The 93,006-nt window shown below is 72.1% G+C and carries 73 protein-coding genes, 2 tRNA genes, 2 pseudogenes and 1 riboswitch (1 of these 78 only partly in view); of the genes and pseudogenes, 42 read left to right on the plus strand and 35 right to left on the minus strand.

What is annotated here, in order from left to right:
• A protein-coding gene (gene yczR, locus ABD832_RS21770; protein ID WP_344898331.1) for a MocR-like transcription factor YczR crosses the window boundary here: on the minus strand, positions 1 to 573 show its 5' portion. It extends 915 nt beyond the left edge of the window; the window shows 573 of its 1,488 coding nt (coding positions 1–573); its start codon is at positions 571 to 573; its stop codon lies beyond the left edge, outside the window.
• A gap of 278 nt (positions 574 to 851) precedes the next feature.
• Between yczR and ABD832_RS42540 the strand changes: the two are divergent.
• Positions 852 to 1,001: pseudogene (locus tag ABD832_RS42540) on the plus strand (membrane protein YczE); the annotation flags it as partial.
• Positions 1,002 to 1,131: 130 nt separating this feature from the next.
• Positions 1,132 to 1,446, plus strand: coding sequence for a YczE/YyaS/YitT family protein (locus tag ABD832_RS21775; protein ID WP_486389081.1), 315 nt, complete (start codon positions 1,132 to 1,134; stop codon positions 1,444 to 1,446).
• 45 nt (positions 1,447 to 1,491) lie between these two features.
• Here the strand turns inward: ABD832_RS21775 and ABD832_RS21780 are convergent, their stop codons facing one another.
• From ABD832_RS21780 to ABD832_RS21795, 4 genes are all read right to left on the minus strand, one after another.
• Positions 1,492 to 2,592: a TauD/TfdA family dioxygenase gene (locus ABD832_RS21780; RefSeq protein ID WP_344898334.1), complete on the minus strand. Its 1,101-nt coding sequence runs from the start codon at positions 2,590 to 2,592 to the stop codon at positions 1,492 to 1,494.
• Positions 2,589 to 8,243, minus strand: coding sequence for a non-ribosomal peptide synthetase/MFS transporter (locus ABD832_RS21785; RefSeq protein ID WP_344898335.1), 5,655 nt, complete (start codon positions 8,241 to 8,243; stop codon positions 2,589 to 2,591). The genes ABD832_RS21780 and ABD832_RS21785 overlap by 4 nt, the downstream gene beginning before the upstream one ends.
• Before the next feature lie 40 nt (positions 8,244 to 8,283).
• Positions 8,284 to 13,431 carry an amino acid adenylation domain-containing protein gene (locus ABD832_RS21790; protein ID WP_344898336.1) on the minus strand — a complete coding sequence of 1,716 codons (5,148 nt, stop codon included), beginning with the start codon at positions 13,429 to 13,431 and terminating at the stop codon, positions 8,284 to 8,286.
• 132 nt (positions 13,432 to 13,563) lie between these two features.
• Positions 13,564 to 13,764: an MbtH family protein gene (locus ABD832_RS21795; protein WP_344898338.1), complete on the minus strand. Its 201-nt coding sequence runs from the start codon at positions 13,762 to 13,764 to the stop codon at positions 13,564 to 13,566.
• Between the two features lie 345 nt (positions 13,765 to 14,109).
• On the opposite strand from ABD832_RS21795, the gene ABD832_RS21800 reads away from it, so the two are divergent.
• The 7 genes from ABD832_RS21800 (at position 14,110) to ABD832_RS21830 (ending at position 21,217) form a co-directional block, all read left to right on the plus strand.
• Entirely contained in the window at positions 14,110 to 14,856 is a 747-nt protein-coding gene (locus tag ABD832_RS21800; protein ID WP_344898339.1) for a neutral zinc metallopeptidase, read from the plus strand.
• Positions 14,857 to 15,940: 1,084 nt separating this feature from the next.
• Complete coding sequence (locus ABD832_RS21805) at positions 15,941 to 17,353, plus strand: ATP-binding protein (RefSeq protein ID WP_344898341.1); 1,413 nt, start codon at positions 15,941 to 15,943, stop codon at positions 17,351 to 17,353.
• Positions 17,350 to 17,754, plus strand: a complete 405-nt coding sequence (locus tag ABD832_RS21810; protein WP_344898343.1) for a roadblock/LC7 domain-containing protein — start codon at positions 17,350 to 17,352, stop codon at positions 17,752 to 17,754. The genes ABD832_RS21805 and ABD832_RS21810 overlap by 4 nt, the downstream gene beginning before the upstream one ends.
• Positions 17,751 to 18,110, plus strand: coding sequence for a DUF742 domain-containing protein (locus tag ABD832_RS21815; protein ID WP_344898344.1), 360 nt, complete (start codon positions 17,751 to 17,753; stop codon positions 18,108 to 18,110). The genes ABD832_RS21810 and ABD832_RS21815 overlap by 4 nt, the downstream gene beginning before the upstream one ends.
• On the plus strand, positions 18,088 to 18,699 hold the full coding sequence (locus tag ABD832_RS21820; protein ID WP_344898345.1) for a GTP-binding protein: 612 nt from the start codon (positions 18,088 to 18,090) through the stop codon (positions 18,697 to 18,699). Before ABD832_RS21815 ends, ABD832_RS21820 begins: the two co-directional genes overlap by 23 nt.
• Positions 18,696 to 20,072: a cytochrome P450 gene (locus tag ABD832_RS21825; protein ID WP_344898347.1), complete on the plus strand. Its 1,377-nt coding sequence runs from the start codon at positions 18,696 to 18,698 to the stop codon at positions 20,070 to 20,072. The genes ABD832_RS21820 and ABD832_RS21825 overlap by 4 nt, the downstream gene beginning before the upstream one ends.
• Positions 19,970 to 21,217, plus strand: coding sequence for a cytochrome P450 family protein (locus ABD832_RS21830; RefSeq protein ID WP_344898348.1), 1,248 nt, complete (start codon positions 19,970 to 19,972; stop codon positions 21,215 to 21,217). Before ABD832_RS21825 ends, ABD832_RS21830 begins: the two co-directional genes overlap by 103 nt.
• 181 nt (positions 21,218 to 21,398) lie before the next feature.
• Here ABD832_RS21830 and ABD832_RS21835 read toward each other — a convergent pair whose 3' ends face one another.
• Positions 21,399 to 22,043 carry a class I SAM-dependent DNA methyltransferase gene (locus ABD832_RS21835; RefSeq protein WP_344898350.1) on the minus strand — a complete coding sequence of 215 codons (645 nt, stop codon included), beginning with the start codon at positions 22,041 to 22,043 and terminating at the stop codon, positions 21,399 to 21,401.
• Between the two features lie 214 nt (positions 22,044 to 22,257).
• Here ABD832_RS21835 and ABD832_RS21840 point away from each other — a divergent pair, with 214 nt between their 5' ends.
• The gene (locus ABD832_RS21840; RefSeq protein WP_344898351.1) at positions 22,258 to 23,007 is read left to right on the plus strand and encodes a TetR/AcrR family transcriptional regulator; all 750 of its coding nucleotides are present in this window, start codon (positions 22,258 to 22,260) and stop codon (positions 23,005 to 23,007) included.
• Positions 23,004 to 25,520 carry a PEP/pyruvate-binding domain-containing protein gene (locus tag ABD832_RS21845; RefSeq protein ID WP_344898352.1) on the plus strand — a complete coding sequence of 839 codons (2,517 nt, stop codon included), beginning with the start codon at positions 23,004 to 23,006 and terminating at the stop codon, positions 25,518 to 25,520. The genes ABD832_RS21840 and ABD832_RS21845 overlap by 4 nt, the downstream gene beginning before the upstream one ends.
• Positions 25,521 to 25,601: 81 nt before the next feature.
• Here ABD832_RS21845 and ABD832_RS21850 read toward each other — a convergent pair whose 3' ends face one another.
• Positions 25,602 to 26,195: a TetR/AcrR family transcriptional regulator gene (locus ABD832_RS21850; RefSeq protein WP_344898354.1), complete on the minus strand. Its 594-nt coding sequence runs from the start codon at positions 26,193 to 26,195 to the stop codon at positions 25,602 to 25,604.
• A gap of 91 nt (positions 26,196 to 26,286) precedes the next feature.
• On the opposite strand from ABD832_RS21850, the gene ABD832_RS21855 reads away from it, so the two are divergent.
• Entirely contained in the window at positions 26,287 to 28,812 is a 2,526-nt protein-coding gene (locus ABD832_RS21855) for a molybdopterin-dependent oxidoreductase (protein WP_344898355.1), read from the plus strand.
• A 46-nt stretch (positions 28,813 to 28,858) separates the two neighbouring features.
• Positions 28,859 to 29,788 (plus strand): FAD binding domain-containing protein, encoded by a 930-nt coding sequence (locus ABD832_RS21860; protein WP_344898357.1) that lies wholly within the window; start codon positions 28,859 to 28,861, stop codon positions 29,786 to 29,788.
• Positions 29,789 to 29,933: 145 nt separating this feature from the next.
• Here ABD832_RS21860 and ABD832_RS21865 read toward each other — a convergent pair whose 3' ends face one another.
• On the minus strand, positions 29,934 to 30,800 hold the full coding sequence (locus ABD832_RS21865; protein ID WP_344898358.1) for an SDR family NAD(P)-dependent oxidoreductase: 867 nt from the start codon (positions 30,798 to 30,800) through the stop codon (positions 29,934 to 29,936).
• Positions 30,801 to 30,940: 140 nt separating this feature from the next.
• Here ABD832_RS21865 and ABD832_RS21870 point away from each other — a divergent pair, with 140 nt between their 5' ends.
• From ABD832_RS21870 to ABD832_RS21955, 18 genes are all read left to right on the plus strand, one after another.
• Positions 30,941 to 31,369: a MarR family winged helix-turn-helix transcriptional regulator gene (locus tag ABD832_RS21870; protein ID WP_344898360.1), complete on the plus strand. Its 429-nt coding sequence runs from the start codon at positions 30,941 to 30,943 to the stop codon at positions 31,367 to 31,369.
• Between the two features lie 375 nt (positions 31,370 to 31,744).
• Positions 31,745 to 32,533 carry an SAM-dependent methyltransferase gene (locus ABD832_RS21875; protein WP_344898361.1) on the plus strand — a complete coding sequence of 263 codons (789 nt, stop codon included), beginning with the start codon at positions 31,745 to 31,747 and terminating at the stop codon, positions 32,531 to 32,533.
• A gap of 224 nt (positions 32,534 to 32,757) precedes the next feature.
• Positions 32,758 to 33,285, plus strand: a complete 528-nt coding sequence (locus ABD832_RS21880) for an O-acetyl-ADP-ribose deacetylase (protein WP_344898363.1) — start codon at positions 32,758 to 32,760, stop codon at positions 33,283 to 33,285.
• A gap of 140 nt (positions 33,286 to 33,425) precedes the next feature.
• Entirely contained in the window at positions 33,426 to 34,016 is a 591-nt protein-coding gene (locus ABD832_RS21885) for a CGNR zinc finger domain-containing protein (protein ID WP_344898365.1), read from the plus strand.
• Positions 34,017 to 34,035: 19 nt separating this feature from the next.
• A complete protein-coding gene (locus ABD832_RS21890) occupies positions 34,036 to 34,536 on the plus strand; it encodes a phosphatase domain-containing protein (RefSeq protein WP_344898367.1) in 501 nt (166 codons plus the stop codon).
• A gap of 449 nt (positions 34,537 to 34,985) precedes the next feature.
• Positions 34,986 to 35,321, plus strand: a complete 336-nt coding sequence (locus ABD832_RS21895) for a hypothetical protein (protein WP_344898369.1) — start codon at positions 34,986 to 34,988, stop codon at positions 35,319 to 35,321.
• A gap of 260 nt (positions 35,322 to 35,581) precedes the next feature.
• A complete protein-coding gene (locus ABD832_RS21900; RefSeq protein WP_344898371.1) occupies positions 35,582 to 36,208 on the plus strand; it encodes a LysE family translocator in 627 nt (208 codons plus the stop codon).
• Positions 36,209 to 36,394: 186 nt separating this feature from the next.
• Positions 36,395 to 37,351: a TauD/TfdA family dioxygenase gene (locus tag ABD832_RS21905; RefSeq protein WP_344898373.1), complete on the plus strand. Its 957-nt coding sequence runs from the start codon at positions 36,395 to 36,397 to the stop codon at positions 37,349 to 37,351.
• A gap of 23 nt (positions 37,352 to 37,374) precedes the next feature.
• Positions 37,375 to 38,628, plus strand: coding sequence for an ATP-grasp domain-containing protein (locus tag ABD832_RS21910; protein ID WP_344898375.1), 1,254 nt, complete (start codon positions 37,375 to 37,377; stop codon positions 38,626 to 38,628).
• 113 nt (positions 38,629 to 38,741) lie between these two features.
• Positions 38,742 to 39,932, plus strand: a complete 1,191-nt coding sequence (gene carA, locus ABD832_RS21915; protein ID WP_344898377.1) for a glutamine-hydrolyzing carbamoyl-phosphate synthase small subunit — start codon at positions 38,742 to 38,744, stop codon at positions 39,930 to 39,932.
• Complete coding sequence (gene carB / locus ABD832_RS21920; RefSeq protein ID WP_344898379.1) at positions 39,925 to 43,293, plus strand: carbamoyl-phosphate synthase large subunit; 3,369 nt, start codon at positions 39,925 to 39,927, stop codon at positions 43,291 to 43,293. The genes carA and carB overlap by 8 nt, the downstream gene beginning before the upstream one ends.
• Before the next feature lie 75 nt (positions 43,294 to 43,368).
• Positions 43,369 to 44,133 carry an SDR family oxidoreductase gene (locus tag ABD832_RS21925; protein ID WP_344898381.1) on the plus strand — a complete coding sequence of 255 codons (765 nt, stop codon included), beginning with the start codon at positions 43,369 to 43,371 and terminating at the stop codon, positions 44,131 to 44,133.
• A gap of 940 nt (positions 44,134 to 45,073) precedes the next feature.
• On the plus strand, positions 45,074 to 46,093 hold the full coding sequence (locus ABD832_RS21930) for an SGNH/GDSL hydrolase family protein (RefSeq protein ID WP_344898383.1): 1,020 nt from the start codon (positions 45,074 to 45,076) through the stop codon (positions 46,091 to 46,093).
• 211 nt (positions 46,094 to 46,304) lie between these two features.
• Positions 46,305 to 48,518: an iron-containing redox enzyme family protein gene (locus tag ABD832_RS21935; RefSeq protein WP_344898385.1), complete on the plus strand. Its 2,214-nt coding sequence runs from the start codon at positions 46,305 to 46,307 to the stop codon at positions 48,516 to 48,518.
• Between the two features lie 47 nt (positions 48,519 to 48,565).
• Complete coding sequence (locus tag ABD832_RS21940) at positions 48,566 to 50,401, plus strand: carbamoyltransferase family protein (protein ID WP_344898387.1); 1,836 nt, start codon at positions 48,566 to 48,568, stop codon at positions 50,399 to 50,401.
• A 66-nt stretch (positions 50,402 to 50,467) separates the two neighbouring features.
• Positions 50,468 to 50,608, plus strand: coding sequence for a hypothetical protein (locus tag ABD832_RS21945; RefSeq protein ID WP_344898389.1), 141 nt, complete (start codon positions 50,468 to 50,470; stop codon positions 50,606 to 50,608).
• Positions 50,605 to 51,819 (plus strand): ATP-grasp domain-containing protein, encoded by a 1,215-nt coding sequence (locus ABD832_RS21950; protein WP_344898391.1) that lies wholly within the window; start codon positions 50,605 to 50,607, stop codon positions 51,817 to 51,819. The genes ABD832_RS21945 and ABD832_RS21950 overlap by 4 nt, the downstream gene beginning before the upstream one ends.
• Before the next feature lie 32 nt (positions 51,820 to 51,851).
• Positions 51,852 to 52,913 carry a helix-turn-helix transcriptional regulator gene (locus ABD832_RS21955; protein WP_344898393.1) on the plus strand — a complete coding sequence of 354 codons (1,062 nt, stop codon included), beginning with the start codon at positions 51,852 to 51,854 and terminating at the stop codon, positions 52,911 to 52,913.
• 103 nt (positions 52,914 to 53,016) lie between these two features.
• On the opposite strand, the gene ABD832_RS21960 is transcribed toward ABD832_RS21955, so the two are convergent.
• The 3 genes from ABD832_RS21960 to ABD832_RS21970 form a co-directional block, all read right to left on the minus strand.
• Positions 53,017 to 53,388, minus strand: coding sequence for a hypothetical protein (locus ABD832_RS21960; RefSeq protein ID WP_344898395.1), 372 nt, complete (start codon positions 53,386 to 53,388; stop codon positions 53,017 to 53,019).
• A gap of 52 nt (positions 53,389 to 53,440) precedes the next feature.
• Positions 53,441 to 54,709 carry a sigma-70 family RNA polymerase sigma factor gene (locus tag ABD832_RS21965; protein WP_344898397.1) on the minus strand — a complete coding sequence of 423 codons (1,269 nt, stop codon included), beginning with the start codon at positions 54,707 to 54,709 and terminating at the stop codon, positions 53,441 to 53,443.
• Between the two features lie 280 nt (positions 54,710 to 54,989).
• On the minus strand, positions 54,990 to 56,585 hold the full coding sequence (locus ABD832_RS21970) for an RICIN domain-containing protein (protein ID WP_344898461.1): 1,596 nt from the start codon (positions 56,583 to 56,585) through the stop codon (positions 54,990 to 54,992).
• 358 nt (positions 56,586 to 56,943) lie between these two features.
• Here ABD832_RS21970 and ABD832_RS21975 point away from each other — a divergent pair, with 358 nt between their 5' ends.
• On the plus strand, positions 56,944 to 57,687 hold the full coding sequence (locus tag ABD832_RS21975; RefSeq protein ID WP_344898462.1) for a DUF72 domain-containing protein: 744 nt from the start codon (positions 56,944 to 56,946) through the stop codon (positions 57,685 to 57,687).
• A gap of 103 nt (positions 57,688 to 57,790) precedes the next feature.
• Here ABD832_RS21975 and ABD832_RS21980 read toward each other — a convergent pair whose 3' ends face one another.
• Positions 57,791 to 58,624 carry a PHP domain-containing protein gene (locus ABD832_RS21980; protein ID WP_344898399.1) on the minus strand — a complete coding sequence of 278 codons (834 nt, stop codon included), beginning with the start codon at positions 58,622 to 58,624 and terminating at the stop codon, positions 57,791 to 57,793.
• 640 nt (positions 58,625 to 59,264) lie between these two features.
• Between ABD832_RS21980 and ABD832_RS21985 the strand changes: the two genes are divergently transcribed.
• Complete coding sequence (locus ABD832_RS21985; protein ID WP_344898401.1) at positions 59,265 to 60,770, plus strand: S28 family serine protease; 1,506 nt, start codon at positions 59,265 to 59,267, stop codon at positions 60,768 to 60,770.
• Positions 60,771 to 60,954: 184 nt separating this feature from the next.
• Positions 60,955 to 61,722: a sulfite exporter TauE/SafE family protein gene (locus tag ABD832_RS21990; protein ID WP_344898403.1), complete on the plus strand. Its 768-nt coding sequence runs from the start codon at positions 60,955 to 60,957 to the stop codon at positions 61,720 to 61,722.
• Positions 61,723 to 61,840: 118 nt separating this feature from the next.
• On the opposite strand, the gene ABD832_RS21995 is transcribed toward ABD832_RS21990, so the two are convergent.
• Positions 61,841 to 62,365 (minus strand): hypothetical protein, encoded by a 525-nt coding sequence (locus tag ABD832_RS21995; protein WP_344898405.1) that lies wholly within the window; start codon positions 62,363 to 62,365, stop codon positions 61,841 to 61,843.
• 268 nt (positions 62,366 to 62,633) lie between these two features.
• Here ABD832_RS21995 and ABD832_RS22000 point away from each other — a divergent pair, with 268 nt between their 5' ends.
• From ABD832_RS22000 to ABD832_RS22015, 3 genes are all read left to right on the plus strand, one after another.
• Positions 62,634 to 63,458 (plus strand): SAM-dependent methyltransferase, encoded by an 825-nt coding sequence (locus ABD832_RS22000; RefSeq protein ID WP_344898407.1) that lies wholly within the window; start codon positions 62,634 to 62,636, stop codon positions 63,456 to 63,458.
• Between the two features lie 675 nt (positions 63,459 to 64,133).
• The gene (locus ABD832_RS22010) at positions 64,134 to 64,811 is read left to right on the plus strand and encodes a DUF4097 family beta strand repeat-containing protein (protein ID WP_344898409.1); all 678 of its coding nucleotides are present in this window, start codon (positions 64,134 to 64,136) and stop codon (positions 64,809 to 64,811) included.
• A gap of 74 nt (positions 64,812 to 64,885) precedes the next feature.
• Complete coding sequence (locus tag ABD832_RS22015) at positions 64,886 to 66,010, plus strand: serine hydrolase domain-containing protein (protein ID WP_344898411.1); 1,125 nt, start codon at positions 64,886 to 64,888, stop codon at positions 66,008 to 66,010.
• A gap of 79 nt (positions 66,011 to 66,089) precedes the next feature.
• On the opposite strand, the gene ABD832_RS22020 is transcribed toward ABD832_RS22015, so the two are convergent.
• A tRNA-Ile gene (locus tag ABD832_RS22020) sits at positions 66,090 to 66,163 on the minus strand.
• Positions 66,164 to 66,324: 161 nt separating this feature from the next.
• Here ABD832_RS22020 and galK point away from each other — a divergent pair.
• Positions 66,325 to 67,446, plus strand: coding sequence for a galactokinase (gene galK, locus ABD832_RS22025; RefSeq protein ID WP_344898413.1), 1,122 nt, complete (start codon positions 66,325 to 66,327; stop codon positions 67,444 to 67,446).
• Positions 67,447 to 67,581: 135 nt separating this feature from the next.
• On the opposite strand, the gene ABD832_RS22030 is transcribed toward galK, so the two are convergent.
• On the minus strand, positions 67,582 to 68,175 hold the full coding sequence (locus ABD832_RS22030; protein ID WP_344898415.1) for a MarR family winged helix-turn-helix transcriptional regulator: 594 nt from the start codon (positions 68,173 to 68,175) through the stop codon (positions 67,582 to 67,584).
• Between the two features lie 76 nt (positions 68,176 to 68,251).
• On the opposite strand from ABD832_RS22030, the gene ABD832_RS22035 reads away from it, so the two are divergent.
• Positions 68,252 to 69,508 (plus strand): MFS transporter, encoded by a 1,257-nt coding sequence (locus ABD832_RS22035; RefSeq protein WP_344898417.1) that lies wholly within the window; start codon positions 68,252 to 68,254, stop codon positions 69,506 to 69,508.
• A 111-nt stretch (positions 69,509 to 69,619) separates the two neighbouring features.
• Here the strand turns inward: ABD832_RS22035 and ABD832_RS22040 are convergent, their stop codons facing one another.
• Positions 69,620 to 70,693 carry a hypothetical protein gene (locus ABD832_RS22040; protein ID WP_344898419.1) on the minus strand — a complete coding sequence of 358 codons (1,074 nt, stop codon included), beginning with the start codon at positions 70,691 to 70,693 and terminating at the stop codon, positions 69,620 to 69,622.
• A gap of 35 nt (positions 70,694 to 70,728) precedes the next feature.
• A riboswitch (SAM riboswitch) is annotated at positions 70,729 to 70,840 on the minus strand.
• Positions 70,841 to 70,892: 52 nt separating this feature from the next.
• Here ABD832_RS22040 and ABD832_RS22045 point away from each other — a divergent pair.
• On the plus strand, positions 70,893 to 71,414 hold the full coding sequence (locus tag ABD832_RS22045) for a DUF402 domain-containing protein (protein ID WP_344898421.1): 522 nt from the start codon (positions 70,893 to 70,895) through the stop codon (positions 71,412 to 71,414).
• A gap of 77 nt (positions 71,415 to 71,491) precedes the next feature.
• Here the strand turns inward: ABD832_RS22045 and ABD832_RS22050 are convergent, their stop codons facing one another.
• The 3 genes from ABD832_RS22050 to ABD832_RS22060 all read right to left on the minus strand — a co-directional run bounded on the left by ABD832_RS22050 (position 71,492) and on the right by ABD832_RS22060 (position 73,945).
• Positions 71,492 to 72,265: an enoyl-CoA hydratase gene (locus ABD832_RS22050; RefSeq protein ID WP_344898423.1), complete on the minus strand. Its 774-nt coding sequence runs from the start codon at positions 72,263 to 72,265 to the stop codon at positions 71,492 to 71,494.
• Positions 72,266 to 72,402: 137 nt separating this feature from the next.
• Positions 72,403 to 73,623 carry a nitric oxide synthase oxygenase gene (locus tag ABD832_RS22055; RefSeq protein ID WP_344898425.1) on the minus strand — a complete coding sequence of 407 codons (1,221 nt, stop codon included), beginning with the start codon at positions 73,621 to 73,623 and terminating at the stop codon, positions 72,403 to 72,405.
• Between the two features lie 246 nt (positions 73,624 to 73,869).
• Positions 73,870 to 73,945, minus strand: a tRNA-Asn gene (locus ABD832_RS22060).
• A 172-nt stretch (positions 73,946 to 74,117) separates the two neighbouring features.
• Between ABD832_RS22060 and ABD832_RS22065 the strand changes: the two genes are divergently transcribed.
• On the plus strand, positions 74,118 to 74,429 hold the full coding sequence (locus ABD832_RS22065; protein WP_344898427.1) for a YtxH domain-containing protein: 312 nt from the start codon (positions 74,118 to 74,120) through the stop codon (positions 74,427 to 74,429).
• Between the two features lie 184 nt (positions 74,430 to 74,613).
• Here the strand turns inward: ABD832_RS22065 and ABD832_RS22070 are convergent, their stop codons facing one another.
• The 4 genes from ABD832_RS22070 to dnaG form a co-directional block, all read right to left on the minus strand.
• The gene (locus tag ABD832_RS22070) at positions 74,614 to 75,075 is read right to left on the minus strand and encodes a hypothetical protein (protein ID WP_344898428.1); all 462 of its coding nucleotides are present in this window, start codon (positions 75,073 to 75,075) and stop codon (positions 74,614 to 74,616) included.
• Positions 75,072 to 76,376 carry an MGH1-like glycoside hydrolase domain-containing protein gene (locus ABD832_RS22075; RefSeq protein WP_344898430.1) on the minus strand — a complete coding sequence of 435 codons (1,305 nt, stop codon included), beginning with the start codon at positions 76,374 to 76,376 and terminating at the stop codon, positions 75,072 to 75,074. The genes ABD832_RS22070 and ABD832_RS22075 overlap by 4 nt, the downstream gene beginning before the upstream one ends.
• A gap of 332 nt (positions 76,377 to 76,708) precedes the next feature.
• Positions 76,709 to 77,812, minus strand: a complete 1,104-nt coding sequence (rpoD, locus tag ABD832_RS22080) for an RNA polymerase sigma factor RpoD (protein ID WP_344898432.1) — start codon at positions 77,810 to 77,812, stop codon at positions 76,709 to 76,711.
• Positions 77,813 to 77,997: 185 nt separating this feature from the next.
• Positions 77,998 to 79,848 (minus strand): DNA primase, encoded by a 1,851-nt coding sequence (gene dnaG, locus ABD832_RS22085; protein ID WP_344898434.1) that lies wholly within the window; start codon positions 79,846 to 79,848, stop codon positions 77,998 to 78,000.
• A gap of 175 nt (positions 79,849 to 80,023) precedes the next feature.
• On the opposite strand from dnaG, the gene ABD832_RS22090 reads away from it, so the two are divergent.
• On the plus strand, positions 80,024 to 80,902 hold the full coding sequence (locus tag ABD832_RS22090; protein ID WP_344898464.1) for a M23 family metallopeptidase: 879 nt from the start codon (positions 80,024 to 80,026) through the stop codon (positions 80,900 to 80,902).
• Between the two features lie 96 nt (positions 80,903 to 80,998).
• Here the strand turns inward: ABD832_RS22090 and ABD832_RS22095 are convergent, their stop codons facing one another.
• The 12 genes and pseudogenes from ABD832_RS22095 to ABD832_RS22150 form a co-directional block, all read right to left on the minus strand.
• Positions 80,999 to 81,517 carry a hemerythrin domain-containing protein gene (locus ABD832_RS22095; RefSeq protein ID WP_344898436.1) on the minus strand — a complete coding sequence of 173 codons (519 nt, stop codon included), beginning with the start codon at positions 81,515 to 81,517 and terminating at the stop codon, positions 80,999 to 81,001.
• 61 nt (positions 81,518 to 81,578) lie between these two features.
• Positions 81,579 to 82,811 carry a deoxyguanosinetriphosphate triphosphohydrolase gene (locus tag ABD832_RS22100; protein ID WP_344898438.1) on the minus strand — a complete coding sequence of 411 codons (1,233 nt, stop codon included), beginning with the start codon at positions 82,809 to 82,811 and terminating at the stop codon, positions 81,579 to 81,581.
• 223 nt (positions 82,812 to 83,034) lie between these two features.
• Complete coding sequence (gene ppdK / locus ABD832_RS22105; RefSeq protein ID WP_344898440.1) at positions 83,035 to 85,677, minus strand: pyruvate, phosphate dikinase; 2,643 nt, start codon at positions 85,675 to 85,677, stop codon at positions 83,035 to 83,037.
• A 237-nt stretch (positions 85,678 to 85,914) separates the two neighbouring features.
• Positions 85,915 to 86,340, minus strand: a complete 426-nt coding sequence (locus ABD832_RS22110) for a sensor histidine kinase (RefSeq protein ID WP_344898442.1) — start codon at positions 86,338 to 86,340, stop codon at positions 85,915 to 85,917.
• Positions 86,264 to 87,181, minus strand: a complete 918-nt coding sequence (locus tag ABD832_RS22115) for a histidine kinase dimerization/phospho-acceptor domain-containing protein (RefSeq protein ID WP_344898444.1) — start codon at positions 87,179 to 87,181, stop codon at positions 86,264 to 86,266. Before ABD832_RS22115 ends, ABD832_RS22110 begins: the two co-directional genes overlap by 77 nt.
• Positions 87,182 to 87,302: 121 nt before the next feature.
• Positions 87,303 to 87,974, minus strand: coding sequence for a response regulator transcription factor (locus ABD832_RS22120; RefSeq protein WP_344898446.1), 672 nt, complete (start codon positions 87,972 to 87,974; stop codon positions 87,303 to 87,305).
• 123 nt (positions 87,975 to 88,097) lie between these two features.
• Positions 88,098 to 89,012 (minus strand): S1C family serine protease, encoded by a 915-nt coding sequence (locus ABD832_RS22125; RefSeq protein WP_344898448.1) that lies wholly within the window; start codon positions 89,010 to 89,012, stop codon positions 88,098 to 88,100.
• 10 nt (positions 89,013 to 89,022) lie between these two features.
• Positions 89,023 to 89,961 (minus strand): VWA domain-containing protein, encoded by a 939-nt coding sequence (locus ABD832_RS22130; protein ID WP_344898450.1) that lies wholly within the window; start codon positions 89,959 to 89,961, stop codon positions 89,023 to 89,025.
• Positions 89,958 to 90,878 (minus strand): DUF58 domain-containing protein, encoded by a 921-nt coding sequence (locus tag ABD832_RS22135; RefSeq protein WP_344898453.1) that lies wholly within the window; start codon positions 90,876 to 90,878, stop codon positions 89,958 to 89,960. The genes ABD832_RS22130 and ABD832_RS22135 overlap by 4 nt, the downstream gene beginning before the upstream one ends.
• The gene (locus tag ABD832_RS22140; protein WP_413224486.1) at positions 90,878 to 91,933 is read right to left on the minus strand and encodes an AAA family ATPase; all 1,056 of its coding nucleotides are present in this window, start codon (positions 91,931 to 91,933) and stop codon (positions 90,878 to 90,880) included. Before ABD832_RS22140 ends, ABD832_RS22135 begins: the two co-directional genes overlap by 1 nt.
• Positions 91,930 to 92,082 carry a hypothetical protein gene (locus ABD832_RS22145; RefSeq protein WP_344898455.1) on the minus strand — a complete coding sequence of 51 codons (153 nt, stop codon included), beginning with the start codon at positions 92,080 to 92,082 and terminating at the stop codon, positions 91,930 to 91,932. The genes ABD832_RS22140 and ABD832_RS22145 overlap by 4 nt, the downstream gene beginning before the upstream one ends.
• A gap of 283 nt (positions 92,083 to 92,365) precedes the next feature.
• Positions 92,366 to 93,006, minus strand: a pseudogene (locus tag ABD832_RS22150) (His/Gly/Thr/Pro-type tRNA ligase C-terminal domain-containing protein); the annotation flags it as partial.

Consider the following 93,006-nt stretch of genomic DNA (forward strand, 5'->3'; position numbering starts at 1 on the left):
CGCGCCGGAGGTGACCAGGACCTGCTCGGGCACGGTGGCCAGTCCCCGCCGGGTGAACCGCCCGGCGACGGCGGCACGCAGCTCCGGGAGCCCGTAGGGGTGGTAGCCGGGGGTGTGCGCGTGGGCGCCCAGCCGGGGGGCGACCCGGTGCAGGGCGTCGGCGAGCACCCGTTCCGGCAGTCCGGGAGCCGCCCTGGCCAGGTCGATCGTCGTGTCCAGGGGTGCGAGACGCCGGGTGACCTCCCTGGGGACGGCGCCCTCGGGCAGGGCCGTCCAGGTGCCGGAGCCCTGGCGGCTGTACGCGTGGCCGCTCTCGCGCAGCAGGTCGTACGCGGCGGTGACGGTGGCCCGGCTGGTGTTCAGGGCGACGGCCAGTTCCCGCTCGGCCGGGAGCCTGACGTGCAACGCGATCCGCCCGTCCAGGATCAGCGCGCCGATCGCCCGGGCCAGGTGGCGGTAGACGGGCCGCGATCCCGCCGGGTCGGGCAGCAGGGCGGCGAGCTGCCGGCTCCCCAGGACGCGGCCGGTGCGGCCGGCCCCTTCCGCGGGTCGCGACGGGTTCGAGCCGGCCATGCCACTCCTCGGAAATTGGCCATGTCGTCCAGGCCGGTCACCGTACCAGGATCGCCTCCATCGGCCTGATGCACGTCCACCAGGAGGCGACCGGCATGAAGCAGAAGATCACCGACCATCCCGGGCGTGACGCCCCGCGCCGCGAGGAACGCGTCCCGGCCGGGCGGGCACCCGGCGGGCACCCGCCCCTGACCTACGTCCCCCTCGGCGAGCGCCCGCTGACGCGCCTGCCCCGGCTGTTCGCCGGTCTGGCCCTGTACGGGTTCAGCCTCTCGCTGATGCTCCGGGCCTCGCTGGGCGTCAACCCCTGGAGCGTGCTGTACGAGGGGCTGGGGCGTCACGTCCCCCTGAGCTTCGGCACGATCAGCGCCGTCGTCGGGGTGCTGGTGCTCCTGCTGTGGATCCCCCTGCGGCAGCGGCCGACGTTCGGCACCTTCGCCAACATCGCCGTGCTGGCGCTGTCGTCGGACCTGGGTCTCTGGCTCGTCCCCCCCGCACCTCGACCTCCCGGCCCGGATCGGCCTGCTGGCCGGGGGCGTCCTGCTCAACGGGTTCTCCATCGCCCTCTACGTCGGCGCGCGTCTTGGGCCGGGGCCCCGGGACGGGCTGATGACCGGCATGTCCGCCGTGACCGGGCGCTCCGTCCGGCTCGTCCGCACCCTGATCGAGCTCACCGTGCTCGCCGCGGGCTGGCTCCTCGGGGGGAAGGTGGGTGCCGGCACCGTCCTGTACGCGCTCGCGGTCGGACCGGTCACCCAGTTCTTCCTGCCCCGGTTCGCCTACCGCTTCGGCGGCGACCGGCCCGCACCTCCCCCGGCAGCACACAGAGGCGGCGGGGGCGTCACCCCGCGGGCCGATGCCCCCGCGGGGTGACGCCGGCCCGTGCGCGGCGGGCGTGCCGGCGTCACCCGGCCGTCGTCAGGAGCGGCGGCCGAACCAGCGCCGGGTCCTCGCGGGCGCGTCGGTCGTCCCGGACGCCGTCCCGGCCGTTACCCCGGCCCCGGTTCCGCTTCTTGCGAATCCGGCCCGCGGAGGGACGGTCGGGGAGCACGCGTCCAGGGGCACCGGATCGCCCATGGTGACCACGATCTTCCGGGAGCCCTTGAAGGACTCGCGGGCGTGCGCGGCCAGGATGTTGTCGACGATCAGGATGTCGCCCGGCCGCCAGGTCTCCCGGACCGTCGCCCGGCGGTAGGCGGCGTCGATGGTCTCGATGTCCTCCCGGGAGATCGGTTCCCCGTCGCCGTAGGCGGTGTTGAACGGCAGGCCGTCATGCCCCAGGTCCTCCAGGAACACCTCGCGGACCTCCTCGTCGAGTGCCCACTCGTTCCAGAAGACCGTGTGGTTGAACCAGACCTCCTCGCCCGTCCGGGGATGGCGGATGGTCGCCGAGCGGCGCTGCACGGTGCGCAGCCGGTCGTCGCCGACCCATTCGTGGGCGATGTGGTTGTCCGCGCAGTAGGCGGCGACCCGCTCCTTGTCCTCGGTGCCGAAGGCGGTGCGCCAGCCCAGGCTGATGTGGTCGCCGTAGTTGCGCACCAGCGACCAGCCGTGCGCGCGGAACCGGTCGGCGAGCGGCCGGGGGATGTCGCTCAGCACCTTGCGCACGTCGGTCACCGGGGTGGCGCCGCCCTCGTCGGGGGCGACCAGGCAGCAGAACATCAGCATCCCGGGGAAGCTGAGCGCGTAGCTGTTCTCGTTGTGCGGGCGGATCGACTGCGAGGGGGGCAGGTCGGTGGAGGAGTAGACGTCGTTGCCGAAGTGGCTGCGCGGGGTGGCCTTCTCGACGTACCCGGCGAGCCTGGAGACCAGGGCGTCGCGCACCCTGGCGACGTCCTCCACGGAGGTGACCGGCAGCCCCCGCAGGTAGAGGGCGCCGTGCTCGTCCAGGCCCGCGCGGATGGCGTCGCGGTTCCCGCGCAGCCAGTCGCAGGTCCGGTCGAGGTCGGATCCCTGGGCGTCGGCCGCCGCCGGGCGGCCGTCCCGGATCTCCCAGGCGATGGTGGTGGTGGTGTTCACAGTCGACCTCCGGTCGGACGATGGGCCGCGAGCTCCTGCCGCGGAGCCGGGACGGGTGAGGACGCGCGGGCTCTGTGCAGCTCTTCGAGCCCCACGAGGTCGTCGGGCCGGGCGTCGGGCACCTGCTCGTCGAAGCGCGACAGCACGCGGATCCGGGTACCGGCGATCACGAGCAGGACCATGCACGCCCCGCACAGCAGGTACAGCAGGGCGATGCCACGTCCGGGCCCGGTGCCGATGACCGCGCCGACGGTGCCGGCGAGCGGGCCTGCGGGGGCCAGCAGCGGGTCCAGCAGCGGGCCGGCCAGCGGGGCGATGACGCCGAAGCCGAGCGGCACGGTGGCCGCGGCGATCATCGTGTTGACCGCGATGACGCGGCCCTGGAAACGGTGCGGCACCTTGACCTGGATGATCGTCATGATCATGCCGTTGACCAGGGACAGGGCGAAGGACAGCCCGAAGGCGCCCGCGCCGATCAGCCAGAGGTTGGGACGCAGCCCGATCAGGATGCCGGACAGGGCCAGCAGCGGGATCGTGGCGATCACCCCGCGGAGCCTGCGCCGGGTCGGGCCGCCCCACAGGCTCATGGTGACGCCTCCGGCGACGGTGCCCGCGCCCGCCGCGACCGCTATCGCACCGGCCGCCTGCAGCGGGGCGAACGACAGCACCAGCGGCGAGATCATGACGAACATCGGGGCCAGGAACAGGTTCACCGCGGCGAAGAAGAAGAGCATGGCGCGGAAGCCGCGGTCCCCCAGGGAGAAGCGGAAGCCGTTCACGATCTCCGCCGAGATCGACTCGCGGCGGTGCAGTCCCAGCGTGGTCGGGAACTTGACGACCAGGACCACCACGACGGCGAACAGGTACGCGGCCACCTGGAGGGTCAGGATGCCCTCCAGCCCGATCGCGGCGAGCATGGCGACCGCGATCAGCGGGACCAGGAACTGCGCGGTGCCGACGGCCAGCTGCACGATGCCGTTGGCGTGCCCGAGGTAGCGCTTGGGAACCAGTTGCGGGATGGCCGCCTGGTAGGCCAGCCGCTGGAAGGTCACCGACACCGACACCACGGCTATCAGCCCGTACAGCGGGCCGACGGTGAGCCTGTCGGTGAGCAGCAGGGCGAGCATGACGGCCTGGGCGAGGCCGGAGGCCAGGTCACCCGCGATCATCACCCGGCGCCGGTCGTAGCGGTCGACCACGGCACCGGCCAGGGGTGCCACGACGATGCCCGGTACCAGTGCCAGCAGCGCGATGAGCCCGAAGTGGGCCACCGACCCGGTCACGGTGTAGATCCAGATGGGGACCGCGAACTCGGTCAGCGCCGACCCGGTCAGCGAGACCAGCTGCCCGAGCGCGACGGGCAGGAACCGGCGCATGGTCGGCTCGCGTTCCGCGCTCGTGTCCCCGCTCCCGCGCGCGGCCCCGGCCTCGGCTCCGGTACCGGTCGAGGACACGGACGCGGACGCGGACGCGGACGGGGCCGGGACCCGTACGCTGTCGCTCAGCCACCAGGTGCCGCCCGCCTCGCGCGAGTGCCCGGCCCGCCAGGCGGCGTCGCCGGTGTGGGTCTCGGTGACGATCCGGGCCAGCTCGCCGGCGCGGTACTTGGGGAAGAAGTGCCCGGCCTCGTCGATGACGACCAGCGACGCCGACTCCGACAGCAGGCACCACTCCTTGAAGCGCTCCCGGTAGAACTCGGTGCTGGGGTCGCGCTCACCGACGACGGAGATGATCGGCGTCTTCAGCCGGGGTTGTTCGACGGCCAGCAGGTCGGTGAAGTACCTCTCGGCCATCCTCCCGTCCTGGCGCATCAGCTCGACGGTGAACGCCACCTGCTCCTCGTCCAGGCCGGACATGTCACCGCCGATGGCGCGCAACTCGGCCGCGACGGAACGGGTGCCCTGCAACCGGTCGTTGATCAGGGTGCTGAGCGGGCCGAGCAGGCGTCCCCTGGGCTTGGCGAAGGGGAAGATGCCGCCCAGGTAGAGGGCGTCCGGTGTCCGCCCGGAGCTCTCCAGGCGGCGGGCCAGCTCCACGCCCAGCGCGCTGCCGGGCGCGCAGTGCCCGTAGATCACGATGGGTCCCGGGACGTGCTCGGCGATCTCGGCCACGCACCGCTCGGCCACCTCCTCGAAGGGGAGCTGGGCCTCCTCGCCGGGTTCGCGCCCGGGGGCGGCGACCGCGTACAGGGAGTACCCGGCGGGCATCGCGTCGGCGAGCGTCTGGTAGACGACCGCGTTGGCGCCGCCGTACGGCACGCAGATGACCGAACCGACGCGGTCCGCGGGGGCGATGGGGCGGGTCAGCTCGGCCAGCATCCGCCGGGGCGCGGCCGGCCCGTCCCCGGCGCGGTCCCGGCGTTCGGCGATGAGCGCGGCCAGTTCCGCGACGGTGGGGTGCGTGAACATCTCCAGCACGCCGACCGGAGGCTTGACGCCCGGCAGGGTCTTGCGGATGCGGGCCACGACCTGGGTGGCCAGCAGCGAGTGCCCGCCCAGGTCGAAGAAGTTCTCGTTCGCCCCGACCTTCTCGACGTCCAGGACACCGGCCCAGATGCCGGCGACGGCCTCCTCGACGGGCCCGCGGGGGGCGACGTGGCCGCCCCGGTCGTCGGCGCGTTCGGGCTCGGGGTCGGCCAGTGCCGCCCGGTCGACCTTGCCGTGCGCCTGCAGGGGCAGCCGGTCCAGCCAGGTGAACCGGCCGGGGACCATGTAGTCGGGCACCCGTTCCTGCAGGTGCGCGCGCACCTCGCCCACCGGCATGGCCTCGGCGCCGGGCGCCTTCTCCAGCCAGGCGACGAGGCGGTCGCCGCGCAGGTCCACCACGCCCTGCACCACGCCGGGCAGCGTGGCCAGCGCGGCCTCGATCTCCCCCAGCTCGACCCGGTACCCGCGGATCTTCACCTGGTGGTCGGTACGGCCGAGGAACTCCAGCCTGCCGTCCTCCAGGCGGCGTACCAGGTCGCCCGTGCGGTACATGCGGGTCCCGGGCTCCCCGTAGGGGTCGGCGACGAACCGCTCGGCCGTCAGGCCCGGACGGCCCAGGTACCCGCGCGCCAGGGTGTCGCCGCCGATGTAGAGCTCACCGGCCACCCCGGCCGGGACCAGCCGCAGCCCCGGGTCCAGCACGTAGGCGCGGGTGCCGGGCAGCGGCCGGCCGATCGGCCAGGCCGGGCCCGACGCGACGGCCGACGGGTCGACCCGCTCGGTGGTCACCGCCACCACCGTCTCGGTGGGGCCGTAGCTGTTGAAGATCGCGCATCCCGCGGTGGCGGCCAGCTCGCGCACCCACTCCGCGGGCGCGGCCTCACCGGCCAGGACCAGTGCCCGGCGCGGCATCAGCAGCAGCGGGTCCACCTCCGCGCCCAGCGCGGCCAGGTGCGAGGGGGTCATCTTCAGGTAGTCGAGACCGGCCACGGCCTCGGCCAGCTCGGGACCGGAACCGCGCCGGGGAAGCTGACGCAGGGTGCCGCCCCCGGTCAGCGGCAGGTAGAACATCAGCATGCTGAAGTCGAAGGCCAGCGACTGCAGCAGGCCGAAGGTCGCTCCGGGCACGATGTCGTAGGCCCGGCGGACGTACTCCAGGTACGCCACGATGTGGCGGTGCTGGACGCCGACGCCCTTGGGCCGTCCGGTGGTGCCGGAGGTGTAGATCACGTAGGCGAGGTCGCCGGGGCCCGCGACCGGCTCCAGCGGCGGCTCTGCGCCGTCGTCACCGTCGTCACCGCCGTCATGGTCGTCCGCGCCGTCCACCTCGACGACCCGGCCGGTGAAGCCGGGCACGCGGTCGCGCAGCGCGGGGCCGGTGACCAGGGCGACGGCCCCGGAGTCGGCCAGCAGGAACTCCAGCCGTTCGCGCGGCTGCTCGGGGTCCAGCGGCAGGTAGGCGCCGCCCGCCTTGAGCACCGCCAGGATCGCCACGGCGGCGTCGGCGGCGGCGTCCAGGCAGATCGCCACCCGCGCGTCCGGGCCGACCCCGTACCGGCGCAGCCTCCGGGCCAGCCGGTCGGCGGCGCGGTGCAGCTCGGCGAAGGTCAGCGACCGCTCACCGGCGACCAGCGCGAGCGCGTCCGGGGTACGCGCGGCCTGCGCCTCGGCCATCTCGCCCAGCGTGCGGTGGGCGGGCTCCCACGTCCCCGGGCCGGCCCACTCCCCCAGCAGCAGCTCCCGCTCCCGCTCCTCCAGCAGCGGCACCAGCGACAGCCGGCGTCCGGGGTCGGCCGCCGCCTCACGCAGGAAGCGCCGCATCGAACGCTCGATCCGCTCGATCGAGGCCGCGTCGAACAGGTCCGTGCGGTAGGTGAAGAACCCGCTCAGCCCGTCCTGGCCGCCGTCGGTGACGTACAGCGCCAGGTCGAACTGGGTGACCTCCAGCGGCGAGGTGAACGGGCTCACCCGCAGCCCGGCCGTCTCGCGCTCGGTGACCAGCCGCTCGTTCAGCGCGAACGTCACCTGGAACACCACCGAGCGGCTCGGGTCGCGCGTCACCCCCAGATCGTTGACCACCTGGTGGAAGGGGTAGTCCTGGCGGGTCAGCGCGTCCAGCACGCTCTTCCTGGTGCGCACCAGGTGTTCGGCCACGCTCGGGTCCCCGGTGGTGTCGGCCCGCAGCGTCACCATGTTGACGAAGGAGCCGACCACACCCTCCAGCTCACGGTACGGGCGACCCGCGACCGGCGAGCCGACCGCGAAGTCGTCCTGGCCCGAGTACCGGGCCAGGACCGCCTGGTAGGCCGCCAGCAGCGTCATGTAGAGCGTGGCGTTGTGCGTCCTGCCCAGCTCGCGTACGGCCTCGGACGACTCGGCGTCCCAGGTGAAGGCGTGCACCGCGCCCTCGAAGCGCTGCTCGGCCGGACGCGGCCGGTCGGTGGGCAGCTCCAGGTCGCTCAGGCCCGCCAGCCGCTGCCGCCAGAACGCGGCGTCCGGCTCGACCGCGGGACCGGCCAGCCGCTCACGCTCCCAGGTGGCGAAGTCGCCGAACTGCACGGCGAGTTCCGGCAGGTCCGCCAGACCGGCCAGGCCCGCCATGCCCGCCATGCCCGCCAGGCCGGCCGGTTCCGCGGGGGATCCGGTGCGCGCTCCCGCGTACAGCCGGAGCAGCTCGTCCCCCATGATCTCCAGCGACCGGCCGTCGATCACGATGTGGTGCACGGCCAGCAGGAGGACGTGGTCGTCCGGGCCGGCGCGGAGGAGCGTCGCGCGCAGCAGCGCGTCGGCGGCCAGGTCGAACGGGCGGATCAGCTCCTCGCCCACCAGCTCGGCGGCCCGCTCGGCGCTCCCGGCCTCGACGACGTGCAGCGCGACCGGGCCGGGCTCGTCGACCACGACCCTCGGCAGCCCGTCCGGTCCGGCGGGGAAGCGCATCCGCAGCGCCTCGTGCCGGGCCACCAGCGCCGTCACGGCCCGCTGCAGCGCCGCGGGGTCCAGCTCGCCCCTCAGCCGCATGGCCAGCGGGATGATGTACGCGGTGTTCCCCGGAGCCAGCTGCTCCATGAACCACAGCCGCTCCTGCCCGCTGGAGGGCGGGGGCTCGGCCCCCGCCGGGCGCGGCGGGACCGTGACGCTCGTCCCCCTGCCGCGCAACCGCTTCGACAGCAGGGCGCGGGTGTCGGCCTCCAGGGCCACCGCGCGCTGCGACAACTGCTCGGTCATCCGAGACTTCTTCCTTCCTTGGGAACCATGGGAAAACGGCTCAAGAGCCCTGTCGTTCGATGTCCGCGATCAGCAGTGCCTCGACGGTGTCGGCCAGCCTCTCCACGGTCGGGTCGGTGAAGACCGCGTTGACCGGGATCTCCAGGTCCACCGCCGCCCTGATCCTGGCGGCGACCCTGATGGCCAGCAGCGAGTTGCCGCCCAGCGCGAAGAAGTCCTCCTGTACGCCGACCCGCTCCAGCCCGAGCACCTCGGACCAGACGTCGGCGACCAGTTCCTCGGCCTCGGTCCTGGGCTCGGTGGACGCGAGGGCGGGCTCCTGCCACGCGGGCGCGGGCAGGGCACGGCGGTCGACCTTGCCGTTGTGGTTGAGGGGAAGTTCCTCCAGCACGACGAAGGCCGAGGGGACCATGAAGGCCGGAAGCGTCTCCTCGGCGAACCGCCGCACCCGCCCGGAGAGCACCCCCGGGTCCACCGCGTCCACCGGCTTCATCGGTTCCGCCGGTTCCGCGGACGGGCGGTGCGGGACCAGGTAGGCCACCAGCCGCCTGTCCCCCGGCCGGTCCTCGCGGACCGTCACCGTGACCTGGGCCAGCTCCGGATGCCGGGCCAGCGTCCCCTCCACCTCACCCAGCTCGATCCGGAAGCCGCGGACCTTGACCTGGCCGTCGGCCCGGCCGACGAACTCCAGGTCCCCGTCCGCGCGTCGCCGCACCAGGTCACCGGTGCGGTACATCCGCGTCCCCGGCACACCGTAGGGATCGGCCACGAAACGCTCGGCCGTCAGATCGGGACGACCCAGATACCCCCGCGCCAGATGCTCACCCGCGATGTACAGCTCACCCGGCACCCCTGTCGGCACCGGACGAAGCCCCCCGTCCAGCACGTACACGCGCGTGTTGTCCAGCGGGCCACCGACGGGAACGGTCCCGGAGGGAGATCGGGTCACGTGACCCGACAGGGCGAACGTCGTCGTCTCGGTCGGGCCGTAGACGTGGTGGAGGGTGCCACCGGCGTCGACGACCCTGCGCATGGCGGGGGTGGACGCGGCCTCGCCACCGGTCCACAGGTGCGGGACGGCGGCCAGCGCGGCGGGCGCCTCCTCGGCCAGCACGTTGAACAGGCCGGTCGTCAGGAACAGCCCGGACACCCGTTCCCGCCGCACCGCGTGCTCCACCGCTCCGGCGTCGAGGTGCCCCGGCGGGGCCACGACCACGGTCCCGCCGTTCAGCAGTGGCACCCACAGCTCGTACGTCGAGGCGTCGAAGGCGAACGCGGAGTGCGACAGCACCCGGTCGTGTCCCCGCCAGCGACGGTCGGCGGCCAGGGCGGCGACGTTGCGGTGGGTGACCGCGACACCCTTGGGCGTCCCGGTCGATCCCGAGGTGAACATCACGTACGCCAACCGGTCCGGATCGATCTCCAGCCGCAGATCCTCCACCCCGGCCCCGGCCCCGGCCCCGGCCCCGGCCCCGGCCCCGGCCTCGGCCTCGTCGAGAGGGTGTGGAACGTTCCGCGAGTCGACCACCAGCACCCGCTCGACATGAGCCATCACCTCATGACCCGCGAACACCCCATCGGTCACCACCACCCGCGCACCCGTCTCCTCCACCACCCACCGCATCCGCCCCACCGGAAAACCCGGATGCAACGGCACATACACCCCACCCGCCTTCACCACCGCCAACAACGCCACCACCACATCCACCGACCGCTCCATCAACACCACCACCGGCGACTCCACCCCCACCCCCGCCGCCACCAACCGACGCGCCAACACATTCGCCCGCGCATTCACCTCACCCGCCGACAACCGCACACCACCACACACCACCGCCTCACCACCCACACCCACCACCCGCGCCTCGAACAGCCCGGCCAGGTCGCCGTCGGGGATCGGGGCCCGCGTGTCGTTCCACTTCTCCAGCAGCGCGTGCCGCTCGTCGGGGGCGAGCAGCTCCACCGCGCCCGTACGGACGTCCGGGTCGGCCACCACCGCCTCCAGCAGCCTCACCAGCCGGGTGGCGATCGACTCCGCCGTGTCGCGGTCGAACAGGTCGGTCGCGTACTGCAGCACCCCCTCGATCCCGGCCGGGGCCGCGTCGTCGGCGAAGTGCTCGGTGAGGCCGAACAGCAGGTCGCACTTGGCGCCGCTCAGGCCGTACAGCGAGTAGGCCGGGTCCGCCGTCACGGTCAGGCCGGTCAGCCCGGTCTCGTCGTCCGGGGTGTTCTTGAGGGCGAGCATCACCTGGAAGAGCGGGTTGCGGCCGGGGACCCGAGCGGGGTTGAGGACCTCCACCAGGTGCTCGAACGGCACGTCCTGGTGCGCGTACGCCGCCAGGCCGGTCTCCCTGACCCTGGCCAGCAGCTCGCGGAACGTCGGGTTCCCCGAGGTGTCGGTGCGCAGCACCAGGGTGTTGACGAAGAAGCCGACCAGGTCGTCCAGCGCCTCGTCCCCGCGGCCCGCGGCCGGTGAGCCGATCGGCACGTCGTCACCGGCTCCCAGCCGGGTCAGCAGCGCGGCCAGCCCCGCCTGCAACGCCATGAACAGCGTCGTCCGCGTCTCCGCGGCCATGGCGAGCAGCCGTCCGTGCAGCTCGGGCGAGAACCGCAGCGGCACCGAGTCGCCCCGATGCCCGGCCACCGCCGGACGGGGCCTGTCGACGGGCAGTGCCGGCTCATCTGGCGCGCCCGCCAGGGTCCGCGTCCAGTAGGCGCTCTGCGCGCTCATGACGCTGCCGGGGTCGGCGGCGTCGCCCAGCAGGTCGCGCTGCCACCGGGCGTAGTCGGTGTACCGCACCGCCAGCGGCCTCCACTTCGGGGCCTCCCCTCGGACGCGGGCCTCGTACGCGCGTGCCAGATCGCGCCGCAGCGGAGCCATCGACCATCCGTCGGCGGCGATGTGGTGAAGCAGCAGCACCAGCACGTGTTCCTCACGCTCACCGGAGCCGCCCACGCCGTCGGAGCCGTCGGGAGCGTCGGGAGTGCCCGGGGAGGTGGGGCGCAGGGCGAACAGGTGGGCCCGCAGCGGCGGCTCGGCCGACAGGTCGAAGGCGTGCATCGCCGCCTCCCGGACCGCCCGGTCGAGATCGGCCTCGTCGACCTCCGCCACGGTCAGGCCGGGCACGGTCTCCAGCACCAACCGGTCCGGACGTCCCTCGCGCGAGGGGAAGACCGTCCGGAGCGTCTCATGCCGCCACGCCACGTCCCCGATCGCGGCCCGCAACGCGGCCCTGTCCAGTCGTCCGGACAGCCGCAGCACCAGCGGGATGGTGTAGAGCCCGGCCGACTCGGAGAGCTGTTCGAGGATCCACATGCGATGCTGGGCGAAGGACAGCACCGGGTGCGGATCGTCCGCGCGAACGAGCGCCGGCCTGACCCCGCCGCCCTTCCCCCTGGCCTCCTCGACCCTGACCGCGAGCTCGGCGACGGTCGGCGCCTCGAAGACGGTCCGCACCTGCAGTTCGGCCGAGAGCGCCGCCCTGATCCCGGACACCGCGCGCATGGCCAGCAGCGAGTGGCCGCCGAGCGCGAAGAAGTCGTCGTCGATCCCGACACCCGGCACGGCGAGCAGTTCCGCGAACAGCCCGCAGAGGATCTCCTCGACCGGCGTACGCGGCGCCGTGCCGGTGGCGACCTTCTCGGGCGCGGGCAGGGCACGGCGGTCGACCTTGCCGTTGTGGTTGAGGGGCAGCTCCTCCAGCACGACGAAGGCCGAGGGGACCATGAAGGCGGGAAGCGTCTCCTCGGCGAACCGCCGCACCCGCCCGGAGAGCTCCCCCGGGTCCACCGCGTCCGCCGGTTCCGCCGGTTCCGCCGACGGGCGGTGCGGGACGAGGTAGGCCACCAGCCGCCTGTCCCCCGGCCGGTCCTCGCGCGCCGTCACCACGACCTGGGCCAGCTCCGGATGCCGGGCCAGCGTCCCCTCCACCTCACCCAGCTCGATCCGGATGCCCCGGATCTTCACCTGGCCGTCGACCCGGCCGACGTAGTCGAGCAGCCCGTCGGGGAGCAGCCGCACCAGGTCACCGGTGCGGTACATCCGCGTCCCCGGCACACCGTAGGGATCGGCCACGAAACGCTCGGCCGTCAGATCGGGACGCCCCAAGTACCCCCGCGCCAGATGCTCACCCGCGATGTACAACTCACCCGGCACCCCCACCGGCACCGGACGAAGCCCCTCGTCCAGGACGTAGGCGCTCGTGCCGTCGAGCGGCCTGCCGATCGGGACGATGTCGCCGGGGTGGGTCACGTCGTGGGCGGTGGCGTAGATCGTGGTCTCGGTGGGGCCGTAGCCGTTGTGGACGTTCCCGCCCGCTCTCAGCACGCGTCCCACCGCGGCCGGGGAGGCGGCCTCACCGGCGATCCACAGCTCGGGGACGGTGGCCAGCGTGGCCGTCGCCTCCTCGGCCAGCACGTTGAACAGGCCGGTCGTCAGGAATATCGCGGTGACCCGCTCCTCCTCCAGTGCCCACTTCACCACCGGCCCGTCCACCACGCCGGGCGGGGCCACCACCACGGTGCCGCCGTTCAGCAGTGGCACCCACAGCTCGTACATGGAGACGTCGAAGGACGAGGCCGTGTGGAACAGGACCCTGCGGTGCTCCGGACCGTGCCAGAGACGGTCGGCGGCGAAGGAGGCGACGTTGCGGTGGGTGACCGCGACACCCTTGGGCGTCCCGGTCGACCCCGAGGTGAACATCACATACGCCAACCGGTCCGGATCGATCTCCAGCCGCAGATCCTCCACCCCGGCCTCGGCCTCGGCCCCGTCAAGAGGGTCTGGAACGTTCCGCGAGTCGACCACCAGCACCCGCTCGACATGAGCCATCACCTCATGACCCGCGAACACCCCATCGGTCACCACCACCCGCGCACCCGTCTCCTCCACCACCCACCGCATCCGCCCCACCGGAAAACCCGGATGCAACGGCACATACACCCCACCCGCCTTCACCACCGCCAACAACGCCACCACCACATCCACCGACCGCTCCATCAACACCACCACCGGCGACTCCACCCCCACCCCCGCCGCCACCAACCGACGCGCCAACACATTCGCCCGCGCATTCACCTCACCCGCCGACAACCGCACACCACCACACACCACCGCCTCACCACCCACACCCACCACCCGCGCCTCGAACAACTCGGCAAGGTTCCTCCGAACGGGGAGGGAATTCATGATGTCTCCAATTCACGGCAGGACGCGTAACGAAAAGAAATGGCGGAGGGAATGACGAAGGGAATGACGGGGAACGACCCGCGGCGAACGCGGGCCGGGCGACGTGCACCGGGAGACGGACGTCCGGGAGCTCTACGGAACCGGAAGGCCGCGGGGACGCATGTCGGTCCAGGTGGCGTTGACGAAGGCGAGGCAGCCTTGACGGCCGTCCTCGCCGTGCACGACGTCCCAGCCGCCGGGGACCTCGACGGACACCGGCCACAGGGAGTGCTGTCCCTCGGCGTTGGCGAGAACGAGGTAACGGCCGTTCTCGTCCTCGAACGGGTTGCTCATGAAGACTCCGTACTCTCACAGGTGGTGTTTCAGGCGTTCCGGACGGCCGGGGACGCGGAGGCGTCACGCATATCGGAAAGACCCCGGGCGGACGCCCCCGCCGCCCCGGCTCACCTTCATGTCCGAATTCACAGAGAAGGTGAGCGAATATCCGTTCCCAGGCCTGAAGAAGGCTTATAAGTCATCATCTTTAGGAACTCGTCTTGTGCCTGACTTGCAGCTGGCTTAACGGCCGGGGCGCCGGGGGTCCTATGCTGTCCGACCGTGCGCTTCCTCCCGTTCCGCGCTGACCTCCGGCGGCCTCCGCGGTGTCGCCCGGCCGTCGTCGTACGACGAGCCGTTCCGGTGATCGCGTGCCTGGCCGTCCTGCCGGTCGCGGTCGTCCCGCCCGCGGGAGCCGCACAGGCCGCCCCACCCGGGAGCGCGTTGCTGAGGTCAGGCAGGCTGGTGGCCGCGCCGTGCCAGGAACCGCCGATCGTCGACCGGGGCATCCCGCGGACGCGCGAGTACCTGAAGGCGGTCCTGGGATGCCTGGACAGGTCGTGGTCGGCGCACTTCGCCCGCGCCGGCCTGAGGTTCCGCAAGCCCGTGGTCCGCTTCTACGAGGAGCCCGCGCGGCGCGTGTGCGGGTTGCGCTGGCCGCCGAACGCCGCGGCCTTCTACTGCACCGAGCGGGCCACGCTGGTGTTCCCGCTCGACGGCGCCTGGATCGAGGGCCGGACCGACCTGTACCCGCTCAAGGTCGCGGCCCACGAGTACGGCCACCACCTGCAGAGCCTCACGGGCGTCAGGGCCGCCTACGAGGCCCTCGCCCGCTCCGGCCGCGCCCGCGGGGCCGAGCTGGGCCGCCGCTACGAGCTGCAGGCGGACTGCCTGTCGGGCGTGTTCCTGGGCGGCGTACGGCGCTTCCTGCCGCGTACCGGGCAGGACTGGGAGGCGCTGCGCGACGCGCTCCGCGGCAGCGGTGACGAGGGCGGGCGCCACACGCACGGCATCGGCGCCAACCGGGTCCGCTGGTTCGAGCGCGGCCACGACGCGGTCTCCCCCGCCGCCTGCGACACCTGGACCGCCGCGCCGTCCCGGGTGTCCTGAGAGCCCGTCCCCTCGAGGCGACGGACGGGGAACGACGCCTGCGAGCCCTCCTCGCGTTCATCCGTTCGCCGTCTTGACCGTGCGTGTTGACTCACACACGGTCCCTGCCGGACGTGCGGTGATTGATACAGGGGATTCACCATTGCGGCCGGGTACGGCGACCTTCGTGATTACAGCGTGAGACGTCATATGACTCTCTGCACGTCCTTCTTTTTGCTCGCTCTCCCCTTTCATGCTGCTTTGCATATGGTCCATAATCACCATCTGTAGATGATGGCCGGAAACAGTTGCCGCAGCGTATTGGAGATGCCCGCATGAACCACCTCGCAGCGCGTCAGGATATGCGCTGGCAGGCCAGGCGACACGCGGGAAAGAGCGCTCCGGCCTGGTCAGCGGCCCCGGGGTACGGCCCCGAGGACGCGCGCGGCACGACGGTCCTCCCGCCCGGGGGCGGCGCGACGTCGTGACGGAAGGCCTCCGGGCACGAGGCGGGACACCGCCGTACGTGTCCGGATGCGGCCACTTCGCCGTCGCGCGATGAAATGTTCACGTCGCCGGTGACGCGCGCCCGCAGTGGTGACCGCCGGGCCGCCGCCCGCCCCTCTTCCCCCTGAAGCAATAGAGGCATGAATGATCGACCATACGGAAATATGTGCGAATTCGGGAAATCCCTGTAAATGGGCGTTTGACCCATGCGTTCCCAATGGTGCCCGTATGTACGAGTTCAGGCGCGGCGCGAACGATCATACCCTCGGCGGTACGGCGTGATCCCGGGCCGCGGCCCCGCCGCGGCCCGTCACCTCCGATCCGCGCGGCGGACGGGCCCCGCGTCCGGCGCGGTCCGCCGCGTTCCCGCTCGCACACCCCCGACAGGATTCGGCTCTCAGGGTGTGCGTCCGCGGGCCGGTCGTCACCTCACGGTTCCGGCCGGCCCGCACCATCCGGAAAGGACCGGCACCATGACCGTCCCGGCCCCCGCCGGCGACGCCCGGCGGCTCCGCCCGAGCCGCCCCGCCTCGCCCCGGAGCCGGGCTCCCCTGCCTCGCGCGACCTCGCCCATCCCTATCCCGATCAAGAGGACCTGATGTCACAACCCCTGCCGGAGGTGCTGGCGGCCCTGCTCGCGCTGTGCCTGGTGGCCACCGCGGTGGTGGCGGTGCGCCAGTGGCGTGCCGCCAGAGCCCTGCGACGGCGGAACGACGAGCTGGCCGACCAGTTGCGCGCCCGCGACGAGGAGGCCCGCCACCTGGTCACGTCCCGCCTGCCCGCGCTGGCCGAGTCCCTCTCCCAGCCCTCGGTGGTGGTCCCGGGCCCCCTGCACGAGCACCTGGCCTCCACCGAGTACGGCCAGAACCTGCAGGCGACGATGCCGCTGCTGACGTACCACGTGCACTCCGCGCTGGCCCGCGCCGACCACGCGGCCCGCGCCACGCTGACGGCCACGATGCGGAGCCTGCAGAGCCTGGCCGGTGAGCAGCGCCGGGCCATCTCCGCCATGCAGAGCCGCCACGACCATCCCGACGTCCTGGCCGGGCTGCTGGAGATCGACCACACCAACGCCCAGTTCGGCCGGCGCGCCCAGGCGATCGCGGTGCTGTGCGGGTCCTGGCCGGGCCGGCAGCGTGGCGACGTCGCGCTGGAGACCGTGGCCCGCGGCGCGACCTCCCGCATCCGCGACTACCTGCGGGTCAAGACGTCCGCGCAGACCGACCGTGCGGTCGTGGGCCTGGCGGTCGAGCCCGTGGTGCTGGCCATGGCCGAGCTGCTGGACAACGCCACCCGCCACTCCGCGCCCGACACCGACGTCGAGGTCAGCATCGAGTCGGTGCACAACGGCGCCGTCATCGTGATCGACGACCGCGGCATCGGCATGCACGAGCAGGACAAGCAGCGCGCCACCCAGACCCTGTCCGGCGCCGACCCGGTGGACGTCACCCGGCTCGGCAACCCGCCGAAGATCGGTTTTCCCGCCGTCGGGACGCTCGCCCGGCGCTACGGCTTCCAGGTCACCGTGGACTCCCGATCCCCCTACGGAGGTGTGCGCGCCGTGGTGTTCCTGCCCAACGCGCTGCTGACCCACGCGGGCACGGGGACCGGCCCCTCCCTGCCGTCGTCCGCCTCGAACGCGGCCCTGCCCTCCCCCGCCCACGCATCCTCGCCCGCCCTGGCCCAGGCCCAGGCCCTGGTCCAGCCCCAGGCGTCGTCCTCGTCGGACCGGCACCCGACGGCCCGGCCGGCCGCCCACCCCGTCGCGCACCCCGTCGCGGGGCCGGCCGCGCAACCGGCAGCGGGCCCGGCCCCGGGATCGAACGGCTACCCCCAGCGCCGCCGCCTCGTCCCCGACGGCGACCTCCAGCAGAACGTCACCGCGCTCACCGCGCCCGCGGAGCCCGCGCGGTCGGCGGAACGCGCGGCCGCCGCCATGGGCGCGTTCCAGCGCGGGTCGGACGCCGCCCGCGCCTCCCACCCGATCGAGCACGAAGGAAACCGACAGTGAGCACAACGGACAGCTGGATGCTCAACGACATCGTGAACCTGCCCGAGGTCCGGCACGCGATCGTGCTGACCGCCGACGGGCTGCTGGACGCCCACTCGGCCGGGATCACCCGGGAGCAGGCCGAGGTGTACGCCGCCGCGGCGTCGGCGCTGCAGTCCCTCAGCCGCAACCTCGCCGGGCCGTGCCTGGGCGACCCGCGGACCTCCTGGCACCAGACCATGGTGGAGTTCGCCAACGGGTACGTGATCGTCATCGCCGCCGGGGCGGGTTCCTACCTCGCGGTGTCGTGCACCGGTGCGGCCGATCTGCAGGTGATCGCGTACCAGATGCACAAGACCGTCGACCAGCTGGGCCGGGAGATGACCAGCCCGCCCCGCAACGGCGTCACCACCTCGTCATGACGCCGGTCCCGCGCGACGACGACCTGGTGCGGCCCTATGTGGTGACCGGCGGCCGCGCCCACGCCCGCGTGCCCTTCGACCTGGTGACCCTGGTCGTCGCCGACGCGGCCTTCGGCGCGCCGGACCTGGGCACCAGCCCGGAGAAGCGCCGCCTGCTGGAGCTGTGCTGGGGCGGGGCGCTGTCGGTGGCGGAGATCGCCGCCTACCTGTCCCTGCCCGTCAGCGTCACCAAGGTGCTGCTCAGCGACCTGGCCGAGGCCGGTCAGATCAGCACCCGCGCTCCGGCCCCCGTCGTCCACGGTCCCGACATCCAACTTCTACAGGAGGTACTCGATGGGCTTCGCGCCCTGGTCTGAGCGTCCCCCGGGCGCCGTCTACCTCGGCGCCACGGTGCGGCGATCGGTGAAGATCCTCATCGTGGGGCACTTCGCCGTCGGCAAGACCACTCTGGTGGGCGCCCTGTCGGAGATCCCTCCGCTGCGCACCGAAGAGATCATGACGCAGAGCGGCGCCCTCGTCGACGACCTGGCGGACGTGCACGGCAAGAACACCACCACCGTGGCGCTGGACTTCGGCCGCCTGACCCTCAACGAGCACCTGGTGCTGTACCTGTTCGGCGCCCCCGGGCAGGAACGGTTCCGGCAGCTCTGGCACGACCTGGCCTACGGCGCGCTCGGCGCGCTGGTCCTGGCCGACACGCGCCGCCTGCAGGACTCCTTCCCGGTGATGGACCTGGTCGAGTCCCACGGCCTGCCGTACGCCGTGGCCGTCAACCACTTCGAGGACGCGCCCGCCCCCGACCTCGCGGCCCTGCGCGACGCGCTGGACCTGCTGGAGGAGACCCCCCTGGTGGTGTGCGACGCGCGCGACCGCGTCTCCGCGGGCAACGCCCTGATCACCCTCGTGCAGTACCTGCTCGACCGCGCCACCAAGGAGCTCGTGTGACCGCCCGCCGCCACCTCGCCACCCCCGCCGCGCCCGCGGCCGGCTCCGACCCGCCGGCCGCGTCCTGGCAGTGCGCGCCGCTGTACGGGCCCGAGTTCGCCGCCGACCCCCGCGGCGTCTACGCCCGGCTGCGCACGCTGGGACCGGTGGCCCCGGTCGAGCTGGCCCCCGGCGTGTACGCCTGGCTGGTCACCGACTACTACGCGGCCCTGGAGGTGCTGCGCAACCCGCACATCTACTCCAAGGACCCGCGCAACTGGCGCGCCCTGGCCACCGGCGAGGTCCCGGCCGACAGCCCGGTCATGCCGATGATGGGCTACCGGCCCAACGCGCTGTTCTCCGACGAGCCCGACCACGGCCGCTACCGCCAGGCGATCACCGACAGCCTGGCCCGGGTGGACCCGCACACCCTGTACGGCTTCATCACCCGTACCGCCGACCAGCTCATCGACGCCTTCGCCCCGCACGGGCGGGCCGACCTGCTGGCCGACTACGCCACGCCGCTGCCGGTGCTCATCTTCAACCAGCTGTTCGGGCAGGCCGACGACGCCGGTCCCCGGCTGGTCGCCGCGCTGGCCAAGATGTTCGAGGGCGGGGACGGCGCCGCCGAGGGCAACGAGCTGTTCACCCGGTACATGGTCGAGCTGATCACGCTCAAGCGCACCCGGCCGGGCTCGGACGTGACCTCCTGGCTGATGTCCCACCCGGCGGGGCTGAACGACGAGGAGATGATCCACCACTGCACGCTGATGATCGCCGCCGGCACCGAGCCGGTGACGAACCTGATCGGCAACGCGCTGCAGCTGCTGCTGTCCGACGACCGCTTCGCCGGTGACCTGTCCGGCGGCACCCTACCCGTGGACGCGGCCCTGGAGGAGGTCCTGTGGAAGGACCCGCCGATGGCCAACTACGCCGTCCACTACCCGCGTCACGACGTGAACCTGCGCGGCGTGCTGCTGCGCGCGGGCGACCCGGTGGTCATCAGCCTGGCGGCGGCCAACAACGACCCCGTCCTGAACCCGTCGCTGAACCGTGCCGGCAACCGCGCCCACCTGGCCTTCTCGGCGGGCCCGCACGCCTGCCCGGCCAAGGACCCGGCCCGTCTCATCGCCACCGCCGCCATCGAACGGCTCCTGGACCGCCTGCACGACGTGGAGCTGTCGGTGCCCGCCGCCGACCTGCGGTGGCGGCCGGGGCCGTTCCAGCGTGCCCTGACCTCCCTGCCCACGCACTTCACGCCCCTGCATCCCCTTTCCCTAGGAGACAGCTCATGGACGTCACAAGCGCCTGCCCATTCACCATCGACCCCACCGGTGCCGACATCCACGGCGAGGCCGCACGCCTCCGCGCCGCAGGCCCTGCGACACTGGTGACGCTCCCCGGCGGGGTCGAGGCGTGGGCGGTGACCGACCACGAGCTGCTGCGGCGGCTGCTCGGCGATCCGCGCGTCTCCAAGGACCCGCGCCGGCACTGGCCCGCCTTCAGGGAGGGCAAAATCACGCAGGACTGGCCGCTGTTCACCTGGGTGGCCGTCAACAACATGTTCACCGCCTACGGCTCCGACCACGCCCGGCTGCGCCGGCTGATCTCCCCGGCGTTCACCCCGCGCCGTACCGAGGCGCTGCGCCCGCGCGTCCGGCAGATCACCGACGAGCTGCTGGACGGCCTGGCCGCCGTCCCCGCCGGTCAGGTCGTGGACCTGCGCGACGCCTTCGCGTACCAGGTGCCGATGCGGGTCATCGCGGAGCTGTTCGGCCTGCCCGGGGAGTCGCACGGCGACATCCGCCGGGTCGTCGACAGCGTGTTCCACACCTCCGCCGACGTCGAGGAGGTGCTGGCCACCCAGCGCGACGCCTACGCCATCCTCACCGGCCTGGTCGCCGCCAAGCGGGAGAACCCCGGCGACGACATGACCAGCGACCTGATCACCGCGCGCGACGGGGAGGGCGACTCCCGGCTCAGCGAGGAGGAGCTCGTCGACACCCTCTTCCTGATGATCGCCGCCGGGCACGAGACCACCGTCAACCTCATCGACAACGCCCTGTACGCGTTGCTCACCCACCCCGACCAGCTCCGGCGCGTCCTGGCGGGCGAGAGCTCCTGGGCGGACGTGGTCGAGGAGGCGCTGCGCTGGCGGGCGCCCGTCGCCAGCCTGCCGCTGCGCTACGCCGTCAGCGACATCGTCCTGGACGAGTACGGCATCGTGATCGGCGAGGGCCAGCCGATCCTCGCCGGGTACGCCGGCGCCGGTCGCGACACGGCCGTGCACGGCGAGGACGCCGACCGGTTCGACGTCACCCGCCCGACCCGCCGCGAGCACCTGGCCTTCGGCTACGGCGCCCACTACTGCCTGGGCACCTCGCTGGCCCGGCTGGAGGCCGGTATCGCGCTGTCGTCGCTGTTCGACAGGTTCCCCGGCCTCACCTTCGCCGTCCCCGCCGAGGAGCTGCGACCGCTGGACTCCTTCATCGCCAACGGGCACCGCGAGCTGCCGGTCCTGCTGCACCCCGCCGCCTGACCCACGGCGTCCTTGAAGTCCCCGGTGTTCCCGGCGTCCTGGGCGCCGGGGTTCCGGCAGGTCCCGCCGCCCGGCCCGGGAACCGGCCGGTCACCGGTCACCGGGCGGCACGCGGCGGTGGAGGCGCCGCGTGCCGCCCGCCGATGACCGGGTCTCGACGACATCCTCGACGACGCCGGCGTCACCGCCGGGCGAGCAGATGCGCGTGCGGAAAGCCCCGTACCGGGTCCTCGCCGGGAGCCTGGATCAGCCGGGCCACCTCGGTGAGCCCGGCCTGCTCCAGCAGCCCGGCCACGTGGTCGGGCGAGTACCGGTAGGCCAGGGACACCTTGTGGTCGAACGCCTCGGCCGCCTCGGCGGGACGGTCGTGCGCCTGGAAGGACAGCAGCAGGTGGCCGCCGGGGGCGAGCACGCGGCGGAACTCGGCGAACGTCCGGGGAAGGTGCCCGGGCGGGGTGTGGATGATCGAGAAGCCGGCGAGGACCCCGGCCAGGGAGGCGTCCTCCACCCGCAGGTCCTCCATCGCCCCCACCTCGAAGCGGAGACCGGGATGGGCCTCGCGGGCGAGCGCGATCATCTCCGGTGACAGGTCGACGCCGAAGGCGGCCACGCCCAGGGAGTTCAGGTGCGCGGTGACGTGCCCGGGACCGCACCCCACGTCGGCCACCGGACCGCCACCGGCCGCCCTGACCCGGCCGGCGAGGACGGAGAGCATCGCGTGGCCGATCAGGTCGGTGGGGAAGTGCTCGCCGACCAGCTCGGCGTAGGGGACGGCCGCGGCGTCGTAGGCGGTACGGGTGGCGGCGAGGAAGTCCGGCTCGGTCATGGGCGACCATCCTAGATCGAGACGGTACCGGCGCCGGCCGCCGATCCGCCCTCACCACGGCTTCCCCAGGCGCGTCCCCCCTTCGCCACGGGCAGGCCCCGTCCGCGACACCGACCACGGCCCCGGACCCCCTGCCCGGCACCGCCGGACGTGTGCTATCAATTTAATGACCGGATAAGAAGATCTGGTCAAACTATTGAGAACGGCGGGGACCGTGGAACCGGAGAGCAGAAGGGCCGGGCGTCCCCCGCAGGACGCCGCGCACCGGCTCGCGCGGGCGCACCGCATCCTGGACGCCACCTGCGACCTCGTCCTGCGCTGGGGATACGACAAGACCACCGTCGAGGACATCGCCCAGCGGGCCGGGGTCGCCAAGGGCACGATCTACCTGCACTGGAAGACGCGCGAGGAGCTGTTCTCCGCGCTGCTGCGCCGCGAGCGGGTCGAGATGATCACCGAGGTGCGGCGGCGGATCACCGAGGGCCCCGGCACGCTCCGCGACCTGCTCGCCCTGCTCGCCGCCGAGCTGCTGGGCAGGCCCCTGATGCGGGCGAGCCTGCTGGGCGACTCGGCGGTGCTGGGCAGGCTCACCCGCCGCAAGCGGGAGGACCGGGCCGCCGAGGAGCTTGGCGGCGACTTCCGGACCTACCTCGGCACGCTGCGCGAGCACGGCGCGCTGCGCGGCGATCTCTCCCCCGCCGAGCAGGTGACCGTGCTCATCTCGGTGCTGTACGGGTTCCTGATCGTCTCGCAGATGATGCCGGACGAGTACCGCCCCTCCGACGAACGACTGGCGCAGCTGATCGCCGACGCCGCCGGCCGGGCGATGGAACCCGAGGGCCCGATCCCGGCCGGCGCCGCCCGCGCGGCGGCACGGGCCACCCTGGACTACGTCGACGCCGCCGTGGAGAGCGCGCAGCGGAAGCTGCGCGTCTCCCTCGGCAGTGAGGAGAGCGCGCGATGAGGATCCTCCCCCTGGACGACGAGGCGGCCGACCTCGCACTGACCGGCGGCAAGGGGGCCTCGCTGGCCCGGCTGGCCCGCGCCGGGCTGCCGGTCCCCGGCGGGTTCCACGTCACCACCGAGGCCTACCGCGACTTCGTCGCGCGCGACGGCCTGAACGAGCAGATCATGGAGGCCGTCTCCGGCGCCTCCCCGGACGAGGCCGCGCGGCGGATCGCGGCCCTGTTCGCCGCGCGGGAGATGCCCGCCGGGCTCGTCGCCGAGATCCGCGCGGCCCACGCCGGTCTCGGCGACGACGTGCCGGTCGCCGTACGGTCGTCGGCCACCGCCGAGGACCTGCCCGGGATGTCGTTCGCCGGGCAGCAGGACTCCTACCTCAACATCCGCGGCGACGCCCTGCCGGACGCGGTCAGGCGCTGCTGGGCCTCGCTCTGGACCGCCCGCGCCATCGCCTACCGGGTCTCGAACGGCGTCCCGCACGACGACGTCGCCCTGGCCGTGGTGGTCCAGAAACTCGTGGACGCCGACGCGGCGGGCGTGCTGTTCACCGCGAACCCGGTGACCGGGGCCCGCGACCAGGTGGTGATCAACGCCGCGTGGGGGCTGGGCGAGGCCGTCGTGGGCGGGCAGGTCACGCCCGACGTCGTCGTCGTGGGCGTGCCCGGGGGCGAGGTCGCCGAGGAGCGGATCGGCGACAAGACGGTCATGACGGTCCGCGTGCCCGGCGGTACCCGTGAGGAGCCGGTCCCCGGGGAGCTGCGCCGCCGTCCCGTCCTCGACCGGCCCCAGATCGCGGACCTGGCGCGGCTCGCGGCCAGGATCGAGGAGCTGTACGGGACGCCCATGGACGTGGAGTGGGCCAGGCGGGCGGGGGCGTTCCTCGTCCTGCAGGCCCGCCCGATCACCCGGCTCGGCCCGCAGGTCGAGGAGTGGAACGACAGCCTGACCGGCGACTACCTGTGGACCTCCGCCAACCTCGGTGAGGCCATCCCCGACGTGATGACGCCGTGCACGTGGTCGCTGGTGCGGCTCTTCATCGCGGAGGCGATGGCGGTCTCGCAGTTTCCCGGCTTCACGGTGGCGGGCAACATCGGCGGCCGCTTCTACATGAACCTGAGCGTCGTGTTCTCGGTGGCCCGCGCGATGGGCATGAGCCGCAGGCTCGGCACGATCGAGCAGGTCTTCGGCAGGTTGCCGGCCGGCCTGGAGGTGCCGCCGCTGCCCGTGTCCCGTCTGCGGATCGTCAGGATCGTGGTGCCGCTCGCGCTCACGATGCGCAGGCGGGTCGCGGCCGGCACCCGCGGGCTCCCGGGCTTCCTGGCCACGGCGCGGCGGCGCTGCGAGGCGCTGCGCGAGCGGGCCGCCACCGCCGCGACCACCGGCGAGCTGGCCGCGCTCTGGGAGTCGGAGCTGCTGCCGTACTTCGTCGAGGCCTGCCGGGCGCTGGAGGCCGCCGGACGCCAGGGAGGCACCGCCCTGGTCATGACCCGCCAGAGGCTGCACAGGCTGGCCGGGGAGAGGGACGCCGAGGCCATGCTCACCGGGGCGGGTGACGACGGGGAGCTGGCCAGCCTCGGCACGATCGTCGGGCTGGAACGGCTCGCCGCCGGGGAGATCGACCGGGAGACCTTCGCCCGCCTGTACGGGCACCGCGGCGCGCACGAGTTCGAGGTCTCCCGGCCCCGGCCCGGGGAGGACCCGGACTGGATCGACGCGCAGCTCGCGGCCCTCTCCACCGACGGCGGGCGTACCGCCCTGTTGTTCGAGCGCCGGCGCGAGGCGCGCGACGCGGCCTGGAGGCGCTTCGCGGAACGCCACCCCCGCAAGGTGGCCCGGACCCGTGAGCGCCTGGCGCGGTGGAACGCGATCGTCCGCGACCGGGAGGCGTCCCGCTCGGAGGTGATCCGTGCCTTCTGGGCGCTGCGCGCCTTCGTGCTGCGGGCCGGCGAGCTCACCGGCCACGGCGAGGACCTGTTCTTCCTGTCGATCCAGGAGATCCTCACCGTGCTGCGCGGTGACGAGGGGCCCCTGGCGAAGGTCGCCGTCCGGCGGGCGACCCACGAGCGGTACGCGGCGCTGCCCGTCTACCCCACGGTGATCGTCGGCAGGTTCGACCCGGTCCGCTGGGCCGCCGGCGCCGACCGGCGCGGCGACCTGTTCGACGCCCGTGGTCCCGTCACGCCGGTGAGCGAGACGGTGACCGGCTTCCCGGGCTCCCCCGGCGTCGTCGAGGGCGTGGCCCGCGTCCTGACGGGCCCCGAGGAGGGCGACCGGCTCGCACCCGGCGAGATCCTGGTGACGACGCTGACCAACATCGGCTGGACCCCGATGTTCCCCCGCGCCGCCGCCGTGGTGACCGACATGGGCGCTCCCCTGTCACACGCCTCGATCGTCGCCCGCGAGCTGGGCATCCCGGCGGTGGTCGGCACCGGGAACGCGACCATGCGCCTGCGCGACGGCGACCGGATCAGGGTCGACGGCGAGCGCGGCACGGTCGAGGTGCTGGCTCCCTGAGCCCTGCCCGGCCGGCCCGGGGCGGCACGGGGAAGCACGACGTGACGCGGACGTTCCGGCCGGGGACGACGTGCCCCGCGCTCACCGTGGTCGTTCGCCGGGCAGGTCCTGGAGCACGCTCCCCAGGGGGCCGGAGCCCTCTCCCACCGGGAGCAGGGCGTCGACGACGTCGCCGGGCCGGAGGCCCTTCTGCGTGAGGTGGCCGTTCACCGCGAGCTCGGCCAGGCCGTGCGCGGTGGCCAGCAGGGCCATGATCCGGGCGTGGGTCACCGTCGCGTCCCCGGCGGCCTCCAGGCCGAGCGCGGTCATCACCTGGTCGATCGCCTCCTCCAGCTCGGGGTGGTCGCCCGCGCCGAACACCGAGGCGAACACCAGCCGGTACTCCTGGCGGTGCTCGACGGCGTAGGCGATGTAGCTCAGGTAGAAGGCCCGCAGCCGGGCACGCCGGTCGCTCTCGCGCAGCACCTGTCCCGCGACGTGCACGCTGAGGTCGGTGATGACCCGTACGGCGAGCGCCGCCAGCAGCGCGGTCTTGTCGGCGAAGTGCCGGTAGGGGGCGGTGCGCGACAGGCCGGTCAGGTCGCCGACGGCGCGCAGCGTCACCGCGTCCAGGCCCTCCTCGCGCAGCAGCCGCAGCGCGCTCTCGACCAGGCGGGTCCTGGTGTCGTCGGCCACCCGATCCACCCCTCCCTCATGCTGTGTTGACAACGTCAACGTAGCTGGTTGACACTGTCAACATGAAGTTGACGACGTCAACCGGAGAGACATGAAGATCACCGTGAACGGTCTGCCCGCGACGGTGGACGCCTCCCCCGACGACCCCGTCGTGGACGTCCTGCGCGAGGGACTCGGCCTGACCGGCACCAAGGCGGCCTGCCGCACCGGCGTCTGCGGGGCGTGCACGGTCCTGGTGGACGGTGTCCCGCAGGTGAGCTGCCTGCTCCCGGCGGCCGTGCTGGAGGAGCACGAGATCACCACCGCCGAGGGGCTGGACCACCCCGTCCAGCGGGCGTTCGCGGCCCACGACGGCCTGCAGTGCGGTTACTGCACCCCCGGGTTCGCGGTGGAGGCGGCCGCCTTCGTGGACGCCTGGCGCGACGGTCACGGCGACACGGCACCGCCGCGCGAGCGGATCGCCGCGGCCCTGGCCGGTCACCTGTGCCGGTGCGGGGCCTACGAGGGGATCCTCGCGGCGGTCGCGGCCGCCTGCCGGGGCGAGCACGACGACCCCGCAGGCGCACCCGCCCGCGTGGAGGCGATGGAGAAGATCACCGGCCGGGCCCGCTACACCACCGACGTGCGCGAGGACGGCATGCTGGAGGGGGTCGTCATCCGCTCCACCGAGGCGCACGCCCGCGTCACCGGCGTCTCCGCGGACGCCGCCCACCTGGTCGACCTGCTCTCGGCCGACCGCGTCGTCCGCTACGCCGGCCAGCCCGTCGCCGCCGTCGCCGCCCCCACCCTGCGCGAGGCCCTGGCGATCGCGCGGGCCGCCCGGATCGGCTACGAACCGCTGCCGGCCGCCCTCGGCGACGGCGCCGCCGACCCGGGAGCCCCGCTCGTCTACGAGGACGAGGCCGCCCGCGGGCGTGCCCCCAGCTCCAGCGAGGGCGTGAGCCTGCCCGGTGCCTGGAACGGCAACGTGCGCGGCCCCTTCACCCGGGCGAGCTGGCGCGGGCGCACCGCCGTCAGGCGGATCGAGACCGCGCGCCGCGCCGGCGACCCCCGCCTGGTGAGCGGCACCTTCATCACCGCCGTGCAGGTGCACACCCCGATGGAGCCGCACGCCTGCGTCGCCCGCTGGGACGCGGGCGGCGACCTGCACCTGCACCTGTCCACCCAGACCGTCGGCATGGCCGCCGAGCAGGCCGCCAAGAGGTGGGACCTGCCCGTCTCCCGGGTGCACGTCGTCGCCGACCACGTCGGCGGCGGCTTCGGCGCCAAGAGCGGCGTCACCGTCGAGACGGTCGCCGCCGTCGAGCTCGCGCGGGCCTGCGGCGTCCCGGTGCGGGTGGTCTTCGGCCGCGCCGAGGAACTGACCGACGCGGGTGGCCGTCCCGGCAGCCGTACCGTTGTCGACCTGCTCGCCGACGACCGGGGGGACCTCGCCGCCCTGTCGGTGGACGTCCACGGGCGCGGTGGCGTGGCCGTCGGATCGGCCGTCGCGATGCTCGCCCGGCTCATGTACGGCACGGCGCCCCGGCGGTTGCGCGACCACGACGTGGTCACCAACGAGCCGCCCGGCGCCCCGTTCCGCGGCCCCGGCGGGGCGCCCCTGCTCTGGGCGCTGGAACAGGCGGTGGACGAGGCCGCCCACCGCCTCGGCGAGGACCCCGTCGCTTTGCGCCGCCGCTGGGACGGCAACCCCAAGCGGCGCGTCCTGTACGACGTGGCCGCCGCCCTGCCGCAGTGGACCGGCAGGCCGCGGACCGGCAGCGGGACGGGCCGCTTCCGCCGGGGCGTCGGGGTGGCCGCCGCCAACTGGCCCTACATCCTCGATCCGGGCACCGAGGTGGAGCTGCGCGTCGAGGGCGGCACGGTGGTGGCCGCCACCGCCACCCAGGACATCGGGACCGGCATCCGCAGCGTCATCGCGGCCGTCCTGGCCGAGGAGCTCGGCCTGCCGGCCGGGCGGATCCGCGTCGAGATCGGCAGGACGGGCACCGTGCACGGGCCGCCCTCCATCGGCAGCCGTACCACCACATCGGTCGCCCCGGCCGTCCGCGACGCGGCACGGCGCCTGCGGGAGGTGGGGCTGACCGACGGCGCCCGGGTCGTCGGCGGGCGCCGTCGCGACCGGCGCGGCTACCTGACCCCGGTCCCGGTGGGCGGGATGGCCCTCGGCCGGGGCTTCAGCGGGTCCGTCCACGTCACCGAGGTTGAGGTCGACACCCGGCTGGGCGTCGTCCGGCCGCTGCGGGTGTGGGCCGGCATGGCGGTGGGTCACGTCTACGCCGAGCGCCTGGCGCGCAACCAGTGCGAGGGCGGCGTCGTCCAGGGCATCGGCTACGCGCTGTACGAGGAACGCCTGGTCGACCCGGTGACCGGGACCGTGCTCACCACCGACCTGGACCGCTACCGCATCCCGGGCATCGGCGACACGCCCGAGATCACCGTGCACTTCCACCGGGACGGGTGGGACCACGTCAACGGCCGCGGCGTCGGCATCGGTGAGATCTCCACGATCGGCGTGGCCGCCTCGGTGGGCAACGCCGTGCACAACGCCACCGGCTGGCGTCCCCATGACCTGCCCATCCGCCCCGACCGGCTCCTCGAAGGGATCTCCCGTTGACCTCCTGCCCGCGGCCCGTCCGCGTCCTCACCCCGGGAGGCGTCCGATGAGCACGCTCACCGACCTCGAACAGGCCGCGCGGCGCGGCGGCGAGTTCCGCGCCGGCGGCACCGACCTGATGGGCCGCCGCGCGGCCGGGCCGCACGTGGACCTGCGCGGCCGGCCGGAACTGTCCGGTGTCACCCGGCTGCCGGACGGCTCGACCAGGATCGGCGCGCTGACCACGGTCGCCCGCATCGCCCGCGACGCCGGTCTCGGCGCGGACCATCCCTGCCTGACGCTGACCGCGGCCGCCCTGGCCACCCCCCAGATCCGGGAGGCGGCCACCGTCGGGGGCAACCTGCTGCAGCGCAACCGCTGCGCGTACTTCCGCACGCCCGTCCCCTCCTGTCACCAGAACGGCGGCGACCGCTGCCCGGCCCGGATCGGGCTCGCCCCGAACGCGGCGCTCGCCGAGACCGGCCCGTGCATCGCCCCGCACCCGTCCTCGCTCGCGGTGGCGCTGCTCGCCTGCGACGCCGTCGTCGAGGTCCACGGCCGCGACCCGTTCCCGCTCCCCGGCCTGTACGGGGACGGCTCGGACCCCTCCCGCGACCACCTGCTCGGCCCCGGGGAGATCCTCCGCGCGGTCGTCCTGCCGCCGCCGGTGCCGGGCGGGCGGGCCGCCTACCATCGGGCGATCTCCCGGGCCGAGGCCGAGTGGCCGGTGGTCGAGGTGGCGGCGCGGCTGGTCGTCGACGGCGGCCGGATCGTCCTCGCCAGGGTCGCCGCGGGGGGTGTCGCCCGCGTCCCGGTGCGCCTGCCCGGCGTCGAGGAGGCGCTCCTGGCCGGGGAGCCCCTCGAACGGGCGGCCGACAGGGCCGCGGACCGCCACGCCCCGGTGGCCCGCGGCCGTCACGGGCTCGCGCTGCTCACCGGAACCGTCCTGGAGGTCCTGGAGCGCGCCACCGGGCAGGCGGCGACCGGCGGCCGGTGAGCCGCGCTCGCCGTCCTACGGAGCCCCGCGGGGCTCCGCGAGATCCCCCGGGGCCCCCGAGGCCCGGGGAGACCGCAAGGCGCGGGAGGCGCGGGAGGCCCGGTGATCCGCCGCCCGGCCGCCGCACCCGTCGCGGGCTCCGCCGTCACGGACTCCGCCGGTACGCCGGCGGCTCCTGGCGTGCCTCCCGGGGCGATCCCTGGGGCGGCCCCTGGCGGTACATCCGCGGGGGCTTGTTGCCGGCGTACTGCCCGCCGTCGATCGGCAGCACCGTGCCGGTGACGAAGGACGACCGGTCGGAGCAGAGCCACACGACGGCGTCGGCGACCTCCCGGGCCTGGCCGACGCGGCGCATCGGGGTGGCCAGACCGGCCATCCGCTGGGCCTCCTCACCGGCCTCCCGCAGGCGGTGGGTGAGGATCGGCCCGGGGGCGACGACGTTGACCCGAAGTCCCTGGTCGGCGTAGTCGAGGGCCGCGACCTTGGTCAGGCCGACGATCCCGGCCTTGCCCGCCACGTAGGCGGCGAGGTTGGCGGTGCCCTGCAGCCCGGCGATCGAGGCCATGTTGACGATCGCGCCGCCACCGGAGCCGAGGATGGCCGGGATCTGGTACTTCATGCCGAGGAAGGTGCCGCGGACGTTGACGCGGATGCCCCGGTCGAAGTCGTCGGGGTCGATGTCGGCCAGCGGCGCGGGGAGCGGCCCGTCGGTGGCGTTGTTGAAGGCCGCGTCCAGGCGGCCGAACTCCTCCAGCGCGCACCGGACCAGCCGCTCGGACGAGCCGGCGTCGCCCACGTCGGTGGCCACCGCCACGGCCCGGCCGCCCTCGGCGCGGATGGAGTCGGCGACCGACCGCGTCGCCTCGAGGTCGCGGGCTCCCAGCACGACGGCGGCACCGGCGCGGGCGAAGGCCGCCGCGGTGACGGCGCCGATGCCCCGGCTCGCACCGGCCACCAGCGCGACCCGCCCCTCCAGCGGCCGGTCCCCCGCCGGGGAGGTCGGGGCGGTCATGGCGTGCTTCCCAGGTGAACGGTCATCGGTGCTCCCTGTCCGGGGGGTGGGTGGACGGCCGCGTTCCGGCGGCCTCCCCGAAAGATAGATGTCTAATGATTAGACGTCAAATGGTTAGACCGCGGTGTTATCCTGGCCGCATGCCGCCCCCTTCCGAGCCGCCGATCGGCCTCCGCCTGACCGGGGCGGCCAAGGCCGTGGGCCGCGCCTTCGACGAGGCGCTGGCCGAGGCGGGCGGTTCCCTGCCGGTGTGGCTGATCCTCATCTCCCTCAAGTCCCGGCGGCTGGGCAACCAGCGCGAGCTCGCCGACGCGGTCGGCATCCAGGGGGCCACGCTGACCCATCACCTCAACGCGATGGAGAGGGCCGGCCTGCTCACCCGCCGCCGCGACCCGGCCAACCGGCGCGCCCACGTGGTGGAGTTCACCGAGGAGGGGGAGGCGCTGTTCCACCGGTTGCGGCAGGCCGCCGTCTCCTTCGACCGGCGGCTCCGCGCGGGCCTGGACGAGGAGGACGCCGCCGCCTTCGAGCGGGTGCTCGCCACGATGGAACGCAACGTCGGGCGCTGACGGCCCGGCCCGGACGACCGGAGCCCGTCCCGCACGACCGGAGCAGCCGGGACGAGCAGGACGAGCAGGACGGCCGGGATGACCGGGACGACACCCGTGCGAGCCGGACGGGCGAGGGACGCGCCGCGCGCCGGATAACCGGAGGCGCGCCGGACACCCGCCCTGTTACCGTCGAGGGGATCCCGCCGGACGACGTCCGGCGACGAGCGTGGAGGAAGCCATGGCAGCCCGGGATTCGATACCGGGCCATCACGTCGCACCGGCCGTTCCGGCCCGGTGACGATCGCGTCCGACCCCTGAGCGGTGGTCGGCGAGCCTCGTGGTGCCCGGTGATGTCGCGATCATTTCGATGCACAGCACCGTAGGAGCCTTACCTTGTCACACGACACCTCGTCCGCGTGGTACGCGGACTTCTTCACCGAGCTTCCGAACGAGTTCTGGCGGCGCGCCGTGCCGCCGGAGGCCGCCGAGGCCGAGGCCGACTTCATCGAACGTCACCTCGGGCTGAGGCCCGCCTCCCGCATCCTGGACTCCCCCTGCGGCAGCGGTCGGCACACGCTGGCGCTCGCCGCGCGCGGTCACCGCGTGAGCGGGGTGGACATCTCGGCCGAGGCCATCGGGTACGCCCGGCGGGCCGCGGCCGAGGCCGGTCTCGACGTCGAGCTCGCCGTCGCCGACATGCGGGACGTCCCGCGTGACGGCTCGTTCGACGCCGCCGTCTGCATGGGCAACAGCTTCGGCTACCTGGACCTCGCGGGCGCCCGCGAGTTCGTCGCCGCGCTCGCCGCGGCGGTGCGGCCGGGCGGCGGCCTGGTGGTGGACTTCAACGCCGCCGCTGAGTCCGTCCTGCCGGGCTACCGGGGGGAGCCGCGCCACATGGAGGCGGGCGGCATCGTCGTGACCACGACGACCGGGTACGACGCCGCCCGCAGTGTCCTGCTCAGCAGGTACCACTTCCGCAGGGGTGCGGAGGAGTTCGAGTCGACCGCGCTGCACCACGTGTACACCAGCGCCCACCTGGGCGCGCTGCTCACCGAGGGCGGGTTCGTCGACGTCGGGTTGTTCGGCGGGCCGGACGACGCGCCCTTCGGGATCGGCTCGGGCCGGTTGCTGCTGACCGCGCGCCGGGCCGCGGGCCCGGGACCGGGACCGGCCAGGGCGTGAGCACCGGCCGCGGCGGGCGGTGCCGGGGCCCCCGCGCCCCACGCCCGCCGCGGCCGGATCGCCGTGAGAGCGTCCGCGAACGCGTTCCGTGAGCGCGTCCGCGGACGTGTCCGTGAGCGCGTTCGGTGAGCGCGTTCCGTGAACGCTGTCCGCGGACGCGTCCCGGAGGCCGCCGGGGACCGCTTCTGGGTGAGGGACGGGAGCTTCGGGGAAGGCCGTACCGCATGAGAGTCACACTGGTCCGCGGGGACATCACCGAGCAGGACGCCGACGCCGTCGTCAACGCCGCCAACTCCTCACTCCTGGGCGGCGGCGGGGTCGACGGGGCCATCCACCGGCGCGGCGGCCCGGCGATCCTGAGGGAGTGCCGCGAGCTGCGCGCCTCCCGCTACGGCGGCGGGCTGCCGACGGGGCAGGCCGTGGCCACCACCGCGGGCGACCTGCCGGCCCGCTGGGTCATCCACACCGTCGGGCCGGTGCACTCCTCCACCGAGGACCGGTCGGACCTGCTCGCCTCCTGCTACCGCGAGTCCCTGCGCGTCGCCGACGAGCTCGGCGCGGCCGTCGTCGCCTTCCCGGCCGTGTCCGCAGGGGTCTACGGCTGGCCCGTCGGCGACGCCGCCCGGATCGCGGTCGAGACCGTGCGCGCCACCGCGACCAAGGTGACCGACGTCCGGTTCGTCCTGTTCAACGAGGAGGCGTACACCGCCTTCGAACGGGCCCTCGGCACCGGGGAGAACGGGAGGTCCTGAGGAGCCCGTGGATTCGCGGGCTCCTGGCCCTGAGAAGCCCCGGGAATTTCCGGAGCTCCACGTCCGCGTCCCGTCGCTCCTACGCGACCCGTGTAAGGGTTATAGTTCGGTTTATTCGGTTACCGAGGCGGGGGAAGAGCGTGCGGATCTCCATCACCGACTACGCGGCCGGGGCGACCCTGGCCGGTGATCTGGCCAATACCTCGCCCACCGTGCAGACGGTGACGGGCGAGGCCCTGCCGACCCCCGAGACGTTGACGGAGTTCCTCACGGGGCACGGGCTGCGGCTCGACGCCATGGCCGGCGGACGGATGCCGTCCGGCGACGACGTCCGCGAAATCCACCTGCTGCGCCGGGAGGTACGCGGCGTCGTGGAGACCGAGACGGAGGATCAGGCCGTCGCGGGCGGCGCCGTGCTGGCCGGACGGGCGGGACTCAGGCCCGTGCTGCAGCGTGACCCCGGCGGGCGGTGGCAGTGGTACGTCCCGACCAGGCCGGACGCGCCGCTGGCCGAGGAACTGGCCGCGTTCGTCGGCATCGGGCTGCTCGGCGCCGTCCGGGCACTCGGGCACGGCCGGTTCCGCGCCTGCGCCGCCCCGGGCTGCCGCGGGGTGTTCGTCGACATCAGCCGTGGGGGGCGTCGCGTCTACTGCAGGCCGGACGTGTGCGGTAACCGGATCAATGTCGCCAATCACCGCGAAAGACGACGGCTTGGCAGCGCCGCTCACTGAAGGACATCAGGAGAACCCCGTGAACGACCCCGTGAACGGCACGACGGCCCGTCCGCCGGGCGGCCCGCCGCTCGCCGGCGCCTTCCGGCTCCCCGACGGCACCTGGATCCGCGGCCGCGGCCTTCGCCGCCCCCCACCGGAGGGGCCCGTCCCCGACTTCGGCCTCTACCTGGGCTCCGACCGGCTCCGCCGTCGCCACGAGGGCGGGCTGACGTGGCCGCACGAATGGATCCGGTGGTCCGACTTCCTGCTGCCCCGCGACCGCGACGCGGCCGTGGAGCAGATCCGCGCGCTGTACGAGCGAGCGCGGGCGGGCGCCGCGGTGGAGGTCGCCTGCGGGGGCGGCGTCGGCCGCACCGGCACGGTCGTCGCGTGCCTGGCCGTCCTGGCCGGTCTCGACCCGGCCGACGCCGTCGCCTGGGCACGTGAGCACCACCACCGCCGGGCCGTCGAAACCCCCTGGCAGCGCCGCTGGGTGCTGCGCTTCCCACCGCCCGTCCACCCGGAGCCACGCGACTAGACCGTGTCGTCACGGCGCCACCGGCGCCACCGGCGTCACGGCGTCACCGGCGTCACGGCGTCACCGGCGTCACGGCCACATCGGCGGATCGACGGGTCGGCATGCGCTCGATAAGCGGGGTCATCTGGGAGTATTCACTCCGTGGTCACCGTGTGATCACCGTCCGGTACGCATATCCCGGCCGCCGGAAAACGGCGAATCACCGTCGGCCGGATAAGCGGACACGGGAGGCGATTCATCGCGGACCGAATTCGCGTCTCGGGCATATACCCGTCCCACTCCGGCCCCTCCGCCCTGGTCAGCGCCCCTCCCCCATTAATCCCGACATCTCATATTTAAACCGGAAATTTCTACAAAGTTCGATGCGGCTACCTTCACCGATCCCGACGTAATCGCCATATGCTGCCGTGCCGCTATCTGTGCCAAGAATCCTCCCGTATCGTTGTGGCGTGACGGCAGAGAAGAGACGCCAGCACGACCAGGAGTTTCACGACGGGGCCGGCCGGATCGCCAGGGAGACCCGGCGGCTCATCTCCCAGGTGGCCCGCGAAACGGGTGTCAGCGAGGACGCGCTGAGAGAGTCGGTCGCCGGCGACCTCGGCGACCGGCACCCGGTGCCCGGTACCGGACCGCAGACGTCCGGGCCCGGAGGAACGACCCACGGGCATCCCGAGCCCACCGGACGTCCCGGGCCCACCGGGCACCTCGACAACACCGGGCATCCGGAGCACGCGCCTCCGGAGCCGCCACCGGCCCCGCGCCTGATGGGGGGATGCGTCATCTGACAGGACGCCCACGGCCTCGGCCGTATCCGTGAGGACGGCGCCCGAGCCGGTCCGGGACGCGACCGCGTCCACCGGCCCGCGAGCGCGTCCGGATACGCACCGAGGCACATCTCGTCACACGCCGGGGTTCTCGCACGGGCACGGTCCTTCCTTCCCGCCCGCCGGAGAACCCCGGCGTCTCCCTGCCCGCAGCGGGGAGGCCACGACCCGGACACGCCGGCGTGTCACGCTCGGCACGCCGGCCTCACGAAGAAGGTTTCATGATCAGCATTCACGCCCTCGTCGGTATCGCGACGGTGGCCTTCGGGATGGTCATCTCACCGGGCCCCAACATGATCTATCTGATCTCGCGGACCCTGACCCAGGGGCGCCGGGCCGGGTTCATCTCGCTGCTCGGTGTCGCGGTCGGCTTCCTCGTCTACATGGCCGCGACCGCGGCGGGGCTCTCCACGATCTTCGCCCTCGTCCCGCAGCTCTTCACCGCCATCAAGATCGCGGGAGCCGCGTACCTGCTCTGGCTGGCCTGGCAGGCGGTCCGGCCGGGCGGGCAGTCGGTCTTCACCCCGAAGGACCTGCCCGAGGACCCTCCGCGCAAGCTCTTCACGATGGGGCTGGTCACCAACCTCCTCAATCCCAAGATCGCCATTCTCTACATCTCGCTGCTCCCGCAGTTCGTCGACCCCGAGCGCGGCAACGTCGCGGCGCAGAGCCTGATTTTGGGGCTCACCCAGATCTGCGTGGCCCTGACCATCAACGGCATGATCGTGCTCACCGCGGGCTCCGTGGCCGGCTTCCTGACCGGACGGCCGTTCTGGATCCGCGTCCAGCGCTACCTGATGGGCACGGTCCTGGCCGGGCTCGCCCTCAGCATCGCCGTGGACCGCTGACCTGCCGCCGGGCGCCCCGTCCGGGCGCCCGGCACCACGACATCTAGCGGCCTGGCCGCTTTAGGACTTCCTGAGACAGTTGTCCCATCTCATCGCAGTCAGCATCGTCTAGTCATGGATCCGGCGATCGACGAAGAACGTCTCGCCTGAGCGACTCGGGCACCGCTGACTGATGGGACCCCTTCGATGACATCCTCAATTCGGCTCACTCACCACCGCCTGGAGGACGGAACTCGTGATCTGCTCGGTAAGGAGATCACCGAGCGCGTCACCGCGGCAGAGCTGGAACCGGACGCGGACGAGGCCATCCTCGCCCGTATCGGCGCGCAGGCACTGAGCCGCTACCTGGCCGGGGAGATCCTGCACGGCATCCACATGTTCTCGGTGACGGCCCGCCACGCGCTCCTCCTGCAGAACCTGCCCACCCAGAGGTTCCCCGCCACCCCGGTGAACGGGTTCGGCACGGAGACCGAACTGGCCGTGATCAACGCCCTCCACTTCGGGCTCGTCCAGCTCCTCGGGATCACACCGTTCGCGGTGAACTACGAGAACGACGGACGGCTGATCCGCAACGTGATCCCCAACCCGGCCGCGTCCGGCACCGCCAGCTCGTGGGGAGCGGACTCCGAGTTCTTCTGGCACACCGACAACCCCCACCTGCCCTTCGGTGACGCGGGCGCGAACCCGCGCCTGTACGTCCCGCGCTACCTGACCTTCTACGCGGTACGCAACGAGGAACGGGTACCGACCGAGCTCGCGGCCATGGAGGACGCCGTCGGCCGGCTCGACGAGCTCACGCAGCGCCGGCTCCAGTCCCCCTCGTACGAGGTGAGCCCTCCGGCGTCGAACGACGCGGGGGCGGCGGGGGCGTGCCCGCTGAGCGACACCGCGCTGCTGGAGCAGAGCTCGGAGGGGCTGCGGGTCCGCTACGACCGCGGCACGACCAGGGCACGCACCGCCGAGGCGGGCGCCGCGCTCCAGACCTGGTCCGACACGCTGGCGACCATGCCGTCGAAGGAACTCTGCCTGGAGCCCGGCGACTTCATGATCTTCGACAACTACCGGGTGCTGCACCGCCGGAAGGCGTTCCGGCCGATGCCGCCCCAGAACGCGCGCTGGCTGCGCCGCTGCTACGCGAGCTGACGACAGAACCGAGGAGATGGAGCATGGGAATGTTTCGAGTGGCGATGATCGGTGGCCGGCCCGCCCCGGTGACGGGTGCGAAGGAACTGGGCATCGACGTGGTGCTCGTCCACCAGGAGGGCATGTACGACCCGGCGATCGCGGCGCACTGCGAGCGGATCGTGCACGCGCCCATCGACGACGGCCCGGCGATCCTCGAGGTCCTGCGGCCGCTTCACGAGGAACGCCCCTTCGACCGGGTGCTCACCACCACCGAACCCGCGGGCGAGTCGACCGGGTACGTGGTGGACGCGCTGGGCCTGCCGGGGGTCACCGAGGCGACGGCCCGCGCCCTGAGGGACAAGACGCTGACCCGCAAGCTGCTCGCCGAGCACGACCTCAGCCCGGTGCGCTACCGGACGCTGAACAGCGCCGAGGACGCCACGGAGTTCCTGGAGTCGGTCGGCGGCCCCATCGTCATCAAGCCGATCGACGGCGCCGCCAGCCTGCACATCCACGTCGCCACGGGCACCGACGAGGCGGTGCTGGCGTGGAAGCACCTCCAGGAGGCGGGGATCACGTCGGCGATCGGCGAGGAGTTCCTGGAGGGACCGGTCGTCAGCGTCGACTCCTTCTCCCACGCCGGCCGGCACCTGCCCATCGGGTACTCCGAGTACCGGATGAACGACCGTTTCGTCGAGTGGGAGGTCAGCACGCCGAGCCGGGTCGCCGCACCCTACCTCGACCAGCTCCGTGAGCTGACCCCCAGATTGCTGGACGCCGTCGGCCTCACCGAGGGGCCCTCGCACAGCGAGTTCGTCCTCACCCCCGACGGCCCGCGGGTGCTGGAGTCCCACGCCCGGCTGGCCGGAAGCGGCGCGCCCGAGCTGGTCAGGCGCGCCTTCGGCCTGGACCTGGCACGGATGATGCTCACCGTCCCGCTGGGGATCGACGAGCTGCCGCTCACCTCCCCCGAGCCGATCAGGGGCGCGGCCGTGAGGTTCTTCACCCCCGACCCCGGCAGGATCGCGTCGATCACCGTCGACGAGGACATCCCGGCCGTGGTCAGGCGCATGAAGCCGGGCGAGGTGCCGAACGTCTTCCTGCCGTACCTGGAGACGCTGCTGGACGTCGAGGTGGGAGCGGTCGTCATCAAGAACGAGGGCGACGAGGTGCCCCCGCTGCTGACGGTCGCCGACTGCACCTCCGGGTACGTGATCGCCTCCGGACGCGACGCCGCCGACGCGGTGGCCAAGTGCGACGCGGTCAACGACATGATCCGGTTCGAGATCGCCTGACCCGGACGGCCGGGGCCCGCGACCCCGGAGGATCCCAGACGACGGTACGCGGCCGGGCGCCGCTCTCCCCTGCTTTATAACGCGCCCGGCCGACCAGTTCTGAAAGGAAGCCGATGACGGCCCTGCTCGTGCTGGAGGACGGACGTGTCTTCCACGGGATCCCCTACGGAGCCGAGGGGGAGACCTTCGGTGAGATGGTGTTCAACACGGGGATGACCGGCTATCAGGAGACGCTGACCGATCCGTCGTATCACCGTCAGATCGTCGCGATGACCGCGCCGCACATCGGTAACACCGGTGTCAACGACGAGGATCCCGAGTCGGGTCGGGTGTGGGTGGCGGGGTATGTGGTGCGGGAGCCGGCGCGGGTGGCCTCGAGCTGGCGTTCGACGCGGTCGCTGGACGACTACCTGCGTGAGCAGGGGGTGGTGGGGATCGCGATGGCGGGGACGCGGGCGTTGACGCGGCATCTGCGGGAGCGGGGTGCGATGCGTGCGGGGGTGTTCTCGGGGGCTGCTTTGGCGCCGGTGGCGGAGTTGCTGGAGCGGGTGCTGGGCAGTCCGGCGATGGAGGGTGCCGATCTGGCCGGGGCGGTCACCACGAGCGAGGCGTATGTGGTGCCGGCGATCGGTGAGCGGCGTTTCACGGTGGCGGCGGTGGATCTGGGGATCAAGGCGATGACGCCGCATCGGCTGGCCGAGCGGGGGTGTGAGGTGCATGTGCTGCCGGCCTCGGTGACCGCGTCCGAGATCCTCGCGCTGGGTCCGGACGGGGTGTTCTTCTCCAACGGCCCCGGCGATCCTGCGACGGCCGACGGTCCGGTGGAAGCGTTGCGCGGCGTGCTGGAGGCGGGGGTGCCGTTCTTCGGGATCTGTTTCGGTAACCAGTTGTTCGGGCGGGCACTGGGGTTGGGCACCTACAAGCTGCGCTACGGCCATCGCGGGGTCAACCAGCCGGTGCGTCATCAGGGGACCGGCAAGGTGGAGATCTCCTCGCACAACCACGGGTTCGCGGTACGCGCACCGGTTGACGGGAGGTTCGAGACGCCGTTCGGGCCGGGTGAGGTCACCCACGTCAACCTCAACGACGGCTGCGTGGAGGGTCTGCGGCTGCTGGGGCGTCCGGCGTTCAGTGTGCAGTACCACCCCGAGGCCGCGGCCGGCCCGCACGATTCGGCGGGGCTGTTCGACGACTTCTGCGCGCTGATGAGCCAGGGGAAAGGTTCGACGGCCGACCGGCAGGAACTCCTCGGCCGGCACGACTCCGGACAGAGGACGACCATGATGGAGAACCACGGTGCCTAAGCGCACGGACATTCAGTCGATCATGGTGATCGGTTCCGGGCCGATCGTGATCGGTCAGGCGTGTGAGTTCGACTACTCCGGCACCCAGGCCTGCCGCGTACTGCGCGCCGAGGGCTTCCGGGTGATCCTGGTCAACAGCAACCCCGCCACCATCATGACCGACCCCGAGTTCGCCGACGCCACCTACGTCGAGCCGATCACCCCCGACATCGTCGAAAAAATCATCGCCAAGGAACGCCCCGACGCGTTGCTGCCCACGTTGGGCGGGCAGACCGCGCTCAACACCGCCATCTCGCTGTACGAGGCCGGGGTGCTGGAGCGCTACGACGTCGAACTCATCGGCGCCGACGTGGCCGCCATCCAGGCCGGTGAGAACCGGCAGATGTTCAAGGACATCGTCGCCACCGTCGCCGCCGAACACGGCCTCAACGCAGAATCGGCCCGCTCGCTGATCTGCCACACCATGGACGAGTGCCTGACCGCCGCGAGTGAGCTGGGCTATCCGCTGGTGGTGCGGCCCTCGTTCACCATGGGCGGCGTCGGCTCCGGCTTCGCCCACGACGAGCACGACCTGCGGCGCATCGCCGGCGCGGGCCTGGACGCCTCCCCCACCACCGAGGTGCTGCTGGAAGAGTCGATCCTGGGCTGGAAGGAGTACGAGCTGGAGGTGATGCGCGACCGGGCCGACAACGTCGTGATCGTGTGCTCGATCGAGAACATCGACCCGATGGGCGTGCACACCGGCGACAGCGTCACCGTCGCCCCCGCCCTGACCCTCACCGACCGCGAGTACCAGAACATGCGCGATGTGGCGATCGCGGTGATCCGCGAGGTCGGCGTCGACACCGGCGGCTGCAACATCCAGTTCGCCGTGGACCCGGCCACCGGCCGCATGGTCGTGATCGAGATGAACCCGCGGGTCTCACGCTCCTCGGCGCTGGCCTCCAAGGCGACCGGCTTCCCGATCGCGAAGATCGCCGCCAAGCTCGCCATCGGCTACACCCTGGACGAGATCCCCAACGACATCACCGCAGAAACCCCCGCCTCGTTCGAGCCCAGCCTGGACTACATCGTGGTCAAGGTACCGCGCTTCGCGTTCGAGAAGTTCGCCGGCGCGGACGCCACCTTGACCACGCACATGAAGTCCGTCGGCGAGGCCATGGCCATCGGCCGCTCCTTCCCCGAAGCACTGCAAAAAGCACTGCGATCCCTGGAGAAGAAGGGCTCCTCCTTCAGCTGGGCCGGCGAACCCGGCTCCAAGGACGAGCTGCTGCACTCGTGTCGCACCCCGCACGACGGGCGCCTGGTCACCATGCACCAGGCCATCCGCGCCGGAGCCACCGTCCAGGAACTGTTCGAGGCCACCAGTGTGGATCCGTGGTTCCTCGACCAGCTCATGGCGATCGAAGAGAGCGCGATACGGATACGGCGTGCTTCCCGGCTGACCGCGGACACACTCCTTCACGCCAAACACCTGGGGTTCAGTGACGCGCAGATCGCCGAGCTGCGCGACATGGACGAAGCACGCGTGCGCGACCTGCGCCACGCCCTGGGAGTACGACCGGTCTACCACACCGTCGACACCTGCGCCGCCGAGTTCGCCGCCCAGACCCCCTACCTGTACTCCACCTACGACGAGGAGACCGAAGTCCCCACCGGGGACCGGCCCAAGGTCATCATCCTGGGTTCCGGCCCCAACCGCATCGGCCAGGGCATCGAGTTCGACTACGCCTGCGTACACGCCTCCTTCGAGCTGTCCAAAGCCGGTTATGAGACCGTCATGGTCAACTGCAACCCCGAGACCGTCTCCACCGACTACGACACCTCTGATCGCCTCTACTTCGAACCCCTCACTTTGGAGGACGTCCTTGAGGTGGTCCATGCCGAACAAAGCACCGGCCCCGTCGTCGGCGTGATCGTGCAGCTCGGCGGTCAGACCCCGCTGGGCCTGGCGCAGGCTTTGAAGGATGCGGGTGTGCCGATCGTGGGCACCTCCCCGGAATCGATTCACCTGGCCGAGGAGCGGGGGGCGTTCGGGCGGGTGCTGGCCGAGGCCGGGCTGCCCGCACCCAAACACGGCACCGCCGTCACCCCTGATGAGGCATTGGCCATCGCCGCCGAGATCGGCTACCCCGTCCTGGTCCGCCCCTCCTACGTACTGGGCGGCGCGGGCATGGCCATCGTCTACGACGACACCACCCTGACCACCTACATGGAACGAGCAGGCGCAGCCAGCACCCACCCGGTGCTGGTGGACAAGTTCCTGGACGAGGCCGTCGAGATCGACGTCGACGCCCTGTACGACGGCACCGAACTCTACCTCGGTGGGGTGATGGAACACATCGAGGAAGCCGGCATCCATTCGGGAGATTCGGCCTGCTCCCTGCCGCCCATGACGCTGGGCGGGTACGACATCAAACGCATCCGCGCCGCCACCGAGGCCATCGCCCGCGGCGTCGGCGTCCGCGGCCTGCTGAATGTCCAGTACGCCATGTCGGCCAACATCCTCTACGTGCTGGAGGCCAACCCGCGCGCCAGCCGCACCGTGCCGTTCGTCTCCAAAGCCACCGCCGTCCCGCTGGCCAAGGCCGCCGCCCGCGTCATGCTGGGTGCCACCATCACCCAGCTACGCACCGAAGGACTACTGCCCGCCACCGGCGACGGCGGCACCCTGCCTTTGGACGCCCCCATCGCGGTCAAGGAAGCCGTGCTGCCCTTCAACCGCTTCCGCGGGGTGGACATCGTGCTGGGCCCGGAGATGCGCTCCACCGGCGAGGTGATGGGCATCGACGCCTTCTTCGGCACCGCCTACGCCAAATCCCAGGCCGCCGCCTACGGGTCGTTGCCGACCAAGGGGCGGGCGTTCGTGTCGGTGGCCAACCGCGACAAACGCGCCATGATCTTCCCCGTCAAGGCGCTGGCCGACCTGGGCTTTGAGATCCTGGCCACCGAAGGCACCGCCGAGGTACTGCGCCGCAACGGCGTCCATGCCAAGATCGTGCGCAAACACAGCGAAGGCACCGGCCCCGAAGGTGAGGCGACCATCGTGGGACAGATCCTCGACGGCGAGATCGACCTCATCGTCAACACCCCCTTCGGCAGCCCCGGGCAAGCAGGCCCCCGCCTGGACGGATATGAGATCCGCACCGCCGCGGTGCTGCGCGCCATTCCCTGCATCACCACCGTCCAGGGCCTGGCCGCAGCCGTCCAAGGCATCCAGGCGATGGCATGGAGTGACCACGATGTGAAGTCGCTCCAGGAACACGCGCGAAAGCAGAGGGTCGATCTCCGTCCCCAGGCGATCCAGGGGGAACCGGCACCGGCGGGCGTCCGTCCAGCAGATGAAACGGCGGTTCCGTGATTCGCGGGGCTTGATACGTTGTTGCTTCTGCCCAGTGTTCGTTTCTCGTGAATCGCCGGCCGATGGGAGCATTTGATGACCGGAACCGTGGTTGTGACCGGTGCGAGCAGTGGAATCGGCGCGGCGACGGCCAGACGGCTGGCGAAGGACGGGTACGACGTGGTGCTCGCGGCTCGCCGCCTGGACCGGCTGCGGGAGCTCGCCGACGAGATCGGCGGGCGCGCGCTTCACCTCGACGTCACCGACCCCGAGTCCGTCGCCGCTCTCGCCGCGGCGCTGGACAGGTGTGACGTGCTGGTCAACAACGCCGGTGGGGCGATCGGCTCGGAGTCCGTCGGTACGGGCGACCCCGCCGACTGGGCCCGTAGTTTCGACATCAACGTGCTCGGCACGCTCCACGTCACCCAGGCGCTGCTGCCCCTGCTGCGTGCCGCGGGCACCGCCACGATCGTCACCCTGACCTCGACCGCGGCCTACGTGAACTACGAGGGCGGCGGTGCCTACAGCGCGGCCAAGCACGCCGAGCACGCGCTGGTGCAGACGCTGCGGCTGGAGCTGGCCGGTGAGCCGATCCGGGTGGTGGAGGTCGCGCCGGGCATGGTGCACACCGAGGAGTTCGCCCTCAACCGCTTCCGCGGCGACGCCGGCAAGGCCGCCGCGATCTACTCCGGCGTGGACCGGCCGCTCGTCGCCGAGGACGTCGCCGAGTGCATCGCGTGGACGATCGGCCTGCCGCCCCACGTCAACATCGACCAGCTGGTCGTGCGGCCGCTCGCGCAGGCGGCCCAGCACAAGGTGCACCGCGGCCCGCTCTTCCCCTCCTCCGCGAACGATTCCTGAGCCGTCCTCATGAAAGGCGCGGCGGATGAATCGGCAGAACGAAATGGTGTGACCACCCGGAAGCTCTTCGTGAGCATTCCACGTCGACCCTTATTCATTTCCGTCGGTTGACGGATCGGCGGACCCCGTCGCCTGTTCCCGTCCCCCACGCAGCGTCATTTCGCGATTTACGGCCCGTCGTCACCGGCGGGCCGTTTTTCATGGGTCCCGTAGGCCACGGGATGCGGACGGAAAAGAAGGGGGCGATGGTGCGCGCGCCCATTCGTGTCCGATTCAACGTAAACTTTCATGATATCGGTCTTTTATTGTGTTTTTGGCGGCCTTGATTGTTCGCCGACGGCGAGCGCCCGGTCCCAGGGCCGGTCTCGACATCCGGACACCGCTCCGTCCTGGTGTAGACGACCTCCCCGCGGCGGCGCCCTCGCCCGGGAGTGGGACACGCCGGAGCCGGGGCCGTGGCCAGGGCGGGTGCGCCGGAAAGCCGATTTTCGGATCGTGCGGCCGGCCCGGCCACGCCTCCCCATTGACATGGAAAACGGCCTCTAATACACGGGGTCACCCATCGTGATATTCGAGTACATCTTCCGTTAACAAATGCGGACCGTTAAAACCGATAACCGCTGTTATCACATGGATATATGTCAATCAAGAGCTTGATAGCGCACGGGCGCCTTGCTACCTTTGTCGTGGTTGAGCCAATTCCCCCTGCCTTGGGCGCAGGACACGGGAAAAATCGGGGTGACAGGTCGGCAGCGACGAGGACGCCGCTCGGAACAAATCTCCCTCAGTGGATATCAGCGTTCGATGTCGCACCACCTTTAACTTTTGCCATGCCCGAATACTCCAGGGCATCGGCAGGAAGACCTTTTCGTCATCGCGGTCCCGGGCCGCCCGCCATCGGCGCGGGCGGCCGACGGCCACGACCAAGGAGGAATCACCTGTGAAGTCGCAGCGCGCTGCCCTCACGCCTCAAATGCTGCGGTACGACGACTTCGACCACCGCTCGGAGACCCGGTGGCTTCCCTACCTGATGTACTTCCACCGGGTGGGCTACCGCTCCGAGGTGATCAACACCGACGCGCTCGGCTTCCGCATCTCCCACGGCGCCGGTGCCCGCGCCTCCGCAGGCGGCGACCTGCCGCGCGGCCCGGTGCGGCTGTTCGCCGGCAGTTCCACCGCGTTCGGCATCGGTTCCACGACCGACGCCGCCACGATCCCCTCCCGGCTGTGGACCGAGTACGCGCCGTCGGTGCCCTGGCTGAACTTCGCCGGACGGAGCTACAACTCGACGCAGGAGCTGTCGCTCTTCCTGCTCTACCGTCACCTGCTCCCGGAGATCGAGGAGATCGTCGTCTTCTCCGGGCTCAACAACCTGGCGCTCGCCCGGCTGCCCGAGTGGCAGCGGGGGGACCACGGCGGCTTCTTCAACTGCGGCGAGTACTTCGAGCAGATGGAGGAACTGCGCGCCCGGCATCGCAAGACGCCCGTGGTCTTCGGCCGGCGTGCCGAGCGCAGGACCGCCCCGCCCGAGGAGGCACCGGTGCCGCCGCTGGCGGACCGCATCTCCTACGCGGCGGACCTCACCGTCCGCCACCTCGAAGGCTGGCGCCTGCTGGCCGGACAGACCGGGGCACGGCTCTCCTTCGTGATGCAGCCGCTCGCCACCTGGGTCAGGGAGGAGCACGCCCCACAGGAGAGGCTGCTGTTCGGCGAGCTGGACGAGAAGTCCAACTTCTGGTCCCTCTACGGCGACATCGCCACCAAGGAGGCCGGCCGCGCCTACGCCGAGGCGCTCCGCGACGCCTGCGAGAAGAAGAAGATCGACTTCTTCGACATCAACCCGGTGCTCTCCGAGGCCGTACGGGAGCAGGACTGGCTCTTCGTGGACCGGGCCCACTTCACCGACGAGGGCCACGACATCGTCTCCCGGATCCTGGCCGACTCCCTCGGCCTGACCTGACCGGGCTCAAGCCGACCCGTCCCGAACCGAACCCCCGAAAGGAACGTGTGCCGTCATGTCGTTCGTGCGAAGGGTGCTGTCCAGGCTTTTCGGCCGCAGGCCCAAGAAGAAGAAGGACGACGCGTCCATCTACCCCATGTTCTGACGAGCCCGTGCGATCCCCCGGCTCGCCGGGGGACGGATCCCTGAGACACGAAGGAAGGGCAGGAAGGTGCGACGTCGTACGTCACACACATCTCCTCCGGACGCGCAACCCCGGGGCGGGACGGAATCCACCTCCAGGACGCTGTACGCGAGGGCCGGCGATCCGGAGGGCTCGTTCCCGGCGGGCGGGTTCGTCCAGGAGATCCGCGCCGAACTGCGGCGGCTCGCCGGCCCGCACGACGGCACGCCACGGCTGGACGATCTCGTCGAGCAGGCCGCGACCTGGGCCGGGCAGGACAGGGAGCGCTACCGGTCCCTGATGGAGCGCGCCTCCTCCGGCCCGCCCGGCGCCGGCGACGTCCTGGTCCGCCGGGCGGCGCTCGGCTGCGCCCCGCTCGGCCTGGCGTCCGGGGCGTGGCTGCAGTGGCTGAGCTCCCCGGGGAACGCCGACGACGCCGTCGTGCTCGACATCCTCACCCTGTACGCCTCCGACGTGGGCGTCGGCCATCCCCGCGCCTCCCGGGGCAGCGCCTATCTCGTCCTGCTGCGTCACCTGCTGCTGTCGGAGAACGCCGTCCCGCGGGCCCGTCTCGCGCTGGAGCGGCGGATCGCCGACGGGGCCTTCTACCTGCCGGCCCTGCTGCTGGGCATGAGCCGCCGTCCGGACGACTTCCGGCCGGAGATCCTCGGCGCCGACCTGTGCCTGCGCTCCGCCGGGCTGCCGCCCGCGCTCAGCCTGGTCAGGCAGGCGCATCCGGCGGCCACGGACTGGACCGCGATCGATCCGGGCACCGTCCGGCAGGCCGGATGGCGCTCGGGGGCCGAGCAGAGCCGCGTCGCGGTGGAGGCGCTTCTCGACGCGGCGCCCGGCGGAAGGGGGGACGTGTCCCGTCCCGCCGGGGGCGACGCGGAGCGGGTGGCGCTGGGCTTCGGCTGGGCCCTGGCCGCGCTGCGGCGCTGGAGCGACGACCTGCACGCCGAGCTCGACGCCTCCCTCGACCCCGCGTACGAGATGGCCGAGCTGCTGAGGATCAGGTCCCGCGAGGGATCGGTCTACCACCACGACTTCACGCTGCAGGACCGGTCGCTGTCGGAGTGGCTGAAGCAGAGCCGGACCGACCCCGGGCCGCTGCTGGAGGCGCTGGCCGGGAGCCGCCTGGTGAAACCCGGGCGCTCGTCGGCCAGCTCGCTGGTCAACGGCCTGGTCGGTGAGCGCGGGCCGATGTTCCGGGTCTTCGGCCCCGAGGACCTGTCGGTGATCCGCCGCTGGATCGACGCGCTCCCCGCCGGTGGGGACGGGCCGGCGGCCGTGCCGCTCCCGGCCGTTCCCGGCCGGGACCCGCTGGTGCTGCCGTCGCTGCACGCCGCCCCGCCGGAGCAGGGGCGTACCCCCTCGGGGCTGCGGGAGGCCTACCACCTGCTGCAGCGCAGGACCGACACGCCCGCCCTGCGCCGCTTCGCGCTGACGTACGTGCACCGCTGGCTCGCCCGGTCCCGGCACGGGATCGACAACGGCGAGCTGCAGCTCCCGGAGCGGTGGAGCCCGGAGGGGCTGCGGCCCTGGCTGGCCGAGCAGCACGACCGGCACGGGCGCGAGTTCGAGGAGAACGCCGACGTGCCGGTGCCGTCGCGCGAGGAGCTGATCGACTCCACGCTCCAGCTGGCGCCGCTGACCCTGATCGACGGGAGCTGGCTGCAGGGGTTCACCGACTACGAGCACGCCTCCTCCGAGATCGGCCACTCCCTCTTCGAGACCTACTGGGACGAGCTGGGGAACGGCGAGGTGAAGCTGAACCATCCGCTGATCTACCGCCAGGTCCTCGCGGAGATGGGCATCGAGCTGCCGCCCACCGGGACGCCCGAGTTCGCGCGCTGGCCGGGCCTGCGGGAGGGCTCGTTCGAGCTGCCGGTGTACTGGCTCAGCATCGGCCGGTTCCCGCAGACGTTCATGCCCGAGGTGCTGGGGCTGAACCTGGCCATGGAGCTGTCCGGGGTCGGCGGCACCTACCGGCGGGCCCGCATCGCCCTCAGGAAGCACGGGTTCAGCACCCGGTTCGTCGACATCCACAACACCATCGACAACGTCGCCAGCGGTCACTCCGCGTGGGCCGCAGACGCGGTCGACACCTACATGGCGGCGCTGCCCTCCTCCCGGGGAACCGGCGCCCAGGCGCGGGCCTGGGGACGGGTCCGGGCCGGCTACCGGTCACTCAACCCGCCGAGGGGGTTCTGGGCCCGCCAGGCCGCACGTCGGGCACGAGCGCCCCGCGACCCCCGTTGAGCCCTTCTCCGCAGCACCCCTCCGCAGCACCCCGAAGGAGCACGCCCGTGTCAGACCTGGTCCTGGGCATCTCGGCCTACTATCACGACAGCGCGGCCGCGCTGGTCGCCGACGGGGTCCCCGTCGCGGCGGCGCAGGAGGAACGCTTCACCCGCCGCCGCCACGACTCCGCCTTCCCGTCCCGGGCGGTGGAGTACTGCCTGCGCGAGGCGGGGGCGGACCTGGGCGACGTGTCCGCGGTCGCCTACTACGAGGACCCGAAGCTGAAGTTCCGGCGGGTGGTGTCGACCTTCCTGGGGGCGGCTCCGCGGGGCTTCGCCTCGTTCAGCGCCACCCTTCCCGAGTGGCTCTCCTGGAAACTGGACGTCGCCACGACCCTGCGGCGCAGGCTCGCCGAGCTGGACGCCGGACCGGTGCCGCGGATCGTGATCCGCCGCCACCACGAGTCCCACGCCGCGTCCGCCTTCCTGCCCAGCCCGTACGAGAGCGCCGCGGTGCTCTGCATCGACGGGGTCGGCGAGTGGGCGACGACCACGCTCTGGCACGGGCGGGGGAACCGGCTGCGGCAGCTGGCGGAGCTGCGCTTCCCCCACTCGCTGGGGCTGCTGTACTCGGCGTTCACCTACTTCTGCGGTTTCAAGGTGGACTCGGGCGAGTACAAGCTGATGGGCCTGGCCCCCTACGGCCGGCCCCGCTACGCCCACCTGATCAGGGAGAGGCTGATCGACCTGAAGCCGGACGGCTCGTTCCGGCTGGACATGCGCTACTTCGAGTACCTGCGCGGGCAGGTGATGACCGGCCGCGGGTTCGAGCGGCTCTTCGACGGGCCGCGCCGGCTGCCCGAAGGCCCCCTCACCGAGCGCGAGTTCGACCTGGCCGCCTCGGTGCAGCAGGTCACCGAGGAGGTCGTGCTCGCCCTGGCCCGTACGGCCCGGCGGGTGACCGGCGAGTCCCGGCTCTGCCTGGCCGGAGGGGTGGCGCTGAACTGCGTGGCCAACGGCAAGGTGATCCAGGAGGAGGTCTTCGACGAGGTGTGGATCCAGCCCGCCGCCGGTGACGCCGGAGGCGCCCTGGGCGCCGCCCTCGTCGTCGCCTCCGAGCGGGGCGCGCCGCGCGCGCACCTGGGCACCGGGCGGGACGGGATGTCGGGGTCGCTCCTCGGGCCCGCCTACGACGACGAGGCGATCGGCGCCTACCTGGACGCCGAGGGCATCCCCTACACGCGGCTGGAGCCGGACGAGCTGGCCCGCAGGGTCGCCGCCGAGCTGGCCAGGGGCAGGATCGCCGGATGGTTCCAGGGACGGATGGAGTTCGGGCCCCGCGCGCTGGGAGCCCGCTCCATCCTCGGGGACCCGCGGGACACCGGGATGCAGTCGGAGATGAACCTCAAGATCAAGTTCAGGGAGTCGTTCCGGCCGTTCGCGCCGTCGGTGCTCGCCTCCGACGCCAAGGACTACTTCGACCTCAAGCAGGACAGCCCGTACATGCTCGTGGTCGCGGGGGTCTCGGCGGCGCAGCGGATCGAGGCCGCCGACACCGGAGGCGCGACCGGGCTGGACCTGCTCCGCGTGCAGCGGTCCACCATCCCCGCGGTCACCCACGTCGACTCGTCCGCGCGGGTGCAGACCGTCACCGAGCACAACAACCCCGCCTACCACCGGCTGCTGGCCGCCTTCAAGGAGGAGACCGGCTGCCCGGTGCTGGTGAACACCTCGTTCAACGTCCGCGGCGAGCCGATCGTGAACTCCCCGCGCGAGGCGTACGCCTGCTTCATGCGCACCAACATCGACCTGCTGGCCATGGGCGGTTTCCTGCTGGACAAGACGGCCCAGCCGGAGTGGCGCGAGGAGAACGACTGGCGCGAGGCCATCCCGCTGGACTGACCCGGGCACCCGCCCCTCCCGTACGTGCCCGCCTCCCCGTACGTCCGAGAAAGGAACGCATCCCCGATGCGCAAGGTGGCACTTCTCTCCGCCTACTACCTGGTGATCACCCCGGCCGGCCTGCTGGCCCGGGTGACGCGCGACCCCCTGCGCCGCCGCTGGAACCGGCGCGCCCGCACCTACTGGATCTCCACGGAACGGCCATGACGGACCACATCCTGGTGATCCACCGCTGGCGCGACCGGCACGCGCTGTACGAGCACTACATCGACCACCACGCCCACCGGGTCAGCTACGTGACCACCGAGCTGGGCAGGGCGTCCGTACCGGAGACCGCCGCGGAGATCGTGACGGTCCCGGCCACCGACGACCTGGAGGCGGTGCGCGCGGCCACGGAGACGCTGGCCGCGCGCTTCGGACCCCCGGCCCGGGTGCTCGCGCTCAACGAGGGCGACCTCGACACGGCCGCCCGGCTCCGCGCCCATCTCGGGTACCCGGGGCAGCGGCCGGACCGGCTGGCCCGGTTCCGCGACAAGCTGACGATGGTCCGGACGGTCTCGGCGGCCGGTCTGGCGGTCCCCGCCTTCGCCGACGCGCCCGGCCCGGAGGCCGTGCTGGACTTCGCGGAGACGCACGGCTGGCCCGTGGTGGTCAAGCCCCGGCGCGGCACCGCCAGCAGGGGCGTGCTGCGGCTCGACTCCGCCGAGGAGGTGTCCGCGCTCGGTGACCTGGCGCCGGAACCGCGGCTGGTGCAGCGCTTCTGTCCCGACCCGGTCTACCACGTCGACGGCCTGTGGACCGGTACGGAACTGGGTCCCTGGCGGGCGTCGCGCTACCTGAACACCTGCGTGGACTTCACCGTCGGCGAGGTGCTCGGCTCCGTGGAGGTCGACGACCCGGACCTGCTGGGCCCGCTGGGCGACTTCACCGCCGCCGTGGCCGGTGCCCTGAGCGACCGGCCCTGGGTGTTCCACCTGGAGGTGTTCGTGGGATCCGGGGGTGACGGCCTGCCGCGCATCACCTTCCTGGAGGCGGGGTACCGGGTCGGCGGCGCCGAGATCCCCTTCCTGTGGCGGGAGGTTCACGGCATCGACCTGATGGCCGCCGCCGCCGACGTCCAGCTCGGCCGCACCCCCTCGCTGCGGGTGCCGGCCACCTGGGAGACCGGTGGCTGGCTGCTGGTGCCGACCCCCGTACCGGCTCCCTGCCGGGTGGTCTCGGCCGAGCTGCGGATCGATCCGCAGGAGGGCCCGTACGCGCGGGTCGTGCCGCCGGTGGGACGCCTGGTGCCCCGGGTGGGCGGTTACGAGCACGTCGGAGCGCGGTTCCGGTTCCGCGGGGCGTGTACCGACGACGTGGAGAAGGCCATCGTGAAGACCGCGTCCCAGTTCCGGCTGGTCTGCAGCCCCGTGCCGTGACGTTCGAGTGCCGTGGAGGTGAGCGATCCAACATGCGTACGGACATTCCGGCGGCTCCGCCGGAACTCATGGACACCGCCGTCGCCGTGTACAGGTACGCGATCATGTGCGGTCACGTCGACGCCGGGACGGTGGCGTCCGAGCTGGGCATGGGCCCGGCCGAGGCGGCCGAGGCCTGCGAGAACCTGCTGGACCTCAAGCTGCTGATGGAGAAGGACACGGAGGGGACGCTGATCCCGGTCCATCCCGACCTGGCGCTCACCGTGCTGAACGAACCGCTGGCCGACGAGATCAGGCGGCGGGAACAGGCGATCGACGTCAACACCCGCCGGATCCAGCGCATCTCCGAGGACCTGGCGCGGGCCGCCGCCCGTCCCCAGGGCACCGAGGGCGTGTACCTGGTGTCCGACCCCGCCGAGGTCCAGCGGGAGATCGACGCGGCGAGCCTGCGGTGCACCCGGGAGGTGGTCGTCATGCGGCCCGGCGGCTGGAAGCGCGAGGGACGCCGGGCCGACGCCGTCTCCACCGAGGCGTCGATGTTCAAGCGCGGCATCACCCGGCGGATGCTGTTCCAGCACACCACCCGCGCCAGCCTGGGCATGCGCTCCTACGTCGCCCGGACCGCAGAGCACGGGGGGCTGGTCCGCACCACCTCCGAAAGCCTGGAGCGCATGTTCGTCTTCGACCGGCAGCTCGCCTTCATCCCCACGGACCCGCAGGGCGACGCCCCCTCGGGCGCCGCGATGATCACTCATCCGGTGGTGGTCGACTTCCTCTACCGGGGCTTCGAACGGGCCTGGGCGGGCGCCATGCCGTTCGAGGGCAGGGACGTGAGCTACGACGAGGTCTCCGCGGACATCAAGCTCTCGCTGCTGCGGATGATGGCGTCCGGCCTCAAGGACGAGGTGATCGCCAACCGGCTCGGCATGGCGGCCAGGACCTGCCGTCGGCACATGTCGGCCATCATGGACGAGCTGGGCGCCACCAGCCGCTTCCAGGCCGGCATCAAGATCGCCCAGATGGGCGTGCTGTCGCCCGAGTACGCCCTGGACGCGGCGCGCGACGGCCGGGACGACGCCCACCCGTCCTGGTGAGGCCGGGATCGGCGGGATCGGGAACGGGGCCCTTGATGGGGTCGGGAGGAGGCCGAGGTGGGCACGGGGTGGGAACGCGCACCCGGTCGGCGGGAGGAACCGGTCAGCGGTAGCGGAAGCCGTCCAGGAACCGGCGGAAGACCCCGCCCACCCGGGGAAGCGGCTCGGCCGGGGGTGGCGCGGTCGCGCGCTGCCGGGCGATGGGCTGGTCGTAGTCGGTCCGCGCGATGGCGTCGACGATCTGCTCCTCGTCGTAGTCCTCGGACCCCTCGATCACCGGCACGAAGCCGACCAGCATCCCGTTCCGCATCACCTGGGCCTCGAGGCCGGCCGTGCCGTCGGTGTCCCAGTCGGCCTCCCGGCCGCCCGGCAGCAGCACCCGGACCCCCATGTGATGACCGCCCCTGGCCAGCTGGGCGTTGATGCCACGGTCGCGCAACGCGTCGACGACCCTGCGGGCCCTGTTCTCTTCCACCTCTCCCAAGGTAGCCGGGCCGGGCCGTTTCCGAGCGGGCGCGGAGCCGTCCTCAGATCGGAGGGCGCCCCGGGCCGCCGGTCACGTCCGCGAGGAGTTCGGCGAAGGTGATCGCGGTGTCGTCCTCGTAGAGCGGGCCGACGACCTGGACGCCGACCGGGAGCCCGCCCGGGGTGCGCCCGATCGGCGCGGCCACCGCGGGCAGCCCGGGCAGGGAGGCGTGGGAGATCCAGAACGGCAGGTCCCCGTACGGCCGCTCCCCCTCGGGGGTCACGATCATCCTTTCTTCGAAGGGACGCGGGTCGTGCGGGAAGGCGGGCGTGAAGGTGACCGGGCACAGGAACACGTCGACGTCGCCGAAGTGGGCGTTCCAGGCGGCGCGGGCGGCCGTCCGCCGGTTCTGCTGCTCGACGATCGCCGAAAACGGCGCGAACTCCCCGCCGGGCCCCTGGGAGGCGAGGAAGAGCCCGACGTGGAAGCCGAACGACTCGGCCTCCCGGACCGGGTCCACCCCGTCCGGCCAGCCCTCCACGAGGGTCGCCCCGGTACGGGCGAGGGCGTCCACGAGATCCGAGAGCGGGCCCGCGACCTCGGCGGAGACCGGCGCCGCCGGGTGGTCGAGGACGAACCCGACGCGGAAGTCGGCCGCCCGGGTGTGGCGGGAGGGTGGCAACGTCCAGGAGCAGGCTTTGGCGGCCTGCCCGTCGGGGCCCGCGGTGACGCCCAGGGCCGTCCTGAGGTCACCGGCCGACCTGGCGAGCGGTCCCGCCGAGGTCATGTACGCCGCCTCGTCGGGACCCGGCGGGACGCCCGGCGGCGAGAACCCGGCCAGCGGGACGATCCCGGCGCTCGGCCTGAGCCCGTACACCCCGCAGAAGGCGGCCGGGATGCGGATGGATCCCACCAGGTCGGTCCCGTACTCCAGGAACGTCAGCTCGATCGTCTGCCTCGCGACCACGACGGCGTCCGGCTCGGACTCGGCGGGCGCGATCTCGTCGAGCAGCCGGTCGGGGTACGGCTGCAGCCACGGCACGTCCGCGAACGAGCGCAGCAGCCCGGCCCGTCGCGCGTCACGGCGGATCGCGTCCAGGCAGGCGTTGGTCGCGATCCGGTACAGCCAGGCGCGCAGATCGGGGCCGCCGTCGAAGCCGTCGCGGTGGTGCCAGGCGCGCAGGAGCGTCTCCTGCACCAGGTCCTCGGCGTCGGTGAACGAGCCCAGCATCCGGTAGCAGTGCACGTGCAGCTCGCGGCGGTACCGCCCGGCCCGCTCGGCGAACGCCGACCCCTCCTGCGTCATGTCCAGATCCTGAAGAAGTGTCATGCATGTGAAACGTCACCGGCCGGGCCGGCTCATCGGCCGGGCGACGACTTTCTCATGCCCGGATGGAAGGCCACCGTACGACGCGCCGGCAGGAACCGAGCCGTCCTGGCCCCATCCTGGAGGATCTCCGGCCCGGACCACGCCCCGGACGGGCACCGCCCGTACCGTCCCGGGACGACTCCGGCCCCGTCCAGGCTCGTCGGGGGGAGGAGACGAGTCCGGACGGGGCCGGGGCGAGGGGTGTGTCCGGGCACCGCACGCCCGGACAGGGGTGGGAAGGCTACTGCGGGATCGTGTCCGCGCCGCCGACACCGGCACCGGCGGCCGGCGGGGTGGCCGAGGCCGAACCGGCCGAGTAGGCGTACGAGGGACGCGTGACGCTGCCGTCGGCGCGCAGCCAGTCGCTCATGGTGCTGCCGCTGCTCTGCGCCCGCCGGATCGTGGCGATGTCGTAGAAGTTGCTGCTCGTCCAGGTCAGCTTGGCGTCGCCGAAGTCCTGCGTGATGGTCTTCGCGCTCTTCACGTGGTTGCTCTCGGCGTAGATCCTGCCGCCCACGCCCAGGCCGATGAAGTAGTCGCCGACCTCCACGTAGTTGGCGAACAGGTGGGCGTACCCGAACCGGACCCGCGGGTGACGGGTGTTCGACCCGTCGAACCAGTTGTGGTGGTAGGTGGCGTTCAGGTAACCGCTGTCCTGCGCGCCGTTGCCGTCGCTGTGCCCGAGAAGCATGGACTTGTCGGTGCCGACGTAGCGGTTGTAGGAGACCGTCGCCAGGTCCGAGCCGCGCTTGATGTCCACCGACCCGTCACCGGCCGGGTGGAAGGTGTTGTGGTCGATCCACACGTGGTGGGAGTAGCACTGCACGTTGATCGAGTCGTCCGGGGAGTTCCGGAAGGTCAGGTTACGGATGATCACGTTCTGGACGTGGGTGAACCTGTCCCTCTCCGCGGGGTCGCACAGGTCACCGCCCCAGGCGATCTCGTCCGGGCCCCACCCGTTGACGTCGAGACCGAACCCGCTGATCGTCGCGTTCGACCCGGCACCGATGATGGTCTTGTTCGACCCGACGTCCAGCATGTCGGCGCCGCCACCGGTGATCGTGCCCGAGACGCGGACGATCCGGGGGGTGTCGTCGGCGACGGCCGCCGCCAGCTGCGCGTAGCTGGAGACGGTCACCGTCTGCCCGCCGGCACCGCCGTTGGTGCCGCTGCGGCCGTACTTGGTGAGGGTCGCGAAACCGACCAGGCCGCTCGCGTTACCGGGGGGAGCGGTCACCGTCGGCGTCGGGGAGGGTGTCACCGTCGGGGTGACGGTGGGGGTCGGGGTGACGGTGGGCGTCGGGGTCGGGTCGGGGTTGCCACCGCCCGCCGGGACCAGGCGCCACTGCTTGGTGGCGGCCGAGTCGCAGGAGTTCTGCTGGATCAGCGCGCCGGAGGCGGTGGAGTTGTCCTTGGTGTTGAGGCACTTGCCGCCGTTGGCGTTGGCCACCCGGTAGGCCGACCCCGAGGCGGTCAGGTTCCAGGTCTGGGAGGCAGCGCCCGAGCAGGCCTCCTGCTGCACGGCCTTGCCCGCGGAGGTACTGGCGCCCTGGACACCGGCGCACTTCCCGCTGTGCGCGGCCTTGAGCAGGAACCCGGCCCCGGCCGCCGTCAGGTTCCAGGTCTGGTCGGTGCCGCCGTCGCATCCCTCCTGCGCGAGCTGCACGCCGTCGGAGCCGGCCGCTCCGGGAACGCCCAGGCACAGGCCGCTGCCCGCGTTGACGAGGGTGTACGCCCCGGCGGCCGGGGCCGCGGCGGCCGCGCCGGCGACCGCCCATCCGGAGGCCGTGACCACGGCCACCGCGGCCACCACGGCGGCCCTGGCGCCGAATCTCATTCTCACAACCGAACTCCTCGCTGGTCCGGCAGGTCTGCGGGACCTGCGGCCGGGTTCTCCCCCGGCAGGTGCGCGTCGCTCACGAACGCTCTCGACGACGGTTAGACACACCGTAGGAAAGCGCTTTCCCAATGTCAATGGACAGTGAGGATTTATGACACTTCATCGATAACCGGACAGGACGGGCCGGTGAACCGGTCACGGACGAGGAGTGCCGCACATCCGGCGGCATGGTCACCGGGCACACCGGGCAGGAGAAGGCTCGTACGGGAGCAGGCCATGGCTCGCGCGGGAGCGCGGGCCGGGAAGATGAGGAACCGGAAGCCGAGCAGCGGGAGGCGGGGGCCGAACTCCGATGATGCTGGTGGGGACGTCCGGCTGGCAGTACGCCGACTGGCGCGGGGAGTTCTACCCGTCCGGCGTGCCCCAGCGGCTCTGGCTGGAGCGGTACGCCGAGACCTTCGGCACCGTGGAGAACAACAACAGCTTCTACCGCCTCCCCGCGCGCGAGACCTTCGAGAACTGGAGGGAACGCACCCCGCGCACGTTCGTCATGGCGGTCAAGGCGAGCCGCTTCCTCACCCACATCAAACGGCTGAGGGACCCGCAGGAGCCGGTCGAGCGCCTGATGGCGGCGGCCGGTGGCCTCGGGGACGGGCTGGGGCCGATCCTGCTGCAGCTCCCGCCGACGCTGCGCGCCGACACCGGGCTGCTCGACGCGTGCCTGGGCTGCTTCCCCGCGCACGTGCGGATCGCGGTCGAGCCGCGGCACGAGTCCTGGTGGAGCGACCCGGTCCGCGAGACGCTCGCGGCGCACGGCGCGGCCCTGTGCTGGGCGGACCGGCTCGGCCGCCCGCAGACGCCGCTGTGGCGGACCGCCGACTGGGGCTACCTGCGGTTCCACGAGGGCCGTGCCAATCCCTGGCCCTCGTACGGTGACGACGCGCTCCGCTCCTGGCTGCGCCGCCTGGGTGAGACGTGGGACGACCGGTGCGACATGTACGTGTACTTCAACAACGACCCCGGCGGCGCGGCCGTGCGCAACGCCGTCCGGTTCACCGGGTTCGCCGCCGCCGAGGGGTGGCCGACCACGCCGGCATGACGCGTGAGGAGCGGGCCGGACCGGACCCGAGAGAACAGGTCCCTGCAGAACGCATCACCCCGGCTCGTGAGCCGTACCCGAAGAGGTCACGCCGCAAGGGCCGTCACGCCCGTCTCCAGAAGTCGTCCCGGTGCGCTCCCGGCCGGAACCCGCAGGCCTCGACCATCGCGCTCGCCTCGGCGAGACCTCGGGCCAGCAGTGCGGGCTCGTGCGCGTCACTGGCGAAGGCGACGGTCTGGCCGCCCTCCCGGTGCCACCACCGCACGATCTGCGGGTGCAGGGGAACCTGGGTGTTCACCTCCAGTGCCCTGCCCGAGCCCGCGAGGACGCGAAGGACGGCGCGGTACTCCTCCTCGAACGCGGCCGGATCATAGGGCTCGGCCCCGGCCGGCCAGTACCGGATCGGATAGTCGATGTGCGCGAGCACCTCGAAGTCGTCGTACCCCTCGACCAGCCGTACGGCCTCGGCCAGGTAGTCGCGCACGACCGTGGCGGCCGACCGGTCCCGGTAGAGACCGGAGACCTCGTCGAACCCGGCGCCGGCCGTGATGGAGTGCACCGAGCCGAGCACCCGGTCGAACCTTCCCGCCCGCAGCACCCGGTCGAACCGGTGGCCGTGCCGGTGCGGCTCGCTCAGCTCGACACCCGACAGGATGCGCAGGTCCGGGAAACGGTCGCGGCAGCGCTGCAGGCACTCCAGGTAGCCGTCGAGGTCGAGCTCGGGAGGCGTGAGCACCCCGTCGGTGACCAGCACCCGCCAGGCGTCCGGGATCTCGGTGTCCTCGCGCAGGGTCCAGGGGGTGAAGTCGGCGTGCTCGGTGAACGCCAGGGAGGACAAGCCGATCTCGACCGCCCGCTCGCAGGTACCCTCCATGGAACCGGCCAGCGCGTCCCACGACCACTGGCTGTGCACGTGACCGTCCTGTGGAAGCGGCATCCGTCTCTCCCGATCCCCAGCTGCGACGTCTTCTCCCGGAACACCGCCCCGTTCCCCCTGACGCACCGGCCCGTTCTTCCGGAACACCGGTCCGGGCGGCACTTCTCCCGGACCACCGACCTGGCGACGTCTCCTCCGGGACACGCGCCCGGGTGGCGCCTCTTCCGGAACACCGGCGGGCGGCGCACGGACGTCCCTCATCGCGACGAACGTCCCTCTCCGGACGCTACAGGACGGATCCGCGCGCGTCTGCGGGCTCGCCGCAGGACCGGCGGGTTCTCACCGTCGCCCTTCGCACCGACACGCGCGCCCGCGGTCCCGCTCCGCACCGGGAAGCACCGGGAAGCACCGGGAAGCACCGGGAAGCACCTTTCACGTCCCCCCTCCGGCCGGGAGCACCGGAGACGATCTTTCGGCCGGAAGCACCGGGAACGGCCCCTCACGGCCTCGCTCCCGTCCGGAAGGCCCGCGGGAACGGCCCTTCACATGATCCGATCCCCTTGAACATCCTCCGAAATCCAGCGAATGTAGGCGGGACAATCTCATAGCGCCTGTTTCCCGACGGTCGCGCGGAGGGGGCACCCCTCCCCGCCGGCCACGTGGTCCCCGGCCTCCTCCCCCACCCCCAGGAGACACGACCGTGCGAACCCGGGCACTTCCCGCCCTCGTCCTCTCGCTGCTCACCGCCGGTTCCCTCGCTCTGCCCACCCCGGCGGCCGCGCTGTCCCTCACGTCCCCGGCCGGTGTGCCGGCCACGTCGGCCACGTCGGCCACGTCGGCCACGTCGGCCACGTCGGCCACGTCGGCCACGTCGGCCACGTCGGCCACGTCGGCCTCCCCCGTGGTGGACGACGACCTGACGGCCAGGCTCCGGGCCGTTCCCGGCCTGACCGTGGTCTCCGAGACCCAGGTGAGCGGCCACCGGTTCTTCGTCCTCACCTTCACCCAGCCGGTGGACCACCTGCGTCCCGGCCGGGGAACGTACCAGCAGCGGCTCACCCTGCTGCACCGCGCCGAGGACGCGCCGACGGTGCTCTACACCGGCGGGTACGGCCTGGCCGTGAACCCGACGGCCTCCCGGACCGAGCCGACCCGGCTGCTCGAGGGCAACCAGGTCTCGGTCGAGCACCGCTTCTTCCGCTCCTCCCGGCCGGAGCCCGCGGACTGGCGCAAGCTCGACATCTGGCAGGAGGCCACCGACGAGCACCGCATCGTCCAGGCGCTCAGGACGATCTACTCCGGCAGATGGATCCAGACCGGCGCGAGCAAGGGCGGCATGACCTCGGTCTACCACCGGCGCTTCTACCCGAACGACGTGGACGGCGTGGTGGCCTACGTCGCGCCGAACGACCGGATCAACCCCCTCGACGGGGCGTACGACAGGTTCTTCGCGACCGTCGGCGACGCGGCCTGCCGTACCGCGCTGGAGAACGTGCAGAAGGAGGCGCTCAAGCGCCGCGACCGGCTGGTGCCCCGCCTGGAGGCGGAGGCCGCCCAGAACGGCCAGACCTTCACCCGGACGCTGGGCACGGCCGACCGCTCGTTCGAGATGACGGTGCTCGACACGGTGTGGGCGTTCTGGCAGTACCTCGGTGTCGGCGACTGCCCGGAGGTGCCTCCGGCCACCGCCACCGACGAGGAGATCTACGACTGGATCGACTCCGTCGCCGGTTTCTCGTTCTACACCGACCAGGGCCTGGAGTACTACCTCCCGTACTACTACCAGGCGGCGAACCAGCTCGGCTGGCCCGAGCTGAGGTTCGACCACCTGCGCGGCCTGACCCGTCACCGCGGCCTGTACCAGCCCAACTCGGTGCTCCCCGCCGAGCTGCGCTCCGCGCACAACCCCCTGCCGATGCTGGACGTGGACCACTGGGTCCGCGGGCGTTCCAGCAGGATGATGTTCATCTACGGCGAGAACGACCCGTGGGGCGCGGAACGGTTCACCCCCAGCCGGAACGACTCCCACCTGTACGTCGCGCCGGGCGCCAACCACGGGGCGAACATCGCCGCGCTGCCCGAGGCCGACCGCGAGGCCGCGACGGCGACCCTGCGGCGCTGGGCCGAGGTCACCGCTCCCCCGCCGACCGCACGCACCGCGCCTCTCCCCGACGACGACATGCTCCCGCGCCGCCGTCCGCTCTGACCCCTGCCGCGTTCCGGGTGGCCGAAGAGGCGATCCTTCGGCCACCCTTCCGGTCTCCGTCCGTCGATGCCGCACCTGACGGACGGAGACCGGCAGGGTGGCCGGGGCCGGTACGGCGCGGAGCACGGCTCCCGCGTAGCATCCGATCCGACGCGGGCACCGGCTCCGCGGGAGAAGAGGTGGCGTGACGCCGTGGGAGATGATCGCCGTCTTCGCGGCGGGCATCGGCGCAGGTGTCGTCAACGCGGTCGTCGGCTCCGGGTCGCTGATCACCTTTCCGGTCCTGCTCGCCACCGGCATGCCGCCCGTCACCGCCGCGGTCTCCAACACTCTCGGTGTGATCCCCGGCTCCATCGGCGGGGTCGTCGGTTACCGCAGGGAGCTCCGCGGCCAGGGCCGGCGCCTTTTGAGGATGAGCGTCGGCGCCCTGATCGGCGGCCTCACGGGCGCCACGCTCCTGCTGGCCCTGCCGGCCACGGCGTTCGAGACGATCGTGCCGGTCCTGGTGGGCCTCGCCCTCGTCCTGGTCGTCCTCCAGCCCTGGATCAGCGAGAACACACGGCGACGTCGTGAACGTACCGGCGCCTCCGCAGACCCCGACGGCGGACCCCTGCTCCTCACCGGGCTGACGCTCGCCAGCGTCTACGGCGGCTACTTCTCCGCGGCCCAGGGAATCATCTACGTGGCCCTGATGGGCGTGCTCCTCGACGAGACCCTGCAACGCCTCAATGCCGCCAAGAACGTGCTCGTCATCGTCGTGAACGGCGTCGCCGCGCTCTTCTTCCTCTTCTCCGCGGACTTCGACTGGACGGCCGTCGTGCTCATCGCGGCCGGTTCCGCCCTGGGCGGCCCGATCGGGGCCAGGGTGGGCCGACGCCTCGGCTCCACGGTGCTGCGCGTTCTCATCGTGGTGGTCGGCACCGCCGCCATCGTGCAGCTGCTGTGGAACTGACACGGGAGGGACCTGGGCCCCGTACGGCCTCGCCCCCGAGCGCCGAATGGCTTTCGGATCTTTAATCCGACACATCCGGCTTGCCTGTTCAAGATAGTTCGTACATATTCCGGCCCGGTCACACCTCGGGGTCCTCCCAGTGCGGGGTGTGCGATTCGATGTCCTCGGGCACGCGGATCCGTCCGTTCGAGAGAACGAGTGGGGCGATCTCGGTGCTCTCGTGGAAGCGCAGATGACCGGCGAAGGACTCGACATCGGCGGCATGTGCGCCCACCGAGCATCGGCCGAGCCAGTGCAGCAGCACCCGCAGCCGGTAGAAGTCGTCGGGATGGAGTTCCTGGCGTACCGTCAGCGCCCAGCCGTCGGCGTGCTCCCGCGCGACCAGCTCGGCGACGAGCGCGCCTCCCACCCGCCGGGCGGCGCCACGCTGGGCGAACACGGGCGTCGGCTCCGCGTCCTCCCACTCACAGTCGGGGTCGCCGGGGTCACCGAGCGGGTAGGTCTCCACGTATCTGCCGGTGCCGATCGGCAGCCGCTCGGGTCGCGGTCCCTGCCCCACGTGCCACCGCAGCTCGGCGAGCTCGTCGTCGGTGACGTCGGCACGGACGTCCACGGACAGCACGAGTTCGTAGATGTCTCCCACCGGCACACCGTACCGTCGCGACGCCATGGCCTCGATCGTGCCGAGGCCGGCGACACGTGCGGAGAAAGCCACCCGATTGAGTGTTTTGCGGTTTTCTTAGGGTTATCGGCACCTCATGACCGTGGTGCTTAAGCATGAACTTGTCCCTACATACCTGCTCTTAAAGGGATTCATGGTTATTATCTGCCCAGTCCCTGCGATCAAGCGGGACCCCGATCGGAGCAAAGGTGGCGAGGTGTCCGAGCGCAGCGAGGATGGGACCGGGGCGATGCCGGACAGAGGTCAGCTTCCCGCGGAGATCGACACGACGAAGCCCAGCATCGCGCGGGTCTACGACTGGTTCCTGGGCGGGAAGGACAACTTCGCCGTCGACCGTCAGGTCGCCGAGGCGGCCATGAAGGTCTCCCCGGGAGCCCAGGAGGCCGGGAAGCAGAACCGGGCCTTCCTGCAGCGGGTCGTGCACCACATGGCGGCCGAGGCGGGGGTCAGGCAGTTCATCGACATCGGGTCGGGCCTGCCCACCCAGGGAAACGTGCACCAGGTGGCACAGGAGGTCGATCCGGCGGCCCGGGTGGTCTACGTGGACAACGACCCCATGGTGCTGGTCCACGGTCGGGCGCTGCTCGCCACCGACGGCAGCACGAAGGTCATCCAGGCGGACGCGCGCGACCCGCGGTCGATCCTGGAGAACGATCAGGTCAAGGACTTCATCGACTTCGGCGAGCCGGTAGGGCTGCTGATGCTGAGCATCCTGCACCATCTGCACGACCAGGAGGATCCCGCGGGAGTGGCGGCCACGCTGCGCGCCCCGCTGGTGTCCGGCAGCTTCGTGGCGATCTCGCACTTCTGCAACCCCGGTGAAGCTCACCCCGCGTCGTCCCAGCAGGCCGCGACGGCCGAGAAGCTCTTCAACGAGAACCTCGGCACCGGCCGCTGGCGCACCCCGGACGAGATCACGGGGTACTTCGGCGACTTCGAGCTGGTCGAACCGGGGCTCGTCCCGCTCCCCGAGTGGCGTGCCGAGCCGAGCTTCTTCGTCAAGAACACCCTTCTGTACCACACCTACTACGGCGGCCTGGCCCGCAAGTCCTAGACGAACCTCGGCCGAGCGCCGGTCCTTCGATACGCCACCGGATCCACCGGTGCGTCACCGGCGTGGTCGAGCGGGTACGGTACACCCCGCTCCACGCCACGAGGACGACCGCGCAGGAACCCTCCACCGCACCACCGACGACCCCTGCTCGCCCCGCGTGAAACCGATCCGCGGTGCCGGTGCGGTTCGCGTCGCCACCCCGCAGCGGGAGCGGCACCTCAGAGAGAAGCCCTCGGCCTCCGGGCCGGGGGCTTTTTTCAGGTTCAGCCGTCATCACAGGATCGATCCGCGTCCTGCGGCGCGTATGCGGCAGGGCCGCCGTTGCGCATCACCTCGCGCGTGATCGTCGAGGTCGGACGGTCGAGACCTCCGGCGACCTCCGCGTGGACCGGACCGTCGGCCGGTCCCGGCGCGATCCGCCGACGGTCCAGCGGGTGAGTCCGCCTCCCGGCGTCACGGCCTCCCCGTGGTCCGCGGCGTCCTCGCCATAGCGTTCATTCTTATCCTATTGCAACGAGCCCGATGAGGATCATTGCATTAGAATCAAAACCATTGCAACATTTAAACGGTCTTGACCTGCATTTATGCGTTACATACGCAACTCGCATGTTGCTGTATCTAGAAATGCAACGTAGTGTTTCCCTCATCAGAAACAACGAACCGAAGGACGACACCATGCAGAAGTTCGACACCCCCACCCCCGTCACCGCCGTCCTGGACGTCCCCGCCGGCCGCATCCACCTCATCGCCGCCGACCGCACCGACACCGCCGTCGAGGTCCGACCCGCCGACGCCACCAAGAACCGCGACGTCAAAGCCGCCCAGCAGACCGAGATCACCTACACCGACGGCACCCTGCACATCACCGCACCGAAAGCCACCAACCAGCTCCTCGGCGCCCCCGGCGCCATCGAGATCACCGTCCAGCTGCCCACCGGCTCCCACATCCAGGCCACCGCCGCCAGCGCTGAGCTGCGAGGCGTCGGACGACTCGGCGACGTCACCTTCGACAGCGCCTGCGGCTCGGCCAAACTCGACGAGACCACCGCAGCCCGCCTCACCCTGCAGTCCGGCGACCTCACCGTCGGCCGCCTGAACGGCCCCGCCCAGCTCAGCACCCACAAGGGCGACCTCCGCATCACCGAAGCCACCTGCGGCACCCTCACCCTGCGCACCGACTCCGGCGACATCCACATCGGCGCCACCCGCGGAGCCTGCGCCACCCTCGACGCCGGCACCACCCACGGCCGCATCCACAACGCCCTCACCAACACCGGCACCAACGGCACCGACGCCGACCTGACCATCCACGCCACCACCTCCCACGGCGACATCACCGCCCGCAGCCTGTAGCGCAGCCCGTGCCAGGGACACCTCCCCGGCGTGACCATCCCGATCCCGCACCACCTCTCAAGGAGCACACCACCATGTCCCTCCCCCTCACCGACCAGGACCGCCCGCAGCTGCGAAAGGCCATCGAGGAGATCGTCGAGTCCGGTTTCACCGGGATGACGATGCGCGTGCACGACGAGCGTGGCGTCTGGACCGGCAGCGCCGGCACGGCCGAGCTGGGCGGAACCGACGAGCCGCCGATCGACGGGTACGTCCGGATCGGCAGCAACACCAAGACCTTCACCGCGACCGTGGTGCTGCAGCTGGTGGCCGAGGGCGTCCTCGAGCTGGACGACCCGGTCGACGACCACCTGCCCGAGTTCGGGCTGGACCGGCGCATCACCGTACGGATGCTGCTGCAGCACACCAGCGGGATCTTCAACTTCACCGGCGAGTACTACGACGACGGAACCTACGTCCCGGGGATCCCCGCCACGACCGCGGGCCAGGAATGGGTCGACAACCGGTTCAAGACCTACCTGCCCGAGGAGCTGGTACGGCTGGCGCTGTCCAAGCCGGCACGCTTCGAGCCGGGAACGGGCTGGAGCTATTCCAACACCAACTACGTGCTGGCCAGGCTTCTGATCGAGAAGGTCACCGGCCGCTCGGTCGCCCAGGAGATGCGGCGGCTGATCCTGGAGCCGCTGGGACTGTCGGGCACCGTGGTGCCGACCACCGAGACCGACCTCCCCCGGCCGCACGCCCACGGCTACTACCGCTACACCGAGGACGGCGAGCACAGGACGGTCGACGTCACCCGCCAGAACCCCTCCTGGATCTCCAGCGGCGGTGACATGATCTCGACCACCCGGGACCTGCACACGTTCATCTCCGCCCTGGTGAGCGGAAAGCTCCTGCCAGCCCCGCTGCTGACCCAGATGTGCACCCCCTACCCGACCGGCGCCCCCGGCATGGACTACGGCCTGGGAGTGTTCGTGCTGACCACACCGGGCGGCACCGTCATCTCCCACAACGGCGGCATGGCCGGCCACGCGGCACTGATGTACAGCACCCCCGACGGCGCCACGACCCTGACCGCCTCGCTGAACTACGTCGAAGACGTCGAGATGACCCTGGGCGAGCCCTTCCAGAAGGCGACCCAGAGGCTCATCGAAGAGGTCTTCGGCGAGAAGACCGGGCCGGCCGCGTCACAGCGCTGACCGAGGCCGAGCACATCCACGAGCCATCAACAGGGACGCATAAGAGCAGGCCGGAAACACTTTTCCTGCTCACGAGAGGTAGGGCGGGCGGGACTCGAACCCGCGACCCAGGGATTATGAGTCCCCTGCTCTAACCGGCTGAGCTACCGCCCCTCGCGCACGCCGTACGCGGCATTCAACCAAAGGTCGGGCCCGTTCGCATCGCCGCCCGGCGGGCCGGGTTCAAGATGTGACCTTCGGCGAGGCCGCGGGCGGACCCGAGGGGCAGGGGACTCGCTACCCTACTGGGGAACCTTGTTGAGGAGTGTTGGATCATGCGCGTTGTTGGAGCTTTCCGGGAGTCGTACGGCGTGGAGCCCGCAGGGGTGTGGCATGCTCCCGGGCGGGTCAATCTGATCGGCGAGCACACCGACTACAACGACGGGTTCGTGCTTCCGTTCGCGGTGCCGTGGGGGGTGAACGCGGCGGTCTCACCCCGCGAGGACGGGGTGGTCCGGCTCCGGTCGCTGCAGGCGGCGGGCGAGCCGGTGACGCTGGAGCGGCTGGACGCGGCCCAGGGCTGGGCCCGCTACGTGGCCGGGGTGTTCTGGGCGCTCCGCGAGGCCGGGCACCGGGTCGGCGGCGCCGACGTGGTGATCGACGGTGACGTCCCGCAGGGGGCGGGCCTGTCGTCCAGCGCGGCCCTGGAGGTCGCGGTCGGCACGGCGCTGAACGAGCTGTACGGGCTCGGCATGACCAAGATGGAGATCGCGCTGGCCTCGCAGAAGGCCGAGAACGACTTCGTGGGGATGCCGTGCGGGATCATGGACCAGGCGGCCTCCGCCCTCGGCGAGGAGGGCCAGGCGCTGTTCATGGACTGCCGCAGCCTCGGCACCAGGAACGTCCCGTTCGACCTGGCGAGCGTGGGCCTGCAGCTGCTCATCGTCAACACCGGCGTGCACCACTCGCACGCCGGCGGGGAGTACGGCGACCGCCGACGGGACTGCGAGAACGCCGCCGCGCACCTCGGTGTCGACGCGCTCCGCGACGTCACCGACCTGGCGGACGCCCTCGGGCGGCTCAGCGGCGACGAGCGTCGGCGCACCCAGCACGTGGTGACCGAGAACCACCGGGTGGAGGCCGTGATCGGGCTGCTGCGGGCCGGGAAGGTGGAGGAGATCGGGGCGCTGCTGAACGCCTCCCACCTGTCGCTGCGCGACCAGTTCGAGGTCTCCTGCGCGGAGCTGGACGTGGCCGTGGAGTCGGCGATCCGGGGCGGGGCCCGAGGGTCGCGGATGACCGGTGGCGGGTTCGGCGGGTCGGCCATCGCGCTGGTCGCCGACGACCGGGTGGAGTCGGTACGCGCGTCGGTCACCGGCGCCTACGCCGAGCGCGGATGGGCCGCACCGGAGATCTATCCCGCGGTGCCCGCGGCGGGAGCCCGCCGGCTGGCCTGAACCCCTCGTCCCGTCCCGGGCCCGCGTTCCGCGCGGGCCCGCCTCCATGTCCGGGGCCGGGCCGTGTCCGGGGCCGCGTCCGGGGCCGCGGCCATGTCCAGGGCCGTGTCCGGGTCCATGGCCGGAGTTGCCGCCCTATCGCGTGGTCGTCGCGTCCGAGGCCGGACCGGAGGACGGGCCCGGCGGGACGGGCGCCTTCGGGCCGGCCGGCCAGTCGGGCATCAGCGGCGGGCCCTCCTGCTCGGCCGCGCGGACCAGGCGGCGCAGGAGGCCGTCGAGAAGTTCCCGCTCGTTCGCGTCCAGCGGGGCGAACAGCGCCCGTTCCGACCGGTCGCCCTCGTCCATGCGCTCCTGCCAGGCGGCCCGGCCGGCCGGGGTGAGCCCCACGAGCAGGCGGCGGCGGTCGGCCGGGTCGTGCACGCGGTCGACGTATCCGGCCTTCTCCAGCCGGTCGAGCCGGTTGGTCAGCGTGGCCGGGTGGGTGTCGAGCCACTCGGCCAGCGTCGAGGGTGCCGCCCGGTAGGGCGGCCCGGTGGCCACCAGGTGGTGCAGGATCTGGAACTCCCACGGCTTGAGCCCTCCGGCGGCCAGCCACTCCTCCTTGTGCCGCTTGAGCAGCCGCACGAGCATCTGCATGCGCGTGACCATCCCCTCGAGCTGCGGGTCGAGGTCGGACAGCTCCCGGGACCAGTGCGCGATGTGACGGTCGACGGAGTCGGGCTCTGACATGCCCACAGGGTACGCCGCCCGCCGGTGACCCAAAGATATGAATGCATATATTTTGTTTTCATAGTACTTTTCTCTCATGACCCCCATGCGAGACACCCTGTCCCCCCTGCGGGACGCCCGTTTCCGGTTGCTGTGGGCCGGGCAGAGCCTGTCGGCCGTCGGCGACTCGATCACCGCCGTGGCGCTCGCGCTGGCGATCGTCACCACGACCGGTTCGGCCACCGACCTGGGCCTCGTGCTGGCCGCCCAGTCGATCGCCACGGTGACGCTCATGCTGCCCGGCGGGGTCTGGGCCGACCGGCTGCCGCGCCGCCGCGTGATGGTGGCCGCGGACCTGGTCCGCGGTCTCGCCCACGCGGCCATGGGCTTCGAGCTGGTCACCGGCACGGTCGACATCGCCCACCTGGCGATCCTGGCCGCCCTCTCCGGCGCGGGTTCCGCCTTCTTCATGCCCGCCACGACCGGCCTGGTGCCCGCCACCGTGGCCCCGGAGCACCTCTCCCGGGCCAACGCGCTCATGGCGATCGCCCAGCGAGGGTCCATCCTGCTCGGCCCGGGGATCGCCACCGCCCTGGCGCTGACCGTCGGCGCCGGCTGGGCACTGCTCCTGGACGCGCTGACGTTCGCGGTCAGCGCGGTCCTGCTGGGCCGCCTCCGGCTCGCGCCGATCCCGCCCACGCCGCACGAGCCGTTCCTGCGGCAGCTCGCCGAGGGCTGGACGCAGATGCGACGGCACCGGTGGTACTGGACCAACCTGATCGGCCACTCCATGTGGAACCTGAGCCGCTGCGTCCTGATCACCATCGGGCCGGTGCTCGCCGTCACCACCCTGGGCGGCGAGCTCGCCTGGGGCACGATCGTGCAGGGCGGCACGATCGGCGCCCTGGGAGGGGCGCTGCTGGCCCTGCGGGTGAGGCCGAAGCGGCCCCTGGTCGTCGCCAACCTGGTGCTGGCGCTCGGCGCGCTGCCGCTCGCCCTGCTAGCCGCGGGGATGTCCGCGCCGATGGTCGCGGTGGCCTACGGGCTGATGACCGGCGGCCTGGCGCTGATGGCCCCGATGTGGGAGACCCTGGTGCAGGAGCACATCCCGGCCGAGGCGATCTCCCGGGTGTCGGCGTACGACTGGCTGCTCTCCCTCGGGCTGATGCCCCTCGGCATGGCCCTGGCCGGGCCGCTGGCCACCGCCGCGGGGACCGCCCCCACCCTGTACGGGGCCGCGGCGCTGCTGGCGGTCTCCTGCCTGGGCGTGCTGCTCCTGCCCGACATCCGCAGGCTCGGCCACCGGAGCACGGACGCCGTCCCCGAGGCCGTGCCGAGCCACCCCGCGACGTAGCCGTGCCGTGCGGGACCGTGCGGGTCTCGCACGAGAACGGGCGGGACCGGGCGGGGACCTCCCCCGCGGCCGTGGCGGACGCGACCGGGCCGGGGGGCGTGCCGTGCGGGATCAGATGGGGTGCCGTCCCCACACCGGAGCCGTCGTGAGGATCCTGGAGTACCTCGTCTCGGTCCTGGTGGCCGGTCTCCTGCGCGGCGCCCTGGCCCACGGGTCAGCGCCCGAGGCCGTGACCGCCGTCCTGTCCGGCGACCACACGGGCCGTCCGGTGTCGACGAGGACCGCGGAGGTCACGGCCCCCGGGGCGGTGGGGCTCTGTGCCCGCCAGCGTCCCTCGTACCGGTCGATCACCAGGTCGGCGCCGAGGAAGACGACCACGCCCGCCTCGGCGAGTGCGCGGAGTTCCTCCAGGTACGACGCGGGCGAGCCACCGGCGAGATGGTCGGAGAACTCCCGGAACCAGGGGTCGGACACGCCGGCCTCGGCGAGGACGGCGCGGACGGAGAGCAGGGCGAGGACCATGGCGTGGTCGGCGCTGTGCGCCGGGTCGGAGCGCCGTTCCAGGTCGGCGGCGAGGTAGCCGCGCATCCACCTGCGCACCCCCGCCCGGTCGCCGAACCGGATGCCGTGCAGCGGCCGGTCGAGACGGTCGAGGTCGAGCCGGTCGGGGTGCCGGGGGACGGCGGCGCGGACGAGCCTGCGCATCGCGGGGCTGTTCCACTCCTCGGCCGCGAAGGCCTCCTCGAACTCCTCCCAGGTCGACCGCGTCCGCTCCGGGTGGGCGGTGATGAGCTCGTGGTAGTACGCGAAGGCGAGTTCCTTGGCCACCAGGGGCCACAGGTCGCGGCGGAGGTTCCACGGCCCCGTGCCCAGCGTGTCGCGGGTGACGAAGCGCGGCACCGGCGGCTCGGCGCCGCCGAAGGGGTGGGCGAACCCGCGGTGGTGCGGCACGCCGCGCGAGGACCCCACGTGCAGCAGGGGCTCGCGTCCGCCGGGCAGGTAGACCAGCTCCCCGTCGTACCCGCGGGCGAACCGGCCGCCCCTGCCCGAGGTGAGCGGCACCAGCAGGCCGGCCAGGGCCGGCCCCATCCCCTTGACGATCACCGGCTCCCCGGCCGGGACGCCGTCCGGATCGAGGGCGAGGGGTTCGGGATGGTCGGGTTCCGGTGTGGCGCTCTGCGACATGTGGCACTCCCGTACACGTCTCGGCGGCCCGGCGGGGGCCGCGTCCGCGGCACGCCGACCGTGCCGCCGGGTTTTCCCCGGAGGCGCCCCTCGCGACGGAAGGGGCGCCGGTCAGCCGGCCGGGGTCTCACATCGACGCGTTTAACCTATTTAAAAGGTAGGAAATGCATGGATCATTGTCAAGCCCTACTGTCGAAGGATGTCCTACGAGATCGTGAACGTGGTCTACCGCAAGTACGACGGATCGCTGCACTGGCACCACCGCGGCCTGCTGCTCGGCGAGGACGAGCACGGGGTGTGGACGGGCTGCGTGGCCGGTTCCAGCGGCCACAAGGGGGACGGCCCCGCCATCGCCTGGCCGCAGCCCTTCGTGATGCTCTTCCCCCGCGACGCCTGGTGGACGGCCGCCTTCAACGCCGCCCCGAACAAGCACGAGATCTACTGCGACATCTCCACGGTGCCCGAGTGGCGCGACGGCGAGGTCACCATGATCGACCTCGACCTCGACGTGATCCGGACCCGCCGTGACGTGCTCAAGGGCCGCACCAGGCGGATCTTCCTGGACGACGAGGACGAGTTCGAGGAGCACCGGATCCGGTACGCGTACCCGCCCGACGTGGTGCAGAACGCCCGCGACTCGGCCGCCTGGCTGATGAAGGCCGTCACCGCCGGAACCCCTCCCTTCGGCGCCACTCCGCACTGGCTCTCCCTGGTCACCTGAGCCCGCCTGACCCGGCAGAACCCGCACGACCAGACGGGCCCTTCCACATCAAGGGCCCGTCCACGACGAGGGCTCGTCTACAGCGGTGGGAAGGCGGGGGCGCGGCGTTCGACGAAGCTGGCCACGCCCTCCACGAAGTCCGGGCGGGTGAAGGACTCGGCCATCAGGCGCACGGCCGCCGACTCCGAGGACTCCAGGCTCTGCTGCCAGTCGCCCCAGACCTGCCGCTTGATCACCGCCATCGAGGCCGGTGAGCTGTGGGTCGCCAGCTCCCGGGCGTAGGCCATGGTCTCCTCCATCAGGCGCTCCCCGGGCACCGACCGGACGGCCAGCCCCAGCTCGCGTGCCTCGGCCCCGGTGAAGGTACGGCCCGACAGCAGCAGGTCCATGGCCGCGGCCTGGCCGGCCAGGCGCGGCAGGATCCACGACAGGCCGTACTCGGCGACCAGGCCGCGGCGGGCGAACGCGGTGGTCCACTTGGCCTCGTCCGCGGTGAAGACCAGGTCGCAGACCAGGGCGTGGACCATGCCGAGCCCGGCGCAGGCACCGTTGACGGCGGCGATGACCGGCTTGCGGATCGTGGTCGGGAAGGTGGTGGGACGCCGGTCGGGCTCCCCGGAGTAGGAGCCGTCCTGGATGGCGGTGAGCGTCCGGAAGTCCGCGCCCGCGCAGAAACCCCGCCCCGCCCCGGTGACGACGATCACCCGGACCTCGGGGTCCTTCTCGGCGTCGGCCAGCTGGTCGAAGTAGCGCCTGCCCATCTCGTCGGTCCAGGCGTTCAGCCGGTCCGGCCGGTTGAACGTCAGGGTGAGCACGCCCCCCTCGACCGACGACAGCACCAGGTCGAGCATTCCGCCTCCCTCCGGGGAGCCCTCGGGGCACCCGCGTCAGAACCTCCGTCCCGAGGTTACAGAATATCGTTCTACACCTTTTCCCGCCCCGGCGTCAGCAGGGGCGGGACCTCTCCGGGGGGAGGACGGACCGGTGATCAGCTTCCCGGCCCGCAGGAGCGGCCGAGACCGCGCTCCAGGGAGTCGGGGTGGTGGACGAAGTTCGGCGTCATCCGCCTGTCCTCGTAGTAGCGGTGGAACACCGGCGTGGCCGAGGCCGACATCGGCGGAACGATCCAGCTCCAGTCGGCCGGGCAGACCCGCCCGGCCTTCTCCTCGCGCTCCAGGTGCATCAGGAAGTGCCGGGACTCGGTGTGGTGGTCGGTCATCGTCACCCCCGCCCGCTCGAAGGAGTGCAGCACCGCCGCGTTCAGCTCCACCATGGCGTAGTCCCGCCACAGCGAGCGGTCGGTGCCGGTGTTCAGGCCCAGGCGCCGGGCGATCAACGGCGTCAGGTCGTAGCGGTCGGTGTCGGCCAGGTTGCGGGCGCCGATCTCGGTGCCCATGTACCAGCCGTTGAACGGCGCCGCCCGGTAGCAGACCCCGCCGATCTCCAGGCACATGTTCGAGATCACCGGTACGGCGTGCCAGCGCAGGCCCAGCTCCTCGAACCAGCTGTGGACCGGGTGCGAGAGCGCGACCTCCAGGACGGCGTCGCCGGGGAGCGTGGACAGCAGCGGCGGCCCCTCCCCCACCGAGATCGCCAGCGGCAGGACGTCGAACGGGCTCCCGGGGCCGCCCGGCCAGCCCAGCCCGCGCAGCATCTCGGTGAAGGCGACATAGCGCGGGTCCCCGACGACGGAGCCGTCCGCCGTCCGGTAGCCGGCGTACCGGATCAGTTGCTCGTTCCAGATCCGGGGCCCGGGGACGCCCGGCCGCTCCTGGGGGAACACGGTGATCGTCGGGCGGATCCTGCGGGCCGGGGCCGCGTCCCGCAGGTGGTTCACGCACTCGACCGCGATGCCCTCGGCCGTGGTGACGTACCGCCGGTCGCGCACCCGTAGCGAGCGCCAGTACAGCCGGCCGATGCACCTGCCGCTGTTGCGCCAGGCCACCCGGGCGCCGAAGACCAGCTCGCTGGGGGTGTGCGTGTACGTGCCGGTCCGGGCTATCTCCTGCCGGACCTCGCGCAGGCGCTCCCGCGGGTCACCTGCCCCGGGATTCTCCGCGTGGAACAACCTCAGATAGTCCTCGGCCGCGGCCTCCACGTCGGCCGCGGCCCTCTCGTCGGCCGGGGTCCGCGCGACGGCCGGGGGCGCCTCGGGGACGACATGGACCGGATCCGGGGCATGACGCCGGGACCTTCGCCAGGTGAGCACAGCAAAACCACCCAATGTGGCTCACGGGCACGACGGCCGTTCCGGGCGGCACGGTGCCCTGAACGCGGCGGCCCTTCCCCGCTGCGATCGGTGTGGTCCGCGGCAGCCGCGCTCCGGTCCATCCGCTGCGATCACGGAGCCCCGGGCACGGCGATCTCATTTTCTGTGATTCGCTGTGCTTTGTCCGCTGAATCGGGATACGAGACGCCGAAGGCCCCGGAAGCGGGGCTTCCGGGGCCTTCGTGATGGCTCCCGCGATAGGACTCGAACCTATAACCTGCCGGTTAACAGCCGGCTGCTCTGCCGATTGAGCTACACGGGATCGCGCTTTGCGCTGGTCGGAGCGGATGTTCCCCGTTCCTTGCGGCGCAGGAATAGATTAGCGCACTCCATGGGTGTGTGTCGCATCGATACTCCGGGGTAGGGGCGGGACGAGTGGCGATCCGCAGGTGATCGCATCACGGGGTCCGGCGGAACAGCTTGTGGAGGTGGACATGCGTTATCGGATGATGTTCTGTGTGGGATTCGCGGCCGGGTACGTCCTGGGGAGCCGTGCCGGACGGGAGCGTTACGAGCAGATCAAGCGGATGGCCCAGCGGGTCTCCGACAACCCGTCCGTGCAGGAGACCGCAGGCCTGGTGGGCGCCAAGGTCTCCAGGGCCACCGGCGTGGCGAAGGACAAGGTCAGCGACGTGGCCAAGAACCGGCTGCCGTTCCTGAAGTCGGCCAACGGCTGGCACGGCGACGAGGTGGACGAGACCGGCACCGGCTGGCCGGAGAACCAGCGGACCTCCGCGCCGTACTGATCCCCGCGCCGCTTCCGGACCTGCGGGCCGGGAGCGGCCCGCAGGTGCGAAGGCCCCCTCGGGGGCCTTTTCGCGTGTACGGAGCCGTTCCGGGTGCGTGGGGGCGTCCTGAGACCGGGAGCCGCTCAGGGGCCGTGGGTCGTCCCGGGACCGGTCCGGACGCCGGGGGCCCGCCGGGTCCCGTTCAGACGCCGAAGCTGCGGCGCGTCTCCTCCAGCGCCTGCTCGGCCAGGGCGCGCAGGCCCGGGTCGTGCGGGTCGAGACCGGCGTCGAAGACGAGCTCCCAGACCAGCTCGTCGGCCTCGGCCCTCCTGGCCACCAGCCGCACTCCCCCGCGGGCGTCCAGCGGGACGTACTGGTTGACCACGATCGAGGCGGTCACCCGCTCCCGTACGGCCTCGGGGATCCGGCCCGGCTCGGGCAGCAGCGCCCGGTGCGACCGCCCGTCCGTGGTGACGACCGTCAGCCCCTCCTCGTCCCACGCGCCGCGGTCCACCTGGAACCAGGGCAGGCGCACGTCCCCCAGATACAGGGCCCGGTCGGCGGCGATCACGTAGCCGTCCGGCCCTCCGGCGTAGGTGAGCACCCGGTCACCCGGGACGACGGCCGCGCGGACCTCGGCGGGCATGCGGTTGAAGAGCCTCATTCCTCCACGGTATCGGCGAGCAGGTCCAGGGTGAGCGCCGCCGACCAGGAGAAGTCCCTGCTGCCCCGGCCGCTGCCGTCGAAGGGGTCGAAGCACTCGCGGAAACCCGCCTGCCGTACCAGGCGCAGGGTGCTCGCCCCGAGGATCCGGGCCAGTCCCGCCAGGTCGTGGACGGCCGCGGCCCGGCGCAGCAGCCAGTTGGTGTTCACCCAGGACGGCCCGCGCCAGTAGCGGGAGCGGTCGAACTGCTGGGCTCGGATCTCGCAGCTGGGCACCGGGTACCCGGCCGCCCCCATGAAGCGGGCCGACTCCAGCACCCCCACCAGCTCCGCGACCCGGTCGGCGGGCAGCTCCCGGTCCAGCAGCGGCCCGAAGCACCCGACCGTGCAGACCTGGCTCAGCCCTCCGCCGCGCAGGTCGCGGACGCGGAAGAGGCCGTCGGCCCACAGGCGTTCCAGCAGCCCGGCGCGGATCCGCTCCACCGCCGCCCGGTGCGGCCCGGCGTCCGCGCCGGCCACCGGCGCCAGCTCGGCCAGGGCCTGGCAGGAGGCGAGCCAGATGCCGTTGAACATCGGGTCCTCGACCGCGAACGGGTGCTCGTCGCGCAGGTAGGCCGGGTCGTAGCCGGAGTCGCGGTAGCGCAGGGCGAGCGTGACGAAGGGGTCGTGGTGGCCGCCGGGCCGTCCCTCACCGCAGGATCCCCCCGCCCTCCGGTACGGGGCCCCGGTCACCGGCAGCGCCTCCAGCGGGGCGTCCCAGACGGGGCTGTCGTCCATTCCCGACTCCCAGGGGTGGACGATCGCGGCCAGCCCGGCCCCGCCGAGGTCCCTGACCGTGGCGAGGTAGTCGTGCTGGGCGACCAGCATGGGGTAGAGCCGCCGTACCAGGGCCGCGGCCGTGTCGCGGTCGGCCGCGTGCCGCCAGATCCGCCACAGCGCCAGCGCCTGCAGGGGCGGCTGGGTCAGCCCCGAGGTGCCCACCCCGTGGGGGGCCGAGCGGTGCTCCCGGGAGCGCCACACCGACGGCCCGGGGAAGTAGACCTCCGCCCGGACGGGCTGGAAGACGATGTGCGGCACCATCCCGTTGCCCCACTGCCCCGCCATCAGGCTGAGCAGCTCGGTCCCGGCCCTGCGGGTGTCCCGGCGGGCCAGGCCGATCGCCACGAAGGTGGAGTCCCAGTTCCACTGGTGCGGGTAGAGGCCGGGGGCGGGGACGGTGGCCGACCCCGTCCAGTTCGCGTCGAGCACCGCCCATGCCTCGCGCCCCAGCGCCGCGTCGTCCACCGCCGCTCGCGACTCCATCCGCCCAGTCTGCGCCTGTATCGCCCGGGAAAACAGCCCGGAACGGCCGGAAACCGCCCGGACCACGGGGACGCCGCCCCGGATCCCAGGAAGGCCGGACCGGATCGCGGGAAGCCCGGACCGCGAGAAGGCCGGCCCACGGGAAGGCCGGACCGCCGGAAGCCCGAACCGCGGAAGCCCGGACCGTGGGAAGAGCGGCTCGCGGAAGGCCCTCGGGCGACGCGCGACGACGAGCGGCGACAAGCGACGACGAGCGGTGACGAGCGACGACGGGCCGGCGACCGGGCGGAACGCCGGGTCGCCGGCCCTGACGGGGCACCGGGGACGGTGCCTCAGTCGAGATAGTCGCGCAGCATCTGCGCCCTGGTCGGGTGGCGGAGCTTGGCAAGGGTCTTCGACTCGATCTGCCGGATGCGCTCCCGGGTCACCCCGAACTCCCTGCCGACCTCCTCCAGCGTCCGGGGATGCCCGTCCGCGAGCCCGAAGCGCAACTGGATGATGCGCTGCTCCCGGTCCGAGAGGGTCGCGAGGATGTCGTCGAGCTGGTCCTGCAGCATGATGAAGGCGGCGGCCTCCATCGGCACGACCGCGTCCGCGTCCTCGATGAAGTCGCCGAGGTCGGAGTCCTCCTCCCCGATCGGGGACTGCAGGGAGACCGGCTCCTGGGCGATCCGCTGGATCTCGATCACCCGGTCGATCGGCAGGTCCATCTCCAGGGCGATCTCCTCCGGGGCGGGCTCGCGGCCCAGATCCTGGTGGAGCTGGCGCTGGACCCGTACCAGTTTGTTGATCGTCTCGACCATGTGCACCGGAATGCGAATGGTGCGTGCCTGGTCCGCGATCGCCCTGGTGATCGCCTGGCGAATCCACCAGGTGGCGTATGTGGAGAACTTGTAGCCCTTGGTGTAGTCGAATTTCTCGACCGCCCGGATGAGCCCGAGGTTGCCCTCCTGGATGAGATCCAGGAAGAGCATGCCGCGTCCCACATATCTTTTGGCGATTGACACCACCAGCCGGAGATTGGCCTCGATCAGCCGCTGCTTGGCCCGCGTCCCCTGCCAGACGAGCTCCCTGAACTCCGGGAACCCCAGGCGTGAGACGACGCTGGTCAGCTTGTCCTCGGCGAACAGGCCCGCTTCGATCGACTTGGCGAGCTCCACCTCCTCCTCGGCCGTGAGCAGGGGCACCCGGCCGATCTCCCGCAGGTAGATACGGACGAGATCGCTGGTCGGCGCCCTTTTACCGACATCCTCCTCATCGGGTCGGGCGGGTTCCTCGTCACCCTGGGGCTCGAGGACCTCCACACCCTGTTCGGCGAGCATGCGGACGACGCGTTCGAGCGCGTCGGACGGCAGCTCGGATCTGTCGAGAGCGGCGGCAACGTCATCGACCGTGACGCTTCCGCGCTCTCTTCCCTTCGCGACGAGGTCGGCCACCTGGTCTACCGATGGCGGCCCACTTGGCAGCACCGATGCACCCACGGGAGACAGTCTGCTGTATTGGATCCCCTAAATGGCAGACCTATTTTTGTCACCGGAGGTAAGGGCCTGTTCCTTATCGGATCGAGACCCTATTAAGGTTTGGCGGAATCGACGGATGGACATTAAAGCAAATTACGCCGTCAGCTCGCGGCGGTGCGCTCCTTCAGGACGCGCCGCTGCTGCTCCAGCGCGACCAGCTCGCCGAACAGCCGGTTGTACTCCTGCTGCTCCTCGACCGGGTTCGTCCGCTGCATCTTCGACTTGAGCTGCTCGATGGCCCGCGCCACCGAGACGAGCTCCAGCGCGGCCAGCATGGCCGAGGCGTAGCGCTCCTCGCTCGCCAGGTCGGCCCGCAGCTCTTCCACGGCGAACCGGGTGACCATCCCGCGCAGGGAGTCCTCGGCCCTGCCCAGCAGCAGGTCGACCCATTCGCGGCCGCCCTGCCCGGCCGCGGCGGTGCCGCCGCAGTCGGCGATCAGCCGGTAGAGGGCCACGTGCTCGGGGAGCGTGAAGGCCTCCGCGCCCACCGCCTCGAAGCGGGGACCGAGCAGCGCGGGACGCTGGACGGCCAGCCGCAGCACCTCGGCCTCGGTCCGCACCCCGGGGTCGGTGAGGTCGGCGACCCGGCGCGGGCCCGTGGGGCGTTCGGCGCGCGGCCGGGCCGCCGTGGAGATCTCGGCGATCCGGTCCATCACGAAGCGCTCGTTGTTGAACCCCAGCCACCGGTCGAGGTCGACGGCGTACAGCTGGCGCAGGGACCTGTCCTTGATGCCGGCCACGATCGGGGCGGCGGCGTCCAGGGCGGAGAGCCTTCCCTCGTTGGTGCTCACGTCGAACTTGGAGATCACGCTGCGGATGGCGAACGCGAAGAGCGGCTCCCTGGCCGCGATCAGGTCGCGCACGGCCGCCTCGCCGTGCTGGACGCGCAGGTCGCAGGGGTCGAGCCCGTCGGGCTGCACCGCGACGAAGGTCTGGGTGACGAACTTCTGCTCGTCGGCGAAGGCGCGCAGCGCCGCCTTCTGGCCCGCGGCGTCGCCGTCGAAGGTGAAGACCACCTCGCCGTGCGAGCCCGACTGGTCGAGCAGCAGCCTTCTGAGCACCTTGATGTGCTCCTCGCCGAACGCGGTGCCGCAGGTGGCCACCGCCGTCGGCACCCCGGACAGGTGACAGGCCATCACGTCGGTGTAGCCCTCGACGATCACGGCCTGGGAGCGCTTGGAGATCTCGCGTTTGGCCAGGTCGATGCCGTACAGGACCTCGCTCTTGTGGTAGAGCGGGCTCTCGGGGGTGTTCAGGTACTTCGGGCCGTCCTCGGCGTCGTTCAGCTTCCGCGCGCCGAACCCGATGACGTCGCCGGTGATGTCGCGGATGGGCCAGACCAGCCGGCCCCGGAACCGGTCGATCGGGCCGCGCCGGCCCTCCTTGGCCAGCCCTCCCTTGATCAGTTCCGCGGCAGTGAAGCCCCGGCCCATCAGGTGCCGTGCCAGCGCCTCCCACTCGGCCGGGGCGTACCCGACGCCGAAGCGCTCGGCGTCGACCCGCTCGAAGCCCCGTTCGGACAGGAAGCGGCGTCCGGGCGCGGCGTCGGGGGCCGACAGCTTCGAGACGTAGAACTCCGCCGCCGCCCGGTGGGCCTCGACCAGGCGGCTGCGCTCGCCCTGCTCGCGGCCGGGCACGTAGCCGCCCTGCTCGTAGCGGAGCTGGACGCCCGCCCTGTTTGCCAGCCGCTCGACGGCCTCGCCGAACGACAGGTGCTCCAGGCGCCGGACGAAGGTGATGACGTCACCGCCCTCGGCGCAGCCGAAGCAGTACCAGTACCCCCGGGTGGGGGTCACGTTGAACGACGGGCTCTTCTCGTCATGGAAGGGACAGAGCCCTTTCAGGTTGCCGCCGCCCGCGTTGCGGAGCTGGATGTGCTCGCCCACGATGTCGGCGATCGGTGAGCGCTCCCGTACGAGCGCGATGTCCTCGTCACTGATCCGGCCTGCCACGCCGCGAGTCTAGTCCGGCTCCCCGACAGCCCCCGACAGCACCGACGGTACGGGCGGTACGGACGGGGCGGCGGGGGCAGGAGGAACGATGACTTTCCCGAAGAGGTCATGACCAACCAGGACGTCGGTTACAAAGGTAAGAGCGAATTCTCGATACTGTACGCGGGTGGAGATCATGCGATCGCGGCACATGGCACGACTGGCCGCGGTGACCGGCGCGGTGCTCGTCACCGGAGGCTGCGCGTCCCCGGGCGGGGTGGCCGGCATCGGCACGGCACCCCCGACGCCCGGGGCGGAGAGCGCCGCCGGGACCCCCGGCTCGGTCACCGCGACCATCCCGGACTCGACGCCGACCCCCGTCCCGCAGACGGCGGTCGACCGCCCCAAGGCCGACCCGCCGGTGCGGGTCCCGCCGCCGAAGCTTTCCAAGTACAGCTACGTCTTCCCGGTCAAGGGCTGCTCGGTCAACTACCAGAGCCGGCTGCTGGTGCTGCCCAAGACCACGATCTGGGCGGGCAAGGGCTGCGCGTTCGTCTCGCCGGTGTCGGGGGTGGTCGACGAGGTCAACACCAAGAACCGGTGGAAGCCCTCCACCGACCGCGGCGCCGACCGCGAGGGCCGGTTCGTCACGGTCGTCGGCGACGACGGGGTCCGCTACCTGGGCGGCCACCTGGACGAGGTCGTCGACGGCATCAGGCCGGGGGTGCGCGTCGGCGCCGGGCAGACGCTCGGCCGGATCGGCAACTCCGGGAACGCGCGCTCCACCGCCAGCAACCTCTACTTCGCGATCTCCTGGAAGACCTCCCCCCAGCTCTGGTGGGTCCGCCGCGGCATGGTCAACCCGTGGAACTACCTGGACGCGTGGCTGAAGGGCAACCCCACGCTCTCGCCCCGGGAGGAGATGCAGACCGTGATGAACCGGACGGGAGCGGCCCCGCGCTGCTTCACGCTGTGCGCGTCCAAGCCGCAGCCCGCCAAGAAGAAGCCCAGGCCCTCGCCGACGCCGGAGGAGCCCGAGCAGATCACCCTGGGCGGCGACGGCGGTGTCGGCTAGAAGGGCCGTCGCGGCCGCGATGGCGCGGGCGGCGCGGGCGGCGTCCCGCCGGTGCGCGGGGACGTCGGAGAACGCGTCCCCGTCACGCTGATCGCCCTATTCGTCCTCGTCGTCGATCAGGAGGAAGGCGGGCCGGTTCTCGCGCCACTCGGGGACGTCCATCGCGTTGAGCACGGAGACGAGCTTCTTCTCCTCGTAGATGAAGTGCGTCCGCATGACCGCCGACAGCGCTTCCACCTCCTCGCGCACCTTCGAGGCCGTGGCCGGGTCCGGTCGCTCCGGCAGGGCGTCGAGGAGTTTGCGCAGGTTCCCCATCAGCCAGTCCAGGTGGTTGTGGTCGGTGCGCAGGTCGGAGAGCACCTTGCGCAGCTCGGGGTACTCCTCGGCGATCGCCGGGAACGCGCCGCCGTCCTCGCCGGTGTGGTGGCGCGTCAGCGCCGTGCAGAACGACAGGCAGTGCGCGCGCAGGTCCCGTGGCGGGAGCCCCCTGCCGTCGAAGTAGTCGTCGATGCCGTCCTGGAGGTCCTCCAGCATCTCGCGGAGCCAGACGTGCACCTCGAGCAGCTGGGTGCCCAGGGCGGTGAGACGGCCTCCCGCCTCGGAGCGTGCGTTCATGTTCGTCCTTCGGGTGGGGAAGTCGCCCGGTCCTCGCGGGGCGCCGGGGGCGGACGGCCGGTCAGCGGCCCGACAGGCGGCGGTGCCAGGCGACCGCCGAGGTGTCGGTGAGCGAGGCGATCTGGTCGATGACCACGCGCAGGCGCCCTGCGTTGCCGGACGCCCGGACGAACGCGGGCCTGAGCGCGGGCTCCAGGGTGCCGGGGGCGCCCAGCATGATCTGGTGGGCCAGGTCGTGGATCAGCTCGCGCTGCCGCGCCTGGTTCGCGTTGTGCTCGTCCCTGGTCATCACGTAGTGGGCGGTGACGCCCTTGAGCAGCGCGCACTCCAGCCGGGTGGTCCTGGGCACGATCAGGTCGGCGCCGTGGCGCCCGGCGGCCGCGTCGTACGCCTCGCGGGTGGCGAACTCGGCCGACCTGCAGAAGTGACCGATGAGCGAGCTGGTGAGCCTCTTGATCGCGGCCAGGTCGGCGAGCGAGCGGTCGAAGTGGCGGGGCCAGAGCGACTGGGCGGTCAGGCGGACGAAGACGTCCTCCAGCTCCCCGGGCTCGGCGTCGGGGGCGTACCAGTCGCGGGTGGTGACGCAGACCTCACGGCGCTCCACCGGGTCGCGCAGCGCCTCCAGCACCACGTCGCCGGAGTGCAGGGCGTCCTCCAGGTCGTGCACCGAGTAGGCGATGTCGTCGGCCCAGTCCATGATCTGGGCCTCGAAGCTGACCCGGCCCTCCGGCGCCCCCTGCCTGATCCACTCGAAGACCGGCATGTCGTCGTCGTAGACGCAGTACTTGGCTCCCCGCTCGCGGGTCCACGGGTACTTCACCGCGGCGTCCAGGCAGGCCCGGGTCAGGTTGAGCCCGGCACTGCGGCCGTCCTCGGTGACGACCTTGGCCTCCAGCCGGGTCAGCAGGCGCAGGCTCTGCGCGTTGCCCTCGAAGCCGCCGCAGCCGCTCGCCAGCTCGTTGAGCGCCGTCTCCCCGTTGTGGCCGAACGGCGGGTGACCCAGGTCGTGGGCCAGGCAGGCGGTCTCCATCAGGTCGGGGTCGCGGCCGAGCGCCTCGCCCATCTCCCGGCCGACCTGCGCGCACTCCAGCGAGTGGGTCAGGCGGGTACGGGGGATGTGCTGGCCGCCACCGAAGGTCTCCCCCGGGCCGACGACCTGCGTCTTGGCCGCGAGCCGCCGTAGCCCGGCGCTGTGCAGCACCCGCGCCCGGTCGCGCTGGAACGGGCCTCTTCCCGGGTTGCCGGGCGGTTCCGGCACCCACCTGGCCTGATCGTGTTCGTCATAACCGTGCATACGTGCAGTGATTTTATCCGCGAAAGGCCGCCCTCATGCCGAACGGCGGGAAAACACCTGGTTACCAGGGGTACGGGCACCACGAGCGCCCCCGGGACCGGCCCTCGTCCCCGCCCGGCCCGGGGAACGACCGGACCGGGCGAGGGACGACCGGACCGGGCGAGGGACGACCAGGCCGGGCGAGGGACGAGGACGGGGACGGGGCCTCGGGCGGTCCGCCGGGTCAGCGGGTGTCGGACCCGGCGCAGGCCAGGGTGGCGCGGGCGGCCTCCAGCCGGGCGACCGGGATGCGGAACGGCGAGCAGGACACGTAGTCCAGGCCGGCCCGGTGGCAGAAGTGGATCGAGTCGGGGTCGCCGCCGTGCTCGCCGCAGATGCCCAGCTTGAGGTCGGGACGGGTGCTCCGGCCCTGCTCCACCGCGATCTCGACGAGCCTGCCGACACCGTCGGCGTCCAGCGTCTCGAACGGGGACACGCCGAAGACGCCCAGCTCCAGGTACTTCGCGAAGAACGCGGCCTCGACGTCGTCCCGGGAGAAGCCCCAGGTCATCTGGGTCAGGTCGTTGGTGCCGAAGGAGAAGAACTCGGCGGCCTCGGCGATCTGGGCGGCGGTCAGCGCGGCGCGCGGCACCTCGATCATCGTGCCGATCAGCGCCTCGACGCCGGCCTCGGCGAGGATCGCCCGCGCCTCGTCCCGGACGTGCTCCAGCTCCTGCACCGCGGCCACCAGCGGGATCATGATCTCGGGACGGCTGCCCGGCACGGCCTTGGCCGCCTCGGCGATCGCCCGGACCTGCATGGCGAACACGCCGGGGATGATCAGGCCGAGCCGCACCCCGCGCAGGCCCAGCATGGGGTTCTCCTCGTGCAGGCGCTTGAGGGCGACCAGCAGCCTGCGGTCCTTCTCCGGCGCCTCGTCCCCGGCGAGGGCGATCTTCACCGACAGCTCGGTGAAGTCGGGCAGGAACTCGTGCAGCGGCGGGTCGATCAGGCGGACGGTGACAGGCAGTCCCTCCATCGCGCGGAAGATGGCGGTGAAGTCCTCCTTCTGCAGCGGCTCCAGCGCGGCCAGCGCCCGGTCCCGCTCCTCGTCGGTGCCGGCCAGCACCAGGTCCTCGACCAGGCTGCGGCGCTTCCCGAGGAACATGTGCTCGGTGCGGCACAGGCCGATGCCCTGGGCGCCGAACCTGCGGGCCCTGGCCGAGTCCTCGGCCGTGTCCGCGTTGGCGCGCACGTCCATCCTGCGCACCTCGTCGGCGTGGGTCATGAGCCGGTGCACCGCGCGGACCAGTTCGTCGTCCCGGTCGCCCGAGCCCTCGAAGTACTCCACGACCGGGGAGGGGACCACGGGCACCTCGCCGAGGTACACGGCCCCGCTGGTGCCGTCGATGGAGATGACGTCCCCCTCGGAGACCACCACGCCGCCGGGGGCGGTGAACGTGCGGTCGGCGGCCGAGACCTCCAGCGCCTCGGCGCCGCAGACGCAGGTCCTGCCCATGCCGCGGGCGACCACGGCGGCGTGCGAGGTCTTGCCGCCCCGGCTGGTCAGCACCCCCTGGGCGGCGATCATCCCGGCCAGGTCGTCGGGGTTGGTCTCGCGGCGTACCAGGATGACGGCCTCGCCCTGCGCGGCGAGCTCGACGGCGCGGTCGGTGGAGAAGACGGCCTTGCCCACGGCCGCGCCCGGTGAGGCGTTCATCCCCCTGGCGATGACCGTGCTGCCGGTGTCCTCGGCGAAGCGGGGGAACATCAGCTGGGCGAGCTGGTCGCCGGTGACCCTGGTCACCGCCTCGTCGAGGTCGATGACGCCCTGGTCGACGAGCTGCACGGCGATGCGGAACGCGGCGCCCGGGGTGCGCTTGCCCACGCGGGTCTGCAGCATCCACAGCTTTCCGCGCTCGACCGTGAACTCGATGTCGCACAGGTCGCGGTAGTGCTCCTCCAGGGTGCGCATGGTGTGCATGAGCTCGTCGTAGACGGGCCGGTCGATGGTCCGGAGCTCCTGCAGCGGCAGGGTGTTGCGGATGCCCGCGACCACGTCCTCGCCCTGGGCGTTCTGCAGGTAGTCGCCGTACACGCCCTGCTGGCCGGTTCCGGGGTCGCGGGTGAAGGCGACCCCGGTGCCGGAGTCCATGCCGCAGTTGCCGAACACCATCGAGCAGACGCTGACCGCGGTGCCCAGGTCGGCCGGGATGCGCTCCTGGCGGCGGTACAGCACGGCGCGCGGCGCGTTCCAGGAGGAGAACACCGCCTCCACCGCCATGCGCATCTGCAGGTACGGGTCGGCCGGGAAGTCCTCGCCGGTGTGCGCGCGGACGATCTCCTTGTACGTCGCGACCAGGGCCCGCAGGTCGGCCGCCTCCAGCTCCAGGTCGTCGCGGCCGTCCTTGAGCCGCTCCAGGGCGTCGTCGAACAGCTCGCCCTCGATGCCCTGGACGGTCTTGCCGAACATCTGGATGAGGCGCCGGTAGGAGTCCCAGGCGAAGCGCTCGTTGCCGCCGGCCTGCTTGGCCAGCCCGTGGACCGAGTCGTCGTTCAGCCCGATGTTGAGGACCGTCTCCATCATGCCGGGCATCGAGAACGCGGCCCCGGAGCGCACGCTCACCAGCAGCGGATCGTCGGCCTGGCCGAGCCCGCGGCCCATCGCGGCCTCCAGCGCGGACAGGTGGCCGGCGATCTCCTCCTCCAGCCCCTCGGGCAGGACGCCGTCGGCCAGGAAGCTCCGGCACGCCTCGGTCGTGATGGTGAAGCCGGGGGGCACCGGCAGCCCGAGATTGGTCATCTCGGCGAGGTTCGCCCCCTTGCCGCCGAGCAGGTCTCTGAGATCTCTGTTTCCCTCGGTGAAGTCGTAAACGTACTTGGGCACGGTCGCTCCTTCTACGGCTTCCTACGGCTTCAAAAAACGACGTCTGGTCCCGCCTCTCTCCGGACTCTACAGACGAATCGGCCAATGAAACGGCACCCACCGCCAGGAACGACATCACCGCAGCTCAGAACATGTTCACCGGTCTAATCCAATGCAAATTAAGATCGAACGAACGGCAACTCCGGCCGTCGCAAGAATTGGTTTACACCAATTGGTATAAACCAATTCCACCGGCATTCACGCCCGTTCACGACGGCCCTGGCGAGTGATCGGGGCCGCGTCCGCGAGCGGGTTGAGGCCGGGCACCTCCCCCTCGGCGGGCCCGTCCCCGGCCGGCAGCCAGAGCACGAACACGCTCCCCTGGCCCGGCCGCGAGAACAGGCGGACGTGGCCGCCGTGGGACTCCACGATCTGGCGGACGATCGCCAGGCCCAGGCCGCTGTGCCGGTCCCGGCGGCCGGTCCCGCCACCGGTCTCCCCCGTCTCAGCGCCGCTCTTGCCGCGCCAGAAGCGGTCGAACACCCGCGCGTGGTCGTCCTCGGACACCCCCGGCCCGGCGTCGCGCACCGCCACCCAGATCCAGCCGTCACTGCGGCCCGCCGCCACGACCACCTCGCTGCCGGCGGGGGCGAGCCGTACGGCGTTGGAGAGCAGGTTGCCCACGGCCCGGCGCAGGGCGTCGTGGTCCCCCCACCCCGCGCAGCCCGGAGGGCAGCGCCTTGCGGATCGTCAGCCCCCGCCCGGCCGCGAGCGTGGTGAACTCCTCGGCCGCCTCGGCGGCCAGCGTCCCCACGTCCACCTCGGCGTCGGCCAGCGCGGGCGCGGAGCGGCGGGCGGTCGCCAGCAGGTCCTCGACCAGGCGCGTCATGCGGGTGGTGGCCCGGTCCACGATGGCCACCGCGCGCATCCGCTCCTCCTCGGTGCTGTCGGGGGAGGCCAGCACGGCGTCGACGTTGGCCCGGATGATGGCCAGCGGGCTGCGCAGCTCGTGGGAGGCGTCGTCGATCAGCTGCCGCTGCGCCAGGAACGCGCCCTCCAGGCGGCCGAGCATGGTGTCGACGGTGTCGGCGAGGTCGCGGAGCTCGTCCTTGGGGCCGGTGAGCAGGATCCGCCGCGACAGGTCGGTGCCCTGGATCTCGGCGGCGGCCCTGGTGATCGAGCGGACCGGGCGCAGCACCCGGCCCGAGAGCACCCAGCCGATGCCGAAGCTCGCCACGAACAGTCCGCCCAGGGTCAGGAGCGAGTAGTCGCGCATGGTCCTCAGGGTCAGCAGGTTGACCGCGTTCTCGACCTCGGCGAGCTCGACGACCGGGGCCTTGCCGATGTAGCGCTCGGTGTCGACGCTGTAGAGCTTGGCCTGCTGCACGGTGTAGGGGCGCTCCTCGGCGCTCCTGGCCACCGCGACGTACAGCAGGCCGACGACCAGCCCGGAGAGCAGGAACAGCAGGCTGGAGTAGAGCACGGTCAGCCGGAAGCGGATCGTGTGCACGAAGGAGAACCTCACGCGTCCTCCCGTGGTCGACGGCGGCCCGCGCGCACGGGGAGGGACCTCACGTGTCCTCTCATCGCGTGCGCGGCGAGGGGTCCGACGTGTCGTCCTCCCATCGCGTGCGCGGCGGGGGGCCTCACGTGTCCTCCCTGAGCCGGTAGCCCTTGCTGACCACGGTCTCGATCACGGCGTCGGTGCCGAGCTTGCGCCGCAGGTTGCCCACCGTCACCCGCACGGTGTTGGTGAACGGGTCGGTGTGCTCGTCCCAGACGTGCTCCAGCAGCTCCTCGGCGGAGACGACGTGCCCGGGACGGGTCATCAGGTAGTGCAGGACCCCGAACTCCTTGGGGGTCAGCCCCAGCTCCCTCCCGTTCGAATGGCTCTCCACCCGGGAGGTGTCCAGCCGTAGCGAGCCCACCTGCAGGATCGCCGTCCCGCCGCCCTGCTCCCTGCGGAGCAGGGCGCGGACGCGGGCCAGGAGCTCGGGGAAGGCGAACGGCTTGACCAGGTAGTCGTCGGCGCCCTCGTCCAGCCCCCTGACCCGGTCGTCCAGCCGGTCGCGCGCGGTCACCATGATGATCCGCACGGCCTGGCCCTGGTCGGTCCCGCGCAGGGCCCGGCACACCTCGAAGCCGTCCCCGCCGGGCAGGTTGAGGTCCAGAAGGACCAGGTCGTAGGAGTTGACCTGGAGCTTCTCGCGCGCCTGGGCCACGTCGTAGGCGACGTCCACCGCGTATCCGGCCCGGACGAGCCCCACGCGCAGGGCATCGACCAGGTCTTCCTCATCTTCGACAACGAGCAGTCGCATGGTACGAACCTAGGTCGTGGGCGGCCGGAAACGCGGATGCCACCGCCGTCCCGTCTTCCCGTTCACTCCCGCTCACCCCCGTCATTCTCGGACGCCGCCGTCCCGTGTCCGCGTTCACTCCGCTCACCCCCGGATGATCCGTTCGGCGACGGGCACCGCCCGGTCGATGGGGATGGCGAAGCCGATGCCGATCGAACCGGTCCCCCGCCGCGAGAGCGTCGCGATCGCGGTGTTGATCCCGATCACCTCGCCGCGGGCGTTGACCAGCGGCCCGCCGGAGTTGCCGGGGTTGATGGAGGCGTCGGTCTGCAACGCGGTCTGCCCGCGCCCGCCCAGCCTCACCTGGCGGTCGAGGGCACTGACGATGCCGCCGGTGACCGTGCCCGCCAGGCCCAGCGGGGAGCCGACGGCCAGCACCTGGTCCCCCACCGCGAGGTCCGCGGACCTGCCCAGCACCGCGGCGGTCAGCCCGCGGGCGTCGTCCACCCTGAGCACCGCGAGGTCGTACGCCTCGTCGGTGCCCACGACGACGGCGGGCAATCGGCGCCCGTCGTCGAGCACGACGGTGACGCCGGCACCCGCGGCGCTCCCGGCCAGGACGTGTGCGTTGGTGAGCAGGTGCCCGGAGCCGTCGATCACGAAGCCTGACCCGGCGCCCCGGCCCGACTCGACCGACACGACGCTCGGCAGCACCCTGGCGGCGGTACCGCTGAGGCCACCCGCCGAGCCGGGCGAGCCGGACGAGCCGGACGGGGCCGGCGGGGCCGCTGCGGCGCGGGGCAGGGCCGCGGGAGCCGCCTCGTCCCCGACGGCCAGCCGGCCGCCCGCGACGCCCGCCGCGCCTCCGGTGAGCGCGGCGACGAGCACCGCGGCGGCCAGGAGACGCCCGCTCCCCTTCCGTACCGGGACGGCCGGGGCGGCGGTCGCGCCGGCCGCCCGCGACGGCGCCTCCGGGGAGGTGGGCGGCGGGGGGCCCGGGGCGAAACCGGGGCCCCGGGGCCGTCCGAGCCCGGGGGGCCGGTCGTGCGGCATCACCATGATCGACTCCTCACAGGATCCTCGAGAACCAGAACAGGGACGTCCCGGCGGCCACCACCGCGCCGAGCAGCGCGATCCCGACGAACCACGGCCAGACCTCCTGCCGCTCGGTCCGGTACCCCACCGAGCTGCCGATGTCGTCGTACACCGCCCGCAGCTCGTCACCGGAGGCCGCCTCGTAGAAGCCCCCGCCGGTGCTGCGGGCAAGCTCCCGCAGGGCCGGGCCGTCCACCGGCACCGGGGTCTCCCGGTTGCCCATCCGGATCGTGCCGTCGGGCGTGCCGTACGCGATGGTGGACACCGGCACGCGCCGGGAGGTCGCCTCCCGGGCCGCCTGCTCCGGCGGCCTGCCCATGGTGCTCGACCCGTCGGACATCAGCACGATGTGGGCGGGCGGCCGTTCCCTGCTCCGCAGGGCGTCGATCGCGTCCAGGGACGAGAACACCGCCTCGCCGACGGCCGTGCCGGAGTCCGTGGTGAGCCGGTCGATCGCCGACAGCACCGCCGCCCTGTCGGTGGTGGGCGGCACGCTCACCGAGGCCGAGGAGGAGAACGTGACCAGGCCGAGGTTGAAGCGGGCGGGCAGGTCCCCGACGAACCACCGCGCGGCCTCGCGCGCCGCCGTGAACCGGTCGGGCGCCACGTCGGTGGCCTGCATCGACGCGGAGACGTCGAAGGCCACGATGATCGTCGCCTCCTCCTTGGGGACCCGCGTCTCGGCCGTCGGCCGCGCGAACCCGACGACGAGGAGCACCAGCATTCCCATGAAGGCCGTGGCGGGCACGTGCCTGCGCCACCCCGGCGTCCTGGGCGCCAGCTTGTCCAGCAGGTCCAGGTTGGTGAACCGCAGGGCGTACCGGCTGCGCCGCCGGTACATGACCACGTACAGGACCGCGATCATCAGGGCGGGGACCAGCAGCCACAGCCAGACGGGGGAAAGGAACGTCACGCGACACCACCTCTCACGGCTCTCGTCCGCGCCAGGCGGCGCTGGACCATGACGTGGCGGACCAGATCGCGGACCCAGTCGCGATCGGTACCCAGGCGCAGGTGGGCGGCCCCGGCCCTGCGCAGGGCGTCCGCGATGGCCGCCCGCTGACCGGCGGCGGCCTCGGCGTAGCGCTCGCGCAGGCGGGGACCGGCCGTGGAGATCTCCCGGCGACGGCCCGTCTCCGGGTCGACGAGCGTGAGCACCCCCACGTCGGGCAGGGTCAGCTCCCGGGGATCGACGACCTCCACCGCCAGGAGCTGGTGACGGACCGCGAGATGACGCAGCGACCTCTCCCAGCTCTCCGGGGGGTCGAGGAAGTCGGAGACGACGACCACGAGCCCGCGCCGCCGCGTCACGCGGCGCAGGTCGTCGGCGGCCGGGCCGAGGCGCGGCGCCGGGGTGCCCGGCTCGGTACGCGGCAGCGAGAACATCGTGCCGAGCAGCGCCATCAGGTGCGCGCGCCCGCTCCTGGCGGGGAAGCGCCGGACCTCGCCGCCGTGCAGGATGTGCGTGCCGACGCGGTTGCCCGTCCGCTCGGTGAGGAAACCGACCGCCGCGACGGCGGCGAGCGCGAGCTCCCTCTTCTCCATCAGCGCGGTGCCGAAGTCCATGCTGGCGCTGGCGTCGAGCAGCACCCAGGTCTCCAGCTCCCGGTCGGCGATCATGTCCCGCACGTGCGGCTCCGCCGTGCGGGCGGTGACGTTCCAGTCCATCCGCCGTACATCGTCGCCGGGCGCGTACTGCCTGGCCTCGGCGAGCTCGCCGCCGGGGCCCGGGGTCAGCCCGAGGTGGTCGCCCTGGAGCAGCCCGTCGAGACGCCTGACGACCGTCAGCTCCAGCCTGCGCAGCACCCGTTCGGACGGCAGGTGCCGCATCAGGCCGCCTCGGTCTGCCCGGGGGCGACCCTGGGCACCGGGATCGCCGCGACCACCCGGTCCACGATCTCCCGCGGGGGGACGTCGTCGGCCAGCGCGTCGAAGGACGGCACCAGCCGGTGCGCGATCACGTCGCGGGCCAGGTCCGCGACGTCCCCGGGCAGGACGTAGTCGCGCCCGCGCACCAGCGCCAGCGCGCGGGCCGCGGCCACCAGCCCCAGCGTCGCCCGGGGACTGGCGCCGTAGGTCAGCAGCGGCGCGACGTCGGCCAGCCCGAACCGCGCGGGCTCACGGGTCGCGTACACCAGCCGGACCGCGTACTCGGCGACGGCGTGGTGGACGAAGACGTCGTCCACGGCGGCCTGCAGCGCGAGCAGCCGCCGCGGGTCGAGCACCCCGCGCGGGACGGGCCGGTCGGTGCTCATCCGGTACAGGATGGCGAGCTCCTCCGACTCGCTCGGGTACCCCACCTCGATCTTCATCAGGAAGCGGTCCCGCTGGGCCTCGGGCAGGTGGTAGACGCCCTCGGACTCGATCGGGTTCTGGGTCGCCAGGACCAGGAACGGCGCGGGCACCGGATGGGTACGCCCGCCGATGCTCACCTGGCGTTCGGCCATCACCTCCAGCAGCGCCGACTGGACCTTGGCCGGGGCCCGGTTGATCTCGTCGGCGAGCACGAAGTTGGCCATCACCGGGCCGAGCTCGATGTCGAACCCCTCGGTGGACGGCCGGTAGATGCGGGTGCCGACGATGTCGGCGGGCACCAGGTCGGGGGTGAACTGGATGCGGGCGAACGTGCCGCCCACGACACCCGCGAGCGTCTCGGCCGCCAGCGTCTTGGCGATGCCGGGCACCCCCTCCAGCAGGCAGTGCCCCCGGGCCAGGACCGCGACGAGCAGGCGCTCGACCATCCGGTCCTGGCCGACGATCACACGCTTGACCTCGAACAGCGCCCGCCCGAGCACGGCGCTCTCCGGCACCCTGCCGGTGTCGTCACCCGTGCCGGGCGGCACCTGGCGTACGTCCCCGGTCACCTGGCGTACGTCCCCGGTCACGGGGCGGTCGCGGAGGTCGGGGCGGGGCAGTCGTCGACGAGCAGCCGCAGCTCGACCGCGTCGGGACGCGGGTCGGCGTGAGCGGCGCTGCCGGTGAGCAGGAAGACGGCCCCCGCCGAGGGCCAGGACCCCCCGGCACGGCCTTCCACGGTGATACGCGGGTCATCGTTCTCCCCCTTCGTTGAACGAACGATCCCCCTGATGTCATCAAAAGGCCCCGAAAACCGCTGTAAGGCGGGTTTTTATGTTGTCTTTCGCTCCGGTCGATCATCGAAGGGATGCCGGGGCGGACGGGGAAGGGGACGAGGGCAGGGGCGGGCCGGGAAAGCACGACGGCCGGCGACCCTGTGCGGGGTCGCCGGCCGTCACCGGGCGGACGTGGCCCCGATCACCGGGGCCGGAAACCGTCTCAGTCGTTGAGTGTGCTGGGCGCAGGTAGGACTCGACCTGGTCGAGGGCCACGCGCTTCTGGGCCATCGAGTCGCGCTCGCGGATGGTCACCGCCTGGTCGTCGAGGGCTGTCGAAGTCGACACGGTGATGCAGAACGGCGTGCCGATCTCGTCCTGGCGCCCGGTAACGGCGGCCGATCGCGCCGCGTCGTCGAAGTCGACGTTCCCCGGCGCGGGAGCTGGGCCCGCCAGGTCCTTGGCCTTGGCGACAGGTCCGCGTTGCGCGAGAGCGGGAGCACCCGCGACTTGACCGGCGCGAGGCGGTGGTCGAGGCGCATGACCGTGCGCTTCTCCATGACGCCCTTGGCGTGGGCGCCTCGTCCTCGGTGTAGGCGTCGATCAGGAAGGTGAGCGTGGCGCGGTCGACACCGGCGGCCGGCTCGATCACGTACGGGACGTAGCGCTCGCCCGCTGTCCTGCTCGAAGAAGCTGAGGTCGGTGCCGAGGCCTTGCCGTGCGCGGTTCAGGTCGAAAGTCCGTGCGGTTGGCGATGCCCTCCAGCTCACACCCCACTCGGTGCCGGTGAAGTTGAAGCGGTACTCGATGTCGACGGTCGCTTTGGAGTAGTGCGAGAGCTTGTCCTTTGGGGTGCTCGTACAGCCGCAGGTGTCCTGGGTGATGCC

The sequence above is a fragment of the Streptosporangium longisporum genome (assembly GCF_039534895.1).
Classification (GTDB): domain Bacteria; phylum Actinomycetota; class Actinomycetes; order Streptosporangiales; family Streptosporangiaceae; genus Streptosporangium; species Streptosporangium longisporum.

Coding starts and splice junctions, on each gene's coding strand:
- ABD832_RS21980 (WP_344898399.1), bottom strand. CDS start 58,624: ATGCCGCTTCCACAGGACGGTCACGTGCACAGCCAGTGGTCGTGGGAC.
- ABD832_RS21845 (WP_344898352.1), top strand. CDS start 23,004: ATGAGGATCCTCCCCCTGGACGACGAGGCGGCCGACCTCGCACTGACC.
- ABD832_RS22035 (WP_344898417.1), top strand. CDS start 68,252: ATGACCCCCATGCGAGACACCCTGTCCCCCCTGCGGGACGCCCGTTTC.
- ABD832_RS22095 (WP_344898436.1), bottom strand. CDS start 81,517: ATGAACGCACGCTCCGAGGCGGGAGGCCGTCTCACCGCCCTGGGCACC.
- ABD832_RS21925 (WP_344898381.1), top strand. CDS start 43,369: ATGACCGGAACCGTGGTTGTGACCGGTGCGAGCAGTGGAATCGGCGCG.
- ABD832_RS21880 (WP_344898363.1), top strand. CDS start 32,758: ATGAGAGTCACACTGGTCCGCGGGGACATCACCGAGCAGGACGCCGAC.
- ABD832_RS22135 (WP_344898453.1), bottom strand. CDS start 90,878: ATGCGGCACCTGCCGTCCGAACGGGTGCTGCGCAGGCTGGAGCTGACG.
- ABD832_RS21790 (WP_344898336.1), bottom strand. CDS start 13,431: ATGAATTCCCTCCCCGTTCGGAGGAACCTTGCCGAGTTGTTCGAGGCG.
- ABD832_RS22010 (WP_344898409.1), top strand. CDS start 64,134: ATGCAGAAGTTCGACACCCCCACCCCCGTCACCGCCGTCCTGGACGTC.
- ABD832_RS21965 (WP_344898397.1), bottom strand. CDS start 54,709: ATGACACTTCTTCAGGATCTGGACATGACGCAGGAGGGGTCGGCGTTC.
- ABD832_RS22050 (WP_344898423.1), bottom strand. CDS start 72,265: ATGCTCGACCTGGTGCTGTCGTCGGTCGAGGGGGGCGTGCTCACCCTG.
- ABD832_RS22045 (WP_344898421.1), top strand. CDS start 70,893: ATGTCCTACGAGATCGTGAACGTGGTCTACCGCAAGTACGACGGATCG.
- ABD832_RS21900 (WP_344898371.1), top strand. CDS start 35,582: ATGATCAGCATTCACGCCCTCGTCGGTATCGCGACGGTGGCCTTCGGG.
- ABD832_RS22030 (WP_344898415.1), bottom strand. CDS start 68,175: ATGTCAGAGCCCGACTCCGTCGACCGTCACATCGCGCACTGGTCCCGG.
- ABD832_RS21870 (WP_344898360.1), top strand. CDS start 30,941: ATGCCGCCCCCTTCCGAGCCGCCGATCGGCCTCCGCCTGACCGGGGCG.
- ABD832_RS21955 (WP_344898393.1), top strand. CDS start 51,852: ATGCGTACGGACATTCCGGCGGCTCCGCCGGAACTCATGGACACCGCC.
- galK (WP_344898413.1), top strand. CDS start 66,325: ATGCGCGTTGTTGGAGCTTTCCGGGAGTCGTACGGCGTGGAGCCCGCA.
- ABD832_RS21795 (WP_344898338.1), bottom strand. CDS start 13,764: ATGAGCAACCCGTTCGAGGACGAGAACGGCCGTTACCTCGTTCTCGCC.
- ABD832_RS21860 (WP_344898357.1), top strand. CDS start 28,859: ATGAGCACGCTCACCGACCTCGAACAGGCCGCGCGGCGCGGCGGCGAG.
- ABD832_RS21950 (WP_344898391.1), top strand. CDS start 50,605: ATGACGGACCACATCCTGGTGATCCACCGCTGGCGCGACCGGCACGCG.
- ABD832_RS21785 (WP_344898335.1), bottom strand. CDS start 8,243: ATGACCGAGCAGTTGTCGCAGCGCGCGGTGGCCCTGGAGGCCGACACC.
- ABD832_RS22075 (WP_344898430.1), bottom strand. CDS start 76,376: ATGGAGTCGCGAGCGGCGGTGGACGACGCGGCGCTGGGGCGCGAGGCA.
- ABD832_RS22090 (WP_344898464.1), top strand. CDS start 80,024: ATGCGATCGCGGCACATGGCACGACTGGCCGCGGTGACCGGCGCGGTG.
- ABD832_RS21820 (WP_344898345.1), top strand. CDS start 18,088: ATGGGCTTCGCGCCCTGGTCTGAGCGTCCCCCGGGCGCCGTCTACCTC.
- ABD832_RS21945 (WP_344898389.1), top strand. CDS start 50,468: ATGCGCAAGGTGGCACTTCTCTCCGCCTACTACCTGGTGATCACCCCG.
- ABD832_RS21975 (WP_344898462.1), top strand. CDS start 56,944: ATGCTGGTGGGGACGTCCGGCTGGCAGTACGCCGACTGGCGCGGGGAG.
- ABD832_RS22070 (WP_344898428.1), bottom strand. CDS start 75,075: ATGAGGCTCTTCAACCGCATGCCCGCCGAGGTCCGCGCGGCCGTCGTC.
- ABD832_RS21970 (WP_344898461.1), bottom strand. CDS start 56,585: ATGAGATTCGGCGCCAGGGCCGCCGTGGTGGCCGCGGTGGCCGTGGTC.
- ABD832_RS22125 (WP_344898448.1), bottom strand. CDS start 89,012: ATGGTGATGCCGCACGACCGGCCCCCCGGGCTCGGACGGCCCCGGGGC.
- ABD832_RS21910 (WP_344898375.1), top strand. CDS start 37,375: ATGGGAATGTTTCGAGTGGCGATGATCGGTGGCCGGCCCGCCCCGGTG.
- ABD832_RS22000 (WP_344898407.1), top strand. CDS start 62,634: ATGCCGGACAGAGGTCAGCTTCCCGCGGAGATCGACACGACGAAGCCC.
- ABD832_RS21830 (WP_344898348.1), top strand. CDS start 19,970: ATGGACGTCACAAGCGCCTGCCCATTCACCATCGACCCCACCGGTGCC.
- ABD832_RS22065 (WP_344898427.1), top strand. CDS start 74,118: ATGCGTTATCGGATGATGTTCTGTGTGGGATTCGCGGCCGGGTACGTC.
- carA (WP_344898377.1), top strand. CDS start 38,742: ATGACGGCCCTGCTCGTGCTGGAGGACGGACGTGTCTTCCACGGGATC.
- ABD832_RS22100 (WP_344898438.1), bottom strand. CDS start 82,811: ATGCACGGTTATGACGAACACGATCAGGCCAGGTGGGTGCCGGAACCG.
- ABD832_RS21855 (WP_344898355.1), top strand. CDS start 26,287: ATGAAGATCACCGTGAACGGTCTGCCCGCGACGGTGGACGCCTCCCCC.
- ABD832_RS21815 (WP_344898344.1), top strand. CDS start 17,751: ATGACGCCGGTCCCGCGCGACGACGACCTGGTGCGGCCCTATGTGGTG.
- ABD832_RS22015 (WP_344898411.1), top strand. CDS start 64,886: ATGTCCCTCCCCCTCACCGACCAGGACCGCCCGCAGCTGCGAAAGGCC.
- ABD832_RS21835 (WP_344898350.1), bottom strand. CDS start 22,043: ATGACCGAGCCGGACTTCCTCGCCGCCACCCGTACCGCCTACGACGCC.
- ABD832_RS21905 (WP_344898373.1), top strand. CDS start 36,395: ATGACATCCTCAATTCGGCTCACTCACCACCGCCTGGAGGACGGAACT.
- ABD832_RS22120 (WP_344898446.1), bottom strand. CDS start 87,974: ATGCGACTGCTCGTTGTCGAAGATGAGGAAGACCTGGTCGATGCCCTG.
- ABD832_RS21865 (WP_344898358.1), bottom strand. CDS start 30,800: ATGACCGCCCCGACCTCCCCGGCGGGGGACCGGCCGCTGGAGGGGCGG.
- ABD832_RS21805 (WP_344898341.1), top strand. CDS start 15,941: ATGTCACAACCCCTGCCGGAGGTGCTGGCGGCCCTGCTCGCGCTGTGC.
- ABD832_RS22040 (WP_344898419.1), bottom strand. CDS start 70,693: ATGTCGCAGAGCGCCACACCGGAACCCGACCATCCCGAACCCCTCGCC.